Source organism: Nocardia sp. CDC160 (genome assembly GCF_035818795.1).
Lineage (GTDB): Bacteria > Actinomycetota > Actinomycetes > Mycobacteriales > Mycobacteriaceae > Nocardia.
On record NZ_JAYKYT010000005.1, the window covers coordinates 8580 to 123922 of the forward strand.

105 protein-coding genes (1 of these 105 only partly in view) are annotated in these 115343 nt (G+C 68.3%); 60 read left to right on the plus strand and 45 right to left on the minus strand.

Annotation, left to right across the window (positions count from 1 at the left end; translation table 11 throughout):
• Positions 1 to 278: 278 nt before the first annotated feature.
• The gene (locus tag VMT40_RS27775) at positions 279 to 719 is read right to left on the minus strand and encodes a histidine kinase dimerization/phosphoacceptor domain-containing protein (RefSeq protein WP_326361790.1); all 441 of its coding nucleotides are present in this window, start codon (positions 717 to 719) and stop codon (positions 279 to 281) included.
• A 73-nt stretch (positions 720 to 792) separates the two neighbouring features.
• Between VMT40_RS27775 and VMT40_RS27780 the strand changes: the two genes are divergently transcribed.
• The 5 genes from VMT40_RS27780 to VMT40_RS27800 all read left to right on the plus strand — a co-directional run bounded on the left by VMT40_RS27780 (position 793) and on the right by VMT40_RS27800 (position 10233).
• Positions 793 to 1113, plus strand: coding sequence for a heme-binding protein (locus tag VMT40_RS27780; RefSeq protein WP_326361792.1), 321 nt, complete (start codon positions 793 to 795; stop codon positions 1111 to 1113).
• Positions 1114 to 1292: 179 nt separating this feature from the next.
• The gene (locus tag VMT40_RS27785) at positions 1293 to 2885 is read left to right on the plus strand and encodes a TIGR02677 family protein (RefSeq protein ID WP_326362761.1); all 1593 of its coding nucleotides are present in this window, start codon (positions 1293 to 1295) and stop codon (positions 2883 to 2885) included.
• The gene (locus tag VMT40_RS27790) at positions 2885 to 4288 is read left to right on the plus strand and encodes a TIGR02678 family protein (RefSeq protein WP_326361794.1); all 1404 of its coding nucleotides are present in this window, start codon (positions 2885 to 2887) and stop codon (positions 4286 to 4288) included. Before VMT40_RS27785 ends, VMT40_RS27790 begins: the two co-directional genes overlap by 1 nt.
• Positions 4288 to 8556: a TIGR02680 family protein gene (locus VMT40_RS27795; RefSeq protein ID WP_326361795.1), complete on the plus strand. Its 4269-nt coding sequence runs from the start codon at positions 4288 to 4290 to the stop codon at positions 8554 to 8556. The genes VMT40_RS27790 and VMT40_RS27795 overlap by 1 nt, the downstream gene beginning before the upstream one ends.
• Before the next feature lie 480 nt (positions 8557 to 9036).
• Positions 9037 to 10233, plus strand: coding sequence for a hypothetical protein (locus tag VMT40_RS27800; RefSeq protein ID WP_326361797.1), 1197 nt, complete (start codon positions 9037 to 9039; stop codon positions 10231 to 10233).
• Positions 10234 to 10444: 211 nt separating this feature from the next.
• Here the strand turns inward: VMT40_RS27800 and VMT40_RS27805 are convergent, their stop codons facing one another.
• The gene (locus VMT40_RS27805; protein WP_326361799.1) at positions 10445 to 10717 is read right to left on the minus strand and encodes a hypothetical protein; all 273 of its coding nucleotides are present in this window, start codon (positions 10715 to 10717) and stop codon (positions 10445 to 10447) included.
• 257 nt (positions 10718 to 10974) lie between these two features.
• On the minus strand, positions 10975 to 12372 hold the full coding sequence (locus VMT40_RS27810) for a metallophosphoesterase (protein ID WP_326361800.1): 1398 nt from the start codon (positions 12370 to 12372) through the stop codon (positions 10975 to 10977).
• A gap of 279 nt (positions 12373 to 12651) precedes the next feature.
• On the opposite strand from VMT40_RS27810, the gene VMT40_RS27815 reads away from it, so the two are divergent.
• Positions 12652 to 13164: an RDD family protein gene (locus tag VMT40_RS27815; RefSeq protein ID WP_326361801.1), complete on the plus strand. Its 513-nt coding sequence runs from the start codon at positions 12652 to 12654 to the stop codon at positions 13162 to 13164.
• Positions 13165 to 13282: 118 nt separating this feature from the next.
• Entirely contained in the window at positions 13283 to 17149 is a 3867-nt protein-coding gene (locus VMT40_RS27820; RefSeq protein WP_326361802.1) for a WD40 repeat domain-containing protein, read from the plus strand.
• 77 nt (positions 17150 to 17226) lie between these two features.
• Here the strand turns inward: VMT40_RS27820 and VMT40_RS27825 are convergent, their stop codons facing one another.
• Both VMT40_RS27825 and VMT40_RS27830 read right to left on the minus strand, forming a co-directional pair.
• Entirely contained in the window at positions 17227 to 17802 is a 576-nt protein-coding gene (locus tag VMT40_RS27825) for a M15 family metallopeptidase (protein ID WP_442790083.1), read from the minus strand.
• A gap of 109 nt (positions 17803 to 17911) precedes the next feature.
• Positions 17912 to 19588, minus strand: a complete 1677-nt coding sequence (locus tag VMT40_RS27830; RefSeq protein WP_326310600.1) for a fumarate hydratase — start codon at positions 19586 to 19588, stop codon at positions 17912 to 17914.
• Positions 19589 to 19912: 324 nt separating this feature from the next.
• On the opposite strand from VMT40_RS27830, the gene VMT40_RS27835 reads away from it, so the two are divergent.
• From VMT40_RS27835 to VMT40_RS27865, 7 genes are all read left to right on the plus strand, one after another.
• The gene (locus VMT40_RS27835; RefSeq protein ID WP_326361805.1) at positions 19913 to 20422 is read left to right on the plus strand and encodes a MarR family winged helix-turn-helix transcriptional regulator; all 510 of its coding nucleotides are present in this window, start codon (positions 19913 to 19915) and stop codon (positions 20420 to 20422) included.
• Positions 20423 to 20585: 163 nt separating this feature from the next.
• Positions 20586 to 21479 carry an STAS domain-containing protein gene (locus VMT40_RS27840; protein WP_033085408.1) on the plus strand — a complete coding sequence of 298 codons (894 nt, stop codon included), beginning with the start codon at positions 20586 to 20588 and terminating at the stop codon, positions 21477 to 21479.
• A gap of 14 nt (positions 21480 to 21493) precedes the next feature.
• Positions 21494 to 21883 (plus strand): STAS domain-containing protein, encoded by a 390-nt coding sequence (locus VMT40_RS27845; RefSeq protein ID WP_326310598.1) that lies wholly within the window; start codon positions 21494 to 21496, stop codon positions 21881 to 21883.
• The gene (locus VMT40_RS27850; RefSeq protein ID WP_326310597.1) at positions 21873 to 22286 is read left to right on the plus strand and encodes an ATP-binding protein; all 414 of its coding nucleotides are present in this window, start codon (positions 21873 to 21875) and stop codon (positions 22284 to 22286) included. The genes VMT40_RS27845 and VMT40_RS27850 overlap by 11 nt, the downstream gene beginning before the upstream one ends.
• Entirely contained in the window at positions 22279 to 22932 is a 654-nt protein-coding gene (locus VMT40_RS27855) for a SpoIIE family protein phosphatase (RefSeq protein ID WP_326361807.1), read from the plus strand. Before VMT40_RS27850 ends, VMT40_RS27855 begins: the two co-directional genes overlap by 8 nt.
• Before the next feature lie 13 nt (positions 22933 to 22945).
• A complete protein-coding gene (locus tag VMT40_RS27860) occupies positions 22946 to 25246 on the plus strand; it encodes a SpoIIE family protein phosphatase (protein WP_326361809.1) in 2301 nt (766 codons plus the stop codon).
• 196 nt (positions 25247 to 25442) lie between these two features.
• Positions 25443 to 25772 (plus strand): STAS domain-containing protein, encoded by a 330-nt coding sequence (locus VMT40_RS27865; RefSeq protein ID WP_326362763.1) that lies wholly within the window; start codon positions 25443 to 25445, stop codon positions 25770 to 25772.
• Between the two features lie 130 nt (positions 25773 to 25902).
• On the opposite strand, the gene VMT40_RS27870 is transcribed toward VMT40_RS27865, so the two are convergent.
• On the minus strand, positions 25903 to 26940 hold the full coding sequence (locus tag VMT40_RS27870; protein WP_326361810.1) for an LLM class F420-dependent oxidoreductase: 1038 nt from the start codon (positions 26938 to 26940) through the stop codon (positions 25903 to 25905).
• A gap of 131 nt (positions 26941 to 27071) precedes the next feature.
• On the opposite strand from VMT40_RS27870, the gene VMT40_RS27875 reads away from it, so the two are divergent.
• Both VMT40_RS27875 and VMT40_RS27880 read left to right on the plus strand, forming a co-directional pair.
• On the plus strand, positions 27072 to 27773 hold the full coding sequence (locus tag VMT40_RS27875) for a cyclodeaminase/cyclohydrolase family protein (protein ID WP_326361812.1): 702 nt from the start codon (positions 27072 to 27074) through the stop codon (positions 27771 to 27773).
• A 230-nt stretch (positions 27774 to 28003) separates the two neighbouring features.
• The gene (locus VMT40_RS27880) at positions 28004 to 28750 is read left to right on the plus strand and encodes a L,D-transpeptidase (protein WP_326361813.1); all 747 of its coding nucleotides are present in this window, start codon (positions 28004 to 28006) and stop codon (positions 28748 to 28750) included.
• Positions 28751 to 28810: 60 nt separating this feature from the next.
• Here the strand turns inward: VMT40_RS27880 and VMT40_RS27885 are convergent, their stop codons facing one another.
• Complete coding sequence (locus tag VMT40_RS27885) at positions 28811 to 29659, minus strand: bifunctional 5,10-methylenetetrahydrofolate dehydrogenase/5,10-methenyltetrahydrofolate cyclohydrolase (protein WP_326361815.1); 849 nt, start codon at positions 29657 to 29659, stop codon at positions 28811 to 28813.
• Between the two features lie 248 nt (positions 29660 to 29907).
• On the opposite strand from VMT40_RS27885, the gene VMT40_RS27890 reads away from it, so the two are divergent.
• The 3 genes from VMT40_RS27890 (at position 29908) to VMT40_RS27900 (ending at position 32366) form a co-directional block, all read left to right on the plus strand.
• Entirely contained in the window at positions 29908 to 30768 is an 861-nt protein-coding gene (locus VMT40_RS27890; protein WP_326361817.1) for a YdcF family protein, read from the plus strand.
• A gap of 81 nt (positions 30769 to 30849) precedes the next feature.
• Positions 30850 to 31674, plus strand: a complete 825-nt coding sequence (locus VMT40_RS27895; RefSeq protein ID WP_326361819.1) for a putative protein N(5)-glutamine methyltransferase — start codon at positions 30850 to 30852, stop codon at positions 31672 to 31674.
• Positions 31671 to 32366, plus strand: coding sequence for an HAD family hydrolase (locus VMT40_RS27900; RefSeq protein WP_326361820.1), 696 nt, complete (start codon positions 31671 to 31673; stop codon positions 32364 to 32366). The genes VMT40_RS27895 and VMT40_RS27900 overlap by 4 nt, the downstream gene beginning before the upstream one ends.
• Before the next feature lie 25 nt (positions 32367 to 32391).
• On the opposite strand, the gene VMT40_RS27905 is transcribed toward VMT40_RS27900, so the two are convergent.
• The 4 genes from VMT40_RS27905 to VMT40_RS27920 all read right to left on the minus strand — a co-directional run bounded on the left by VMT40_RS27905 (position 32392) and on the right by VMT40_RS27920 (position 37524).
• Entirely contained in the window at positions 32392 to 32892 is a 501-nt protein-coding gene (locus VMT40_RS27905; protein ID WP_326361821.1) for a hypothetical protein, read from the minus strand.
• 13 nt (positions 32893 to 32905) lie between these two features.
• On the minus strand, positions 32906 to 33967 hold the full coding sequence (locus VMT40_RS27910) for a hypothetical protein (protein WP_326361823.1): 1062 nt from the start codon (positions 33965 to 33967) through the stop codon (positions 32906 to 32908).
• A 1023-nt stretch (positions 33968 to 34990) separates the two neighbouring features.
• Entirely contained in the window at positions 34991 to 36160 is a 1170-nt protein-coding gene (locus tag VMT40_RS27915) for an SPFH domain-containing protein (RefSeq protein ID WP_326361825.1), read from the minus strand.
• A 113-nt stretch (positions 36161 to 36273) separates the two neighbouring features.
• Positions 36274 to 37524: a glycosyltransferase 87 family protein gene (locus tag VMT40_RS27920; RefSeq protein WP_326361827.1), complete on the minus strand. Its 1251-nt coding sequence runs from the start codon at positions 37522 to 37524 to the stop codon at positions 36274 to 36276.
• Between the two features lie 188 nt (positions 37525 to 37712).
• Here VMT40_RS27920 and VMT40_RS27925 point away from each other — a divergent pair, with 188 nt between their 5' ends.
• From VMT40_RS27925 to VMT40_RS27960, 8 genes are all read left to right on the plus strand, one after another.
• On the plus strand, positions 37713 to 38624 hold the full coding sequence (locus VMT40_RS27925) for a LysR family transcriptional regulator (protein WP_326361829.1): 912 nt from the start codon (positions 37713 to 37715) through the stop codon (positions 38622 to 38624).
• A gap of 258 nt (positions 38625 to 38882) precedes the next feature.
• Complete coding sequence (sfnG, locus tag VMT40_RS27930; RefSeq protein WP_326361831.1) at positions 38883 to 40031, plus strand: dimethylsulfone monooxygenase SfnG; 1149 nt, start codon at positions 38883 to 38885, stop codon at positions 40029 to 40031.
• Positions 40028 to 41275 carry an acyl-CoA dehydrogenase family protein gene (locus VMT40_RS27935; RefSeq protein WP_326361833.1) on the plus strand — a complete coding sequence of 416 codons (1248 nt, stop codon included), beginning with the start codon at positions 40028 to 40030 and terminating at the stop codon, positions 41273 to 41275. Before sfnG ends, VMT40_RS27935 begins: the two co-directional genes overlap by 4 nt.
• Positions 41272 to 42705, plus strand: a complete 1434-nt coding sequence (locus tag VMT40_RS27940; protein ID WP_326361834.1) for an LLM class flavin-dependent oxidoreductase — start codon at positions 41272 to 41274, stop codon at positions 42703 to 42705. Before VMT40_RS27935 ends, VMT40_RS27940 begins: the two co-directional genes overlap by 4 nt.
• Entirely contained in the window at positions 42702 to 44075 is a 1374-nt protein-coding gene (locus tag VMT40_RS27945; RefSeq protein WP_326361835.1) for a styrene monooxygenase/indole monooxygenase family protein, read from the plus strand. The genes VMT40_RS27940 and VMT40_RS27945 overlap by 4 nt, the downstream gene beginning before the upstream one ends.
• A gap of 53 nt (positions 44076 to 44128) precedes the next feature.
• A complete protein-coding gene (locus VMT40_RS27950; protein WP_326361837.1) occupies positions 44129 to 45337 on the plus strand; it encodes an SfnB family sulfur acquisition oxidoreductase in 1209 nt (402 codons plus the stop codon).
• A gap of 12 nt (positions 45338 to 45349) precedes the next feature.
• Positions 45350 to 45907 carry an NADPH-dependent FMN reductase gene (gene ssuE / locus VMT40_RS27955; RefSeq protein ID WP_326361838.1) on the plus strand — a complete coding sequence of 186 codons (558 nt, stop codon included), beginning with the start codon at positions 45350 to 45352 and terminating at the stop codon, positions 45905 to 45907.
• Positions 45908 to 45924: 17 nt separating this feature from the next.
• Positions 45925 to 47073, plus strand: a complete 1149-nt coding sequence (locus VMT40_RS27960; protein ID WP_326362765.1) for an LLM class flavin-dependent oxidoreductase — start codon at positions 45925 to 45927, stop codon at positions 47071 to 47073.
• A 30-nt stretch (positions 47074 to 47103) separates the two neighbouring features.
• On the opposite strand, the gene VMT40_RS27965 is transcribed toward VMT40_RS27960, so the two are convergent.
• Together VMT40_RS27965 and VMT40_RS27970 are read right to left on the minus strand one after the other, a co-directional pair.
• On the minus strand, positions 47104 to 47931 hold the full coding sequence (locus tag VMT40_RS27965; RefSeq protein ID WP_326361840.1) for an SDR family oxidoreductase: 828 nt from the start codon (positions 47929 to 47931) through the stop codon (positions 47104 to 47106).
• 35 nt (positions 47932 to 47966) lie between these two features.
• Positions 47967 to 49538, minus strand: a complete 1572-nt coding sequence (locus tag VMT40_RS27970; RefSeq protein ID WP_326361841.1) for a succinic semialdehyde dehydrogenase — start codon at positions 49536 to 49538, stop codon at positions 47967 to 47969.
• 102 nt (positions 49539 to 49640) lie between these two features.
• On the opposite strand from VMT40_RS27970, the gene VMT40_RS27975 reads away from it, so the two are divergent.
• Both VMT40_RS27975 and VMT40_RS27980 read left to right on the plus strand, forming a co-directional pair.
• Positions 49641 to 50330 carry a TetR/AcrR family transcriptional regulator gene (locus tag VMT40_RS27975; protein ID WP_326361843.1) on the plus strand — a complete coding sequence of 230 codons (690 nt, stop codon included), beginning with the start codon at positions 49641 to 49643 and terminating at the stop codon, positions 50328 to 50330.
• Positions 50331 to 50348: 18 nt separating this feature from the next.
• Positions 50349 to 50711, plus strand: coding sequence for a cupin domain-containing protein (locus tag VMT40_RS27980; protein ID WP_326361844.1), 363 nt, complete (start codon positions 50349 to 50351; stop codon positions 50709 to 50711).
• A 9-nt stretch (positions 50712 to 50720) separates the two neighbouring features.
• On the opposite strand, the gene VMT40_RS27985 is transcribed toward VMT40_RS27980, so the two are convergent.
• From VMT40_RS27985 to recC, 5 genes are read right to left on the minus strand one after another with little or no spacing between them, the layout of a single operon-like run.
• Positions 50721 to 52205, minus strand: a complete 1485-nt coding sequence (locus VMT40_RS27985; RefSeq protein ID WP_326361845.1) for a flavin-containing monooxygenase — start codon at positions 52203 to 52205, stop codon at positions 50721 to 50723.
• Between the two features lie 9 nt (positions 52206 to 52214).
• Positions 52215 to 53060, minus strand: a complete 846-nt coding sequence (locus VMT40_RS27990) for an alpha/beta fold hydrolase (RefSeq protein ID WP_326361847.1) — start codon at positions 53058 to 53060, stop codon at positions 52215 to 52217.
• A 53-nt stretch (positions 53061 to 53113) separates the two neighbouring features.
• Positions 53114 to 55006 (minus strand): exodeoxyribonuclease V subunit alpha, encoded by a 1893-nt coding sequence (gene recD / locus VMT40_RS27995; RefSeq protein ID WP_326361849.1) that lies wholly within the window; start codon positions 55004 to 55006, stop codon positions 53114 to 53116.
• Positions 55003 to 58815 (minus strand): UvrD-helicase domain-containing protein, encoded by a 3813-nt coding sequence (locus VMT40_RS28000; protein WP_326361850.1) that lies wholly within the window; start codon positions 58813 to 58815, stop codon positions 55003 to 55005. Before VMT40_RS28000 ends, recD begins: the two co-directional genes overlap by 4 nt.
• A complete protein-coding gene (gene recC / locus VMT40_RS28005) occupies positions 58812 to 62132 on the minus strand; it encodes an exodeoxyribonuclease V subunit gamma (protein WP_326361851.1) in 3321 nt (1106 codons plus the stop codon). The genes VMT40_RS28000 and recC overlap by 4 nt, the downstream gene beginning before the upstream one ends.
• Positions 62133 to 62365: 233 nt before the next feature.
• On the opposite strand from recC, the gene VMT40_RS28010 reads away from it, so the two are divergent.
• The 7 genes from VMT40_RS28010 to VMT40_RS28040 all read left to right on the plus strand — a co-directional run bounded on the left by VMT40_RS28010 (position 62366) and on the right by VMT40_RS28040 (position 70671).
• Positions 62366 to 62518 carry a hypothetical protein gene (locus VMT40_RS28010; RefSeq protein ID WP_326361853.1) on the plus strand — a complete coding sequence of 51 codons (153 nt, stop codon included), beginning with the start codon at positions 62366 to 62368 and terminating at the stop codon, positions 62516 to 62518.
• An 89-nt stretch (positions 62519 to 62607) separates the two neighbouring features.
• The gene (locus VMT40_RS28015; protein WP_442790067.1) at positions 62608 to 63498 is read left to right on the plus strand and encodes a tat pathway signal sequence; all 891 of its coding nucleotides are present in this window, start codon (positions 62608 to 62610) and stop codon (positions 63496 to 63498) included.
• Between the two features lie 208 nt (positions 63499 to 63706).
• On the plus strand, positions 63707 to 65155 hold the full coding sequence (locus VMT40_RS28020) for an NAD(P)/FAD-dependent oxidoreductase (RefSeq protein WP_326361854.1): 1449 nt from the start codon (positions 63707 to 63709) through the stop codon (positions 65153 to 65155).
• A gap of 139 nt (positions 65156 to 65294) precedes the next feature.
• The gene (locus VMT40_RS28025; RefSeq protein WP_326361856.1) at positions 65295 to 66338 is read left to right on the plus strand and encodes a hypothetical protein; all 1044 of its coding nucleotides are present in this window, start codon (positions 65295 to 65297) and stop codon (positions 66336 to 66338) included.
• 201 nt (positions 66339 to 66539) lie between these two features.
• The gene (locus VMT40_RS28030; protein WP_326310553.1) at positions 66540 to 67319 is read left to right on the plus strand and encodes a hypothetical protein; all 780 of its coding nucleotides are present in this window, start codon (positions 66540 to 66542) and stop codon (positions 67317 to 67319) included.
• Between the two features lie 265 nt (positions 67320 to 67584).
• Positions 67585 to 69249: an APC family permease gene (locus VMT40_RS28035; RefSeq protein ID WP_326361858.1), complete on the plus strand. Its 1665-nt coding sequence runs from the start codon at positions 67585 to 67587 to the stop codon at positions 69247 to 69249.
• 39 nt (positions 69250 to 69288) lie between these two features.
• Positions 69289 to 70671, plus strand: coding sequence for an L-serine ammonia-lyase (locus VMT40_RS28040; protein WP_326361860.1), 1383 nt, complete (start codon positions 69289 to 69291; stop codon positions 70669 to 70671).
• Between the two features lie 79 nt (positions 70672 to 70750).
• Here VMT40_RS28040 and VMT40_RS28045 read toward each other — a convergent pair whose 3' ends face one another.
• The 3 genes from VMT40_RS28045 to VMT40_RS28055 all read right to left on the minus strand — a co-directional run bounded on the left by VMT40_RS28045 (position 70751) and on the right by VMT40_RS28055 (position 72819).
• On the minus strand, positions 70751 to 71401 hold the full coding sequence (locus VMT40_RS28045; protein WP_326362768.1) for an urease accessory protein UreD: 651 nt from the start codon (positions 71399 to 71401) through the stop codon (positions 70751 to 70753).
• Positions 71391 to 72119, minus strand: coding sequence for an urease accessory protein UreG (ureG, locus tag VMT40_RS28050; protein ID WP_326361862.1), 729 nt, complete (start codon positions 72117 to 72119; stop codon positions 71391 to 71393). The genes VMT40_RS28045 and ureG overlap by 11 nt, the downstream gene beginning before the upstream one ends.
• Before the next feature lie 67 nt (positions 72120 to 72186).
• Positions 72187 to 72819: an urease accessory protein UreF gene (locus tag VMT40_RS28055; protein ID WP_326361863.1), complete on the minus strand. Its 633-nt coding sequence runs from the start codon at positions 72817 to 72819 to the stop codon at positions 72187 to 72189.
• Between the two features lie 180 nt (positions 72820 to 72999).
• On the opposite strand from VMT40_RS28055, the gene VMT40_RS28060 reads away from it, so the two are divergent.
• Entirely contained in the window at positions 73000 to 73557 is a 558-nt protein-coding gene (locus tag VMT40_RS28060; RefSeq protein ID WP_326361865.1) for a hypothetical protein, read from the plus strand.
• A gap of 106 nt (positions 73558 to 73663) precedes the next feature.
• Positions 73664 to 74107 (plus strand): hypothetical protein, encoded by a 444-nt coding sequence (locus VMT40_RS28065; RefSeq protein ID WP_326361866.1) that lies wholly within the window; start codon positions 73664 to 73666, stop codon positions 74105 to 74107.
• Between the two features lie 16 nt (positions 74108 to 74123).
• On the opposite strand, the gene VMT40_RS28070 is transcribed toward VMT40_RS28065, so the two are convergent.
• Complete coding sequence (locus VMT40_RS28070) at positions 74124 to 75128, minus strand: PHP domain-containing protein (RefSeq protein WP_326361867.1); 1005 nt, start codon at positions 75126 to 75128, stop codon at positions 74124 to 74126.
• Positions 75129 to 75172: 44 nt separating this feature from the next.
• Positions 75173 to 75316: a hypothetical protein gene (locus VMT40_RS28075; protein WP_326361868.1), complete on the minus strand. Its 144-nt coding sequence runs from the start codon at positions 75314 to 75316 to the stop codon at positions 75173 to 75175.
• 213 nt (positions 75317 to 75529) lie between these two features.
• Between VMT40_RS28075 and VMT40_RS28080 the strand changes: the two genes are divergently transcribed.
• Together VMT40_RS28080 and VMT40_RS28085 are read left to right on the plus strand one after the other, a co-directional pair.
• Positions 75530 to 75925, plus strand: coding sequence for a VOC family protein (locus VMT40_RS28080; RefSeq protein WP_326361870.1), 396 nt, complete (start codon positions 75530 to 75532; stop codon positions 75923 to 75925).
• A gap of 4 nt (positions 75926 to 75929) precedes the next feature.
• Positions 75930 to 76841, plus strand: coding sequence for a sigma-70 family RNA polymerase sigma factor (locus VMT40_RS28085; RefSeq protein WP_326361872.1), 912 nt, complete (start codon positions 75930 to 75932; stop codon positions 76839 to 76841).
• On the opposite strand, the gene VMT40_RS28090 is transcribed toward VMT40_RS28085, so the two are convergent.
• Entirely contained in the window at positions 76795 to 77139 is a 345-nt protein-coding gene (locus VMT40_RS28090) for a hypothetical protein (RefSeq protein WP_326361874.1), read from the minus strand. The genes VMT40_RS28085 and VMT40_RS28090 overlap by 47 nt on opposite strands.
• A 119-nt stretch (positions 77140 to 77258) precedes the next feature.
• Between VMT40_RS28090 and VMT40_RS28095 the strand changes: the two genes are divergently transcribed.
• A complete protein-coding gene (locus tag VMT40_RS28095) occupies positions 77259 to 78236 on the plus strand; it encodes a zinc-binding dehydrogenase (RefSeq protein ID WP_326361876.1) in 978 nt (325 codons plus the stop codon).
• Here the strand turns inward: VMT40_RS28095 and VMT40_RS28100 are convergent.
• Complete coding sequence (locus VMT40_RS28100; RefSeq protein WP_326361877.1) at positions 78225 to 79127, minus strand: SDR family NAD(P)-dependent oxidoreductase; 903 nt, start codon at positions 79125 to 79127, stop codon at positions 78225 to 78227. The two genes, VMT40_RS28095 and VMT40_RS28100, sit on opposite strands and share 12 nt — an antisense overlap.
• A 28-nt stretch (positions 79128 to 79155) precedes the next feature.
• Positions 79156 to 80616, minus strand: a complete 1461-nt coding sequence (locus VMT40_RS28105; protein WP_326361879.1) for an MFS transporter — start codon at positions 80614 to 80616, stop codon at positions 79156 to 79158.
• Positions 80617 to 80728: 112 nt separating this feature from the next.
• On the opposite strand from VMT40_RS28105, the gene VMT40_RS28110 reads away from it, so the two are divergent.
• A complete protein-coding gene (locus VMT40_RS28110) occupies positions 80729 to 81397 on the plus strand; it encodes a TetR/AcrR family transcriptional regulator (protein ID WP_326361881.1) in 669 nt (222 codons plus the stop codon).
• A 147-nt stretch (positions 81398 to 81544) separates the two neighbouring features.
• Here the strand turns inward: VMT40_RS28110 and VMT40_RS28115 are convergent, their stop codons facing one another.
• Together VMT40_RS28115 and VMT40_RS28120 are read right to left on the minus strand one after the other, a co-directional pair.
• On the minus strand, positions 81545 to 81955 hold the full coding sequence (locus tag VMT40_RS28115; RefSeq protein ID WP_326361882.1) for a YchJ family protein: 411 nt from the start codon (positions 81953 to 81955) through the stop codon (positions 81545 to 81547).
• A gap of 4 nt (positions 81956 to 81959) precedes the next feature.
• Positions 81960 to 82367, minus strand: coding sequence for a nuclear transport factor 2 family protein (locus tag VMT40_RS28120; protein ID WP_326361884.1), 408 nt, complete (start codon positions 82365 to 82367; stop codon positions 81960 to 81962).
• A gap of 89 nt (positions 82368 to 82456) precedes the next feature.
• Here VMT40_RS28120 and VMT40_RS28125 point away from each other — a divergent pair, with 89 nt between their 5' ends.
• Positions 82457 to 83005, plus strand: a complete 549-nt coding sequence (locus tag VMT40_RS28125) for a PadR family transcriptional regulator (RefSeq protein WP_326361886.1) — start codon at positions 82457 to 82459, stop codon at positions 83003 to 83005.
• Between the two features lie 21 nt (positions 83006 to 83026).
• On the opposite strand, the gene VMT40_RS28130 is transcribed toward VMT40_RS28125, so the two are convergent.
• The 3 genes from VMT40_RS28130 to VMT40_RS28140 all read right to left on the minus strand — a co-directional run bounded on the left by VMT40_RS28130 (position 83027) and on the right by VMT40_RS28140 (position 85293).
• A complete protein-coding gene (locus VMT40_RS28130) occupies positions 83027 to 83296 on the minus strand; it encodes a hypothetical protein (RefSeq protein ID WP_326361888.1) in 270 nt (89 codons plus the stop codon).
• A gap of 116 nt (positions 83297 to 83412) precedes the next feature.
• Positions 83413 to 84084 (minus strand): O-methyltransferase, encoded by a 672-nt coding sequence (locus VMT40_RS28135; RefSeq protein WP_326361889.1) that lies wholly within the window; start codon positions 84082 to 84084, stop codon positions 83413 to 83415.
• Positions 84085 to 84168: 84 nt separating this feature from the next.
• Positions 84169 to 85293 (minus strand): amidohydrolase family protein, encoded by a 1125-nt coding sequence (locus VMT40_RS28140; protein ID WP_326361891.1) that lies wholly within the window; start codon positions 85291 to 85293, stop codon positions 84169 to 84171.
• Between the two features lie 118 nt (positions 85294 to 85411).
• Here VMT40_RS28140 and VMT40_RS28145 point away from each other — a divergent pair, with 118 nt between their 5' ends.
• Entirely contained in the window at positions 85412 to 86050 is a 639-nt protein-coding gene (locus VMT40_RS28145; protein ID WP_326361892.1) for a TetR/AcrR family transcriptional regulator, read from the plus strand.
• An 8-nt stretch (positions 86051 to 86058) separates the two neighbouring features.
• On the opposite strand, the gene VMT40_RS28150 is transcribed toward VMT40_RS28145, so the two are convergent.
• The 10 genes from VMT40_RS28150 to VMT40_RS28195 all read right to left on the minus strand — a co-directional run bounded on the left by VMT40_RS28150 (position 86059) and on the right by VMT40_RS28195 (position 94462).
• Positions 86059 to 86196, minus strand: a complete 138-nt coding sequence (locus tag VMT40_RS28150; RefSeq protein WP_442790068.1) for a hypothetical protein — start codon at positions 86194 to 86196, stop codon at positions 86059 to 86061.
• Positions 86193 to 87008 carry a 2-keto-4-pentenoate hydratase gene (locus VMT40_RS28155; protein WP_326361893.1) on the minus strand — a complete coding sequence of 272 codons (816 nt, stop codon included), beginning with the start codon at positions 87006 to 87008 and terminating at the stop codon, positions 86193 to 86195. Before VMT40_RS28155 ends, VMT40_RS28150 begins: the two co-directional genes overlap by 4 nt.
• Positions 87008 to 88933: a bifunctional 3-(3-hydroxy-phenyl)propionate/3-hydroxycinnamic acid hydroxylase MhpA gene (gene mhpA / locus VMT40_RS28160; RefSeq protein WP_326361895.1), complete on the minus strand. Its 1926-nt coding sequence runs from the start codon at positions 88931 to 88933 to the stop codon at positions 87008 to 87010. The genes VMT40_RS28155 and mhpA overlap by 1 nt, the downstream gene beginning before the upstream one ends.
• Entirely contained in the window at positions 88930 to 89946 is a 1017-nt protein-coding gene (locus VMT40_RS28165) for a VOC family protein (protein ID WP_326361896.1), read from the minus strand. Before VMT40_RS28165 ends, mhpA begins: the two co-directional genes overlap by 4 nt.
• A 4-nt stretch (positions 89947 to 89950) precedes the next feature.
• A complete protein-coding gene (locus VMT40_RS28170) occupies positions 89951 to 90805 on the minus strand; it encodes an alpha/beta fold hydrolase (protein WP_326362769.1) in 855 nt (284 codons plus the stop codon).
• 174 nt (positions 90806 to 90979) lie between these two features.
• Positions 90980 to 92701 (minus strand): urease subunit alpha, encoded by a 1722-nt coding sequence (locus VMT40_RS28175; RefSeq protein ID WP_326361897.1) that lies wholly within the window; start codon positions 92699 to 92701, stop codon positions 90980 to 90982.
• Positions 92701 to 93012, minus strand: coding sequence for an urease subunit beta (locus VMT40_RS28180; protein WP_326361899.1), 312 nt, complete (start codon positions 93010 to 93012; stop codon positions 92701 to 92703). Before VMT40_RS28180 ends, VMT40_RS28175 begins: the two co-directional genes overlap by 1 nt.
• 4 nt (positions 93013 to 93016) lie before the next feature.
• On the minus strand, positions 93017 to 93319 hold the full coding sequence (locus VMT40_RS28185; protein WP_326361900.1) for an urease subunit gamma: 303 nt from the start codon (positions 93317 to 93319) through the stop codon (positions 93017 to 93019).
• 103 nt (positions 93320 to 93422) lie between these two features.
• On the minus strand, positions 93423 to 93815 hold the full coding sequence (locus tag VMT40_RS28190) for a PaaI family thioesterase (protein ID WP_442790084.1): 393 nt from the start codon (positions 93813 to 93815) through the stop codon (positions 93423 to 93425).
• A gap of 230 nt (positions 93816 to 94045) precedes the next feature.
• On the minus strand, positions 94046 to 94462 hold the full coding sequence (locus tag VMT40_RS28195) for a MarR family winged helix-turn-helix transcriptional regulator (protein ID WP_326361903.1): 417 nt from the start codon (positions 94460 to 94462) through the stop codon (positions 94046 to 94048).
• A 105-nt stretch (positions 94463 to 94567) separates the two neighbouring features.
• Between VMT40_RS28195 and VMT40_RS28200 the strand changes: the two genes are divergently transcribed.
• Positions 94568 to 95323, plus strand: a complete 756-nt coding sequence (locus VMT40_RS28200) for an alpha/beta fold hydrolase (protein WP_326361905.1) — start codon at positions 94568 to 94570, stop codon at positions 95321 to 95323.
• A gap of 11 nt (positions 95324 to 95334) precedes the next feature.
• Here the strand turns inward: VMT40_RS28200 and VMT40_RS28205 are convergent, their stop codons facing one another.
• Positions 95335 to 96165 carry an SDR family NAD(P)-dependent oxidoreductase gene (locus VMT40_RS28205; RefSeq protein WP_326361906.1) on the minus strand — a complete coding sequence of 277 codons (831 nt, stop codon included), beginning with the start codon at positions 96163 to 96165 and terminating at the stop codon, positions 95335 to 95337.
• A 105-nt stretch (positions 96166 to 96270) separates the two neighbouring features.
• On the opposite strand from VMT40_RS28205, the gene VMT40_RS28210 reads away from it, so the two are divergent.
• Positions 96271 to 97194: a LysR family transcriptional regulator gene (locus tag VMT40_RS28210; RefSeq protein WP_326361908.1), complete on the plus strand. Its 924-nt coding sequence runs from the start codon at positions 96271 to 96273 to the stop codon at positions 97192 to 97194.
• A 57-nt stretch (positions 97195 to 97251) separates the two neighbouring features.
• Positions 97252 to 98409: a lipase family protein gene (locus tag VMT40_RS28215; protein ID WP_326361909.1), complete on the plus strand. Its 1158-nt coding sequence runs from the start codon at positions 97252 to 97254 to the stop codon at positions 98407 to 98409.
• 4 nt (positions 98410 to 98413) lie between these two features.
• Here the strand turns inward: VMT40_RS28215 and VMT40_RS28220 are convergent, their stop codons facing one another.
• Positions 98414 to 99118 carry a hypothetical protein gene (locus VMT40_RS28220; RefSeq protein ID WP_326361910.1) on the minus strand — a complete coding sequence of 235 codons (705 nt, stop codon included), beginning with the start codon at positions 99116 to 99118 and terminating at the stop codon, positions 98414 to 98416.
• A 136-nt stretch (positions 99119 to 99254) separates the two neighbouring features.
• On the opposite strand from VMT40_RS28220, the gene VMT40_RS28225 reads away from it, so the two are divergent.
• The 6 genes from VMT40_RS28225 (at position 99255) to VMT40_RS28250 (ending at position 105412) form a co-directional block, all read left to right on the plus strand.
• Positions 99255 to 100292, plus strand: a complete 1038-nt coding sequence (locus VMT40_RS28225) for a FecCD family ABC transporter permease (RefSeq protein ID WP_326361912.1) — start codon at positions 99255 to 99257, stop codon at positions 100290 to 100292.
• Positions 100289 to 101365, plus strand: coding sequence for a FecCD family ABC transporter permease (locus VMT40_RS28230; RefSeq protein WP_326361913.1), 1077 nt, complete (start codon positions 100289 to 100291; stop codon positions 101363 to 101365). The genes VMT40_RS28225 and VMT40_RS28230 overlap by 4 nt, the downstream gene beginning before the upstream one ends.
• 19 nt (positions 101366 to 101384) lie before the next feature.
• Complete coding sequence (locus VMT40_RS28235) at positions 101385 to 102212, plus strand: ABC transporter ATP-binding protein (RefSeq protein WP_326361914.1); 828 nt, start codon at positions 101385 to 101387, stop codon at positions 102210 to 102212.
• A gap of 78 nt (positions 102213 to 102290) precedes the next feature.
• On the plus strand, positions 102291 to 102689 hold the full coding sequence (locus VMT40_RS28240; protein WP_326310518.1) for a BlaI/MecI/CopY family transcriptional regulator: 399 nt from the start codon (positions 102291 to 102293) through the stop codon (positions 102687 to 102689).
• A gap of 43 nt (positions 102690 to 102732) precedes the next feature.
• The gene (locus tag VMT40_RS28245; protein WP_326361915.1) at positions 102733 to 103674 is read left to right on the plus strand and encodes a M56 family metallopeptidase; all 942 of its coding nucleotides are present in this window, start codon (positions 102733 to 102735) and stop codon (positions 103672 to 103674) included.
• Positions 103667 to 105412, plus strand: a complete 1746-nt coding sequence (locus VMT40_RS28250; protein WP_326361916.1) for a DEAD/DEAH box helicase — start codon at positions 103667 to 103669, stop codon at positions 105410 to 105412. Before VMT40_RS28245 ends, VMT40_RS28250 begins: the two co-directional genes overlap by 8 nt.
• Before the next feature lie 146 nt (positions 105413 to 105558).
• On the opposite strand, the gene VMT40_RS28255 is transcribed toward VMT40_RS28250, so the two are convergent.
• Positions 105559 to 105999, minus strand: coding sequence for a nuclear transport factor 2 family protein (locus VMT40_RS28255; protein WP_326361917.1), 441 nt, complete (start codon positions 105997 to 105999; stop codon positions 105559 to 105561).
• A gap of 95 nt (positions 106000 to 106094) precedes the next feature.
• Here VMT40_RS28255 and VMT40_RS28260 point away from each other — a divergent pair, with 95 nt between their 5' ends.
• From VMT40_RS28260 to VMT40_RS28275, 4 genes are all read left to right on the plus strand, one after another.
• Positions 106095 to 107531: a GuaB1 family IMP dehydrogenase-related protein gene (locus tag VMT40_RS28260; RefSeq protein WP_326361918.1), complete on the plus strand. Its 1437-nt coding sequence runs from the start codon at positions 106095 to 106097 to the stop codon at positions 107529 to 107531.
• Between the two features lie 292 nt (positions 107532 to 107823).
• The gene (locus VMT40_RS28265; RefSeq protein ID WP_326361919.1) at positions 107824 to 109200 is read left to right on the plus strand and encodes a hemolysin family protein; all 1377 of its coding nucleotides are present in this window, start codon (positions 107824 to 107826) and stop codon (positions 109198 to 109200) included.
• On the plus strand, positions 109193 to 110257 hold the full coding sequence (locus VMT40_RS28270) for a hemolysin family protein (RefSeq protein ID WP_326361920.1): 1065 nt from the start codon (positions 109193 to 109195) through the stop codon (positions 110255 to 110257). The genes VMT40_RS28265 and VMT40_RS28270 overlap by 8 nt, the downstream gene beginning before the upstream one ends.
• A complete protein-coding gene (locus VMT40_RS28275; protein WP_442790069.1) occupies positions 110254 to 111147 on the plus strand; it encodes a 3-methyladenine DNA glycosylase in 894 nt (297 codons plus the stop codon). Before VMT40_RS28270 ends, VMT40_RS28275 begins: the two co-directional genes overlap by 4 nt.
• A gap of 35 nt (positions 111148 to 111182) precedes the next feature.
• Here VMT40_RS28275 and VMT40_RS28280 read toward each other — a convergent pair whose 3' ends face one another.
• Complete coding sequence (locus VMT40_RS28280; protein ID WP_326361922.1) at positions 111183 to 112670, minus strand: DUF4246 domain-containing protein; 1488 nt, start codon at positions 112668 to 112670, stop codon at positions 111183 to 111185.
• Between the two features lie 226 nt (positions 112671 to 112896).
• Here VMT40_RS28280 and VMT40_RS28285 point away from each other — a divergent pair, with 226 nt between their 5' ends.
• The 3 genes in view from VMT40_RS28285 to VMT40_RS28295 are tightly spaced (at most 40 nt apart) and all read left to right on the plus strand, a layout consistent with a single transcriptional unit that may run on beyond the window.
• Positions 112897 to 114474 carry an LVIVD repeat-containing protein gene (locus VMT40_RS28285; RefSeq protein ID WP_326361923.1) on the plus strand — a complete coding sequence of 526 codons (1578 nt, stop codon included), beginning with the start codon at positions 112897 to 112899 and terminating at the stop codon, positions 114472 to 114474.
• Positions 114471 to 115154: a DUF305 domain-containing protein gene (locus tag VMT40_RS28290; protein WP_442790070.1), complete on the plus strand. Its 684-nt coding sequence runs from the start codon at positions 114471 to 114473 to the stop codon at positions 115152 to 115154. The genes VMT40_RS28285 and VMT40_RS28290 overlap by 4 nt, the downstream gene beginning before the upstream one ends.
• Positions 115155 to 115194: 40 nt before the next feature.
• A protein-coding gene (locus tag VMT40_RS28295; protein ID WP_326361924.1) for a hypothetical protein crosses the window boundary here: on the plus strand, positions 115195 to 115343 show its 5' portion. 46 nt of this gene lie beyond the right edge of the window; the window shows 149 of its 195 coding nt (coding positions 1-149); it begins with the start codon at positions 115195 to 115197; the stop codon falls past the right edge of the window.

Consider the following 115343-nt stretch of genomic DNA (forward strand, 5'->3'; position numbering starts at 1 on the left):
CCTCCCGCATCGTGGACACGATCTCGTCATCGGTGCACGGCACAAGCGATTGGTAAATGAGGTCGTCGGCAGCTTCACGCAACGCGGCGGTCGCCGCGAGCGCATCAGCGTGAACCAACTCCCCACATTTCATAACTCCTATTCTAGCAACCGAATTAACGACAATACATGTGAATTCCATTGTGACTAAACCGAATTCACTTCCCCAATCGCCCCTCAATGGCGACCGCGACAGCCGCCGCCCAATTTTCAACCCTCAACTTGTCCTAAATCCACCCCTAATGCGTCTTCACCGTCGCCTCACTAACATGAACGCCTGTGCAATTTCCCAATTCCCAAGCCCCGTGGCATCGGCATGCTCGCGGGTATTCGCGAACGCGCCCTGTGCGATTCGCAAACACTGCCGCTTCGACGCCTGCCGGTAGCCGAACCGGCGTGCCCTCGATTTGAATACGCACGGCGAGCGAGTCGCCGCTCTCCCGCTCGCCCATCGCCCGCAGGGCCGCCTCCAACGAGCCCCCCTCGGCCAGATTGTGTTCCGCCACGGCGGCGCCGCGCACATGCTCGCGCGCCTGGCCGGGATCGGTGTCCCAGATTCGGTCGGCGGCCCGCAGCAGCGTGCGCTGACTCGAAAGTCCTTGGGCCAGTGTGTCGTGAATCTCGATGGCCAAACGCTGACGCTCGGCGAGAGTTCCCTCACGGCGTTCGGTGGCGGCCAACTCCCTACGAGTCGCGCGGAGGTCATCGATGAGAGCGGCCTGGCGTTCGGTATGGCGGAGCAGGCCGACGGTGGTGCCCAGCAGTCGTTTGTCGTCGCGGGGACTCCGTCGACACCCGCACCGCCACCCGGGTCATCCGATCGGCTGGTACGAGCATCAGCCGGACCGCGCGTTCACCGCGGTCTCGTGGAACGCGTCGGCTTTGCAGTTGGCCGAGCGGCTCGAGGGTGCGCCGCATTTGGCCGACATTCCGGGCACGCTCTTTCTCGCGGGCGGTTCGCCAGTGACGGCGAAGGGCGGTGCGCCGATCGCGGGGATCGGGGTCGCGGGGTCGCGGGGTGGGGATCAGGATGAGGAGTTCGCGCAGGCAGGGGGCGCGGCGGTGGGTAGCTGAGGCGGTGCCGTGAGCTCGGGAATCGGGCAGTGGAGGCCGCATCGGGCGCGCCGACACTCGGCACGATTCCGAACCGGTCGGCAGGGAGTACTAACCTTCTCCCGGTGACCGAGTCCGCTGACGGATTGCTGCCCGACCCGAGTGGGGTCGGGTCCGAGGAGATTCCGCATGCCGACCGGCTGCGACTGTTCTCCTTCGCCACCGCCGAGAAGCGGGCCGACTACCTGTGGGTTCTGCGGGCCTTCGATACCGCGCGCGCCGCCTACGTCGTCCTGCTCCACGCCTCCGACGTCGCCGACACGCTCAATCGTTGCCCGGGTGCGCCCGCGCTCACCGCGACCGAGGTCGGGCCGCTGCTCGAGCAGTTGCATCAGTGGGGTGTGCTGGAACGCAGCTATGACGGGACGCGGGCGGCCACGCTCGCCGAATATCGGAACCGGCACTTCGTCTATCAGTTCTCGCAGGCGGGATATCAGGCATATCGGGCGGTTTCGGATGTGCTGGAGGCCCGGCTCGATGAGGCCGCGCTCTCGCGATTGGTGCTTCCGGAGCTGCTCGCGGATCTGCACACCCTCGCCGAGGCCAACAAGAGCGCTGACGCGCCGCGCGTGTACCGGGTGCTGAACCGGCTCGACCGGGCGCTCTCGGATCTCGCCGAGCGGGCCGCGCACTTCTACCTGACGCTGGGCGATCTGGTGCGCACGACCGAGGCGACCCCGGAAGCCTTCCTCGCGCACAAGGACGCGCTGTTGGCGCACATGCGCGAATTCTCCATGGATCTGGCGCGTTTCGCGCCCCGCCTGGCCACCGCCATCCGCGAGGTGGAGGACACCGGGGTCGAGGACCTCATCGAGCGCGCCGCCCGCTGCGACGAACGCGTATTGCTGAATACCGCTGAGCGCCAGGCGGATTGGCGTGCCCGCTGGCAGGGTCTACGAAGCTGGTTCGTCAGTGACGACGAGGGCGGGCTCACCGAGTGCGAGCGGCTGCGGGAGGCGACCATGAGCGCCATCGCGGCGGTGCTGTCGCTGCTGCGGCGGGTCACCGAGACGCGCAAGGGCGGGGTGAGTCGCGAGTCGGCGCTGCGTCATCTGGCCGGATGGTTCACCGCCGCCCCGACCGCCGACGCAGCTCACGCCCTCTACGACGCCGTCTTCGGCCTGGGCCGCCCCCGTCACCTGGCCATGCAGCACCCGGACGCCGATGTGATTCCGGCCATCCGGTCCTGGTGGGACGCACCGCCTTTGGAGATCGCCCGCACCCTCGCCGAAACCGGCCGCCCGCCCACGCCCGGCACGCCCGCCCGCCTGCAACGCAATGACGCGGGCATTCGCCGCCTGCGCCAGGTCCAGCTCGACGCGCAGCGCGCCCGCGCCGAGGCCGCCCGCTCCCTGGCCGCCGCCGACATCTACGACCGCGAACTCGACGAGGGCGAAACCGAGGTCCTGCTCAAGCTCCTCGACGCCGCCTCCACCGCCTGGGTCCCGGTCAGCGGCCGCGTCCCGGGTACCTCCGGCTCCGACAACGGCGTCACCCTCACCGTCTCCGAACACCCGGGCTCCACCCTCGTCCGCACCTCCAAAGGCGTGCTGCACCTCAACGGCCGACGCCTGGAAGTGCGTGAGACCGCAGCCCTGCGCAACCGCAAATCCGCTGCGCCACAATCGAACCCCTCGGCCACCGGGTCGCGGCGGGGTAGTGCGACCACGGAACCGGGCAACGCCACCCCGCCCGGCGCAGGGTCGGACGGCCCCGAAGGCGAGGTGGGCTGATGCACGCGCGGAGTATCGATTCGCTGGCGCTGGACAGTTATCAGCGCGCGGCGCGGGTCATTCTCGCGAATCATCTGGTGACCCGGACCTATCCGGATCGGATTGCGCTGCCGCTGCTTCGGCGGTGGGCTACCGAGTTGCGGGAGGATTTGGCGGAGCTGTTCGGGTATCGGCTGGAGGTCACCGAGACGACGGCGCGCTTGTTCCCGGTGCTGGATCATCTCGATGCCGGGCGGCCCGCACGCACGACCGGGGACCGGCTTTTCGATCGGCGGCGGTACGCCTATCTCGCGCTGGCACTGGCCGCCTTGGGGCGGGCCGGGGACCAGATCACGTTGTCGGAGTTGGCCGATCAGGTGGCCGCGTACACCGAGCGCGTCGAGGGTCTCGAGCTCGCGCCGGATCGGGCGGCGGATCGGGATGCGTTCGTGGACGCGGTCGGGTGGTTGGCGGCACGTGGGGCGGTCACGCTCGCCGATGGTGATGCCGGGGGCTGGGCCAGTGATCCGGAGGCCGGGGAGGCGCTCTACGACATCGACCGGTCGGTTGTGTTCGCCTTGTTCCGGCCACCGCGGGCGCTGCAGCACCTGCAGAGTGTGACCGGCCTGCTCGGCGAGGAGGCGGGCGGTGCCGATACCCGCTCGCCCGCAATGGCTTTGGCCGCCCGCAAGGTGCGTCGCGCACTGGTCGAGCAGCCGGTCGTCTACGCCGACGAGCTCGACGAGCCCGAGCGGTCGCTGCTGGCGCAGGAGAAGCTGGTGACCGAGGTCGAATATCTCACCGGGCTGCGGGCCGAGCGGCGCGCGGAAGGCGTTGCGCTCATCGACAGTTCGGGGCGGCTCTCCGACGTGCGATTCCCGGGTACCGGCACGCTGGCCCAGGTGGCCCTGCTGCTGGCCGGTGAGATCGCCGATCTGGTCCTGGATATCGACAATCCCGTCGAGCGCAGGCCGCGACCCGAGCGTCCGCTGACCGATCTTGTGGAGCAGCTCGACAGCGCCATCCCTGCCACCACCGTGTTCGCCCCGCTGGCCGATCCCCTGGATGCCTTCGGCCCGCACGAGGATTCGGACGAGGAAGTCGAAGAACCGGAGATTCTGGACTTTCCCTTCGTCGAGTCGTCGTGGATCCGCGACACCGTCCAGATGCTGACCGACCGCTACGGCAACACCTTCGCCGCCCAGTGGCAGGCCGATGTGCCGGGCCTGATGGGCGAGGTCGTGTCGCTGCTGGAACGGCTGCGCCTGGTCGAACTGGTCGACGGCGGGCTGCTCATCCTCCCCGCCCTGGCTCGCTATCGGGGCGCGATCGTCACCATTCGCACGCGCGCGGAAACCGAATTGTTCATCTCCCCCACGCAACTCGGCGCGGACAGCTCGACAGAGAAGGGAACCACGGACTGATGGCCGACCACATTCACGGAGGAGTGCGCTTCGTCCCCTCCCGGGCGGGCATCATCAACCTGTGGGACTACCGCGATCAGGAGTTCTGTTTCGCGGACGGTCGCCTGGTGCTGCGCGGGCCCAATGGCTCGGGCAAGACCAAGGCCCTCGAGGTGCTGTTCCCGTTCGTGCTGGACGGGCGCATCGAGCCGCGGCGGCTCAACCCGTTCGCGGGTGAAGAGCGCACCATGAAGTCGAACCTGTTGTACCGCAAGCAGGAATCGGCCTACTCGTACGTGTGGATGGAGTTCGCGCGCGGCAGCTGGGACGATCCGGAGACGGTGACCATCGGCATCGGCATGCGCGCCACCCGCTCCAACGACAAGGTCACCCGCTGGTATTTCGTGGCGGACGGCCGTGTGGGCGTGGACTTCTCGCTGCTGGGCCCCGACGACCGGCCCCTGACCCGCAAGCAGTTGGCCGAGCAGATCGGCTCCGACGCCATCGTGGATCGGCCCGTCGAGTATCGCGCCGCCATCGACGCCCGCATGTTCGGCCTCGGCCAGCAGCGCTACGACCAGCTCATCAACCTGATCCTGACGCTGCGTCGCCCGCAGCTGGCCAAGAACCTCGACCCGCGCGGTCTGTCCCAGGCGCTCACCGACGGCCTGCGCCCACTCGACGAACAGCTCATCCTCGACGCCGCCCGGTCCTTCAGCGATATGGAGGAGGTCGGCCGCACCCTCGAGGGGCTCGTCCAGGCCGACACCGCCACCCGCGATTTCGTCAAGGTGTACCGCAAATACCTTGCCGTGCAGGCCAAGTCCGATATCGACCAGGTGCAGGCCCGCCTGGACACGGTGACCCACGCCAGCACCGCCCTGCACGCCGCCGCGGCCCTGCGCAAGCGCCGCGACACCGAGCGCGCCGCCGCCGAGACCCGCGCCGAGGACGCCGACCGCGCCTACGAACAGGCCCTCGCCGACCGCGAAACCCTGCAGCGCTCCAGTGCCTACGAGGGCAAACAGCAGCTCGACGACCTCGCCGACGCCGTGCGCCGCCTGGAATCCTCCGCCGCCGTCCACAACGACAAGGCGCTCAAGTCCCGCCAAACGGTCGACCAGCGGCTCGAGGAGGCCGAACGCGCCCAGGCCGCCGTCGCCAACGCCGCCTCCGCCCTGACCCGCGGCGAGGACGAATTGCGTTCCGCCGCCGAGGAAGCCGGTATCGCCTGGACCACCCTCCCGGAATCGGCCCGCACCGAGCACCTCACCACCACCGTCCGCTCCCACGCCGAGGAACGCGACGCCGACGTCCGCGCCGTCCGCCGCGCCCTCACCCTCGTCGACCAGGCCGTCACCGAACGCACCCGCGCCGAACGCGCCGCCCAGCGCGCGGTGGAACTGCGCGAATCCGCGACCGCCGAACTCGCCGAGGCCGAGGCCGCCGTGGCCCTGGCCCGCTCCAATACCGCTGCCGCCCTGCGCGATTGGTGGGACCAGCACCGCGAGGTCTACTCCCCCATCCGCACCGGCCTGTTCGAGGCATTGAACGACGCTCTGGCACAGGTGGGCGCGGAGCCCTCCGACTCGGCGGTTCCTTCGACCCCCGCCGAGGTGCTCGCCGAGCGCACCGAGCCGCTGAACGAGGAGATCCGGGGGCGGCGGCAGGAGGCACGGACCCGGGCCGCGGCGGCGGCCGCCCGCGTGAGCGAGCTGCGCGCCGAGCGGGAGTCTGTGGCCGCCGAACGTGATGACGCGCCAAAGGCTTTCGCGGCGCGCTCCGATACACGCGGTGACCGCCCGGGCGCGCCGCTGTGGCGGCTCGTCCGGTTTGCCGACCAGGTCGGACCGGAGGCGGCCGCGAGCATCGAGGCCGCGCTGCAGGCGGCCAATCTGCTCGACGCCTGGGTGTGTGCCACCGCCGAGCTGCCCGAGCATGCTTCCGATCAGTTCCTGGTGCCGTTGCCGCCGAAGGAGCGCCCCGCCGGGCGCACCCTGGCCGATGTGCTCGTGGTCGAGGACGACACCGAGGCGCTGACCGTTCCCCGGCAGATCGTCGCCGATGTGCTCGCGTCCATCGCGCTGCACGAGGTCGCCGCGGGGTCTACCGCGTTGGGGCACAAGGCAACCGGGGCGGCCGCGCAACCCGTCTCCGACACCGGTGTTGCGGTCGCGACCGATGGTCGCTTCCGGCAGGGAGTCCTGGTCGGTCGCCATTTCAAGGCCGACGCCGAGTTCATCGGCACCACCGCTCGCGCGCGTCGCCGGGAGCTGCGGTTGGCCGAGCTGGCCGCCGCCATCGAGGCGGCGCAGGCCGAGGTCGAGACCGCCAAGGGTGAGGAGCAGGCCGCCAACGACGAGCTCGCCCGTATTTCGGCTGCGGCCAAGACGCTTCCGCGCACGACGGCGGTGACCGCGGCGCTGCGCACCGTCGCCGAGGCCGCGGGCATGCTGCGCTCGCGGTCGGAGGGGGCCGGACAGGCGGAGCGGGATCTGGATCAGGCCGTCGCCGATTACACCGCCGCGGACAAGAAAGTTCGGGCCATCGCGGCCGAGCATCGCGCGCCGCGTGATCCGGCCGAGTTGGACGCATTGGCCGCCGCGGTAAGGCATTTCGAGAATGCCGGGACCGCGCTGCTGCGGTTGCGCGGCGATCATCAGCGTGAGCACGAGCGCGCCCGGGAGGCCGGGGACCGGCTCGAGGAGTCCAAGGATCTGGCCGAGGCGTTCGCCGAGGAGGCGGAGGCCGCGCGGTCCGGGTACGAGGAGCAGCTGCGCAAGCTCGAAACCCTGCGTGAGGCCCTGGGAGCCGGTGCGGCCGATATCGATCGGGACCTGGAGCTCGCCCGCGAAAAGATCGACGCGGCGCGGGCGGAACAGAAGGCCGCCCGCAAGGCCGCCGCAGAAGCCATCGAGGCGGTCGGCACCGCCGAGGGCGCGCACCGGGCCGCACACGACACCCTCGGCACCGCGCTCACCGAATTGCTCGCCGACGTCAGGCATTTGGCCCCGTACGCGCGACCGGATCTGCTGAGCCTGCTGGGCGCGCCCGCCGACAGCCGCTGGCCCGCCAGCGATGCCGCGTGGTCCACCCCCGAGCAGCTGCTGTACCGCATCGAGAACGGCGATCCCGAACAGGAACCGAAGGTGCTGCCCGACGAAGTGGCGGCACTGTTCGAGAACCTCGCCGCCGCAACGGCTTCGGTGAAGGCGGGCGAGGCGGCCCGCAAGTCGACCCGCAGCGCGGTCACCACCGCCCTGCAGGAGTTCGACGCCGCGCTCACCGCCGCCCGCCAGGACTACCGCCTGCACTGGGACGCCGCCGACGGCCTCACCGTGGTGCAGGTGCACGACGACCACGGCCTGTCCTCGCTGGCCGATTTCGCCGAGCGCATCGGCGCGGCCCGCCGCGATCAGGAACTGCTGCTCACCGACGCCGAGCGCCGCATTCTCGAGGACGCCCTGCTGACCGGTCTGGCCCAGCAGATCCACGAACGCACCAGCGACGCCCGCGATCTCATCGCCCGCATGGGCGCCGAGATGAAGCAGCGCCGCATGTCCTCGGGCAACACCATCGGCGTGCACTGGGTGCTCGCCGACAACCTCTCCGAACCCGCCCGCGCGGTCTGCAAGCTGCTCGACCGCGACTCCTCGGACCTCACCCCCGAGGACCTGTCCACCATTCGCGCCTACTTCGCCGCCGAGATCCGCACCGCCCGCGCGGCGCACCCGGAGCGCTCGTTCCCCGAAATCCTCGCCGCCACACTGGACTACCGCACCTGGCGCGTCTTCTCCTTCACCATCGTGACCGCCGACGGCACCGAGGACCGGCTCACCGTGGCCCGGCACAGCGCGCTCTCCGGCGGCGAGCAGTCGGTGTCCTTGCACCTGCCGCTGTTCGCCGCCGCGCACGTCATGCTGGATTCGGCCGACCCCCAGGCCCCGCGCCTGCTCGCGCTGGACGAGGCGTTCGCGGGCGTCGACGACAACGGCCGCAGCGAACTCCTCGGCCTCTCCGTCCAATTCGACCTCGACCTCTTCATGACCGGCTACGACCTGTGGATCACCTACCCGCACGTCCCGGCCTGCGCCCACTACGACCTCGCCCACTCCGCCGCCGAGAACACCGTCTCCGCCACCCTTCTGGTCTGGGACTCCGCCGACCTCCTCGCCGAACACGACGGCACCGACCTCACCGCCGCCCTCGGCTCCCCCAACCGCCGCCGCCTCCCCCACGGCCTCGAGGGCGCGATCCCCATGGACGAGGAACTCGAAACGGCAGGCTGACAACCGAACCGCGCCGGGACACCCGGTTCGGTTTGCTGGCATCGCGGAGAGGGCCCCGAGCAACCTCGCTGGTTCGCAACGGGCACAGGCCCAGTCGACGATCGTGGGCCTTCTGACGGCCACTCCCGACCGTGGGCCGCCCGCCATATCGTCACACGACGAAGCGTCGGTTGCGGGCCCGCATTCGGCTTCGCACCAAGCCCCCTTGCGGAGGTTCGGGAGCTTTGTCCATCTGGTCCGATCCGGGAATCCGGTTGTGGGGGAACGGGGGTCGGCAACCCCACTGGACGTGAGGTTCGGGCGGGTCCCCGTACTGCCCTGACTTACACCCGAATCCGCGTGTCGCGGCGCGGCGCGCCGTAAGGATTGGACCATCGGCAAATCAACAGTTTCGCGGTTGGGCTTTCATCGACTAGAAATGTTCTCCGTGCCTACCGGAATCACAAGTCAGCCATCCGGACTCCCTGGACGGGGGTCCAAATGACTATCGAACATCCGCGCGAGGACGACGTCAGCCAGCTGGCGCAACGGGTCGAGAAGGCCCGGGGTCGGCTGGCCTATCAGTACGATCCCGCTCTCACCGATGCCCTGTCGGAAAACGAGCTCGTCGCCGAACGCGAGCTAGCCGAACGCATTCGCGAGCAGGAGCGTGCGCAACGCTGGAAGCAGGCCGAGGCCGCTGCGAGCGCCGCGGATCGGGCCCGGCAGACCACCGAAGAGATTGAGAAGGCCGACATTCGCGACTTGCTGCTCGCCCGCAAGGCGATCGCCGCGCAGCGGCGAGAATCGAGCCCGCACGCCAAACTGGCGTCGCTGTACAAACATCGGGCGTGGAGCCAGCGCGCGCTCGCCGGTGTGGTCGCGGCGGGCATGCTGTGGTCCGCGGTCAATGTGCAGCACAATATCGCGCCCGGCGGTGCGAGCGATCCGCTGTACTGGTTCAGCTATCTGCTCGAAGGCATGATCAGCGTCTGCCTCGTGATCATCATGATCGGCACCAACAAGGTCGCCGAATGGGGTGTGATCGACAGCCGCAAGCAGGTCGTGGTGGCCGAGATCGCGCTGTTGAGCCTCACGGTCATCCTGAACACCTACCCGTATCTCAAGACCGGCAGCTGGTACGACGTCGCGGTGCACGCCATCGCTCCGATCATGATCGGGGTGGCCCTGCTCATCCACAATGCCGCGGCGAGTCGCTACGGCCTGGCCATCGTGCGTGCCACCGACCAGATTCAGCATCTACCGGATCCGGGCGAACAACTACGCCGATCCATGCCGACCGTAGTGTCCTTCCCGAACCGTCCGGGTCCCGCGCCGACACCGGCCACCACCCCGGCGCTGCCCGCGGCTCCGGCCGAGCCGGAGAAGACTGTCGAGGCCGAGGCCCAGGTGGTCGAGCCCGACATCCGGACGGCGAAGTCCGAATCGCACTCGAGCAACGGCAAATCCGCCGACAAGGAACGCCGTTCCGCCACCGGTAAGACCCGCAAGGTCGAGGAGGAGCGCTCCCCGCTCGCCGATCTGACCGATCCGGTCCCCCCGCTCAATGTCTACGACACCGGCCAGTTCCGGATCGCCGAGACCCTCGAGCAGGAACTCGCCGAACTGCAGGCCGCCCGCCGCCGCGCCCGCGCCGCGTCGCGCTCCCGCAATGGCAGCTCCCTCGACGACGACTGAGCCTGTCTCGACCAGCCACGCACCTTAGCGAGCCCGAATCGGCCGGTGCCCCACTGACATCGGCCCGATCCGCCGCCGAACACCCCGGTGACCCGCAGCCAGCGGCACCGGGGTGGCGTCGTTTCGGGCTCGGTCAGGTCGGTCCCAAAGTCGTTCGGGCCCAAGCGACGGGCCCGCTCCCAGTGGGAACGGGCCCGTGCGACAACAGGATTCAGTGCCCGGTCGGCTCCACCGGCACGACGACGGCCGAGCGGGGCTGTGCCGGGGTGCCCGCGTGCTGGATGTAGCCGAGCCAGCCGGTGCCGACGAACACGGCGAGCAGTACCGCGGTGGGAAGCTCGATGGCCAGCCAGCCGACGGCGAAGAAGGTGTCACGCACGGGGCGGGCGGGGCGGGTGACGCGGACGGGTGGGCGTTGGTGCCGGAGTGTGCCGTGATTCGAACGGAACTGCCTGCCCTGCCTGCCCACCAAGACCTCCATCATCAGAGAAAACGCTGAAATTCAGCATGCCCAATCGGCGATACGCGCGCAGCGGTGAACGAGCGGACACCGCGATGTCCGGTCGGGCCACACAGCTCGGGCGCGCACTCGCATCAGGCAGTATGCCGAACGGGACGGACATTGGGGGCACATTGACCGGACATACCGGTGCATCACGCCCGGTGTGTCGCCGCCACCAGGCATTTCACTCCGGCGCACCGTCCCGTCCCGGGCTCGGTCAGCGCCAACTCAACGTCCACTCAATGCCCGGCGGGTTCCCCGCACAGGCCCGAGAAGTCGCGCAGCACAACGTGATTGCGGTCATGGCAACTGCCCAACGCGTGATCGGGATGCAGTCCCAGGTACTGGCTGCGGGTCCGGGTACTCCAGCGCCGCGCCGCTTCGGTGCGGGTCTTGTAGAAGTTCACCATGTATCCGCCCTCGTAGATCCGCACCAGCGTGTACCCGCCCGGATACTCCTTGACCGCGCCCACCTCCAGGAATTCCACCCCGATCCCGGAATCCGGTCGGCTCAACCGATTCCGGTGGGTGTGCCCGCTGTGATGCAGGAAGACGCCGGGCGCGGTCGCGTACATGGTGTGCAGCGCGCCCGCGTTGAACCGGTCCATGACGAAGCCCGGTCCGCCCGGATTGCTCACCGCCGCATGCCGGGTCACCGGGTGATGGCCGAAAATCAGTGTCGGCCGGTCGGGTTCGCCGCGCAGCAGTTCGCGCAGGTGTGCCAGCTGGGGCGGGCTGATGGTGCCGCCCGCGCCGCGCGGACGGGTGGTGTCGAGTCCGATCAGCCGCAGTCCACCGGCGAAGTATTCGACCAGGCGATCGCGCGGGTGGAAGACCTCACCCCAGTGGTCGGGCTCCTCCGGCGGCCGAATGTCGTGATTTCCCCGGCACACGACGTAATCCCGGCCCAGCGTGCCCCATTCGTCCAGGCGCTCGCGAACGCCCCGGCACTGCTCTGCCCTCCCCGAGTCGGTCATATCGCCCGCCACGATGAGTTGGTCCACGGTCCGGTCGGGTAGTCGAAGATCCTCGAGCATGGCCTGCAACATGAATTCGGGGTATTCGTCGGTGCTGTGCCGCAGGCCCTCGAACAGTCCGGCGAACAGCCCGCTGGCCGGTTCCCCATAGTGCAGGTCGTTCGCCAGTGCGAGCGTGCGGATCAGCCGCCCGGGCGGCGGCGTCAAAGTCGTGAAGACACCGGTGGATTCGGGCGTCCCGGACCGCCGCGTCACCAGGGTGCGCGCCGGAGTGGCCCGTCGACCGTCCGAGTACGCCTCGAAGCGATACGCCCGCCCCGGTTCCAGATTCCGGATCTCCGCGTAGTGATACGCGGTGCGCAGCCCCTCGAAATGGCACACCCGCGCGTCCGCCCGCCCGTCCGCGGGCCCGATGCGCACCTCGGTATCGGCGGGCACCGGTCGCAGCCGCCCGGCCCGATCCCGCGCCCGCGTGGTCCAGGTGATGACGGCCGAATGATCGGTCACCGTCACCACTTCCAGATCCGAGGCCACGATCGCCTCGCGTCGTTCCCGTCGTGCCTCCGCGGCGAATACCGGGCGCGGTGTCCGCACGGCCACCGCCGCCCCCGCGCTCGCCGCATTGGCCAGCCACATGGTCCGAAGTCGCGGTTCCAGCATCACATCTCCGTCCGCCTGCTCCCCCAAGAGCGACGGTACGGTTACCAGATAAACCTCCAGGTGCCCGAACATGACCGATCAGCTTCCAATTACGGACATTCAGGTCATGATCGGGCCGACGCGGCCTGCCCGAGTTCCGGAGCGGAAAACCCGAACCCCGGGCTGAGCAGCCGATTGTCGATCCATCCCATAGCGACTGGCCGGTTGGGAGCCGAGGGTGGTCTCGACCCGATCGGGACCAACCCGACCGCCTTCGAATCGTTTGCCAGGGGAGCCGAGATGAATCCGCCGCAGCAGTCTGTCCATATCGATCTGCCGTCGGGCCGCTTTCGTCCGGCCCGGTGGGGAGCACGGCTGAGCGCACGGATCCTCGATGGGGTGATCGTCGGGATTCCCGTGGGGGTTCTCGCTGTGTTCATCCTCGCGGAATCGACCCCGGACTCCGGCTACTCCGGCGATTCGGCGGCCACCGTCGCCGCGGCCTTGCTGATCGGCGCGCTGGCGGTCGCGGTCGAAGGGCTGTACGAGATTGCGTTCGTCGCGGCCAGCGGGAGTACGCCGGGGAAACGGGTTCTCGGATTGCGGATCGTCAATGCGGACGTGTCCTCTCCCCCACGGGACGGGACCGGTACCGAGCCCGCCTTCACACGGTGGGCCGTGCTCGCCATACCCGGAGTGCTGTCCGGCGGCCTGTGGTTGCTGCCCTGTGCCGTGTCGTGCCTGCGTGGCGGCGCGGGACGGCAGGGCTGGCACGATCGCGCGGCGCGCACCTACGTGATCGCCGAACGCTAGCGGTTCGAAGCGCCGAATTCGCTTCGCGCAGTAACTCCTCCAGGATCCAGCCGATGCGCAATACTTTCTGAGACACCGAAATTTATTGTGGCGCAGGAGAACGCGAGCGGGAGGGTCGGTGACGGGGGAAGCCGGTGGCGGGCACACGCCTCGGGAAGAATTCGCACAGCGGTTGACACAGTTGTGGGAAGCCGCGGGAAATCCCACCCTGCAACGGGTCGCGGACGCGGCCAATCAGCGCATGGCGGCGGCCGCCGGGCCCGCGACCAAGAAGGTGAACGCACAGCGGATCAGCGATTGGCGGCGGGGGCGGAATCTGCCCGCGAAGTTCGACACCGTGCGGCCGGTGCTGCTCACGGTCATCGAACTGGCCCGCAAGTCCGGGACCGAGGTGCCGCCGGGGCTGCTGAATCTCGGCTTCTGGCGGCAGCTGTGGCTGAAATCGGCGGCGTGGACACCGGATTCGTCGTGCCCGTACCGCGGGCTCGAATCGTTCCGGTCCGGGGACGCCAAACTGTTCTTCGGGCGGGACCGGGCGATCACCGAACTGGTGGCGCTGGTCGACAAGACCGCCGAGGGCGGCGGTGGCGTCGCGGTGCTGCTCGGCGCGTCCGGTGCGGGCAAGTCCTCGCTCTTGGCGGCCGGGCTGATACCGCACCTGGGCGCGGAATGGACTGCCGCGCAATGCACTCCGGGCGCGCATCCGGCCGACAGCCTGGCCGCCGCGCTCGCGACCCCCGCCCCGGGGCGTCGCCTCGTGGTCATCGACCAGTTCGAGGAGCTGTTCACCGCCGGTGCCGCCGAGGAGGAACGCGCCGCCTTCCTCGATACCCTGCGCGGCCTCGACAAGGACGGCGTCACAGCCATTCTCGGCGTCCGCGCCGACTTCTTCGCCCGCTGCCTGGATTACCCGGTCCTCGCCGAGGCCATAAACCAGCGCAGCTACGTCCTCGGCGCAATGGGCGAGACCGAACTCGCCGACGCCATCACCAAACCCGCCCAGCTGTCCGGCCTCAAACTCGAAAACGGCCTGACCGACCTGATCATCGCCGAACTCACCGGCCTGGGCGGCACCGGCCACGACGGCTCCGGCACCCTCCCCCTGCTCTCCCACGTCATGGAGGCCACCTGGAACCACCGCGACGGCAACCGCCTCACCGTCGCCGGATACCGCGAAGTCGGCGGCGTCGCAGGCTCGGTCGCCAAAACCGCCGACGACGCCTGGCACGAACTGACCCCCGACGCCCGATCCGCCGCCAAGGACCTCATGCTCGCCCTGGTCACCGTAGGCCAGGACACCCGAGACACCCGCCGCCAAGTCCCACCCGCCGAACTCCTCACCCGCGCACCCGATCCCGACGCCGCCCTGGCCGCCCTCGAAACCCTCGCCCGCGCCCGCCTCATCACCCTCGACCAGGACGCCGCATCCCTCACCCACGAGGTAGTCCTCGACGCCTGGCCCCAACTCCGCAAATGGATCGACGCCGACCGCGAGGGCCTGCTGATCCGCCAACGCGCTGAAATCGATGCGGCGGAATGGATTTCCAGTGGCCGCAGCCGAAACCTGCTGTATCGCGGTGATCGGTTGCGCCGGGCGCGAGAGTTCCAGCGTGGATTGACCGGGGCCGGAACCGAATTCCTGACCGCCGCGCACACCGCACGCCGACGCTTGCTGTGGTTGCAGGCGGGACTGGCGATGTTTGTCGTCGTCCTGATGGTCGCGGCGGTCGCCGGGTACGTCACGAACACCCTCACCGGACGGGAACGCGATGCGGTCTTCTTCGCTGACGTGGTCAGCGAAGCGGACCGAGTCCAGAGCAGCGACCCCACCTTGTCCGCCGAACTCGATGTCCTGGCACGTCGCCTGGATTCAGGCGACCGGTCGGTCGATTCGCGTCTCATCGCCGCCTCGAATCTGCCCATCTCGACCACCTTCGCCGACCATCACGGTGACCTTCGCTCCATCGTCTACCTCGACGACGGGCTGCTCGCGACCGCGGGCGACGACGGCGCGATCCGGACCTGGAGCGTGGGTCGCCCCGGAATCATCACACCCGTCGGCGACGTGATCTCCGATCCCGGACAGCATGTGACGCATCTGGCCGCCCATGGTTCCACCCTTGCCGCGGGCACACGGGAGCACCTCGTGCGCATTCGGGACATGTCCGAGCCGGGCCATCCCCGCCTGCTCCACGATGTGGACACCGGCGCACCGGTGATAAAGGTCGCGCTGTCGAGCGACGGGCACACCCTCGCGGTCGCGCACGAGCACGAAGCTCAGCTCTGGGACATCACCAAACCGGACCAGCCGCAGCAGATTCCGACCAAATTCCCGGTCGAGGATCCCCTTCAGAACATCTGGTTCGCGAGCCAGGACCGAGCGATCATCACGCGCAGTCAAGCCACCGTGAACACCTTCGCAACCGCCGATACCCTGCTGATCTGGCCCCTGGACCCGACGGAACCGGTCGCCCACAGCACAGTGCTCGGCCACTCCGGCGGCCTCCAGATCCCAGCCCTCAGCGGGGACGGAAATTTGGTGGCGATCGGCGATTTCCTCGCGCAGCAATCGAATTCGGGATTCGCCGACAGCAAGGTCCGCTTCGTACGGGTCGACGATCCGACCAATCCACAGGCAGTTGCCGAACCGTTTTCCGCCGCCGCGGTGTTCGGCCTGTCCAACCTGGTGATCAGCCCCGACGGACGGATGCTCGCGACCGAGACCGATCAAGGCGTGACGCTGTGGAATCTCGCCGATCTCTCGCATCCCGTCACGCTGGGACCACCGCTGACCGGCACCGCGCTGAATTGCCCTGGAAGCAGCCGACGATGCACGGAACCGCCCGGACTCATGCGCTTCAGCCCCGATGGCCATTTCCTCACCGTGGCGTTGCAGGGCGGCACCGTGGAGCAGTGGTCACTACCCGCCGGAGTGCTCACCGGCCAGGCCGGACAGACCGAACCGTTGACACTCAGCTCCGATGGACGCCGGATGCTCACCGTCGGTGTGGGCGCGGACGCGCACATCTGGGATATTCACGACCCCGCCGAGACGAGATTGATCGGCACGATCCCCAAGCCTCAGTTCCGGTTCACCAATACACCCGCAACCCCGTTCCCGGCGATCAGTTACGACGGCAACTATGCGGGACTGGCGTTCCACGACGCCATGACACTCATCGACATCTCCGACGCGGAACATCCGCGCGAAACCTACACCTTCACCGACTCGATCGCGCTCGCCTTCGCACCCAACCGAGCCGTGCTGGTCGCGATCTACGGCGGAATCTCACCGCACTTCCAACTCTGGGACTACTCCCATCCCGACCACCCCGACAAGCTCGGTCCGCCGGTACTCATACCGCTGTCATCGAAGTTGCGCGATATCGGATTGCGTGCGGGCACCAGTCGAGACGGGCAGCGGGTCGCATTGGTATCGGGCACCCTGCAACTGTGGGATCTGACGGGCGATATCAAGCCCACACCCACCGGTTCCGTCGATCTCGACTGGCAGGGCGGCGGCATGGGCGTGGTGATCAGTCCGGACCATTCGACTCTCGTCATGGGTTGGGACGCCGGAACTCTGCGCATCTGGGATATCCACGACCCGCACAAGATCACCGCGCTCACCGATCCGGTATCGGTGAGCGGAACCGGCGTGAGCTCCATCGACATCAGCCCCGATGGCCGCTCACTCGCCGTCGGTGGCCAGAACTCGTCGGTGCAGGTCTGGTCCATCGACGATCCGAAACACCCTGTCCTGCAAGGCCGCTCCCTCAGTCCCGCGGGTTCCACCGAATGGCAGGTCGCCTTCCACCCCACCCAGAATCGCTACCTTTTCGGCGCAGGTGACGATGGCACACTGCGGGTCTGGGACCTCGATCCAGCCACCGCGGTCCAGCGCATCTGCACCCTCACCGCGTCGACGATTGCCGACGACCTCGCCGCCCACTTTCCGGGGCGTCACCTACCGCACCTGTGCTGACGCAGGCTCCCGATCCGGCAACCGATGCGGGCGACGACGAGGGGCCCAGTCCGGGTGAAATCCGGTGCGCCACTTGGTCAGCGCATGCTGGCGTCGGGGAGGCGGGAGGGGCAGGGGCCGTCGGGGTAGGTTGCTAGTTCGAAGTGCCACCATTCGTTGTCGTACATGCGGCACAGCCCCCAGTGGGTGCCGTTGTCTTCCAGCCACTGGGCGCCCTCGCGGGGGCCGACGTCGATGGCTTGGCCGGTGACGTGGGTGGATTCGTTCGGGGGGAGGACCCAGCGGCGGGCGGCTTCGGGGCTGCCGTAGGTTTGAATTCCGTCCTCCCACAGGGCTTCCTGTTCCGCCCAGGTGCGATAGCCGGAGGTGATCCACAGGGTGACCCCGGCCGCGCTGGCCGCCGCTGCCGCCGCGTCGTAGGCCGCCGCCAGTCCCGGGTCGAGGCCAGTAGTGCCCCCGGCGATGAAGGTGGGCGTTCCCCGGTGGACTGCGATCGGCGAGGCGGGCGAAATGCCCTGGGCCGCCGCGGATGCGGGCCGGAACCCGCCCAGGGCGCCGACGACCAGACCGGCACCGGCGACGAGGGCGGTCAGGGCGGTGCGGCGTGAACAACCACAACCGCCGGGCACCAACTCTTCCTCCCGGCCGTCCATCCGCATCGATCCGCCTCTCGCACTTCGGAATTCACCAGCTCGCCACACCCTGCCACACCGCGTCGCCCGCCACCGGTGATCGGCGGGCACCGCGGCGTGGGCTACGGAATCAGACCCGTTCCTTGGAGCGCTCACGCACCCGCAGGGCGATGGGCTTGGAGGTTTCGGCGAAGAAGTCGTTGCCCTTGTCGTCGACGACGATGAAGGCGGGGAAGTCCTCGACCTCGATCTTCCAGACGGCTTCCATGCCCAGTTCCGGGTATTCGAGCACCTCGACGGACTTGATGCAGTCCAGGGCCAGGCGCGCGGCGGGGCCGCCGATGGAGCCGAGGTAGAAGCCGCCGTGCTCCTTGCACGCCTTGGTGACCTGCGCGGAGCGATTGCCCTTGGCCAGCATGACGTGCGAGCCGCCCGCGGCCTGGAACTGGTCGACGTAGGAGTCCATGCGACCGGCGGTGGTGGGCCCGAACGAGCCCGAGGCGTAGCCGTCGGGGGTCTTGGCCGGACCGGCGTAGTAGACGGCCATATCCCGCATGTACTGCGGCATGGGCTCGCCCGCGTCCAAGCGCTCCTTGATCTTGGCGTGCGCGATGTCACGCGCCACCACCAGCGGACCGGTCAGCGAGAGCCGGGTCTTCACCGGGTACTTGGAGAGCTCCGCGCGGATCTCCGACATGGGCCGGTTCAGGTCGATCTTCACGACGTCGCCGCCGAGGATGGCGTCGGTCTGCTCCGGAAGGTACTGCGCCGGTTCGCGTTCCAGCTGCTCGAGGAACACGCCCTCGGGGGTGATCTTCGCGAGGGCCTGGCGGTCGGCCGAGCAGGACACCGCGATGGCGACCGGGCAGGACGCGCCGTGGCGCGGCAGGCGGATCACGCGCACGTCGTGGCAGAAGTACTTGCCGCCGAACTGCGCACCGATGCCGAAGGACTGGGTCAGCTTGAAGACCTGCTCCTCGAGCTCGAGGTCGCGGAAGCCGTGCGCGGCCATCGAGCCCTCGGTCGGCATGTTGTCCAGGTAGTGCGCCGAGGCGTACTTGGCTGTCTTCAAGGCGAATTCGGCCGAGGTGCCGCCGATCACGACCGCCAGGTGGTACGGCGGGCAGGCCGCGGTGCCCAGCGAGCGGATCTTCTCGTCCAGGAACTCCAGCATGCGATCCGGGTTCAGGATCGCCTTGGTCTCCTGGTACAGGAACGACTTGTTGGCCGAGCCGCCGCCCTTGGCCATGTAGAGGAACTTGTAGGACGGCTGCGCGGGATCGCCCGGCTGCGAATACAACTCGATCTGCGCGGGCAGATTGTTGCCGGTGTTCTTCTCGTCCCACATGGTGATCGGCGCGAGCTGCGAGTAGCGCAGGTTCAGCTTGGTGTAGGCGTCGAACACACCGCGCGAAATCCATTCCGCGTCATCGACTCCGGTGAGCACGCCCTCGGACTTCTTGCCCATGACGATGGCGGTGCCGGTGTCCTGACACATCGGCAGGATGCCACCGGCCGAGATGTTCACGTTCTTCAGCAGATCCAGCGCCACGAACCGGTCGTTGCCGCTCGACTCCGGATCGTCGATGATCTTGCGCAGCTGCCGCAGATGCGCCGGGCGCAGGTAGTGGCTGATGTCGTGCATGGCCTCGGCGGTGAGCATGCGCAGCACCTCGGGCTCCACCTGCAGGAAGGTGCGCCCACCGGCCTCGAACGTGCTCACACCCTCGGTGGTCAGCAGCCGATACGGCGTCTCGTCCTTACCAATGGGCAGCAGATCCGAGTACAGAAAGTCCGGCGCGGTCACGAATCGCACTCCTCGAGCAGGGCTGGGGGCTGTCAGCCAGGGCTGGGGGCTGGTCAGCCAACGGTTCAAGCAGACCGACTGTACCGACCCGCCCGCGCGCCCCGATGACCAGGCAGCGGAATCGGTCTCGGGACCCGCCGCGGAGGCACCCTCACAACGTTCGCTCATTTGCAAGTGCATTTGCACACTCGAAATCCGTTGTGACAGGCACCACCTCCTGTCAGACTCGATCCGGGGCCACGCCGAACGGGTACCGGTTGCACCTTCAACCGAGCAGGTGTTACCTGTGCATGATGCGCTTATCGGCGGCGGGGAGGAACTAGCATGAGTGCGGAACCCGGGAGCAGAACTGTGGCCGAAACCCGTTGGCTCGATGAAGTCGAGATGCGAGCGTGGCTGGGATTCGTCTTCACCCGCGACCTCATCGCCGCCGCCGTCGGGCGGGATTCCCTACGCGAATCCAACCTGACCTACGTCGAATACACCGTGCTGGCCCGCCTGGCCGACGCCACCGACCACCGCCGCAGCTTCGCCGAACTCGCCGCCGTGCTGGAGTGGTCGCAGTCGCGCCTCTCACACCAGATCACGCGCATGGAGAAGCGCGGCCTGGTCGCCCGCGAATCCATCCCGGACGACGCCCGCCGCACCGCCGCCGTCCTCACCGACAAGGGCGCGCAGGTCCTCGATTCCGCCGCCCCCTCGCATGTCGACAGTGTGCGCCGTCACATGATCGATGTGCTGGATCGTGGCCAGCTCACCGCGCTGGCCGATATCTACGACACGTTGCTGGCTCATCACCGAAGACCGGAAACCCGTGACGAGCGCACATCCTGACGAACAACCGGTCACCTGGGTTTGGTTTGGCAGCATTCGGGTACTGGGTAAGACTAAGCTCGGCAGCGGCTTCCGACGGCGGTCGGCACCGAGCACACGACCGGTTACCCGGTCGCAGAAGTGAGCACCCGACCTGGCCTTAGTGAAAGGGGCAGGAGTTTTCATGTCCGACGTGTCCATCGGTCTCTCGGCGGATTCACTGCCCGCGGGTCCCGTCGACAACCTGCTCCCGCAGCTTGTCGAACACCTGCGGCAGAACCGCACCGAACTGCGCGAGGAGTGGGCCCGTCGCATTACCGATGCCCAGCTGCTCACCGCCATGACGCCCGAGGAAATCTTCTCCGAAGCCACCTCCGTCTACGACAACTACGTCGAGGTGCTCGAGACCGGTAGCGTCGAGGCGCTGCAGGCCTACGCGCGCGATCTGTCCGAACGCATCATCCCCAGAGGAGTCGAGACCGACGAGGTCGTCGGCATCGTGCTCCTGCTGCGAGACGTGCTGGCGCGCAGCCTCTTCGAGAAGTACCAGTCCGACTTCGAGCTGCTCAAGCTGGTGCTCGACGCCTACGAACCGGCCGCGAACCGCATCGCCAATACCGTGGCCGTGTCCTTCGTGCAGGAGCGCGAGCGCGTCATCCGCCAGCAGCAGGAAGCCATTCGCGAGCTCTCCACGCCGGTTCTCCAGGTGCGTGAGCAGCTGCTGATTCTCCCCATCATCGGTGTGCTGGACTCCCAGCGCGCCCGGCAGTTGACCGAACAGCTGCTGCGGGCGATCCGCGCCAATCGCGCCAAGGTCGTCGTCATCGATATCACCGGTGTGCCCGCGATCGACTCCACGGTGGCCAACCACCTGGTGCAGACGGTCGACGCCTCCGGTCTCATGGGTGCGAATGTCATCATTACCGGCCTGTCGTCGGAGATCGCGCTTACCCTTGTCACCATCGGCCTGGATCTGTCGAAGATGAACGCCGTCGGTGACCTCCAGGGTGGCATCGAGGAAGCGGAGCGTTTGCTCGGCTACGAGGTGTCGCGCGTCACCGATCGCGACGGACGGTAATCAGGGCGGGGCAGATGCCGGTACCCATCCTCAAACAAGGCACATATCTGATCGCGTCGGTGCAGTCAGCGCTCACCGACGCCGATACCGAGCGCCTGCAAGACGATCTCATGGTCTATGTCAGCCGTTACCGGGCCCAGGGCATCATCGTCGATGTCACGGCAATCGACGTAATGGACTCCTTTGCCGCCAGATCGCTGCGTACCATCGCCCACATGACCAAGCTGCGAGGCGCGGAAACGGTCATCGTGGGCCTGCAGCCCGAAGTCGCTTTCGCCATGGTGCAATTGGGACTTACCTTCGAGGACATGCACACGGCCCTGGACCTCGAAGAGGGTCTCTCGTGGCTGAACAAGAAGACGCAGAGTCGCAGTCAAAAAGACGGTCGTGATCGTGGCCGCTGACGACGTGGTGATCGCGGTGAACGTGTCCAACGACATCGTGACCGCTCGGCAAGCGGGGCTGGAGTTGGCTGCCAAACTCGGCTTCTCGCTTTCCGATCGCACCATGATCGCGACCGCCATTTCCGAAGTGGCGCGCAATATCACGAGTTACGCGGGCACCGGCGAGATCCGGCTCGGGGTCCTCGACCGCGACGGCCGCCGCTCGATGGTGGTGCAGGCCAAGGACAATGGGCCGGGCATCATCGACATTCCCCGCGCCATGGAGGACGGGTTCTCCACCGGGCGCGGTCTGGGCCTGGGTCTGCCGGGCGCCAAGCGGCTGATGGACGGCATGGTCATCACCTCCGAACCCGGCAAGGGCACACTCGTCGAAATGTGGAAGTGGGTGCCCACCGGTGCGTGAGGACGGCTTCATCGGCGCGGTCGAATGGGCCGTCGCCGGGCGCGCACTACCTGGGCAACGAGTTTCGGGCGACCGGTCGGTCGTGCTCGATGCAGGCGGGGGCTCGGTGCTCTTCGCGGTCCTCGACGGTCTGGGCCACGGCGCGGCCGCCGCGGACGCCTCCGATCGCGCCGCCCAGGTGCTCTCCGAAAACCGCGCGGAGCCACTGGATGTGCTCATGCTGCTGTGCCATCGCGCCATGTCCGACACCCGGGGCGCGGCGGTCTCGCTGGCGCTGTTCGACTCCGGCGACCGCGTGCACTGGCTCGGTGTCGGCAATGTCGAATCCCGCATTGTCGCAGCGGCTCCCGGCAAACCGGCCATTCGCGCCACCGTGCTGCTGACCGGCGGCATCGTCGGCTACTTACTGCCACCCAACCTGCAGCCGCAGACCGTGCCGGTGCGCCCGGGCGATCTACTGCTCATGTCGACCGACGGCATCACCTCGAGCTTCGCCGACTCCATCGACATGTCCAAGCCCACCGCGGAGATCACCGCCGAGATCCTGGCCCGCCACGCCAAGGACACCGACGACGCGTTGGTGCTGGCGGCGCGGCATCGCGGGCATTCCCATCCCTCCCAACCCATTCCGACGGTGAAACCATGAGCAGGTACCCGGCGTGAGTGCGGTACTGGCCGCGTTCCGCGAGGCGTACGCCGCCGCGCTGCGGCTGCACCTGCGCGCACCCAATCAGAACACCCTCGCCGAGGCCTTCGAGCTCGGGCGGCGAGCGCTGGTGGAGGGCGTGAGCATTCTCGACCTCACCGAGCACCACTATCGGCTGCTCGAACACGACGGGGTCGGTCCCATACCCGACGGCACCGATCGCACCGAGGCGGCGCTGGAGTTCCTGCTGCAGACCATGGCGGCCCTGGACGTGGCCACCCGCGGCTTCCTGGACGGGACCCGGCGCTACGAGCAACAGCGTTCGCGCGCCGACGATCTCGCGGGGCGCGACGCGTTCCGCACGGCGCTGGTGGAGTCGCTGCAGGACGGGTTCTTCGTCGTCGATTCGCAGGGCACGCTGATCGAGGTGAACTCGGCGTTCGGCGCGCTGACCGGGTACGGGCCCGACGGCATTCCCTACGCTCTCCCCCACCCCTGGACCGTGCCCGAGGCCCCGCGCTATCCGGACCTGGGAACCGACGCCGCGCGGTTCGTCATGCCCATCCGCCATCGCGACGGACGGCATCTGTGGCTCGCGGTCTCGACCAGCTCGCTGGTGAAACCCGAGAACGGCGAACGCATTTTCGTCGGCACGCTGCGTGACGTCACCGCCGAACACGACGCCCAGGCCCGCGATCAGGCGGTGTCGCGGCTGGCCACCGCGGTCGGCGCGGCCACCAGCGTGGTCGAGGTGCTCACCGTCGGACTCGAGGAGCTGCGCCGCGCCGTGGGCGCGGAGGCCGCGGTGGTCTCGGTGTGGCCCAACCGGCACACCGGGCCGGAACTGTATGTGTCCGAGGACAATCCGTACACCGGCGCTGGCGTCGCACCGCACGACACCCAGCCCATTCCGCTGCCGGATCGCGTGCTGCACGGCGGCGCGGAATCGCGGCAGGTGCTCGACGCGCGGGCGCGGGCACTACTGGATCGGGCGCGCTTGCAGCCGGGCCGAACCATGTTCGCGATTCCGGAGGGCGTGACGAGTTCGGAGGGAATTGTCGCGCCGCTGGGCGAGAGCGGCGATTCGGCGCTGTGGCTGCGGTTCTCCGCGCCACGCGTCATCACCCCCGGCGATTGGGCGTTGTTCTCGCTGCTGATCGGCCATTTGAGCCTGGCGGTGCAGCGCGCCCGCAACTTCGACCAGGCCCGCTCGACCTCCCTGACCTTGCAGCGCGCCATGCTCGGCCCGATCGAGCTGCCCCCGCGCTTCTCCGTCCACTACGAACCCGCGCTGCCGCCACTGGAAATCGGTGGCGACTGGTACGACGTGGTGCGCCTCGAGGACGGCACCATCGGCGTGGTGGTCGGCGACTGCGTCGGCCGCGGCCTGTCCGCCGCCGTCGTCATGGGCCAATTGCGCACGGCCGCACGCGCATTGCTGCTGCGCGGCGCGGGCCCGGCCCAGCTGCTGGCCGAATTGGACACCGTCGCCTCGCGCATTCCCGGAGCCATGTGCACGACCGTGTGCGCGGCCATCCTGGATCCCGTGCGCGGGCTGGTCCGCTACTCCAATGCCGGGCACATGCCGCCCGTGCTCGCCGAACCCGGTAAGCGCGGCAGGCTTTTGGAGGGCGGGCGCGCGGTTCCCTTGGCCACCTTCGATATTCCGCGCCGCCCGGAGGCCACCACCGCCATGGCTCCCGGTTCCACGCTGGTGTTGTTCACCGACGGTCTGGTCGAGCAGCGCAATGTGGACATCGAAGACCGCTTCGTGGAGCTGGCCGACGAATTGACCCGCGTCGCCGGGCAATTGCCGCGCGAAGTGGCCGATTCGGTGCTGTCGCGGCTGCGTCCGGTCGGCGGATACGACGATGACGTGGCCATGGTGGTGTACCGGCAGCCGCCCAAGACCCTGCGACTGGATGTGCCCGCGCAGGCCGGTGAACTGTCCGGTATCCGGCGGGCGCTGCGTGCCTGGCTGTCGGCGGCGGCGGTCCCCCACGATCTGGCCGTCGATCTGGTGTCGGCCGCGAACGAGGCCTGCAGCAACAGCATCGAGCACGCCTATCTCGGCGGCGAGCCGGGCCGGGTCACGCTCACCGCGGACTGCGGGGTGGACACCCTGACCATCGAGGTGACCGATTCCGGCGCGTGGCGTCCGCTGCCCGCCGATCCGGGCCATCGCGGGCGCGGCATCGCCATGATGCGCGCGCTGACCGATCATCTCGACATCGACCATTCCGGGCCCGGCACCCGGGTGCGCATGTCGGTGCGACTAATGGCCGTTTCATTTTCGGCGGCCGGGCGCATGTGAAAAGGGGCCTGCCGACACGGATTCGGCGGGCGGTTTCGGAGGACTCCGAAAGAGCGCGGTAGCTGCGGTTTTCGCTATCACACCGGCTACCGAAGAGTACCGAGTTGGCAGACGATGCAGCACGAACGGACGGATCATGGCAGATTTAACAAACGTGACCACTACTTCCGGAGACGGCTATCCATTCGCCGACACGATGACCACCACGGTCACCGAGCGCGACGAGGCGACGGTCCTCACCGTGGCCGGTGACGTCGACCTCGCGACCGCCCCCGCACTCGAGAACGCCATCGACGCGGCGCTCTCGCCCAAGCCCGACGCACTGATAATCGATCTGACCGCCGTCAGCTTCCTCGCCTCGGCGGGCATGGCGGTCCTGGTCGGCGCGCACAAGCGCGCCGGTGCCACCCGCATCGCCGTGGTGGCGGACGGTCCGGCCACCAGCCGCCAGCTCAAGGTGACCAGCCTGGACCAGGTCTTCGCACTGCACCCGACCTTGGACGAAGCCCTGGCCTCGCTGCGCTGAGACCTGGCCTGGCCGCGCTGAGATCCAGCCTGGCTGCGCTGAGGTCTGGCGGTCCGACCAGTAGACGTTGAAAAGCACAGAAGCCGAGTCCGGTTCGTCCGGACTCGGCTTCTCTCGCCTCAGGCCTCGATCAGATGAGCTCGCGCAGCTGTTCGATGAGCTTGACGCGCTCGGCCGGGGTGGCGGCCATGGGAACCACGTTCAGGGCGGTGACACCGGCCTCGCGGAAGGCGGCCACGCGCTCCTTGACGAATCCGGCCGAACCGATCAGGCAGACATCGCGCACCAGATCGTCGGGCACGGCCTTGGCGGCGGCGTCCTTCTCGCCCTTCAGGTACAGCTCCTGAATGCGGTCGGCCTCCGCGCCGTAGCCGTACTTGGTGGCCAGCGTGTGGTAGAAGTTCTTGCCCTTCGCGCCCATGCCGCCGATGTAGAGGGCCAGGTGCGGCTTGACCCACTCGCGCAGACCCTCCACATTGTCGCCGATGGCCAGCGCCGGGCCCGCGAAGATCTCGAGGTCGCCGCGCGCCGGATCACGCTTGGCCAGACCGGCTTTCACCGATTCACCCCAGACGGCGTCGGCCTTCTCAGGCAGGAAGAAGATGGGCTGCCAGCCCTCGGCCACCTCGGCGGCCAGCTCGACATTCTTCGGGCCGAGCGCGGCCAGCAGGACCGGAATGTTCTCGCGCACCGGATGATTGATGAGCTTGAGCGGCTTGCCCAGGCCGGTGCCCTTACCCTCGGGCAGCGGCACCTGGTAGTACTTGCCCTGGTAGTTGACCCGCTCGCGCTTCCACACCTGGCGGCAGATCTCGAGCGCCTCGCGGGTGCGGCCGATCGGCGCGTCGTAGGGCACGCCGTGGAAGCCCTCGATCACCTGCGGGCCCGACGCGCCCAGGCCGAGAATGAAGCGGCCGTCGGAGACGTAGTCCAGGCCCGCCGCGGTCATGGCGGTCAGGGTGGGCGTGCGGGTGTAGAGCTGCAGGATGCCCGAGGCCAGCTGTACCCGTTCGGTCTTCGCGGCCAAATAGCCCAGCGCGCTCACCGCGTCGAACGAATACGCCTCGGGCACGAACACGATGTCGAGACCCGCGCGTTCGAGGTCGGCGACCTCGGCGGCGATCTCCTTGAAGCCGTCGGTGTAATTGATCGACAGTCCGATACGCATGCCCGGGACCTTACCCACCTATTGGCGCACCGACAGCGGGCGGGTTGCCGATGCGCGCCACCCGCGTCCGCACGAGCGAGGCGGTGGCCGATGGGCGCGCGACGCAGTGGCCGATAGGAGCTGGCAACGCGGTGGCCGATAGGGTAATCGGCGCATCCATCGAATTCCCCGTGCTGCCAAGGGAGGCCACCCGCATGACTCAGGACACCACCACCTTCGGTGACTCGACACTGGCGGGGTACCTGGGTGAGTTGGCCGCCAAGGTGCCCGCCCCCGGCGGCGGCGCGGTCGCGGCACTGCACGCGGCCCAGGGCGCGGCGCTGGTGGCCATGGTGGCGCGCTACACCACCCGCGCCAAGGACGCCGACAATCGCCCGGTCATCGACCGCATCATCGAGGCCGCCGACGCGGCCCGGGCGCGCTCGCTGGCCCTGGCCGACGCCGATGCCGCCGCCTTCACCGGCGTCGGCAATGCCTACAAGCTGCCCAAGGAGACCGAGGCCGAGCAGGCCGCCCGCGCCGAGGCCATTACCGCGGCCCTGCTGCAGGCCGCCCGCGTTCCGGCCGCGGTCGTCGCCGAGGCCGACGAAATCGTGTCCCTGGCAACCGAACTGTTGCCCATCGGCAACCCCAACGTGGTCACCGATATCGGCGCGGCCGCCGACTGCGCGCGCTCCGCGGCCGCCAGCTCGCAGCTGAACATCGCCATCAACGTGGCCTCCCTCGACGGGGCGGCCGGTGCCGAATTCGCGCCCGTGCTGAAGCAGATCGAGGAGATCATGGCCCGCGCCGACGCCCTGCACGACGACGTGGTCGCCGCCATCACCCGCTGAGGTCGACGGCACCGTCACACGGGCACGCCGCGAATCCGCCTGCGCTGTACCCCGTTCCGTTATGGAGCGGGGTACGGCCCTTTTCCGGCCTCCTACCTCAGCGACACGAACGTCACAAAGCTCCCACGCCGGGGCATTGGTCACGAACCGGGAACATTTCCGGATGGGACTGATCATCTGGTCATAGGCTGAGGAACCCAGGCCCACACCCTCTCGAAGGGATGGAAACGATGCGGAAAGCGATTCGCGCTCTGCTCGTCGCAGTGTTTCTCGCGGCGGCGGCCGCTTTCGGTTCCGGAGCCGCGGGCGCGGCCCTGACCTCACCGAATCTCCCAGCCGTACAAGCGATCTCACCGAGTCCCGGTCAGGTGGTCGGCATTGCCGCACCGGTGACCGTGCAGTTCGCCTCCGCCGTCACCGATCGCGCCAGAGCCGAGCGCATGGTCGATGTGCGTGCCGAGAATTCACTCGCGGGCAGTTTCACCTGGCTCAGTGATCGCCAGCTGATGTGGCAGCCCGCCCACTATCTGCCGGTGTCCTCGCCGATCTCGGTGTTCGCCGGTAATCAGCACATCAAGTTCGCGACCAATGGCGGGACCACCGCCGATGCCGACATGTCCGCGCACACCTTCACGGTGTGGGTGAACGGCGTCGCGCGGACCATGCCCGCGTCCATGGGCAAGCCGGGCCGCGAGACTCCGGTCGGCACCTTCCCGGTGCTGTCGCGCGAGCGTTCGGTCACCTTCGACTCGCGGACCATCGGGATTCCGCTCAGCGATCCGGAGGGCTATCTGATCACCGGTGAGTTCGCCGAGCGGCTGACCTGGGGTGGCGTCTACGTCCACTCCGCGCCGTGGTCGGTGGACTCGCAGGGCAATGCGAATGTCAGCCACGGTTGCATCAACCTCGCCCCGGCCGATGCCGAGTGGTACTACGACAACGTCTCCATCGGAGACCCCGTCACCACTCATTGGTGATTCACTAATAAAAGGGCTCCCACGGTGGTGGGAGCCCTTTTTCGCGCCGTGTCGGCCTTGTCAGCGCAGCGATTCGGCGGCCTGGACCACGTGGCGCATGAGCAGCGCGGTGGTGACCGGGCCGACGCCGCCGGGGACCGGGCTCAGGGCCGCGGCCTTGCCGGTGACCGAGTCCGCGTTCACGTCGCCGGTGATATTGCCGGTGTCGTCCTCGTTGGTGCCCACGTCGATGACGACCGCGCCCTCGCGGACGTGCTCGCCGGTGATCAGGCCCGCGCGACCGACCGCCGCGACCACGACATCGGCGGCGGTGGTCACGGCCGGGAGGTCCGCGGTGCGGGAGTGGGCGATGGTGACGGTCGCGTTCTCGGCCAGCAGCAGCTGAAGCAGAGGCTTGCCCACCACATTCGAGCGGCCGACGACGGTGACGAGGCGCCCCGAGAGCGGAACCTGATGGAACTTGGCCAGTTCCACGACCGCCTCGGAGGTGGCGGGCGGGAAACCGGGGAGGCCGGAGGCGAGCAGACCCAGCGACAGCGGGCTGACGCCGTCGACGTCCTTGGCGGCGGCGATCGCGGAGCTCACGTCGTCGAGGCCGACGCCCTTGGGCAGCGGGGTCTGCAGCATGATGCCGTCGACGCTCGCGTCCTTCGAGAGTTCCTCGAGCTTGGCGCGGATCTGTTCGGCGGTGGCGTCGACGCCCAGATCCACATTGTCGCAAGCGATTCCGAGGCGTTCGGCGGCACGGTTGAGGGACTTCACGTACCAAGCGCTGGCCGGATCGTCGTTCGCGATCACCAGGGCCAGGCGGGGCGCGGCACCCTGCTCGGCGAGCGCGGCGGCGCGCTGCTTGGTGTCGGCATTGATTTTGGCGGCGAGATCCTTGCCGGGAAGCGAAGTCGTATCCACGGGTGCACAGCCTATCGCGCGGCAGGAATGCGCCGTGCCGCGGCAGGACGGTGGCCCGGCAGGGCGGCCGCAGCTCGCGCGCGTTCCCGGTTGTGAGGTGGATCAAACCCACGAAATCCCTATGGCAAATACCCGACAACGATGGTGGGCAGTCGTATCGTGTCCCCATTCGGATCGAGCCAATAGTCAGCAAATTGAAGAGATAGCCAGCTACGCAATGCGGGACCCCCTCCGAAAGGTCGAAAGCAGTGCAGATCGCCAGGCGTTTTCCCACCTTGCTCGCGGCGGCGGCCGCAGCGCTCACCATTCTCGGCACCGGCGTCGCGCACGCGGATGTCGGCGCCCTCTACAACTCGGCGCAGGACAATTTCACCAGTGGCAATGAGGCGGCGGGGCTTTCCGACCTGCGCCAACTGCTCACCGAATCACCGGACGACGCGCAGGCGCTGTCACTGCAGGCGATCTGGTCGGACTACACCGGGGATCTGATCACCCGCGAGGTCGCGCTGAATCGGCTCAATGGGGTCGACGGCAGGCTGGCCGACGGGACGCGGAACCTGTTCCGCGCCATCGGGGCCGCCGTCGGCACCCTGCCCAACCCGATTCCGGCCATCGCCGGACCGCAGACCGGCATCGCGGTGCTCGGCTACGGTCTGCTGCCCGACGGCTCGATGCGGCCCGAACTGGTGAACCGGCTACAGGCGGCGTGGCTGCAGGCCATCGCCTCCCCGATGTCGCCGATTCTGGTGACCGGCGGCAATCCGCAGAACGGGATCACCGAGGCGGCGGCCATGCAGGGGTGGCTGACCGGGCACGGCATTCCCGCCAGCCGCATTCTGGCCGACCATCGCGCGGGGTCCACCGTGCAGAACGCGTTGTTCGGCGCGCAGATGCTCAGGGACGCGGGTGCCACCAGCGCGATCGTGGTGACCTCCCCCAACCACATTCGCCGGGCCGTGGCCGATTTCATCGTGGCGGGCATCCCGGTGGTGGGCGCGACCACCTCCCTGGAACAGCTGGTCTCCCAGCTCCCGCCCCCGGCCCGCAGCAATCAGCGCGGCATCTACCTCGACGCCACCCGGACCCTGCGCCTGCCCACCGAACGCTGAGCCCGCGGGCAACGCGCCGCCTCCGATCACGCCCGGCCCCCGCCCGATTCGAGCGGACGTCCGGGCGTGCACAATGGCGCGGTGAGCTCCCCCGACACCGACACCCTGGTCGCGCGCCTCCGCGCGGCCGGGTGCGTGTTCGCCGAGGATGAGGCCGCACTCCTGCTCGAGGCCGCCACCGACGCGGACCACCTCGAATCGCTTCTCACCCAGCGCATCGCCGGATTTCCCCTGGAACACCTGCTGGGGTGGGCGGAGTTTCGCGGCCTGCGGGTCGCCGTCGCGCCGGGGGTATTCGTTCCGCGCCAGCGCACCGGATTCCTGGTCGAGCAGGCCATAGCGTTGGCCCGCGTACGGACCGAGTCGATTCCCGGTCCAGCGCGGTCGCGGACTGTTGCCGCGCTCGATATGTGTTGTGGCTGTGGGGCGCTGGGGCTGGCGTTCGCGAAAGAGTTGGCGGCCGAAGGGGTTCGGGTCGAGTTGGTCGCCGCCGATATCGAACCGGCGGCCGTTGGCTGTGCGCGGGAGAATCTTCGCGCTGTCGGCGGGCGGGTGTTCGAGGGCGATCTGTTCGATGCGGTGCCTGCCTCGCTGCGGGGGCGGGTCGATGTGTTGTTGGCGAATACGCCGTATGTGCCGTCGGCGCAGATCGCGGGGATGCCGCCGGAGGCGCGGGATCATGAGCCGCGGCGGGCGCTGGATGGCGGGGTCGACGGGTTGGATGTGCTGCGGCGGATCGCGGCGGTGGCGGGCGAATGGCTCGCTCCCGGTGGCCATTTGCTCGTGGAGGAGAGCACAGAGCAGGCACCGGTGGCGGCGGAGATCATGCGGGCGAACGGGTTGGTGGCGCGGATCGCCGAGGATGACGAGGTGGGTGCCACGGTGGTGATCGGGACTCGGGGATGAGCGTGCGGGGTGTGCTGTTCGATGTCGATGACACGCTTATCGACTACTCCGCGACGGCGCGGATCGGGATACTGCGGCATCTCGAGGCGGAAGACGCGTTGGGGCGGTTCGAATCACCCGAGGCGGCGGTGGCGTTGTGGCGGGCGATCGAGGAGGAAGAGTATCCGCGGTATCTGGCCGGGGAATTGACCTTCACCGGGCAGCAGTTGGTGCGCACCGAGCGATTCCTGGTCGAAATCGGCATGACCACCGACGATCCCGTGGCGTGGTTCGGTCGATACGCGGCGCGGCGGGATACCGCGTGGGCGGCGTTCCCTGATGTTGCGCCCGCCCTGCGCGCCTTTCACGGCCGGGTCGGGCTCGGGGTGATTTCCAATGCGTCACTGCCTTATCAGACCGGCAAGCTCCGAAAGGTGGGGCTGCTGCACCACTTCGGGGACGCGATCCTGTGCTCGGACGAATTCGGTTCGGCCAAACCGGCTCCGGAGATCTTCCTGGCCGGGTGCGCGATGCTCGGACTGGCACCCGACCAGGTCGCCTATGTGGGCGACCGGTACGACGTGGACGCGCTCGGGGCCAGAGATGCCGGGCTGCGGGCGTATTGGCTGGACCGCAGCGGGCTGGGCAGCGCCAACGATGCCGGGATCACCGTCATTCGCTCGCTGGCCGAACTGGATTCACCCGGTAGCTGACCCTAGTCGCTCAGCCTCTTACCGCTCAGCTCGCTTCCAGGGACTTGCGGATCTCCGCCTCGATATCGAGCTGCGCCCGCGCCGCGGTGAGCCCGGCCGAGACATCCGCCGCGGTGCGCTGGGTGGCCGCCGAAACGTACTGCGCGACGGCGGCTTCGATGGTCTCGACGCCCTTCGTGGCCACCGCGCGCTGCTCGGCACGGGCGGTGGCGGGCAAGGCGGCAATCGCGACCAGGCGATCGTCCCACGCCAGCGCCGCCTGCTCGAGCTCGGCGCGCAGCACGATGGTGGTGCCGTCATCGAGGGTATTGGCGGTGCGCACGGCGGTCATGGCGTCACGCAGGCGGCGGTGCAGGCGCGGCTCCGGATCGTGCGAGCCCGCCCACGAGGCCGGGGCTCGGGTGGCCGTGCCGGGGATGACCTGGTTGGCGGCGGCGTTCGCCCGCTGCTGTCGCGAGTTCAGCACCACGATCCCGGCGACCGCCGCGCCCAGCAGAATCAGGACGACGAGCACGAAAATCAGCATGGTCGGCTCACTTTCAACGATGAGTGGTGGGATGCGGCGGGGCGACGGTGGTGTGGCCCGGCCCGGTCGGATGTGCCGGGGTGTGATGACCGCGGGTCGCCGCGTAGATGCCGATGATCGTCGCGATGATCGCGAGCACCGCCAGGATGGCGGCGATGATCTTCACCTTGCTCCACGGCCGGTCGCCGGACACCTCGCCGGTGAGGCCGTTGATGTACACCTGGTAGGGCTGGTTCATGTACATGACCGTGAGCAGCCAGATCGGCAGCAGCAGATGCTTGTACGCCAACCAGTTCCACGAGGTGTTCAACTGGTGAATACGCTGGTGATCGCCGCCGATATCGGCGCGCACACTGGATTCGATGGCGGCCTCGATCCGCTGCTGCGCCTCCGGGAACGACTCCTCGGCATCCTTGTCGTAGGTGCGGCACAGGTGTCCCGCCACGAATTCCGGTGAATAGGCCCGCGCCCGCTCCACCGGCCACGGCTCCAGCGCGCGAATCCTGTTGCGATTCAAATTGTCATTGGCCAGCACCGGCAGGTCCGCGAACTCATTGCCGACCTCCCCCGCCACCGGATACCAGCGGGTCCGGGTCTCGTAGATGGGATCCCCATCCTCATCGGTCCCGACCCGCACCTGATAGTCGTCGCCGCGCTCACCCTGATACCAGCTGGCGGTATCCGCGTCATAGGTGAAATACGCGGTATAGAGACTCGAGAACGCCCCAACCCGCTTGAACTTCTTGAAATTAGACGGCGCGAACCACCGCCCCGAAACCCACTTCTCGACAAGCTCCCGAGCCTGCTTCTCCCCCACCAGAAACGGCACCACCCCGTCCACTGGCAGCCGGGCAGGCGCATTGTGCACATCATCCCGCTGAATCGGCGTAGCGCAATACGGGCACTTGGTAGCGGTGAGCGTCCCGGTGAACCCGGTCGTGCCACCGCAGTTCTGGCACTTCACCTCCCGCTCCCCGGTCACCTGCGGCCCGGCCTGCCCGGCCTGCATCTCCCGCAACGCGGCAATGGCAGGCCCCAACTCGCGAGCCTGCACCGGCACATCCGGCGCGCTCACCGGCGACCGATTCCCACAACTCGGACACAACAAATCCTGCCCCACCGGATCGAACACCAACTGCGCCCCGCAGGACGCACACGGATAAGTCCGAGTCAACTCCGTCCGATGCAACATGGCCCGATCCGGCACAACCGGATCCCGCTGCCCCGGAACCACTTCCGCAGCGGGCCCGGCAGACTCCGCCTCCCCCGGCACAATGACCGGGGCCACGACGACGGCCTGCGGCATCGCACCCATCGGCGCTTGCCCCGATTGATTCGGCCCGGGCACCGCGGTCCCCGGCAACGGCGGCGGCCCGACCGGCCGCCCCTGCGCCGGAAGCGGCGGCGGCGCAACCACTCCCGCACCTCCTCCCGCCTGCGGCGGAGGTGTGGACCGACCCTGCGGCGGAAGCGGGGGCGGCGGAACCACTCCCGCGCCGAGAGGCGGCCCGGCTGGGGCAGCGGACGCCTGCGGCGCTGGGGATGTCATGCCGGGACCTGGATAGGTACCTTGCGCCCCCGTCGGCAGCGGCGGCGTCACCGGACCCGCGGTGTCACGGCCTTGCGCGGCAAGCGGTGGCGGGGCCAGAGATGACCTTTGCGGTGGAAGGGATGGAGGCGCAACCTCTCCCGACCCTGCCGTAGGCGCAGCAGTTGGGACTGCCGTGACCGATTGGCGGGGAAGCGGCGGCGGCACAGGTGATCCCGGTCCTGCCGGTGGGGCGGGTGGCCACTGACTGTAGGGCGCGGGTTGGGGGTGCCCGGTGGGGGGCTGCGGTGTCCATGGGCGGGGTTCGGCCGTCTGGGCGGGAGCCGGGTCGCCGCTCGGAAGTGGGGGTGGGCCGGAGGGGTGCGGGGAATGGTTGTCGTTCATTGGGGCTCACTCGGTGTGGCGGAGTCGGGTCGCGCCGTGGGGCGGATGGGGTGGGGCACCGAGTCGAGGGCAGCGTGAATCACCGATCGCGGGGTCGTGGCTCGCGATCGGTTATTCGGGTGTCGCTGTCGGTCGGCCGGGCTCGGGATGTGGTGACGCGGGACGCTATCGGGGCGGCAGGGGCGGCGGGTTGCCCGGCAGGGGGAAGAGGTTTTGGAGGGCGGGGACGGAGATGGCGGGTTCCCAACCCGCCATGCCCTCGGTCCAGACGTTGGTGTCGCGCTGGAGCTGGCCGGACGAGACGTATTGGCGCAGTTGGTCGATGGTGAACGGGCCCGCGGCCTGGCCGCCGTTGTCGAAGTGGAACTGCTGCTGGCCCGGGAGCGGCGGCGGGGCCGCCTGCTGGGGCGCGGCGGGCTGCTGCGGCTGGGCGTAACCCTGCTGGGGCTGCTGGGCGAAGGTGCCCTGCATGGCTCCGGCCATTTGGCCACCCAGCACCACGCCCATTCCGGCCTGCATGGCGGCTCCCATTCCGCCGCCGGGGTTCTGGGCGGCGGCGAGCATGGCGTCGGCGGCCTGCATCTGCTGGTAGCGGTTGAGGTCGACATTGTTCATGAAGCCGCCCGCCTCGACGCCGCGCGCGACGCCGCGGGTCATGGCCTGCTGGATCTCCTCGGGCAGCGAGATCGTCATGGTGACGCCCTCGACCCCGATGCCGAAGCCGGACAGCCGCTGATTGACGAATTCGCCCAGCTTGCCGGACAGTTCGACCTGGCGGCCCTGCAGATCGATGGCACCCAGACCCGACGCGAGGACCATGTCCGAAAAGGCCAGTGCGACATTGCCGCGCAGTTGCTCACTGAGCACGTCGGCGTCCACCTCGGCATTGGTGCCGATCATCTGACGCAGGAACACCTCGATGTCGGTGACCCGCACGTTCGCGGTGCCATTGGCGCGGATCTGCACCATGCGGAAGTCGGGGTCACGCACGGTGACCGGTTGCGGTGTGCCCCAGCGCATATCGGTGACCGCGCGGGTATTGACGTAGTACACCTCCGACCGGAACGGCGAGTTGAACCCGTGCCGCCACCCCTGCAGGGTGGACATGATCGGCATGTTCTCGGTGGTCAGCGTGTAGTGCCCCGGCCCGAACTTGTCGGCCAACTGCCCCCGGTACACGAAGACGGCCTGCTGCCCCTCCCGGACGATCAGCTCCGCACCGTTCTTGATCTCGTTCTCGTAGCGGGGAAACCGCCAGGCGAGCATGGTGCGGGTGTCATCCAACCATTCGATGATGTCGACGAATTCGCCGCGGATCATGTCGAACAGGCCCATTAAGTTCTCTTCCTCCCTCAGGGCGTACGCCCAACCCGGCCGAGTATGGCACGGGTAGCTGACGCGCACGGTTCACGTAGCTATCGCAGCGAACCACACGAATCGTTAATGATTCATGAAGGAGTGTCGGCCACGCGAATCGCTCGTCGCGTACCGAACAGGAAGAGCACCACCAACAACACGCTGAACCACACGTACGTGTTGCCGATGAAGTGCTGCCAAGGCGTCCAATGGGTTTCGCGGTGTTCGCCGTCGGGCAGGTAGTTCTGGGGGCCGATCACGAAGATGGCGGTGGTGACGGCGGTGACCAGGTACCACCAGGCGGCGGTGCGTGCGGGCAGCCGGGTCGCGTAGCCGAGCATGCCCAGCAGGGCCGGGGCGATCCAAATCCAGTGGTGCGACCAGGAAATCGGGGACACCAAGAGGGTGAAGACGGCATTGATCGAGAGCGCCAGCGGCGGGTAGTCGGCGGCGCGGCGCATGGCGGGCACCACCAGCGCCAGCAGGGCGGCGCTCAGGACCAGCCACAGGATGGTGAGCAGCGGCTTGTGAACCTCGAAGCGCGACAGCACCGCTTGAATCGACTGGTTGGTGTGGAAGGCCGAACCGCTCAACCCTGACACATTGCCCATCCCGCCGAACCAGTACTTCACCGACGCGTGCGGCAGGACGACGAAGGTGAGCGTGGTCGCCACCGCACCGGTGATCGCGGCCGTCGCCGCGGCCTTGTAGTCGCGCCGAATCAGGAAGTAGAGGATGAACGCCGCGGGCGTCAGCTTCACCGCGGCCGCGATGCCGATCAGCATGCCGCGCCGCCATCGCGGCTTCTCCGCCAGACAGTCGGCCACCACCAGCACCATCAGCAGCAGGTTGACCTGACCGAAGTCCAGCGTCGAATGCGTCGGTTCCAGCAGCAGCCCCAGCGGCGTGGCGCACGCGGTCACCCACAGCGCGAGCCGCTCCCGGCTCTCCCCCGGCCACACCCGCCGCGCCACCAGGTAGAAGGAGATCGCCAACGCGATCACCGAGGTCACGAAGAACCCGCTGCGCGCCAGTTCCCAGGGCAGGAACGCGAAGGGTGAGAGCACCAGCGCCGCGAACGGCGGATAGATGAACGGCAGCCCGATCCCGATGGTGGTCTGCGGCAACGACCCGTACATGTCGCCGCCGTGCCAGAGCGTCTGCACGCCCAGCCGGTACACCTGGAGATCGATGAACCCGCCGGTGATGCGCGTGAACGGCCACACGGGCAGCAGCAGACACAGCGCGGAGAAGCCCACACAAATCGCCGGAACCAGCCACATGACCCGCCCCAATCGGCGGTCCGGCACCTTCGGCACTGCAACAGCGGTCAAACCAGTCATCCGCGACCACTTTATCGGCGACCCTCCCCGGCCGTACACCCGCATCGGCCGATCCCGTCGAAGACGCGCCGACGCGATGGTCCGGGCACGGGTCAGGACTCTCGGTGAGCACAACCCTCGTGGGACCGCTCGGGTGCACACACACTGGCGGGTAGTGCGGAGGTTGCCGACGGCTTCGGAAGGTGATCATGCGGATCGAGCAGCTCGAGTATGTCCAGGCGGTGACCCGATTCGGGTCGCTGCGGCGGGCCGCGGAGGAGCTGCACCTGTCGCAGCCCGCTTTGAGTGAGACCTTGCGGAATCTGGAGCGGGAGCTCGGGGTCGAGTTGCTGGACCGGCGGCGGTCGGGGGCCCGGATCAGCGGTCAGGGCCGGGAGTTGCTGCCCCACATCGCCCAGGTGCTCGAGGCCGTCGACCGGCTCAAGAAGGCGGCCGACGATCAGCATCGGGTCTCGCGGATGGTCCGGGTGGGGACGGTGAACGCCGCGACCGCCGCGCTGGTGCTGCCGACGATCCGGGAATTCCGCGGCGCGTATCCCGAGACGCAGGTGGAGGTGGTGGAGGCGCAGCAGGCCGAGATTCATCGGGCGCTGCGGGAGGGCAGTTTCGACCTCGGTTTGGTGAACTACCTGCGCGGTGACGATCTGACCCCGGAGTTCCATACCACCGAACTGCTCTCGGGACGGCCGGTGGTGTGCATGCGGCCGGACAGTCCGCTCGCCCAGCTGTCCGCGATCGGTGTCGAGGATCTGCTCGCCGAGCCGTTGATCGTCATGCGGTCGGGGTATGTGATGCATCGATTCGTCAACCGTCTGCTGAATGGGCGGCATCCGTTGTTCTCGTATTCCACCGACGGCGCGGAAATGGGAAAAATGATGGTGGCCCAGGGTTTGGGCGTCACCGTGCTCCCCGATTACAGCATTATCGGTGATCCACTCGTGCACAGTGATTCGATCACGTGGCGTCCGCTGGACTGCCGAGTGTCCGAGGTATTCCTGGTGGCGCAGCAGCGCAAGTCCGGCGTGCCGCCCTTCGCGGCCCGCGCCCTGCACGAGTTGTTGGTGAGACGGGCCGGGGCACTCGATTCCACGGCCGCGTGAGCCGCCTCCGACCGCCGCTCGAAAGGCGTGCGCACATGGTAGGGAAACCCGATCGCACCATCGAACCTGCCTGGTGGACAACCTATTTCGGCGATCATAGACTCGCCACCATGACAGCCGTTTCGCTCACCCGGCGGCGGCATCTGGACTTGATGCGCATCGCCGGACCGGGTTGTTCCCGCTGAGGATTCTCCGACCGCGCGCCCATTTCGCCGCGCGGGAACCCACCCCCTTTTCTTCCGACCCGATGGAGCACCTGTGTCTACGGATCATGAAAACGACCATCTCGCAGAACCTTTGAAATTCGCGTATTGGGTGCCGAATGTGAGCGGCGGACTCGTCGTCAGCACCATCGAACAGCGCACCGACTGGAGCTACGACTACAACCGGAAACTGGCCGTGCTGGCCGAGAACAATGGCTTCGACTACGCGCTGACCCAGGTGCGGTACATGGCCAGTTATGGCGCGGCCTATCAGCACGAGTCGACCAGTTTCAGTCTCGCCCTGCTGCTGGCCACCGAACGGCTCAAGGTCATCGCGGCCGTCCACCCCGGGCTGTGGCAACCGGCGGTGCTGGCCAAACTGCTGGCCACCGTCGATCACCTGTCCGGCGGACGCGCGGCGGTGAACGTGGTGAGCGGCTGGTTCAAGGGCGAGTTCACCGCGCTCGGGGAGCCGTGGCTCGAACACGATGAGCGCTACCGCCGTTCGGAGGAGTTCATTCGCGTGCTGCGCAAGAGCTGGACCGAGGACGAGGCGCAGTTCGCGGGTGACTTCTACCGGCTGCGGGGTTTCGATCTGAAGCCGAAACCCCTCGCTGCGCCGGACCGCCCGCACCCGGAGATCTTCCAGGGCGGCAATTCCACGGCGGCGCGTGCCATGGCCGGGCGGGTGTCGGACTGGTATTTCAGCAATGGCAAGGACTTCGACGGCATTACCGAACAGATCACCGAGGTGCGGGCCGCGGCCGCCGAGCACGCTCGCACGGTGCGCTTCGGGCTCAATGGATTCCTCATCGCCCGCGATACCGAGGCCGAGGCGCGCGACACGCTGCGCGAGATCATCGCCAAGGCCGATCCGGAGGCCGTGGAGGGATTCCGCGGCGCGGTGCAGCAGGCGGGCAACGCCACCGGCGACAAGCGCGGCATGTGGGCCGACTCCAGCTTCGAGGATCTCGTGCAGTACAACGACGGGTTCCGTTCGAAGCTCATCGGCACGCCCGAGCAGATCGCGCGGCGCATCATCGAGTACAAGAAGCGCGGGGTGAACCTGCTGCTGCTCGGATTCCTGCATTACCACGAGGAAGTCGAGTACTTCGGTAAGCACGTGCTGCCGATCGTGCGCGAGCTGGAGGCCGAACTGGCCACCGGCGCGGGCACTCCGGAGCCGATCGGAGCCGCACGATGACCGTGGTGCGTCCGACGACCATCACCGACGCCGAACTGGACGCGATTTTCGGGCCGATCTTCGACCGTATCGCCGAGGGTGCGGTGGACCGCGAGATTGATCGGCGGCTGCCGTTCGAGGAGGTCGGCCTGCTGCGCGAGGCGAAGTTCGGCGCGCTGCGCGTACCGGTGGAGTTCGGCGGCTACGGGGTGACGGTGCGGCAGCTGTTCCGGCAGCTCATCGCCTTGGCCGCCGCGGAATCGAATCTGCCGCAGGCCTTGCGGGTGCACTTCTCCTTCGTCGAGGATCAGCTGCTGGCCGACCCCGGCCCCGAGCGCGAGCACTGGTTGCGCGCGGTGGTGGCGGGAACACTGGTGGGCAATGCCATCACCGAGCCCGGCGTCGGCGCGGTCGACCGCTACCGGACCCGCCTGACGCGCGACGGCGAGCGGTGGCGGCTCAATGGGACGAAGTACTACAGCACCGGGTCGCTGTACGCGGATTACATTCTGGCCGCGGCCGATCGGGACGGGGAGCGCGTCGGGGTGCTGGTGGACGCGACGGCCGAAGGTGTGCGCCAGCACGATGACTGGGACGGTTTCGGGCAGCGGCTCACCGCCAGCGGCACCACCGAATTCACCGATGTCGTGGTGACCGAGGACCGCATTCTCGGTCCGGGATACGGTGCGCCCGGCCCCACCTACGCCACGGCCTATCTCCAGCTGGTGCAGTTGTCGGTGCTCGCCGGGATCGCCCGCCGCGCCGAACGCGATGCCCGCGACTGGGTTTCGGCCCGCACCCGCGGCTACACCCACTCCGCCGCGGACCTGCCCCGCCGAGATCCCCTGGTGCAGCAGGTGATCGGACGGCTCTCGGCCGCCGCGTTCGCCGCCGAGGCCAGCGTGCTCGCGGTCGCCGACGTGCTGGACGAGGTGCTGGCCGCGGGTGCCCGGGACGAAACGCTCGTAGTGGCAGCCGAACTCGCGGCCGCGCGCGCCCAACTCGCGGTCATCGACCTGGTCCTGCCCGCGACCACACTGCTGTTCGAGGTCGGTGGCGCGTCCGCGGTGTCGGAGCGGCTGCGGCTGGATCGGCACTGGCGCAATGCCCGCACCGTCGCGGTGCACAATCCGGCCATCCAGAAGGCGCGCGCCATCGGCGACCATCTGCTCAATGGCACCGACCTGCCGTTCGCGTGGAGCGCGGGCGAGCGCCCCGCCACGCAGACTCCAGGGGCTCCGCAGGATCCGGAGGCGCGGTCATGACCCGCCGGATTCGGTTCAACGCCTTCGACATGAACTGCGTGGCCCACCAATCCCCCGGCCTGTGGCGCCACCCCGAGGACCAATCGCACCGCTACAAGGAGCTCGGCTACTGGACCGAGCTGGCGAAACTGTTGGAGCGCGGGCGATTCGACGGCATCTTCATCGCCGACGTGCTGGGCACCTACGACGTGTACGGCGGCGACGACAGCGCCGCGCTGCGGCAGGGTGCGCAGATTCCGGTGGCCGATCCGCTGCTGCTGGTCTCGGCCATGGCGGCGGTGACCGAGCATCTCGGGTTCGGCATCACCACCGGCACCGGATTCGAGCATCCGTATCCGTTCGCCCGGCGGCTGTCCACCCTCGACCATCTCACCAACGGGCGGCTGGGCTGGAATGTGGTGACCGGCTATCTGCCCTCGGCCGCACGCAATTTCGGCGCGGACGATCAGCTCGATCACGACGAACGCTACAACCGGGCCGACGAATACCTCGAGGTGCTCTACAAGCTGTGGGAGGGCTCATGGGAGGACGACGCGGTGGTCCGCGACGCGGCGCGCGGCGTCTACGTGGATCCGGCCAAGGTGCATCACATCGGGCATTACGGCGAGCACTACACCGTGCCGGGCATCCATCTGTCCGAGCCGTCGCCCCAGCGGACACCGGTGATCTATCAGGCCGGTGCCTCGCCGCGCGGTGTGCGCTTCGCCGCCGAGAACGCTGAGGCCATCTTCGTCGCGGGACCCTCCAAACGGGTACTGGCGCAGACGGTTTCCCGGATCCGGGACGCGCTCCAGGCCGCGGGCCGCGACCGCTCTGCCGCCCGCATCTATGCGCTGGCCACCATCATCACCGACGCCACCGACGAAGCCGCGCGCGCCAAACACGAGGAGTACCTGTCCTACGCGAGTGTGGAGGGCGGGCTGGTGTTCATGTCCGGCTGGATGGGCATCGACCTGTCCACCTATGACCTCGACGACCCGATCGGGCAGGTGCAGAGCAACGCCATTCAATCCGCGGTGGCCGCGTTCCAGGAATTCGACGACGACGGCCGGGAGTGGACGGTCCGCGATATCGGCCGGTGGGCAGGCATCGGCGGCATGGGCCCGGTCTTCGTCGGCTCGGGCCACACCGTCGCCGATCAGCTCCAGGAGTGGGTGGCCGACACCGACCTGGACGGCTTCAACCTGGCCTACGCCATCACGCCCGGCAGCTTCGAAGACATTGTGCGCCACGTCGTTCCGGTGCTGACCGACCGCGGCGCGTACGCCACCGACTATGTTCCCGGCACCCTGCGCAACGCCTTGTTCGAGGCCGGGGACCGCCTACCGCTCGACCATCGCGGCGCGAGCTATCGCCTCGGCGGCGCGCGTTCGACCGTCTTGCCGGATACACCTTCGAACTCCTTGACCGGAAGGGAGATCCACGCATGACCTCCACCAACTCCACCCGTTCGGCCGTTGTGATCGGGGCCGGGCAGACCGGCGTCACCGCGGCGCTGGGCCTACTCGACGCCGGATTCGAGGTCACCCTCTACAGCGACCGCGACCAGCGCGCGCTGCGCGATGACGTCCCGGCCACCGGCACCGCGCTCGAATTCGGCGAGACCCAGCAGGCCGAGGCGGCGCTCGGACTCGACACCTACACCGCGCGGGCACCCCGGCACACCGGACTCAGCGTCCGCATCGCCGGACCCGAGCGCGAGGAATTGATCGCCTTCGACGGGCATTTCGAGGGCTATGCGGGCGTCGCGGTCGATACCCGGCTCAAGGCGGACGAGCGGCTCACCTCCTTCCAGGGGCGCGGTGGCCGGTTCGTCGTCGAGCAGGTGACGCCCGAGCGGCTCGATTCCCTCGCCGCCGCAGCGGATCTCACGCTCGTGGCCACCGGTCGCGGCGGACTGTCCGAGCTGTTCGAGGTCGACCCCGCCCGCTCCCCCTATGCCACGCCGCAGCGTTCGCTGCTCACGGTCACCGTGACCGGGCTTGGTCACGACGAGTCGGTGTTCGCCCATCGCAGCCGCGCGGGCGGTGCGCACAGCGGCTTCTCCATCTTCGCCGACCAGGGCGAGGGCTGGTGGGGGCCGTACCTGCACAAGGACGCGGGCCCGAGTTGGGCGTTCCTGGGTTGGGCGCGACCCGGCAGCGAGTGGGAGAAGCGTTTCGCCGCCGCCGATTCCGCCGAGTCCGCGCTGGGGATCGTGCGCGGGCTGTACCGCGACTACATCGACTGGGACCTGCCCGAGGTGGAATCCGCCCGGGTGATCACCGAGGACCCGCATTCGTGGTTGAAAGGCGCTGTCCGCCCGGTCGTTCGGTCCGGCGTCGGGCATACGGCGGGCGGCCACGTGGTGGCCTCGCTCGGCGACACCTCGGCCGCCTACGATCCCATCGCGGGTCAGGGCGCGCAGAGCGGACTGATCCAGGCGCAGCGCCTCGTCGCGGCCGCCGCCGTCCACGACGGGCCGTTCGACGAACGATGGATCAGCGAGCAGTACCGGGCCTTCCTCGCCGCGCGCGGCGACGCGGCCAACCGGGTCACCCGCCTGTTCCTCGGCGATCCCGAATTCGCCGACATCGGCGGTCAGCTCTTCGCCGCGGCCGCGGTGCAGCCGCGCTTCGCGTCCGCGCTCGTCGGACTGTTGCACCGGCCGCAGCCGTTCCTGGGCGTCGATTCACTCGCGGCGGCAGGGGATTTCATCACCGAGGTCACCGGCGAGGACGCGGCCGAGGTGCTCGCCCGCTTCGAACCCGCCGGGCGCTTCGAACGTTCCGCCTTCAACGCCAGCCTCGCCAGCGCCTGAGCGCCAGGAAAGGGAATCACCGTGAGCACGACCGGAATCGATGGGGGTGGACCATGACGCAGATCGCGGTGCCGTCGGTGACCGCGCACGTGATCGCCGACGCCGCCGAGGCGTTGGCGGTCGCGGCGCGGCTCGCCGATCGCTTCGCCGCGGGTGCGGCCGAGCGCGACGCGCGACGGCAGTTGCCGCGTGCCGAGCTCGACGAGCTGTCGGCCAGCGGGCTGCTCGCCATCACGGTGCCGCGCGCCCACGGTGGCGCGGAGGTGTCGACTTCCGTTGCGGTGGAGGTTTTCCGGCTGTTGGCCGCGGCCGACCCCAATATCGCGCAGATTCCGCACAGTCACTTCGTGTATGTGAACGCGCTGCGGCAGAACGGGAGTGCGGAACTCCAGCGCCTGCTGTTCGCGGAAGTGTTGGCGGGCAAGCGGTTCGGCAATGCGCAGTCCGAGGCGGGCACCAAGCACGTTCAGGACTACCGCACGCGGCTGCGCGCCCATCCGGATGGCGGCTTCGTGCTCGACGGGGTCAAGCACTATTCGACCGGTGCCCTGTTCGCGCACTGGATTCCGGTGCTGGCCAAGAACGACGCGGATCAGATCGTGGTCGCCTATGTCCCGGCCGACAGCGACGGGCTCACCGTCGTCGACGACTGGGACGGCATGGGTCAGCGCACGACCGCCAGCGGGACGGTGCGGCTCGAGGGCGTGCGTGTACCGGCGACCCACGTGGTGCCGCACCATCTCACGTTCACCGGACCGCAGCTGTACGGGGCCCGTGCACAGGTCCTGCACACCGCGATCGATGCCGGGATCGCCCGCGGCGCGCTCACCGAGGCGGTCGAATTCGTGCGCACCCGCAGCCGCCCGTGGTTCGAGGCCGGTGTCGAGCGCGCGCACGAGGATCCACTCACCGTGCAGCGGTTCGGCGAACTGGAGGTCACCGTCCGCGCGGCCGAGGCGCTGCTGGGTGTCGCGGGCCAGGCCATCGATCGCGCCCAGGCCGATCTGGACGATGACAGCGCGGCCGCCGCCTCCATCGCCGTGGCCACCGCCAAGGCGGCCGCCGACCGGGCCGCGCTCGAGGTGACCAATGCCCTGTTCGAGGTCTCGGGCACCCGGTCGGCACTGGATTCGCTGAATCTGCACCGGCATTGGCGCAATGCCCGCACCCATACCCTGCACGATCCGGTGCGCTGGAAGCTCCAGCACATCGGCCGCTACCTCCTCACCGGAACGCCGCCGCCGCGGCACGGTGTCCTCTGATCGGAGCCATTCATGCCCACTCTGTTGATCCTGTCCGGCAGCCCGTCGGCGACCTCGCGAACCGCGGCACTGTCCGAACATCTCGCCCAGCGCCTGCGCGGCCACGGTCATCTGGTGACCGCCGTGCGGGTGCGCGACCTGCCCGCCGACGCGCTGCTGTCCGCCGACGCCACCGATCCGGCGGTCGCCGCCGTGGTCGCCGGAATCGCGGAGGCCGACGGCGTGGTCGTCGCGTCGCCGGTCTACAAGGCGGCCTACAGCGGTGTCCTCAAGACGCTGCTGGATCTGCTGCCGCAGTTCGCGCTGGCCGGAAAGGTGGTGCTGCCCGTGGTCACCGGGGGCAGTCCCGCGCACGTGCTGGCGATCGATTACGCGCTGCGGCCGGTGTTGTCCTCGCTCGGGGCCGATCACATCGTGCCCGGCTGGTTCGTGCTCGATCAGCACATCGAACCCAATCCGGACCGGTCCGACGTCACCCTCGACCCCCGGGCCGCCGAGGCGCTGTACCCGGTGGTCGACGCGTTCTCCGCTGCGGTATCCGCGCGCCGGGTACCCGCCACCGCGGCCTGATTCGGGAGGGCATGCGAATCATGGTGCGATTCCACTGGTTTCTCCCCACCTACGGCGACAGCCGGTATCTGGTCGGCGGCGGTCACGGCACCGCCATCACCGCCGCGGGTGGCGACCGGCCCGCCGATATCGGCTACCTCACCCAAATCGCGCGCAGCGCCGAGCAATTGGGCTTCGAGGCGGCATTGACGCCCACCGGCGCGTGGTGTGAGGACGCGTGGCTGACCACCGCCATCCTCGCCCGCGAATCCGAGCGACTGAAATTCCTCGTCGCCTTCCGGCCCGGACTGGTCTCACCGACCCTCGCCGCCCAGATGGCCGCCACCTACCAACGCCACACCGGAGGACGGCTGCTGCTCAATGTCGTCACCGGCGGCGAGGATCACGAACAGCAGGCCTACGGCGACCATCTCGACAAGCGCCAGCGCTACGAACGCACCGACGAATTCCTCACCGTCGTGCGCAGACTGTGGTCCGGTGAGCGGGTGACGCTGGCGGGCAAGCACATTCACGTCATCGATGCCGCCCTCGACCGCATCCCGCACCCGGTGCCCGACATCTACTTCGGCGGCTCCTCCACCGCCGCGGGCCGGGTCGCCGCCCGCCACGTCGACGTCTACCTCACCTGGGGTGAACCGCCCGACGCGGTGGCGGCCAAGATCGCTTGGATTCGCGAGGAGGCCGCCGTCGCGGGCCGTACCCCGCCGCGTTTCGGTATCCGCCTGCACGTCATCACCCGCGACACCGCCGCCCAGGCGTGGGCCGAGGCCGAGCGCCTGCTGTCGGCTCTCGATCCCGCCACCATCGCCGCCGTGCAGGCGGGCCTGTCCCGCAGCGGATCCGAGGGCCAGCGACGCATGCTGGCCCTCCACAACGGCAGCACCGCCGCCCTCGAGGTCTCACCCAATCTCTGGGCCGGTGTCGGCCTCGTGCGCGGCGGCGCGGGCACCGCGCTGGTCGGCAGCCATACGGAGGTCGCTGCCCGCATCGAGGAGTACCACGCCCTCGGCATCGACGAATTCGTCCTCTCGGGTCACCCGCACCTGGAAGAGGCCTACTGGTTCGGCGAGGGCGTGCTGCCGATCCTGCACCGAGAAGGCCTGTGGCAGCACCCCTTCAAGACCGCGGAGTCGAGCGTCGCCGCGGCCATCCCCTTCACGAGTTGAAGCCGCGCCCGTGGGCGTCGCGCCGGATCGCTATTTACGACCGGTGAATTCGTCCATGGAGTGATAGACGCCGACCGTGTTGAGGTAGAAGTCGCGGACCTTCAACGGCAGCAGACCGGAGATGGCGCGGTTGAGGCGCGAGGTCCAGGGCAGGACGACGAGGGCCGACCCCTTCTTCATCTCGTTCCAGGAGGTGTCGACCACCTCCTCCTGTTCCAGGATCGGGGTGAACCAGAAGCCCTTGGCGCCGTCGAACATTCCGGTGTTGATGTAGGTCGGGCAGACGGTCGTGAAGGTCACGTGGGTGTTGCCGGACTGCTCCAACTCCAGGCGCACCGAATCGGACCAGCCGAGGGCGGCCCACTTGGAGGCGGCGTAGACGCTCATGCGCGGATTGGCGACCAGTCCGGCCGAGGACGCGATATTGAGCACCCGCGCCTCATTGCCCTTGTTGGCCACCATGGCGGGCAGGAATTCGAGCGTGATGTACATCGGCGCAAGGGAGTTGATGGCCATGGTCTTGTCGATATCGGCCTTGTTCTGCGTCTCCCAGAAGTAGCCGTTGCCGCGCACGATGCCCGCGTTGTTGACCAGGATGTCGATATCCCCGACCTCCGCGCGCACGGTCGCGCCCGTCTCGGCGATGGCGTCGCGGTCGGAGACGTCCACCACGTAGTGGTGAATCTTGCTCGTACCCTGGGCCGCCAGCTCGGCCGCGGTCTCCTTCAGCGCGGTCTCGTTGATGTCCCACAGCACCACATCGGACGCGCTCTCGGCGACCGCCCGCTGCGCGAAGGATTTGCCCAGGCCCATGGCGGCACCCGTGACCAGGACCTTCTTACCCGCTACCGTCTTCATACCCCTGCATACCCCTGTCGAGTGATCGGCGGAATTCACTTCTGCCGCAGTGTCTTCATGACGTTCAGGTAGAGCGTCATGGTCTTGGCCCACAACTGTTCCGACATGCCCGGCAGCGGTGCGATGGGCAGGCCCCGCTGCACCGCGATGGTCTGGGTGTCGATGTATTTCAGCAGGCCCTCGGGTCCGTGGCGACGACCGGTACCGGAAATGCCGAGCCCACCCGAGGGCGCGGCCACCGAACCCCAGGCCGCGATGAAGCCCTCGTTGACGTTCACCGATCCGGCGCGCACGCGTGCGGCGACCTCGCGGGCCCGCTCGATATCGCGGCTCCAGACGCTGGCATTGAGGCCGTAGGCGGTGTCATTGGCCCGGGCGACGGCCTCGTCGTCGCTGTGCACGCGGTAGATCGAGACGACGGGTCCGAAGGTTTCTTCGCGATAGACGGTCATGCCCTCGCGCACGCCCTCGAGGATGGTGGGCTCGTAGAAGTACGGGCCGAGGTCCGGGCGCGCCCTACCGCCCGCGAGCACCTTCGCGCCCTTGGCGACCGCGTCGTCGACATGCTTGGTGACGGTGTCGATTTGGCGCGGGAAGGTCAGCGAGCCGATCTCGTAGCTGAAATCGAGGGCCTTGCCGAGCTTCAATTCCTTGGTGTGGCCGACGAATTCGCTGACGAACCGGTCATACACGGTGTCGTGCACGTAGATTCGCTCGATCGATTCGCACAGCTGCCCGGCCGAGGCGAAGCAGGCGCGCACCGCGATCTTGGCGGCGGCGGAGACGTCGGCGTCCTCGAGCACCAACAGCGGGTTCTTGCCGCCGAGTTCGAGCGAGTAGCCGATGAGCCGCTCGCCCGCCTGCTGGGCGATGGTGCGCCCGGTCGCGCTGGAGCCGGTGTAGTCGACGTAGTCGGCGCGGGCGATGACCTCGGTGCCGACCACCGCGCCGCGGCCGAGCACGGCCTGCCACAGTCCCTTCGGCAGGCCCGCGCGCTCGGCGATATCGATGGCCCACAGCAGGGTGAGCGCGGTCTGATTGTCCGGGCGGCCGATCACGGCATTGCCCGCCAGCAGCGCGGGCAGCGCGTCGGACGCGCCCAGGGCCAGCGGGTAGTTCCACGGCGAGATGACCGCGACCACGCCCTTGGGCCGGTTGCGCACCTCGACCTGGGTGAGCAGCGGCATGACGCCGCGCGGTTTGCGGTGCGCCAGAATCGATTTGCCCTCGGCGGCGTAGAAGCGGGTGTTCACCGCGACATCGGAGACCTCGTCGAAGGCGTGCACGCGGGACTTGCCGGTCTCTGTCTGCACGATGTCGAGAATCGTGTCCTGTTCGGAGAGCACCAGATCGTGGATGCGCCGCAGCAGCGCCGCCCGCTCCCCGACCGGCACCTTCGCCCATGCGGCCTGCGCTTTGCGCGCGGTGGCGAAGGCGGCCTCCACATCGGCCACCGAGGACTGCGGCAGATCCACGATCTTGACCCCGGTGGCGGGCGCGAACACCTCCACCGAGGGCGCGCCACCCGCGACGGCGTGGCCGAGCAGCCGCCCGACCAGGTCAAAAGGCAGTGCTTCGGCCGCTGCGAGCTGCGGGGCAGTCGTCATTGCTCGCCCTCTCGAGGAGTCGTGTCCGGGTCGAACCCGCTATTTAATGAACATCGGTGTTACATGAACACTGGTGTTAGATTAATGGATGTGACGCCCACCATGTCAACCCCCACGGCCCCTCGGCGCGGCCGCCCGCCGCAGACCGAGAAGCAGGCCGACCAGGTGCGCGCCCGCATCGTGCTGGCCACCGCCGAGGTCTTCGCCGAACAGGGTTCGCGCGGGTTGAACGTGGCGCGGATCATCGAGAAGGCCGGGCTGGCGCGGCCGACGTTCTATCGCTACTTCGCCAATGCCACCGAGCCGCTGCACGCGGTGCTCAGGATTTCCAATGAGGATCTGGTCGGCGGTATTCGCGCGGCGCTGGACAAGACCGAACAGCCGGTCGAGTTGGGCATCAATCTCATCGAGGCCTACCTGCACTGGGCGGGTGGCCACGGCCCCATGCTGGCCCCGCTCTTCGCCGAGTTGCACGACCCGGGCTCGCCGGTCTCGGCCTATCGGGAGGAGGCCATCGCCGATATCCGAATCCTGGTGCGCACCAAGATCTGCGACCTGGGCCGCCCGGCCCCCCGCGATCTGGATCTCGACACGGCACTCCAAATCTGCGAGTTCGTCGTCTACCGAATCTCCGCGGCCGCACCCCACGGCGAACCGGATACCGACACCATCGACGCCGCCCGCTTGACCATGGTCCGCGGCGTACTGGCCATGCTCGGCATCCGCGAGGACATCGAATACGCCCTCGACATTCCAGGCCTGTTCGACGCAGACGAACCCGACGATGTTTAGCCGGGCTAAGCTCACGCCATGTCGGAAACCACGCCGCCCCAATCCTTCTCGGCCGTCACCCGCACAATCATCATGGACGTCCCGGTAACCCCGGCCAAGCTGACCGACCGCATCCAAACCCGCCGCATCCACATGCCCGCGGGCACCCCCGCCGGACTACACACCCATAACGGCCCGGTCGTCGGCAGCATCATCTCCGGCTCGGTCGCCTTCCGCATCGACGGCGAGCCCCAGGTCATCCTGCGCCCCGGTGACGTCTTCTTCGAGCCGGAGGCCGAACGCATCGCCCAATTCGACGCACTCGACGAGGATGTCGTGTTCCTGGGCCACTTCCTACTCTCCTCGGATCAGGAGCCGACCCTCGAATTCTTGGAGAGCTGAACGCCCGGATCACGCCGTCTTGACCGACTCCTCCGAGGACCGGGCGCGTTCGAAGCGCATGGCGGGGTCGGCGACCTTGCCGTAGCGCAGTTTTGGCAGGTCGCGCAGGTAGTTCATGTGCAGCTTCCAGGGGGCTCGATCGCCCTGCTTCGGGAGGATGTCCAGGGATCGCAGCACGTAACCGGGCTCGAAATTGAGGAAGGGCGCGGTGCCGACGGAGGGGTCGCGGACCGGGGTGGCGCTGACGTAGCCGTGGGCGTCCATGTGGCGCAGCAGCCGAATCACGTACTCGCACACCAGGTCCGCCTTGAGCGTCCAGGAGGCGTTGGTGTAGCCGATGATGTAGGCGAAGTTCGGGACCTCGGAGAGCATCATGGCCTTGTAGGCCATGGTGTCCGGGAGGTTGATCTTGCGGCCGTCCACGACGAGTTCGATGCCGCCGAAGGGGATGAGGTTCAAACCCGTGGCGGTGATGATGATGTCGGCCTCGAGCTCGCGGCCGGACTCCAGGCGCAGGCCGGTCTCGGTGAAGGTGTCGATGCGGTCGGTGACCAGATCCAGATTGCCCTTGCGGATGGCGCGGAAGAAATCACCGTTGGGCGACAGGCACAGTCGCTGATCCCACGGCTTGTAGCTGGGATTGAAATGCGTGTCGAGGTCGTAGCCCTTGGGCAGCCAGCGCTCCTGCCAGCCGCGGATCCAGGCCCGCATGCGCTTCGGATAGCGTTGCGAGAGTTGATACATCAGCGTGCTCAGGGCGACGTTCTTGCCGCGGGCCAGCGCGTAGGCGGCGCGCTCGGGCAGGAACCTGCGGGCGCGGTTGGCCAGGGCGTCCTCGGCGGGCATGGAGATGATGTACGAGGGCGAGCGTTGCAGCATGGTGACGTGCGCGCCCTGCTCGACCAGGGCCGGACCGAGGGTGACGGCGGTCGCTCCGGAGCCGATGATCACCACCCGCTTGCCCGCGACATCGACCTGCCCGGGCCAGTGCTGGGGATGGATGATCGGACCCGAAAAACGTTCCGTGCCCCCGAATTCCGGGGTGTATCCCTCGTCGTAGCGGTAGTAGCCCGAGCAGCTGAACAGGAAGTTCGCGGTCATGACCACGGTCTCGCCGTCGTGATCGACGGTCACCGTCCACCGGGCGTCCTCCGACGACCACTCCGCCCGCACCACCTTGTGCCGATAGCGGATGTGCTTGTCGATCCCGTTCTCCGCGGCGGTGTTCCGCACATACGCGAGAATCGACTCGCCATCGGCAATGGCCTTGTCCCCCAGCCACGGCTTGAACCGATACCCGAGCGTGAACATGTCCGAATCGGAGCGAATCCCCGGGTATCGGAACAGATCCCAGGTCCCGCCGCTGGCCTCCCGCATCTCCAGAATGGCGTAACTCCGCCACGGAAACGCGTGCTGCACATGGTAAGCGGCGTCGACACCGGACAACCCGGCCCCGACAATCAGCACATCGACGTGCTCGGGCGTAATGGCCATAGCTCCAGCCTATAGACCCCGCAAGAAGAATTCCCTCACAATCCCCGCGACCCGCTCCGGATCGCCCTTGTCGATGCCGAAATGGTCCAAATCCGGAATCGTCGCCCGCTCACACTGCGGAATCACCGAGGCCAGCAGTTCCTGATCGGACGCGGTCCACGCCCGGCGGTCGCGCCCGCCGTCGATCAGCAGCACCTCGGCACCGATCTCCGAGTAGTGCTCGTGCGTGCTGTCATAACGCACGTACTGCCGATGCTCGACCAGGTTCTGCGGCAACTGAGCGATCACCACGTCCCGCTCGGGTGCGTTCATGAACAGCGGCATCATCCGCCGAAACATCCACCGCGGAATCCTGCGCGCACTCTCGGGCCCCAGCTCCCGAACGAACTCGACAAACGCATCGAACGGCTTGCCCTGCGCCAAGTATTTCTCGTACGCCCCCATCCACCCGGTCGGCATCGACCCGTTGACTGACAGCCCCGGCTCGTACACCGCAACCTTGCGCAGCCCCGAATTGCGCCGTGCCGCCTCCAACGTCACGAACCCGCCATAGCTGTGCCCCACCACCAACCCCGCGCCCGTTTTGTCCTGTACGGCACGCAAATCCGCACAATCCGCCTCGACCCCGTGATCCGCCCGCTGCGGACCGCTCTCTCCCCGACCCCGGCGCTCGATCGTATGCACCGTGAACCCGGTGCCCAGCGCCTCCGCGAACCGCCCGTATCCCCGGGCGACCGACAGCACGCCAGGCACGACGATCACATCCGGCCCGCTCCCCGTGGTCAGATACGAGATCCGCGTACCATCCTCGGACACAACCGAATTCACACTCTGCTCATGCGCCGACTCGACCATCGTTCCCCCTCCCGATATCGCGCGCCGTTCACGCTACTCCGTTCGAGCCGGTCTCATTCGCGGTTGCGGAGGCCGCTGGCTCGGAGGACGCGGCGGGCGATGGCGGAGCGGATGGAGTCTTCGGTGCCGAGGATGCGGACGTGGCGGCGGGCTCGGGTGATCGCCGTGTAGAGGAGTTCGCGGGTGAGGAGGGTGGATTCGGGGCCCGGGAGGACGACCGAGACGGTGTCGTATTGGCTGCCCTGGCTGCGGTGGATGGTCATGGCGTAGACGGTGGTCACGCCGGGGAATTGGGTGGGGTGGACGAGGTAGGGTTCGGTGCCACGTTGGAGGGCGGCGCGCAGGGTGCCGTCGGGCATGCGGACGATGACGCCGGTGTCGCCGTTGTAGATGCGGGCCTCGTGGTCGTTGGCGGTGACCAGCAGCGGCTGGCCCGGATACCAGTGGGCGGCACCGGGATCGGCGCTGATGCCCGCCGCGGTGACCCAGCCCGCGGCCAGGCGGTCCCAGCGTTCGACGCCGTAGGGGCCTTGGCGGTGGGCGCAGAGCAGGCGGTGGGATTCGAGGGCCGTGAGGGCGGCGGTCGCGTCCCCGGCGAGTGCGGCGTCGGTGGCTTCGCGGGAGGCGCGCAGGACATCGGCGCGTACCTCGGTGATGTCGTCGGGCCCATACAGGGACAATTCGTCGCCGCCGTCGGCGAGCAGGGCAAGGGCCGCGTCGGCGTCACCGGCGCGGATGGCGACGGCGAGTTCGGCGATGCGGCCACCGAAGCGGCGGCCGCGGGTGAGACGGACGATGCCGCCGCGCAGGCGTTCCCGCTCCCGGCCCGACAGCGCGTCCGGATGCGCGGCGGTGCCGTGCGGATCGCCGCCGAGAATGCGGTCCAGGGCCGGATTCGCCTGTCCCGGAACCGGTCCCGCCACCAGGTCGGCGAGCACCGCGCCCGCGTCGACGGAGGCCAGCTGGTCCGGGTCGCCGACCAGGACCAGGCGGGCGTCGGGGCGGACGGCGGGGAGTAGGCGGCTCATCATGGTCAGCGACACCATGGAGGTTTCGTCGACCACGATCACGTCGTAGGGCAGTCGATTGAACTCATTGTGTTTGAACCGGCCCGCGCCCCCGCGCTGCCAGCCGAGCAGCCGGTGCAGGGTGGCGGCGGTGAGTTCCGGCAGTCCGATATCCCCCGCCTGCTCCCGCACCGACTCCTGCATGCGCGCCGCGGCTTTGCCGGTCGGCGCGGCCAAGGCGATGCGCAGCGCGGGCGCACCGGGAATGGCCTGCTGATGCGCGACGAGCAGCGCCAATACCCGGGCGATGGTGTGCGTCTTGCCGGTACCGGGCCCACCGGCGACCACGGTCGTCCATTGGGTGGCGGCGAGCGCTGCCGCCAACCGCTGCCGGTCGAGTGGGTCGCCGGGACCGCTCTGGTCGGGGAACAGCCGATCCAGCTCGCGCCGAACGAGTTCCGCGTCCACCATCGGATGCGAGGCGGCCCGCTCGGTCAGCACGCGCCGGATGGTCTCCTCCTGCCGGTAGTACCGGTCGAGGTAGAGCAGCGGACCGGCCTCGGCCCCGCCGGGCGGGTCGATCAACCGCAGCGGACGCAGCGGTCCGGACGGGCTGCCGGTCACCAGCGGACTCACCCGCAGTGCGGCAATGACGGATTCGACCTCCGGCCACGGCAGGGTGGCCGGGTCGATGGCCGATTCCTCGGTGCCCTCGGCATCCACGCCGATCTCGTGCATGCGCCGCACTTCCAGGCACACCGACCCGGATCGCACGGCGCGCACGGCCAGCGCGGTCGCGAAAACCGCTGCCTCGGACCGTTCCCCACCGAGCCGAGCCAACCGCAACGCCACATGCACATCCGCCGCCGACAGCACCCCGGCGGTATTGAACACCTGCAGCAACCCGGTTCCGCGCTGCGCCAATTGAATCGAGGTCACCGGCCGAGCACCTCCGTGTCTCCGGCGAGCAGGGCCGACAGCTCGATGATCAGTACGGTGGGCGGGTACCAGTCGAAAACGCCACAGCCGTCCGGGGTGTCGGGCCCGACCATGCCGCGCACGAACAGATACCGGATCCCGCCGAGGTGTTCCTCCGGACGGTATCCGGGCAGCCGCCAGCGCAGATATCGGTGCAGGGCAACCGAATACAGGATGGCCTGCAACGGATAGTGCGAACGCATCATCTCCGCGCCCATGCGGTCGCGGGTGTAGTGCGCGACGGTGAGGTCGCCGCTGCCGAGCCGGTTGGTCTTGTAGTCGACAACAATGAAGCGCGGTCCGGTGGTGCGCAGCACGGCATCGATACTGCCGGTGAGATACCCGCGCAACGGAGTGTCGTCCAGGTGCGCCAACTGATCGGCGTAGGGCGCGAAGATGTCGTCGGCGGGGACGTGGCGTCGCCACAGGTCGGCTATGCGCGGAACCGTGACCCGCGTGGCCGTGGGGTCGTCGCCACCGGCGAGGGGCAGTTCGAAATCGAGTTCGCTCAACCGATCCTGGGTCGCGAAATCAGCGAGCGTCCCGCAGCCGATGGGTGTGTGCATGACCGCCAGCAGCGCACCGGAGAGCACATCCGGGTCGGCGTCGAACATCTGCTCACCGACCGCGTGCAGGCACCGGGACCGAATCTCCCCGGCCAGGTCGGGCGCGTCGGTGTCGACGTATTCCAGGACCTCGTGCACCAGGGTGCCGAATTCCGCGCCGTAGGGCAGCGAATTCATCAGGGAGGGCATGGCTCCCGCGAACACGTCGAGATCGTCGGCCAGCACCGACGGGGTGGCGGGTTCGTCGGCGATACCGCCGCCCTCGGGCAGGTCCGCGGCGGGCAGGGCGTCGTGGGCAGCGGCGGTGAGGGCGGAGTACGAGGTGCGCCGCCACGCCTGGTCCAGGGTCCGGTCGAAGTGGGCGGCCGCCAAAGGTTCCGTGGCGGTGGCCGTGTCGTCGACCGGCAGGCGCGCCCGGCCGATCTCACGCACCGGCTCGATGGCGATCACGCCGGGTTCGGCGGTCGACGCCCATTCCTGAATCCGTTCCAGCACCACCGAATCCGCGGGCACCGGCACCTTGTCGGCAATGGCCGGGCTGCCCGGTTCGCGGCCGAGCAGCATGCGGTGCAGGGGCGCGGTCTGGGTGTCGAAGGCCGGTGCCCACCAGGCGATCACCTGCGCGCCCGCGCGGGTCAGCGCCACATACAGCAGGCGCAGTTCCTCGGCCTGTTCCTCGGATTCGGCTCGGAGCCGACGCGCACCATAGCCCGGCGCGTCGGGTCCGCCCACGTCGAGGATGCGCCGCCCCTGATCATCGTGGAAGAGCAGGGTCGGCGGATTACGCAGCTTGGCGGCGTCCCAGGCGAAAGGTAGATAGACGACCGGGAATTCGAGGCCCTTGCTGGCGTGCACGGTCGCGATCTGCACGGCCGCGGCATCGCGATCCAGACGGCGACTGCGGTCGGCCACACTTCCCGACGCCGGGTCGCGCACCCGGTCGGCCAGCCAGCGAGTCAGCGCCGACAAACCCAAACCCTCACGCAGCGCGGCCTCATCGAGCAGCTGAGCGATCTGACGCAGGTCGGTGAGCTGGCGTTCCCCGCCCCCGAGAGCGAGTAGGCGGGGAGCCAGTTTCGTTTCGGCGCTGAGTTTTTCGGCAACGGCGGCGAATCCGGCGCGGGCGAAGAGGCGGGCGGAATCCCGCAGTTCGGCGCTGAGGCGGCCGACCAGATCCGCTCCCCCGGCGTCGATGTCCGCCGCGCTCAATCCGAGCAGTGCGGTTCCGGCGGCCAGGCGCACCCGGTCGGCGCGGTGCGGCTGTTCGAGGGCGTGCAGGACCCACAGCCATTCGGTGGCGGCGGGCGTGCCGAAAACGCTTGCGCCACCGGCCAGCACCGAGGCGACACCGGCCGTCTCGAGCTCCTTGCGCACCATCTCCAATTGGTTGCGATTGCGCACCAGCACGGCGATATCGCCGGGCCCGAGCGGCCTTTCATCGGGTGTCCCGGCATTGATCCGGACCCCGGATTCGAGCAGACCGACGATATCGGCGGCCACATCGATGGCAACGCGTTCGCGCTGGCGGCCCACGGTCGGGAAGCCCGCCTTGTTCAGCGGCCCAGCGCCCTTGCGCGGCAGGCACCGCAGGCGCAGCGGCGTCACCCGCTCAGGCGGACCGGACAGCCGGGAGAATGGCCGGGTCGCCGCCACCCGATGCACGGTGATCTCCTTGTGCCCCAGGGCAGCTCCACCCTGGAGGTGTTCCAATGCCGTCAGCAGGCCCGCGTCGCTGCGCCGATTGGTGGTCAGTTCCCGTTTGCTGTCGGCGTGGGCGACCGCGTCCAGATAGCTGAGCACCTCGGCCCCGCGGAAGGCGTAGATCGCCTGCTTCGGGTCGCCGACCAGCACCAGCGTCGCGTGCCCGTGGAAGGCGCGCCGCAAGATGTCCCACTGCAGCGGGTCGGTGTCCTGGAATTCGTCGACCAGGGCGACCCGATACCGATCCCGAATCCGCTGGCACGCGCGCGGCCCGTGCTCGGGATCGGCGAGCACCTCGTGCAGCAGCACCAGCAGGTCATCGAAGTCCCGCAGCCCCGAAAGCCGTTTCCGCCGAGCCGTTTCCACCCGCACGGCCTGGGCGAACGCCACCCGCTCCGCCGCCGGATCGTCCTCCCCGTCGGCCTCGGGCTGCAACATCGCGTGCGGATCCCCCACCGCCGCCGCGGCCAACCGCTGCGCATCCGCGGGTCCGAACGGCGCACCCCCGCGCGCATACCGGCTCAAATACAAATCATCGGCGACCGTGGACACGACATCGTCGATGCCCTCCACCAGCCGCACCCCCGGATCCTGCTCCCCCGCCAACCCCAACTCGTCCAGCATCCGCTGGCAGAAACTGTGCGTCGTGGCAATGGTCCCCGCATCGAAATCCGACAGCGCGGCCAGCAGCCGCTCCCGCCGGGCCGCGATCTCCCCCGGATTCCCTTGCGCCAGATGCCGAATCAACTCGTCCCCGGAAGCCAACGCCCGCTCCGGATCCCCCAGCGCCGCGGCAACTCCCACGAACCGATCCCGGGTCCGCTCCCGAAGCTCCTGCGTGGCCGCCCGACTGAACGTCACCAGCAGCAACTCGGAGACATCCACCCCCAGCTCGGCGACAAACCGCACCGCCAACCCGACGATGGCATACGTCTTACCCGTCCCGGCGCTCGCCTCCAGCACGGTCGTCCCCACCGGCAGGGCCCCGGTCAGCTCGAACCGATTCGCCGAATCCCCGAGCAGCACACCGGAATCGCCGTCGACCGCACCGGCACTCCCGCCCGGCTCGGGTGCGCGCGGCTCCTCTTCCCACAGCCCTGGTCCACCAGGCTCACTCGACACCCGGGCGTCATCCGGCACGTCGGCTACGATCTCGGCTCCCATTCCGGGAGGCGCGGCGCTGTCCCCCGCCGGTTCGGCCACCGGGAGGTTCCGCACGACGACCTCGGTGTCGAGCCCGAGCACACCGTCTCGGCTCGAGTGATCGGTGCGGCCTCGACCGGATGCGGCACCCGCGTCCACCGGTGGCGCCGAAGCTTCGGCGGACGCGGGCGAGTCCCGCTCGGCGGGCAGTTCGAACAGCTCCGGCACCTCCGGCTCCGGGGTGGCGGGCTCGCGGCGGCGGCGCGGCTCGCCCGCGGTGGTGTCGCCGCGGCGGCGGGTGCGGGTGGCCGGGCGCGGGGCCAGGTCCGGGTCGGTGAGGGAGAACAGGTCGTCAGTCATGGCTGCCCCTGATTCTCGTTGGTGAGCAACGGATTCCAGAGGCGACGCGCCAGTTCACCGAAACGGGTGGGTTCGGATTCGACGCCGGGCAGGGCGGGGGCGGCGGCCTCGGTGAGCTGGTGGAAGCGCGGGGCCGGGCCCAGGATGTGGCGGAGGTAGCGGTCGGTGTTCTCACCGAACCGGCCGTCGAATTCCTGTTCGGCGGCCAAGAGGGCGTCGTCGGGGGTGGCTCCCGCGAGGCGGCGTTCGGCGTAGACGGCCGTGGCGGCGGGGGCGATGGGCAGCGGTTCGGACAGGCCCTCGTCGCGCAGGTCGGCCAGATCCCGCAGGATGCCGCGGGCCAGGGCCGCCGTGGGTGCGGTGAGGGTGGACTGCCAGGCGGGCCGGTGATGTTTCCCGCGGCCGATGGTGATCGCACGCCAGCTCTGATGGGTGCCGGTGGCGGCGAGCGCGAGCAGCCGAATCCAGGCGGCCATGCGGTGTTTGGGTGCCAACCGCGAGTACGTGGTGCGCAGCAGGGCATCGTCGTGGACGTCGGGCACGGTGCCGGTGAGGCGGCGACCATCACCCAGATCGACGGCGATATCGATGGTGCGGGAAGGGATTTCGTGCAGCGGCCGCGCGACCCGGACCAGCTGATCGACGGTGCTCTCCACCTCGTCGAGCACGGCCGCGCCGAGGCTGAACGGCGGCAGCGACCCACGTCGCCATTCGGCCGCCCGCAAGACATTCGGGTCGACACCGGTCAGGCGGGCGGTCAGCATGCGCTCGCCCATATTCCATTTGGTGAGCCCGTCGAGCTCGATGGGCAGCCGGTCGGCGATCTCCTCTTCTTCCTCGGGCACCCGAATTCCCAAGCGCTGCCACAGGAACGCGCGCACCGGGTGTTCGGCGAAGGCCACGAGATCCGCCAGTTCGACATCCCCGCGCGCGGTGGCGGGCAGCGGTACGGGCAGGAACGGCGGCCGCGGTCCCGGCGCGCGACTCGCAGCCTGCGCACCCGCCAGTGCGACGGTGTCGAAGCTGAACGGCGCATCGATGCGGAAGTTACGACGGTCGAAGGGCTGCAACGGGTGTCGCGTCACGACCTGATCCATGGCGGCCGCGCCGACGTGCGCGCGCACGGTGTCGAGGAGTTCGGCGAGCGGAATGGCGGGCGGGCGATGCGCGCCGGAGACCGGGTCGGATCCGGTGTGCAGCAGCACGAGTCGCTCACCTGCGGCCATGATCGCGTCCAGCAGCAACTGCCGGTCCTCGCTGCGCGGGTCGCGATCGCCGGGCAGTCGATTCCGGGCCAGGGCGTCGTCACCGTCCACGCCACCGGCGCGCGGGAACACCTCGTCGTCTAGTCCGAGCAGCACCACCACGCGATGCGGCACCGACCGCATGGGCACCATGGTGCACACGGTGAGTTCCCCGGTGCGGAAGTTGGCGCGCGAGGGTCGTCCGGCCAGCCGCGCGTTCAGCAGCGCGCCGATATCACTGAGCCGCAAAGGAATCAGACCGGCCGGTTCTAGCGCCGTGGCCAGCTCCCGCCGCGCCTGCACACCCATCCAGCCCTGACTCGACGGCACATCGGTGAGCAGATCCAGGGCCCGCCCCAAGACCGCCGACCACTCGGCGGCGGGCCGCGCCGACCCCGCCGGTTCCTCCAGCGTCGACCCCCGCAGATCCCGCAGGCACACCGCCAGCCGATCCACGAACTCCGCGAACCGTCCCGACAGATCGATGTCATTGCTGTCCACGTCGTCCAGGGGCAGCACCAGATCCAGCCAGTCCTCGCTGGATTCGCCCGCCGCGACCCCGAGCAGGATTCGATCCACCGCGGCATTGAGCGTGTTCTGCGCGAAGTCCCCGAGCCCGAAAGCCTGCCGCTGCCGCTGCCCGATTCCCCAGCGCGCCCCGGTCTCGGTGGCCCATTCCCGCAGCCGCTCGATATCGTCGTCGTCGAAACCGCAGCGCAGCCGAACCGGTTCGGCCGCACACAGATCCAGCACCTCGGTGACGGTGACGCGCCCGTCGGCCAATTCCAGCAGGGTGCCGATCACGTCCAGCAGCGGATTCACCGCACGCTGTGCCCTATCGGCCAGCCGCACCCGCAGCCCGTGCGCGGGATGCCCGGGCTCGGCCCCGTCCAGGGACCACTGCCCGAATGCCGCGCGCACCAGCGGCGCGTAGCTCTCCACATCCGGGCACATGACGATGACGTCGCGCGGCTCCAAAGTCGGGTCGGCGGCGAACAATCCGAGCAGCGCGTCGCGCAGCACCTCGACCTGCCGCGACGGCCCGTGGCAGGAGTGCACGGCGACCGTGCCGTCGGCCAGGCTCGGCTCCGGCATGAGCGACCAGCGGTCCTGGCGGACGGCGGCCTGCAATTCCGACAGCAGCGTGCGCGGCCCCACGGTCTCCGGCCGCGGGTGATAGGTGTCGATGTGGTCGTATCCCGACAGCCGCTGCTGCAACTCCCGCACATCCCGACCCAGCGCGGCCAGCAGCGGATGCCGCACCCGCACACCGGAATTCGGGGTCACCTCGGCGTCGGCGAGCTTGGTCCACAGCGCCGGACTCGGATGCACCAACCACAGGTGCACCTGCCGCCCCGAGGACAGCGCCGAGAGCACCTCGAGCTGATCGGTGGTCAGCCGCGTCACCCCGAACAGCGAAATCCGGTCCGGCAGCGACACGATCGACGGATCGGCCCGCAGCCGCGCGCACGCCGCGCCCAGCCGTTCGGCGGGACTCGGCACACCCACGACCTCGCGCAGCCGCCGCCACAGCAGGGGCTGCCACACCAGATCCGACGGCAGCGCGTTCCCCGCGCCATCGCTATCGCGACCATCCGACCAGTCGGTAATCATCGCCGGACGCTGTGCCGCATAACTATCGAACAGCGCCGCGATCCGCGCCGCCGTCGCGTACCGCCGCCCGATCCGGTAACCCCCCTGATCACCGTGACCCAGATGCCGAGCCAGCACCGCGGCCCACGACTCCCCCAGCACCTCGTCCAACACCGGCAGCAGCGTCCACACCAGTCGCTCCGGCGACCACGGATCCTGCTCCGGATCCACCCCCGTCGCCTCCGCCAGCACCGTCGCCACCAGCCCGGCCGGATCCGCGAAATCGATATTGGCCGAAACGCCATCGGTTCCCGCGCCGACGCCGAGGACCGTGGCCAGCCGCTGATTGAGCCAGCGCTCGATGCCCTTGGCGGGAACCGCGACCACTTCCGGGGTGAACGGATCGCCGAGCGGATCGGCGAGCAGCTCGGCCAGCGCGTCCGCGAGCGTGTCCGCTCGTTCGGCCCGGTGAATGTGCACGAGCTGTGTTTATACAGTTGGCGAACGACATGCAAACACCACCCCTCGCGGCTCGCCGGGTGACACCTGCCACACGCCGAAGATTTGCTAGGGCGCGTCACTCTGAAATTCGAGTGTGGTATGCGACAGTGCCTTTCGGGGAGGTAGGTAGTTGTCTTTCGAAAGGCTGGTTCACATCGATGTCTGCGTCGGTGATTCCCCTGGTTCCCAGAACCGGTTTCACGGTTCGCCGGGTGGGAGACCGTTGGGAGCTCGTCAACTCTCGGCATTACGGACGCGGCGTGGTGCTACAGTCCTGGCCGCGCGAGCGCCACACCGAGGCATTCGAGCACTGCTATCGACTCAATGGCCGAAGTATCGAGGAGCTACAGGCGGCGTTCCACTGAGAACCACGAAACTCGGTGCGACAGCGTCGATTCGATAACAGAACCGCCGTTGTCCTGCAAGAGGTGCGTATCGGGCATTGTCACCTCTATTGTGTTCCCTCGTGCGTTCCCCCAAGGCCCGGCGCGTGGCCTCCTCCGCTTGTGTCCTCGCTGCCGCGGCCCTGATTCCGGCCGCCCCGGCCTTCGTTCCCGTCGCGGGCGCCATCCCCGCGCACACCCAGGGCCCGATCGCCGGATTCGACGCCGATATGAGCAACCGGATTGCCGCGGTCGATTCCTATCTCGCCGGGCGGCCCGGCATCACCGGCTATGTGATGCGCGACCGCGTCACCGGCGGCATTTATCGAAATGGCAACGCGGACACGAACTTCTGGACCGCCTCCACCATCAAGCTGGCAATCGCGGAGGATCTGCTGAACCGCGCCCGCGTCGGCGCGATCCAGCTGGGCCCCGACGACCGCGCGCTCATGGAATCCATGCTGGCAACCTCCAATGACAATGCCGCCGACATCCTCTGGAACAAGTACGCGGGCGTCGACCGCATGGCGTTCAACAACGCCTTCCGCGCCAATGGCATGACCGGTCTGGTGCCCATGCCGCCGACCACCAACATCGAGCAGGTCAAGCTGTTCCCGGACTGGGGTTTCCAGCAGTGCTCCCCCGCCGACCTGGATCGGCTCATGGACAACGTGCTCACCCGCATGCACCCCGACGACCGCGCCTACCTGCTCGACCGCATGCGCCACGTCGACACCAATCAGCACTGGGGCGTGTGGGGCGCGGGCGCGGCCATGAACCCGGGCCTGAAGAACGGCTGGTCCGACGAGCAGGGCGGCTGGGTCGTCAACTCGGTCGGCTTCGCGGGCCCCGGCGAGCGCTACACCCTGGCCATCATGACCGAACAAGGCGATCAGGGCGGTTACGCGGACGGCGCCGAAACCACCACGCACGTGGCCCAACTCCTGTTCCAGGGTCGGTGACGATTCCGGCCCGGGACCGGTGACGCCGGGCTCCTCGCCACGACTTCCCGACAATCACCGCTGAACGACCGCCCGTCTTGTATTTTCAAGAGGGTTGTCTCATAGGTCCGTTTTTGGGCGGTCCTGATTGGTCGCCGCGCCTCACGCTGCACTACCGTTACGGGTGAGTTGTCGTAGTTTTCACCGTCTGGCGAGGAGCAGGAACTAGATGAACGCCGAGAAATCCGTCGCACAGCGCCATCGGGTGGTGGTGATCGGGTCCGGGTTCGGTGGACTGTTCGCCTGTAAGCACCTGCGCAAGGCCGATGTCGACATCACTCTCATCTCCAAGACCTCCACCCACCTGTTCCAGCCGCTGCTGTACCAGGTGGCCACCGGCATCCTGTCGGTCGGCGAGATCGCCCCGGCCACCCGCATCGTGCTGCGCAAGCAGGAGAACGTGCGGGTCATCATGGGCGACGTCACCGATATCGATCCCGCCAACGGCACGGTCACCTCGCGGCTGCTCAACCAGGACTACGTCACCCCGTTCGACAGCCTGATCGTGGCCGCGGGCGCGCAGCAGTCGTACTTCGGCAACGACCACTTCGCCACCTACGCCCCCGGCATGAAGACCATCGACGACGCGCTCGAACTACGCGCGCGCATCCTGGGCTCCTTCGAGGAGGCCGAACTGGCCACCGATCAGGAGACCCGCGACCGCTTCATGACCTTCGTGGTCGTCGGCGCGGGCCCCACCGGCGTCGAATTGGCCGGGCAGATCGCCGAACTCGCCGACCGCACCCTCGACGGCACCTTCCGCAATATCGACACCCGCGACGCGCGCGTCATCCTGGTCGAGGGCGCGGGCGCGGTGCTCGCCCCCATGGGCCCCAAGCTCGGCGGCAAGGCGCACAAGCGGCTGGAGAAGATGGGCGTGGAGGTGCAGCTCAACGCCATCGTCACCAATGTCGACGCGCGCGGGGTCACCATCAAGGACAAGGACGGCTCCGAGCGTCGCATCGAGTCCGCCTGCAAGGTCTGGTCGGCCGGTGTGCAGGCCAGCTCGCTGGGCAAGATCCTGGCCGACAAGTCCAAGGGCACCGAGGTGGACCGGGCCGGGCGGGTCATCGTCGAACCCGATCTGACCATCAAGGGCTACCCGAACATCTTCGTGGTCGGCGACCTGATGTCGGTACCGGGCGTGCCCGGGCAGGCCCAAGGCGCGATCCAGGGCGGCACCTACGCCGCCAAGGCCATCAAGGCCGAGGTCGCGGGCAAGCAGAAGGTGGAGGAGCGCAAGCCCTTCAAGTACTTCGACAAGGGCTCGATGGCCACGGTGTCGCGGTTCAACGCGGTCTGCCAGGTCGGCAAGCTCGAGTTCAGCGGCTTCTTCGCCTGGCTGGCGTGGCTGGGCCTGCACCTGTGGTACCTGGTCGGGTTCCGCAGCCGCTTCGTCACCGTGCTCGAATGGTTCGTCTCCTTCCTGGGCCGTCACCGCGGTCAGATGGCGGCCACCGAACAGTGGGTGTTCGCGCGACTGGCGCTGGAAGCGCTCGACGATCCGGCCGAGGCGGCGCAGCTGGCCAAACAGATCGGCGCCGAATCCTCCTCGGGGAACGGCAAATCCGTGGCGAATGACAAATCGGGTGAATCCACTGCGCAGCGCGCGGGCTGACACTCGATTCCACCCGGTCTCGACACTGGCCTGACCGGGCGGGGTGATTGCCCTGACCGGGCGGCGTGCCCGACCAATCCGGCACACCGCCCGGATCCGAATGTTCGACATCCGTTGACATTCGGGAGAAAGGTCATTCATGGGCAAACGCCAACCGGTCGATTTGGTTCGCGAAAAGAGCGCGGGTACAACGCGACGCCGCCTGGGTTCGCTGGCGGTGGCGGGCGCGCTGCCGCTGGTCGCCGCCCTCGCCACCGCCGGAACCAGTACGGCCGAACCGGTTTCGTCCGACGAGAACCCCTCGACCGTGATCGACAATCAGCCCGCCGCCACCCCGGGCGGCACCGACGCGCAGCCGGGCGTCGTCGTCGACACACCGTTCGGAAAGCTCGCGGTGCCGATGCCGCAGACCATGGCCGACGGGGTGCACACCTATCTCGACGCCACGGCCGCCGAGGTGGAGGGCACGCCCGCGGCCGAGCCCGCCGAGGCGGACACGCTCGCCCCGGACGAGGCCGTCGCCCCGGTCGCGCCCGTGCGGGTCGGGCGCAACTCCGCCACCGGCGTGCGCGACATCCCCAACGGACCGCTGGCCCCGGTGGACCAGAGCAAGCTGCACCAGCCCGATCCGCTGGCCGCACCGGATGTCGCGCCCATTGCCGCGCCCGAGGGCAAGCTGCGCTTCGGCGACACCCAGGTCGACATCCCGGCCTGGATGAACCCGGATCAGGCCGCCCAGGTGAACGCGGTGGCCGCGGGCGCGGAGGCCGAGCTGGCCCGCACCTACGACTCGGCCGGATTCGAGCCGAGCCGCTCGGACCGCATGGCCGCGCAGACCGTCGGCACCGCGGCCGTGGGCGCGGCGATCGGCGTGGGCGTGGCGGCCCCGCTCGAGATCGCGGGCGGCATGATGGGCGGGTTCATCGGGGCGATGGCGGGCACGCCGTTCGCTCCGGCGGGCTGGGTCTTCGGTCCGGCCGCTGGCGCGACCGCGGCCGTCACCCTCATCGCCGTGCCCGCGGCCACCGCGGGTGCGGTCATCGGTGGCGCGGTGGGCGCGGTGAACGGGTACCTGGCTCCGGCCACCCCGGGCGCGCCGACCGCGGACGCTGTGGCCACGATCGACGCCAACCAAATCGATGCTGCCGCACCGGTTGACGGGGCAGTAGCTACCGAAGAGTGATAGCCGCTCTAGCCGGGCTGGAATCCCAACACCAGGGATTCCAGCCCTTTTCGCGTTCTCGTATCGACACAGTGGCTAATTCTCAGTTATGACAACGATTTCCACTCGTCCGATTCATCACCAATCCGCGTGACCGGTGGGTTCGAATGTCGGTCGTCGATGTTCCCCTGATGCGGTATCCATTGAAAAGAAAGGCACTGCATGGCCGCAGGTAAGCACCGAGCACTGAACCCCCATCGCAATAAAGTCGGCAATGTGGTGGCGGCAGGCGCGGTCCCGCTAGTTTTGGCGATCGTCGGATCCGGTGTGGCCAATGCCGCCCCCTCCGAGGTCGCGCCCGCGGCGCAGCACGACGACGCGCCCAAGCCCCAGTGGCCCGCCGCTGACGCTCCGAATGTGAGTCCCTATGAGGGCCTGCACATTCCGAGCGATACCAAGAGTTCCATCCAGTGGTCGCGCCCGGCCCCGGACAAGAGTTACCTGGCCCCCGTCGGCGTGCTGCATCCGCCCGCCCCGGTTCCGGCCGTGCCGCCGATCGCCCCGCCGCCCGGTATGTTCCGGTTCGGCGATGTGCAGGTCCCGGCTCCCGACTGGATCGACAAGGAACAGGCGATCCAGATCAATGACAATGCCGCTCAGGTCGAGGCGAATCTCGCCACCTTCCTCGACTCGATCGGCATGGAGCGTTCGCGCTCCGACCGCATTGCCGGGCAGACCATCGGCACCGCCGCCATGGGCGCTGTCGCCGGAGCCGCCACCGCCGCCCCGATCGAGCTCACCTCCGCCGCCGTCGGCGGCGTGCTGGGTCTGGTCGTCGGCGCCGGTTTCGTTCCGGTCGGTCTGGTCGCCGGTCCCGCCCTCGGTGCCGCCGTGGGTGCCGCGGTCATCGCCGTTCCCGCCGCCGCCGCGGGTGCCGCGGTCGGTGCCATGGTGGGCGCGGTGAACAGTTTCAACGCACCACCCCGCGTCGTCGGCGACTGAATCATCAACGACGACAGCCGCTTCAGCTGACAGATGTGCGCACGCGGTGGGAACCGGCGGTGAGGTCCGGTTCCCGCCGCGCACGCGACTGTGCGGCACGGGAATTCGAATCGGGACCGGTTCGGGTGTGTTGCCGATCATGTGCTCAATGCCCAAAATGTGATTTGCAGGGCGTGCGGCCGGGGCATTGACGTCCCGCAATCGCGGTGCTACTGAGGACATTTGTCCGTTCAACAGGGAGTGTTTGCTCCGTAGTGTCCAAGGCATGGACATTCCCTCACCGAACCGCAAAGGGCTGAGTCTGTTCGCCCTGATCATGATTGGCATTGGTTCGATCTTCGGATCGGGCTGGCTCTTCGGAGCCGGGCAGGCCGCCCAGGTCGCCGGACCGGCCGCGATTATCGCCTGGGTGATCGGTGCGGTGTTCATAGGCTTGATCGCCATGTCCTACGCGGAGGTGGGCGCGGCCTACCCGTTCCCCGGATCCATGGCCCGCTTCGGTTCCATCTCGCACGGCCCGGTGCTCGGTTTCATTACCGGATGGGCGGTGTGGATCGCGGTCGCGGCCCTGATTCCCATCGAATCCATTGCCAGCACGCAGTACATGTCGTCGTGGAGCTTCTCCTGGGCGCAGGGCCTGATGGAGGATGGCTCGCTGACCGTCGCGGGCATGGGCATGGCGTTCGTGCTGACCGTGGTGCTGTGGCTGTGCTGCTACTGGTCGGTGGGCTTGCTCGCCCGGGTGAACAACCTGCTCACCGCCGTCAAGTTCGGCATTCCGGTGCTGGCGGTCGTATCCCTCATCGCCTCGGGCTTCCACACCGAGAACTTCCACGGCTACGGCGGTTTCGCGCCCAACGGCTGGTCCGCGGTGCTGACCGCGGTGAGCACCTGCGGAGTCGTGTTCGCCTTCAACGGTTTCCAGGCCGTGGTCAATCTCGGTGGCGCGGCGAAGAATCCGGGCAGGGCCATTCCGGCCGCGCTGGTCGGCGCGCTGTCGATCGGGCTGGTCATCTACATGCTGCTGCAGGTCGCCTTCATCGGCGCGGTCCCGCCGGAGCAGCTCGCCGAACACGGTTGGGTCGGAATCAATTTCAACTCGCCGTTCGTCGATATCGCCAAGCTGCTCATGCTCGGCTGGCTGGTGATCATGCTGCAGTTCGGCGCGTTCATCTCGCCGTCGGGCGCGAACATCGCGAATGCGGCCTCCGCCTCGTACATGGTGCAGAACCTGGCGCAGACCGGATTCTTCCCCAAGAAGCTGGCCGAGTCGCACCCCAAGTACGGCACCGCACGCCCGGCCATGTGGCTGAATCTCGCGTTCTCGCTCATCCTGCTGCTGACCGTCGGGCACAGCTGGCACGCGCTGGCCGGAATCGTCTCCGCGGCCATGGTCATCTCGTACCTGATCGGCCCCATCGCGGTGGGCGTGTTCCGCAAGACCAAGCCCGAGCTGCCGCGGCCCTTCCGGCTCCCGGCCGCGAATGTCATCACCCCGCTCGCCTTCACTCTCGCCGCCTGCGCGCTGTACTGGACGCACTGGCCCAATACCGGTCGCATCGTGTTCATCACGCTGCTGTCCGTGCCGATCGCGGTGGCCGTGCTGTGGCGTCGCGGTGAGCGCACCGTCGCCCGGCAGCTCGCTCCGGCGTGGTGGATGATCGCCTTCCTGATCTTCATGGCGACCGTGTCCGCCCTGGGTTCGCCCGAATTCGGTGGCAGCGGCCTGATTCCGGGCGGCGTCGATATCGCGCTGGTCGCCGTGGCCGCGCTGGCCACCTACTACTGGGCCGTGCGGGCCGGTGTGAAGGCACACGAGTCGGGGCTGCCGGGCCCGGATCCGGTGCTGGACGCCGAGCCGGAGCAGGAGATCGTTCCGCTCGACGACATCATCGGCACCGAGCGCGATCGCACGCTGCAGCACGCCTGAGCAATCCCTCCCATCCACGTCCTAGCAGAAGGTCCCGTCATGGCCATCTCGGTCTTCGATTTCTTCTCCATCGGTATCGGCCCGTCCTCCTCGCACACGGTGGGCCCGATGCGCGCGGCGCAGTTCTTCGCCAATCGCCTGAAGGAAGACGGCCTGCTGTCCCAGACCGCCTCGGTCCGCGTCGAGTTGTTCGGTTCGCTCGGCGCGACCGGCCGCGGGCACGCCACGCCCAAGGCGGTCCTGCTCGGACTGGAGGGGCACTCCCCCAACACCGTCGATCCGGATGTCGCCGACGAGGACGTGGCGCGCATCCGGCGCACCAAACGGCTGCGGCTGCTGGGCACCGAAATCGGTGATACGCACGAGATTCCGTTCGACGAGCCGACCCAGCTCATCCTGCACATGCGCCGGGCGCTGCCGTACCACGCCAATGCCATGACCCTGTTCGCCTACGACCGCGACGGAATCCCGTTGCTGGAGAAGACGTATTACTCGGTCGGCGGCGGGTTCGTGGTGGACGAGGACTCGGTGTGCGCGGATCCCGACAAGGACGACACCACGGTGCTGCCGTACCCGTTCAGCACCGGCGCGCAGCTGCTGAAGTTCGCCCGCGAGACCGGGCTGTCGATCTCCTCGCTCATGCTGGAGAACGAGAAGGCCTGGCGCACTGAGGAAGAGATTCGGCGCGGACTGCTCGACATCTGGAATGTGATGCAGGAGTGCATCACCCGCGGGCTGTCTCGTGAGGGGATACTGCCCGGGGGACTCCAGGTGCGACGACGCGCCGCGGCCTCGGCACGGCAGTTGCGCGCCGAGGGCGATCCGATGATGCACCGCACCGAATGGACCACCATCTACGCGATGGCCGTCAATGAGGAGAACGCGGCGGGCGGACGGGTCGTCACGGCGCCGACCAATGGCGCGGCGGGTGTGCTGCCCGCGGTGCTCTCGCACTACGTCAATTTCGTGCCGGGCGCGGACGAGGAGGGCATCATCCGATTCCTGCTCACCGCGGGCGCGATCGGCATGCTCATCAAGGAGAACGCGTCGCTCTCCGGTGCCGAGGTCGGCTGCCAGGGCGAGGTCGGGTCCGCGTGCTCGATGGCCGCGGGCGCGTTCGCCGAGGCCATCGGCGGCACACCCGAACAGGTCGAGAATGCCGCCGAGATCGGCATGGAACACAATCTCGGCCTGACTTGCGACCCGGTCGGCGGCCTGGTGCAGATCCCGTGCATCGAACGCAATGGCATGGCCGCGGTGAAGGCCGTGACCGCCGCGCGGATGGCCATGCGCGGCGACGGCAGCCACAAGGTCTCCCTCGATGACGTCATCAAGACGATGAAGGAGACGGGCGCGGATATGAGCGTCAAGTACAAGGAGACCGCGCGCGGTGGGCTCGCGGTGAATCTCACCGAGTGCTGAGAGTCGTTCGGCCACAGGGCTATCGACAACCGGGCGGTACGTGATGAGCGTGCCGCCCGGCGGCGTTTCCGGGAAGCGGTCAGACCGTGAGCAGACGGGCGGTGCGCGTGAACAGCGTGCCGCCCGCAGCCAAGGGCAGCAGGGCCGCGTCCAGGCCGGTGGTGTCGGCGGGCCGCTCGTCCGGATAGGTGAGGACGCTCTCCATTGCACGCGGATCGGTCAGGGCGTCGTCGGTGACGGCGTCCGAACCCAGTTCGAGACGATGCCGCAGCAGGGGTGTCGTGCCGAGGTCCGCGGTCAGTTCACCACTCCAATAGCCGTGGTCCTCACCGGTGCGGCCGATCTGCACGCGCTCGCGAAGCCGCAGGCGCGCACCGGGTTCCAGGCGCACGGTGGTGAACGTCTCGTGTTCCGCGCCGCCCGCGACGACGGTCGGCTCCGGATCGAAATCCAGCTCCCCGCCCGCGGCGACCTCGAACTGCCAGTGTGCCACCGACTTCCGGGTCTCGCGGCCGGGCAGCGCGATGGTGGCGGCCACCGAGCGCACGGCCAGCCGCGCGCCCTTCCCCACGGAGACAACGATATCCAGGACGTCGCCGCCCAGCGGGGTGGCGGCCGTGCCGATCAGGTGCACCGTGTCGATCCCGGTGCGCCGCGCCGCCAGGCCGCCGACCGCGTGAATGTGCGGCAGCGTCCCGGCGGTCGCGGTGATGCGGAGCTCAGTGCGAATGGGCACTGCCCGCCGCCGAATTCGCAGCGGCCGCGTCCTGCTCGGCGGCCAGGCGCAGCTGCTCGCGCACCCAGGCCAGCACCGGTGTCGCGGCCGGATCCTCGGTCAGCGAGGTGAATACGAACGGCCGCCCCTCGCGCACCTTGGTCGAATCCCGGTCCATGACACTCAGATCCGCGCCGACCATGGGCGCCAGGTCGGTCTTGTTGATGACCAGGAGGTCCGACCAGGTGACACCCGGCCCGCCCTTGCGCGGGACCTTGTCGCCACCGGCGACGTCGACCACGAAGATCTGGGCGTCGATCAGGCCCGAGGAGAAGGTGGCGGTCAGGTTGTCGCCGCCCGACTCGACGATGATCAGATCCAGGGGCGGGTTCGCCTCGATCAGATCGTCGATGGCGTCGAGGTTCGCGGTGATGTCGTCGCGAATGGCGGTGTGCGGGCACCCGCCGGTCTGCACCGCGGTGATGCGCTCGTCCGGCAGCACCGCGTGCCGACGCAGGAAGTCGGCGTCCTCGGTGGTGTAGATGTCATTGGTCAGCACGGCCAGCGACAGTTCGTCGCGCAGCTGACGGCACAGCGCGGCCGTCAACGCGGTCTTCCCCGACCCGACCGGTCCGCCGATCCCGATCCGGAGCGGCTCCCCCGGCGTCCGCTCCCGCTTGGGGCGGTCGTGACTGTGATCGTGCGGTTCCCCGTCGATGAGGTGAGGTGGCATGTTCGCTCCTTTCCTCCCTCATCCTGGCGCAGCGGTGTAAACCCGATGTAACCCGGGCTCCGACCGGCTAGGACGCGAACAATGGCATCTCGCGGCGCACATGCCGCTCGGCCAGCACGTCCTGCAGCGGATCCGAGAGCGCGGCAAGGCCTTTGACCGCCTCCTGCGCGGTGGCGTCACACACCTGGGCCAGCCGGATCGTGCACGCGGCGACGGCCGCCGGATCCAAGGCGAGCAGACGCTGCGCGGCGGTCGCGGCACCGGTCATGGTCGTGTAGACGGTGACGGCGGCAATGTCCTCGGGCGACGCCGCGCAGACGGTCCCGACCACGCCGAACACCGTCGAAATGTGCGGGCGGGAACCCAGCGCACCCCAATCCCCGTCCGGCCACACCTGTTTCGCGAGCCGCAACAGCCCCCGCCCCTGCGCGCGCGAGGCGGTCCGCGCCGACGGCGATGGCATCCGAGCATCGGCCTCGAGCTCGGCCCGCCCGGGCTCCAACGTTCCGGCGCAGACCGCCGCGGCGAGCGATGCCGCGACCAATCCCGAGGTCCTGATCCGCCGCCGCAGATACAGCTCGACCCCGGCCACGTCCCGCAGCAGCCCGGAGGCCACCGCCTCCTCGACCCCACCGGAATGCACATGCCCACCGATCGGCAATCGCGAATCAGCGAGGGTGAGCAGCGTGGCCAGACTCATCGGCCCACATCCGGATAACGCATGGGCCGATCCTAAGCGGCCGCGTCGAGCGAGCCGCAATGCGTGTTCGGTTGTGTCGTGGCGGATACACAACCGGTGTCGCCGAGGGAACAGAACTTTCGGTGGGTCGGCCGAAGAATTGCCTTCACCAACAAGGCAATCGAACTTCGGAGGAATACCGTGTCCCGTCTTCTCACCGCCCTCGGCGCGACCGCCGTCGCCTTCGCCGCGTCGGCCGCGCTGTCCGTTGCGGGCCTGCCGACCGCGGTCGCGGACACTTCCGCGCCGAACACGTCGGTGACCACACCGCAACTGGTGAAGACGCAGGGGTGGCTCAATATCTACAGCGGCAGCGCGCCGCAGGGCACCGACGCGGTCCAACTGCGGGTGCTCACCGATCCGACGGTCGGCCCGCGAGTCACCGATGCCGAGGGCCGCTCGCTGTATCGCTTCGACAAGGACACACCGAAGCCGTCGCGGTCCAACTGCAGTGGCGACTGCGCCGTCACCTGGCCTCCGCTGCTGGTCAAGCGCGGCCAGGGCCTGTATCTCAATGGCGTCGATCCGGCGCAGGCGGGATTCATCGAGCGTGCCGACGGCTCCTGCCAGATCACCGTGGGCGGATGGCCGGTCTACTACTTCTCCAAGGATCAGAAGCCGGGCGATCTCAATGGCCAGGGTGTCGGCGGCACCTGGTTCGCGGTCGGCCCCTCCGGCGGCAAGGCGATCGCGAAGTAGGCGAACCGCTGCCTTGTACTCGAACGTTGCTGGGCCGCAACGATTTTCCTCGGAGTTTGCTGAATTCCGAACCGGCGGTCCGTGACCATCACCTACGCTCGTAGAGGTGAGGTACGCAGCGTTGGCGATGCTCGTCTGCACCGCGATCTCAGGGGCGTTGATTCTCGGCGCGTGGCTGACCCGAAGCGAGGTGCGGCGGGCACGCGTGCGCCACGGACGCCACCGGCGGCTCCCGCCCGCACTCGTCTTCGGGCACGTGACACTCGCGCTGATCACCGCCGCCGCCTGGACCACCTTCGTCTTCGTCGGTAGCCACGGCCTCGCCACCTCCGCGGTCGCCCTCCTCGCCGTCACGGCAACCCTGGGCGCGACCATGTTCGTGCGCTGGATACCCACCTACCGGTCCCACTCGGCCGCCCTGGACGGCCCGGGCGCGGCGCACCGAGCCAGCCGCGCCACGAACCTCCCGATTCGAGTCGTGTTGGCCCACGGCGCTTTCGCCATCGCCACCGCGACCTTGGCGACCTTCGTGCTCCTCACCAACCGCTGACCGCACCCTCATCTTGTTATGCCTTGGTGCGGGCGAGGAGGTCGGTGACGGGGTGGGTGTTGATGATTCGGGCGGCGGGAATGCCGAGGTCGAGGGCTCGTTGGGCGCCGTAACCGAGGAAGTCGAGTTGGCCGGGGGCGTGGGCGTCGGTGTCGATGGAGAAGTCGCAGCCGATGTCGAAGGCCAGTTTCAGCAGGCGGGTCGGCGGGTCCCGGCGCTCGGGGCGGGAATTGATCTCGACGGCGGTGCCATGATCTCGGCACGCGGTGAAGACCTGCTCGGCATCGAAGGTCGATTCGGGGCGGGTGCCGCGATTGCCCTCGACGAGACGGCCGGTGCAGTGGCCCAGGATGTCGACCCGGGCGTTCGAGACCGCGCGGACCATGCGCCTGGTCATGGCGGCGGACTCCATTCTCAGTTTGGAGTGGACGCTGGCGACCACGATGTCGAGGCGGTCGAGCAGGTCCGGTTCCTGGTCGAGAGTGCCGTCATCGAGGATGTCCACCTCGATACCGGACAGGATGCGCATCGGGGCGAACCGCTCGCGGAGTTCGTCGAGGACATCGAGTTGCTGGCGCAGGCGGTCGGGCGACAGACCGTTGGCCACCGTGAGGCGGGGTGAATGGTCGGTCAGGGCGCAGTATTCGTGGCCCAGGGCCTGGGCTGCGGCCATCATCTCGGCAATGGGGGCCGAACCGTCGGACCAGTTCGAGTGCAGGTGCAGGTCGCCCTTGAGCGCGGCGCGTAGTTCGCCGCCGCCCAGGTCCTTGGCCGAGATGCGCAGCTTGGTCAGGGCGTCGGGTTCGCGACCTGACCAGGCCTGGGCGATCACCGCGGCGGTCTTGGGTCCGATACCGGGCAGGGACTGCCAATCATTGGCGCGGCCCAGTTGCTGGCGCTGCGCGTCGTCGAGTCGTTCGATGATGTCGGCGGCATTGCGGTAGGCCATGACCCGTCGGGGGTCCTCGCGGGCTCGATCCTTGAAGAACGCAATCTGACGCAGGGCGACGACAGGGTCCATGTCACCAGTGTGCGCCCCACACGCTATTCGAGTTGGGGGGCGGGCTATTCCACGGCCTTGGCGATCAGGAGCAGCGAGACCACGACGCCCGCCACCACGACGGCGCCCAGGTGGCCCGCCGACCGACCGTAGTCGACCGTCGAACCGGCCACGACGATCGCGAGGATGAGAAAAAGTAGGCGCTTCACCGCTGACTCCCGAGACTCGTTCCCCACCGTAGAAGACGCGGATTCGCATGCACCACAGGGCAATAGGCTACTGGCAGCGCAGGGGCGACGGCTCGGCAGCGGTGGTCCGACAGGGCCGATTCGGGTTCGTCGGTTACCTTTTCGGGTGCCCGTTCGTCATATAAGCGACGACCGAAACACCGAGGTCGTGGAAACCGACGAATGGAGACCCTCGTGCTGACCAACGTGCTGTACGTGACCGTGTATGTCACCGATCAGGATCGCGCCCTGAAGTTCTACACCGAGGGGCTCGGCCTGGAGAAGCATGCCGACTACTCCGGGCCCGACGGCCGATTCCTCACGGTCAAGACGCCCGGGAGCCCGATCGAGATCATTCTGTGGTCGCATGAGTCCTCGGCGGGCCAACCGGTCGCCGCCGAGGATGTCGCCGCACCCGGGCCGATCATTCTCGAGTCCAAGGATCTGCGCAGGGATTTCGAGATCCTGCGCGAGCGCGGTGTCACCTTCCGCGAGGAGGCACCGGTGGACTATCCGTTCGGGGTCCGGATCGAGGCCGTGGATCCCGATGGCAATCGAATCTCGCTGCGCCAGCAGCGCAATGGAAGGTGATGACATGCAGACCAGGCCGGGGAACCTGGTGACCGAGGCATTCGAGGATCAGCGGGAGCGGCTGCGCGCGGTCGCCTTCCGCATGCTCGGATCCCATGCCGACGCCGAGGACGTGGTCCAGGAAGCGTGGATGCGCCTGGCCCGCCAGGATGCGGTGGCCATCGAGAATCTCTCGGGGTGGCTCACCACGGTGGTCGGGCGAATCAGCTTGGATCTGTTGCGCTCTCGCAGCACCCGATCCGAGTTGTCCTACGAGGACGGGATATCCGACATTCTGGTAGTCGACGATGCGCCCGAGCCGCTCGACCATGTGGCACTGGCCGATTCGGTGGGCTTGGCATTGCTGGTGGTGCTGGATTCACTCGCACCGAGTGAGCGGCTGGCCTTCGTCCTGCACGATATGTTCGGGGTCTCCTTCGCCGAAATCGGTCAGATCCTGGGCAAATCCGCCGATGCGACGAAGATGATCGCCAGCCGCGCCCGCCGCAAGGTGCGCTCCACCGACCGGCCGACGGGTACCGGACGTGCGCACCGCGAGGTGGCCCAGGCCTTCCGCCGTGCCGCCCTGGGTGGCGATTTCGAAGCGCTGCTGCGTGTTCTCGATCCCGAGGTCGAACTCAGGGTCGAGACCCCGGGCGGCAGCTTCGTCACCCTCGGCGCCACCGAGGTGGCCTCGCGCGCCCGCATGTTCTCCGGCGAAGTCGCCCACCACCGCCCGGTCCTGGTCGACGGCCTCCCCGGCTACCTCGCCTGGCGCGAGGACGGTACCCCGCTATCACTGAGCTCGTTCACCATTGCCCACCACCGCATCACGGCCATCACCATCATCACCGACCCCGTCCGGCTGGCGGCGCTGGAGCTACCGGACTTCACCAGCAAAATCCCTGCTGCGGGTGAAGAAGGAACACGGCCATGAAAGCGATCGAAATCGCCGACGCGATTCCGGCGAGGGCCAGGGTCAACCGATTGCGGCGGACCAGGGCGAGAACGACGAACGGTGCGGCCCAGAACAATCCGGATCCAATGACCCATGGGATACCGCCCGGATTCAGTCGGGGATGCAGGTTCGACTCGACATCACATCGAGTGTCGGCGCTCGAGAGCGCACTGAGGATGAGGAGGTAGGCGCCCACCGGGTAGACCCACAGGATTGCCGCGATCCCACCGAAGAACCACCCGGTGCCCCGCCGCAGATTGGATGCAGTAATCGTCATGCCTCGATGGTCACCGTGATCAAGATCGCCTACATGAGGGGTTCTACTCGAATTGACCTGAACCAAGCTCGAGGTTGCAGGGTGGAGGCGGTATTGGATGACTAGGTGGAGGAGTTGCTGTGCGTACCATTCGACTTCATGAGTTCGGGGCGGCGGAGAATCTGCGGTACGAGGCGGTGGCGGATCCGGAGCCGGGGGCCGGGCAGGTGCGGATAGCGGTGGAGGCGGCGGGTGTGCATTTGCTGGATACCGCACTGCGGCAAGGGATCGAAGGCGGGCCGATGCCCCTGCCACAGTTGCCGACGATTCCCGGACGCGAGGTGGCGGGAACCGTCGAGCGGGTCGGGCCCGGTGTCGAGGAGAGTTGGGTGGGCCGTCGGGTCGTCGCCCATATCGGGCAGGCCCCGGGCGGGTACGCCGAGCTGACGGTGACCGAAGCCGAACGGCTGCACGAGATTCCGGAGGCGCTGGACGCGGGGGCCGCGGTCGCCATGATCGGGACGGGGCGGACGGCCTTGGGAATTCTCGGGTTCGCCGAGATCGGTCCGGAGACCGTGGCCATTGTGCCGTCGGCGGCGGGTGGCATCGGGACCCTGCTGGTGCAGTATCTCGCCGCGGCCCGGGCCACGGTCATCGGGCTCGCGGGCGGGAAAGCCAAGGCCGACCAGGTTTTCGAGAACGGCGCGGACCTGGCGCTGGACTATCTGGATCCGTCGTGGCCCGATGCCGTCCGGGCGCGATACGGGGACCGTCCCGCCACCCTGCTGTTCGACGGAGTCGGCGGTGAGATCGCCCGGGCCGGTGTGGATCTGCTCGGCAAGGGTGGCGTGCGGCTGGTGTTCGGTTGGTCCGGCGGCCGGGTCGAGTTCGATGAGCGCGAGCTGGCGGAGCGGGGCGTGACCTCGCAGACGGTACTGGGCTCGCCGATGCTCGAGCGCGCGGGCGGTCTGCGCGCCTTGGAGACTCGCGCGCTCGCGGAGGCCGCGGCCGGACGACTACGTCCCGCGGTGCACCGCTTTCCGCTGGCGGACGCCGCGGCGGCGCACCGCGCCCTCGAAGGTCGGGAGACCACCGGCAAGGTGGTGCTAATCCCCTGACCGGCGGCCGAATCCGCGTTCCATGAAGCGTTGCGCGGCACCTCGGCGCAAATCCGTCCAGGCCTGGACCGGACCGGTCCACCAGGGCGAGATCTCGAGGGGCCGCGCGACGACGGCATGGCAGATGAGATTGGCGGCCTCGTCGGCGGTGAGGCCGGGCACGCCGGAGAAGTCGGTGGGCGCGCTCATGCGGGTGTGGACCAACGGCATGTACACCGAGGTGGTGGTGACGCCATCGGCCGCGATTTCCGTTGCCACGGTGCGCAACCAGATGTCGAAGGCCCCCTTGGACGCACCGTAGGCCGACCAGCGCGGCGCGGGCGGCATGCGCAAACCCCAGGTCGAGATGTTGACGATGTGCCCGCGGCCGCGTTCCCGCATGCTCGGCAGCAGAGTCAGCAGCAGGCGCACCGGGCCGAGGTAGTTGACGTCGATGGTCCGGGTGAAATCGTGGAAGCGGTCATAGGATTCGTCCAGCGGCCGCCGAATCGAGTGGCCCGCGTTATTGATCACCACATCGACCCGGCCGTGCTCGGCCAGCAGGGCGCGCCCCAACTCCTCCACGGCATCGAATTCAGTGATGTCCGCGCTGTACACGAACGCCGTGCCGCCCGCCTCTCGGATCTCGGCGGCGACGGCGTCGAGATCCTCCTGCGAGCGCGCGACCAGCAGCACCGTCGCACCCGCCCCGCCCAGCTTCTTGGCGGCCGCCTTGCCGATGCCGTGCGAGGCACCGGTCACCAGCACCACGGTGTCGGAGACCGCCTCGCGCAAGGCTTTCGCGCGCGGGCGGGAGGTGGGATAGAAGATCTTGGTCGCTACGCGTTCCGCCAAGGGACGGCCATTGGACCCAACCTGGTTCGCGGTGTTCGGGGCGTCGTGCTCGGCCACGGTTTCGAGGGTAGCCCGCCCGGCCGGTTCACGATCGAGGCTTGGCGAAGCAGGCCACGACCGCCATTCCGGCGAGCAGCACCGCGCCGGTCGTGGTCGCCACATGCATGCCGGTGACGAAGGATTCGCGCGCCGAATCGATCAGCGCCGCATTGTCTCCCGCGTCATTGAGGGTCTCCCCCAGCGTGGGCGCGAAGTTCCCGCCGGACCGGAACACCAGCGCGGCGAGGGATCCCAGCAGCGCCAGGCCCAGACCATTGCCGAGTTCGAAGCTGGTCTCGGAGATGCCGACCGCCGACCCGGCCCGCTCCGGCGGCACCGAGGACACCGACACCTCGGAGACCAGTGTGAACGCGATGCCGAAGCCGATGCCCGCCACCACGGAACCCGCGATGTACCAGCCGACTCCACCGTCCACCCCGACTCCGAGCAGCAGGAGGTTGCCCAGCGAGGCCATGCTCAACGCCAGCACGAAGGTGGTCTTGGTGCCCAGCGTGCGACCGATGCGCGCACCGCTCATGGAGAACACGAACACCACCACGGCACTCGGAATCCCGAGCAGCGCCGACTGCAGCGCGTCGCGGCCGGTCACCGACTGCAGGTACATGCTGGTCAGATAGCTCATACCGGCCAGCGACAGCATGCCGACCGTGCTGGAACCGATCGCCACCGAGAACAGCCCGCGCTTGAACAGGCTCAGATCCAGCAGCGGTTCGGCCAGGTGCCGCTGGCGGCGGATGAACGCGGTCAGCAGCAGCACGCCGAGGATGCCGATGCCGAGCGAGGGCAGATCGAATCCCTCGGCCGCGCAATGCTTGATGGCGTAGATGATGGGCAGGATGCCGCCGATGGACAGCAGCACGCTCGCCCAATCGAGGGGTCCGCGCCCGGCCGCGCGATGCTCGGGCAGCAGGAGTGGACCGAAGACCAACAGCACCAACAGCACCGGCGTATTGATCAGGAACACCGAACCCCACCAGTAGTGGTGCAGCAGCACGCCGCCGATGATCGGCCCGACCGCCGACCCGCCCGCGAAGAACGCGGTCCACACGCCGATGGCGGTGGCCCGGGCCCGATCATTGGGGAACAGCGTGGAGATCAGCGCCAGGCTCGACGGCAGCAGCGTCGCGCCGCCCATGCCCATGAGCGCCCGCGCCGCGATGAGGACGCCCGCGCTCGGGGCGAAAGCGGCCAGCACCGAGGCGATTCCGAAGACGGTGGCACCGGCGAGCAGAATATTGCGCCGCCCGATCCGGTCACCCAGATTGCCCATGGTGATGAGCAGGCCCGCGATCATGAACCCGTAGATGTCGAGGATCCAGAGCTGTTGCGTCGCAGACGGATCCAGGCTCTGGGTGAGCGTCGGCATGGCCAGGTACAGCACCGACATATCCATCGAGACCAGCAGCACCGGCAGCAGCAGCACGGCCAGACCGGCCCAGGCACGGCGCGGCGTCTTCGCGTCGGGACGCGCGAGGGTACTCGTCATGACCTATCCTTCGGGCTGATCGCGGGCTGGAATCGAGATTCACGCGTACGACGTACGCGCAACAAGGGTACAGTGTACGCATAACCGGTGCGGGAAGGGAAGAATTCGTCCGATGACCGAGGCCAAGCTCACCCGGGCCGCCATTGTGGACACCGCCATCACGCTGGCCGACGAGTCCGGACTCGACGCCCTGTCCATGCGTCGCATCGCCGAGCGCATGAATGCCGGGGCCATGTCGCTCTACCGGCACATCCCCAATAAGGACACCCTGCTGGCGGCCATGACCGACGAGGTCTCGCGCCGCAATCCCTATCCCCCGGCCGAGGGCCAGAACTGGACCTGGCGCGACCGCGTGCGCATTGCCGCCGAGGTGGACTGGCGGCTCTACCAGGAACATCCGTGGGTGTTGTTCACCTTCGCGGTGCCGCGCTACAACTTCGGCGAGCACAGCCTGATCGTGCTGAGCTGGCTGGTCGAGGGCTTCACCGAACTGGGCGTCGACACCCGCGAGGCCACCCGCATGTCGCTGTCGGTCTGGAGCTATATCGCCGGGGTCGCCCTCCAGGAGGTCAGCGCTCGCCTCCTGCCGGGCCGCGACAGCACCGCCGAGGAACGCTCCGGCCTCACCGCCCTCCTCGACGGTGACCCCCACTGGCCCACCCCCTCCGCCCTCGCCCCCCTCGAAGGCTCCGGCGACCTCACCCTCCTCACCCCCGAACACCTCCTCGAATCCGGCCTCGCCGACCTCTGCGACGGCTTCGAGTCCCGCGCCGCCCGCTGATTCACCCCGCTTCCGCGGGTGACACCAGGCCGCCACATACACCCCGACTTGACATCTCGCGCACAATTGCACGCTCTGCAACTGCGCTCGATGTGCATCGTCGCGCGAGATGTTTCGCCGGGGTGGACGATTCGCCGTCGCAGCCGTTCAGTTGCGGATGTCGCCGTCGAGGTAGACCCACGCGCCCTGGTCGCGGCGGAAGCGGCTGTTCTCGTGCAGCTCGCCCGCCGCGCCGTGGACTCGGTAGTGGGCCCGGAATTCCACCGTGCCCTCGGTGTGGAATGGTCCGCCGCCGGTCGCGCCGAGGATTTCGAGCCGGTCCCAGCGCAGGGCCGGGTCGAAATCCACGTCGGCGGGCCGGGTTCGGGGGTCCCAGCTGCGCAGGAGGTAGTCCTCGTCGCGCACCGCGAAGGCGCTGAAGCGCGATCGCATGAGTTGTTCGGCCGTGGTCGCCTGCGCCTCGCCCCGATGCAGCCGCCCGCAGCATTCCGCGTAGGTCGCGGGCAGACCGCACGGGCAATCCTGTGGAATCGGCTGGGCTCGGCGGCGCTTCGACATGCCGCTAAGCGTAGAAGCTGCGCCCGCCGAGTCCTCCGGACACCGACCACACCTCGACGATCCGGCCGTTCTCGGCGCGCAGGATATCGGTCCCGCTCAGCTCGACCACCTTCTCACCGGGCCGGGTGATCGTCACACCGTAGGGCTGAGCCACCAGCCCGGTGCCGGTCTCGTCCATCTCGACGACCGGCACGCCCTGCGGGGCGAACACCAGCCCGGGAATCTGCTTGTGGAACACCTCGATCTGCTCGGCGAAGGCGACCGGATCGTGAATGTCGTCGTAGACGCTGACACCCGGCTGGGCGTAGCGCAGCGTGAACTCCGGGGCCATGACGTCCTCGACCGGAAGTTCCCGGTTCCAGATGGCAGCCCAGCGTTCGTACAGCTCGATGCCGAAGTCCCGCATCGTCACTCCTATAGTCTCATTGATACTGTTGCCCGGGCAACGGTATAGTCTCATTGATACCGTGTCAACCTGATGCGAGCGAAAGGGAGTGCGGCATGGCCGAACTCGGCCCCCAGGACCACATTGTGCTCGGGCTCATTGCCCGGCACGGACCGCTGACCCCCTACGACCTCAAGGTCCGCCTGGAGGAGAGCGTCGAGAAGTTCTGGCCCATCCCGCACGCACAGCTCTATCGCGTGCCGCCGCGCCTGGCCGAGCAGGGGCTGCTGCGCGAGGAGGCCGAGGCGGGCGGACGCCGCCGCCGGGTCTTCCACCTCACCGAGGCGGGCCGCGCCGAACTCACCCGCTGGCTCGGCGACCCGACCTCACCCCAGCCGGAAACCCGCGACCCCGCACAGCTGAAGCTGTTCTTCGCCGATCTCGGCGATCCGGGTGATGTGGTGGCGCTGGCCCGCAATCAGGCCGCTGAGCACCGCCGCTGGCTGGAGCTCTATCGCGAGCTCTACGCCCAGATCGACCCGAACGACAGCGAGCGCGCGGTCTCCCGCGGCCGGGTGCTGCGCCTGGGCATCATGCACGAACAGGCGTACGTGGACTACTGGGAGGAATTGGCGGCGAATCCGGAGCAATCGCCTGGAGCCTGAAATCGATTGCCCGACAGGACGCTACGAGGCGCGCTCGACCGGCAGGGCCGGAACGATCGAGGCCGAGGTCGACACATGGGCCCGCTGGTCCTTATCGGAGTCGACGCCGCGCGGATGCTCGCCGCGATAGATGACGACCGCGAGCACGCCGACCACCATCACCAGCACCGCGACCGGAGCGACCACGAGGACGCCCCGGCGAACCCGCTCGACAACACCCGGTTTCCCATCAGGTTCCCGGGGTGCCATGAAAGCGGGCGGCGGGAAGGTCGGGCCGTACGGTTCGCTCATTGGTACGACCGTATTGACCGAATCACCCAAATGCGAGGCAATCGTTCAGCAAATACCGCGGATCGGGTGGGCCGGACAAGATATGCCCAGCTCACCCCGCGTGAGTGACGTCCGACTCAGTCGTCGTCGCCCACGACCACCGCGTAGGCGAATCCGTCCCAGCCCTTGCCGCCCACGGTCTGCAGGACGGTCCCGTCCAATCGTGGCTCGGCACCGATCAATTCGATGACCTCCCGGCTGGCCCGCACCGCCGCGTCAGGCGAATCCGGGTCCGCGATACCGCCTTTGCGCACCACATTGTCGACGATGATCACCGACCCGGGCCGCGTCAGCCGCAGCGCCCACGTCACATAGTTGGCGTTGTTGACCTTGTCGGCGTCGATGAACACCAGATCGAACGGCTCGGGCTGCTCCTCGGCGAGCACCGGCAGCGAATCCAGCGCCGCACCCACCCGGATCTCCACCCGCTCCCCCACACCGGCGCGATCGAGATTCTCCCGCGCCACCTGTGCGTGCTTCGGCTCGAATTCGAGCGTCACCACCTGACCGGACTTCCCCACCGCCCGAGCCAGCCACGCCGTGCTGTACCCGCCCAGCGTGCCGATCTCGAGCACCCGCCGCGCCCGCGCGGACTTGGCGATCAAATACAAGAACTTCCCCTGCGGCGGCGACACATCGATGGCGGGCAGCCCCGCCGCCGCATTGGCTTCCAGAGTGGCCGAATCCCCGTGCCCCACGAGGGTTTCGACCAGATAGCGATCAACTTCGGCCCAATCGGCAGTCGTCATACGCCCGAGTCTGCCACCGGTTTGCGCGCATACCCACCCTTGCGCTCAGGCCGAGAGATTTCACACTCGGGCGTCATCTCACAGTCAGGCGTCGAGGGCCACGGCCAGCCTGGGCAACTGGCGCAGCGGGTTGACATGCTCGATCTCCATACGCTGATCGGCGTCGAAGATATCGCTGAGTCCGGGTGCGGGATCGTGGGAACCGGTCTGCGGCAACGTGAGTGCGCTGAAGGGCCAGTCCGAGCCGAACACGATGTGGTCGCGCGAGGTCACCTGCAGCACGGCGGCCATGGCGGCGGCCGATCCGCTCAGCGCGGTGTCGTAGTAGAACCGCGAGATCTGTTTCTTGGTGTCGAGGATCGAGGGCCGGGGCAGATCATCGGGCCACAGCTGGCCGAGCACCGATTGCGAGGCCACGCTCAACCGGTGCGACAGGAACGGGACGGTGCCGCCCGCGTGGGCGAGTTGGAAGCGAATGTTGGGATAGCGCTGGGTCATTCCGGTGACCATCATCATGGTGGCCGCCCGCGTGGTGTCGAAGGTGAACTCCTCCAGGAAGTCCGGCAGCGGAAGTCCGGGCTTGGCGGTGTCGGGTATGGCCGCCGGGTGGACGAAGACGTAGGCGTTGCGCTGGTTCAGCGCGACCATGAGCGGCTCGAAGCGCGGGTCGCCCAGATACACCCCGTTGTAGGCGGACAACAGGATCACCCCATCCAGGCGCAGGTTGTCCAGCGCATAAATCGCCTCCTCGATCGAGGCCGGGATGTCGGGCATGGGCAGCACCGCGAACGCGCCGAACCGCTTGGGATTCGACGCGAACAGTCCCGCGGCATAGCTGTTGCAGTAGCGAGCCATATCGGCCGCTTCCTTGCCGCTGAGGAAGGACACACCGGGATCCGACACCGAGAGCGCTTGCGCTTGAATCCCGTAGTAGTCCATGAACGCAATGGCCTGTTCGGGCGACCAGTCCGGCGTCGGGTACCCGCCGATGGTGAGATGCCCGTGTTCGAGCAGCGCGGCCCGATAATCCGGCGGCAGGAAGTGCGCGTGCAGGTCGATGCGATAGGTGCCGGTCGGCGCGGGCTGCTGGGCGCGCGCCCGCGTGGCCCCGCCGACTGGTAGCGCCGCCGCGGCCACGCCGAGCAGGCCGCCACCCAGGGCGCTGCGACGGTTGAGGGTGAACCGGGATCCCCGCCGAGAGCTTGTCACGGAGTTGACCTTTCGCTGACATGACCGAGGCACGCGTGGTCGATCATGATCGTTATCGCCTCTGATACTTTCCTCAGATACGATTCTGTTGGCAGTTTCGACCGGAACGAGGGAGCCGATGGCCGCAACACCCGAGGTGCGCACCCGCACCGATCGGCGTCGCGAACGCACCCGCAATGCCCTGCTGGGCGCGGCGCGGAAGTTCCTGTCGGAGGGGCGTTCCGCGGTGAGTATTCAGGAGATCACCGAGGCCGCCGATGTCGGCTTCGGGTCGTTCTACAACCACTTCGCGTCCAAGGACGAGCTTTTCGACGAGGCCGTCCGCTCGGTGCTGCTGGTCTACAGCGAGATGCGCGACGCGATCGTGGCCCGCTACGACGACCCGGCCGAGGTGTTCGCCGTCAGCTTCCGCATGACCGGTCGCCTGCAGCGGCAGCTGCCCGAAGGCGTTCGGGTGATCCTGAATTCGGGCTTGTCCGTGCTGCTGCGCGAGGAGGGACTGGCCCCGCGCGCCCGCCACGACATCATTGCCGCCCAGAAGGCGGGCCGCTTCGAGCCCATGGATCCGGACATGGCCGTCATGGCCGCGGGCGGCGCGCTGCTGGGCCTGCTCCAACTCCTCGATGCGCGCCCCGACGCCAATGCGGGCGCACTCACCGACGAAATGACCTTCCACGTCCTGCGCATGTTCGGCATGACCAAGCGCGCCGCCGAAAAACTGACCAGCGCCGAATTGCCCCCACAGCCGCAAATCTGACCCCGCCCTCATCGCTGACCTCCCATCAGACCGCGCCGCCCCGCCTCCACGCGCAGGGCCCTCACGTCCACCCCATAAGTGGCGGAGGCCTTTTCGGCGTGACACACGAGGCTCGAGCACGCACCCGCCACCTTCACGCGGGTCATTGCTCCTCCAGCGCGAAGTCGACGGAGCCGAGAAGCTCGGTGCCATGGAACAATTCGGAGCGGACCCGGGCACCAGTTCGCACCGGTACCATGGGTCCGAGCGCACCGGAGAGCACGATCTCGCCCGCGCGCAGCGGATCGCCGAGGTCGCGTGCGGTGCGGGCCAGCCAGGCCAGCGCGTGCAAGGGATCCCCCAGGCATGCCGAACCCGTTCCGGTGGAGACGATCTCGCCGTCGACGGCCATGCTCATGGCGATATCGCGCGGCTCGAACTCGTCGAGCGAGAGCCGCTCCGCACCCAGTGCGAACCATCCGCTCGAGGCATTGTCGGCCACCGTATCGGCGAAACTGATGTCCCACCGCGCGATCCGGCTGTCCACGATCTCGAGTGCCGCGACGGCGTAGTCGACCGCGCCACGCACGGTGATCGCATCGAGCTGCTCGCCGTCGAGATCGGCGCCGAGGACGAACGCCAACTCCGCTTCGATCTTCGGCTGTAGCAGCGGGGGACGTTGCGCCGCAGGGTAGTCCGCGACATTCATATCGTCGAACAACACCCCGAAATCCGGCCGATCCACCCCGAGCTGCCGCTGCACCGCCGCCGAGGTGAGCCCGATCTTGCGGCCCACGACCCGCGCACCGGCCGCCATCCGCTCCCGAACCCCGATCCGCTGCACCGCGTACGCGGCCGTGACATCGTCAGGTCCGATGAGATCCCGCACCGGAGCGACCGGCTCTGCGCTGCTGATCGCCCGGGCCAGCCGCTCGGCCGCAGCCCGGATCTGCGGTGAATCCACTGCGACCGTGGTCATCACACCTCCTCCTTGATAGCCGATTCCGCGCCGGGCATTTCTAGCGATGCCGAATTGCACTGCGCGCCAGAACCATCCACCGCATCCGATTCGCCCGGGTCCGCATCCGCTGATCTCCCGGCTGTCGATGCGGACAGCGCCATACCGAAGTCCCCGGCCACCGGCACTCCCACCTCCGGGTGCGCCCGCGCCGAACTCGAACCTCCCAAGTGCCCGGCATCCTGTGCCATCACCGGTGGCCCTGGCTCGCCACCGGTTTCGAACAGTTGGGTCCGCAAGGCCGCGACCAGTTCCCTCGCCCTGCCACGCGCGACCGCGCCGAAGACGAACCGGTCGGGACGCAGCAGGATCACGCCGCCCTGCCGTACGCCGCCCTTGGCGAGCCAGGCAGTGAGCGCGCCCGTGTGGTCCTCGATATCGATGGTGTCGGGGACGGTCGCTCGAATCCCGGGGCGGCCCTGTGGCCTGCCCCCGGCGGGATACAGGGTGATGAAGCGAGTGCCCACCGCGTGCAGGGTCGCCATATCCGCGTCGCTGAGTCCGTCCCGTGGATCGACTCCGTAGCCGAGCAGCGAAAAGCCCAGGCCCAGTGCGTCATCGAAGCGGAGTTCCCGGCCGTCGAAGCTGCGCACCCACGGCTGCCGCGCGAGCGTGCCCTCGATGCCGCGCCATCCCCGCCGCGGCAGTCCCAGGTATGCGCCGCGCCGAAAGCGCGGGGCGGGTTTGAATTTCGCGGCCCTGATCCAGCCACCGAGTCCGGGGAGCCGGGTGGCCGCGGTGAGGGCGAGGTCTCGGGCCCCGGCGGCCAGTGGGTGGCGCAGCGACACGACGTTCTTGTTCAGGACCGACAGGTCGATCATGGCCTTGGCGTGTGGTCGCCGTTCGGATTCGTAGGTGTCCAGAATCCTGTGGTCCGCACCGTGTTTCAGGATCGCGGTGAGTTTCCAGGACAGATTGTCGGCATCGCGCACCCCCGAATTCATGCCCTGGCCGATGAACTGCGGAGTCATGTGGGCGGCGTCGCCCGCGATCAGCACTCGCCCCTCGCGCCAGCGGTCGGCGACCACGGCGTTGAAGGTGTAGACCAGCTTGCGCAGTACCTCGACCTGATCGGGGTCCACGAATCGGGCGATGTGGCGGCGCACGGTGTCGGGGTCCTCCATCTCGTCCTTGGTCTGGTCCGCGGTGAGCATGAACTCGAACCGGTGATGGCCGCCCGGCTGCGGGCAGGACACGATGGGCAGCTGCGGATCGCAGACGAAGTCGAAGTAGGGCAGGTGCCCGAAGGCGTCCACGCCGTCGCGAGCCTTCAGGTCCACCACCAGCCAGCGTTCGGGAAAGCTGGTGCCGCGCATGTCGATTCCAAGTTTCGCGCGCACCACACTGCGGCCCCCGTCGCAGCCGACAAGGAACCGTGCGCGCACGCGCTGCGCGGTCCGCCGATCGGTGTCGGGCGGTGTCTTGCCGTATTCGGTGCCGCGGCACCGGGCGTGTTCGACCCACACCCCGTCGGCGTCCTGCCCGAAGTCCAGGACTTCGCGCCCACGCCGCACGATGACGTGCGGGTAGCGTCCCAGCGCCCGTTCGAGGGTGTTCTCCAGATACGGCTGGTACAGGAAGTTCGCGATCGGCCAGCCCAGGGGGCGGTCGGTCCGGTGGAACTGGGCCAGCACCCGGCCGTCGCCGCGCACCCACTGCACGGTCGAGTCGATGTTCATGTCGGCGGCCAGTTCGTCTGCCGCACCGGCGGTTTGGAAGACGCGCATGCCCTCGTCATCGGTGTAGACCGCGCGGGCCATGCCGTAGAACTCGGGCTCGCGCTCGAGGACCAGGACGCTGATTCCGCGTCGTCCGAGCAGATTGGCCAGGGTGAGGCCGGTCGGTCCGAGGCCCACGACGACAACGTCGTGGTCGGTCTGCGTCATAGCGGTACTCCGGTGAGCTGTGGAACGGTGATCTCGGGCGTGCCCGCGTTGCGCAGGGCCCGACGGAATTGCGCGAACTTGCCGAGCACGGTCTCCCCCACCGGCGTGTGTCCCCAGACGCTGATGCCCCGATAGGTCGTGGGCTCCCAGGTGGATTCGAGTTCCGGCCCGATCACCAGCGGATTCCAGCCCACCTCGAGTTCGAATCCCGACGGGGTCACGCAGTAGAACGACAGCTCCCGATCATTGGTGTGCTGGCCGACCGACCACTGCATCCGGAAGCCCGATTCGGTGACCCGCCCGAACGCGGCCAGCATGTCCTCGAGCGTCGCGGACTGAATATTGATGTGCTGCACGCTGGTCCGCAGCGGATCGATCTTGATGCCGCGAATATTGGCGATCGCGATCGAGTGGTGCCGCTCGTTGACCCGCAGGAATCGGATCTTCATCCGCAATCCGGAGATGTTCTCGTCGATGTAGTCGGTGAGCCGCGAGTCGAAGACGGTCCGGTAGTACCCGCGCATCGCCTCCGGTTCCCGCGACACCATGGCCACATGCCCGAGCCCGGCCTCGCCGGTCACCCAGCCGGAGCTGAGCATGCGCAGCGGTTCCGGGGTGGTGACCGGCACCGTGAAGATCTCCTGCGCAATGCCTTTCGGCCCGGCGAACCGCCACAGTCGCTCCACACCACGGCGGGCGGCCTGCTCGGCCGTGCCCTCGGCGATCGGGACGCCCCGATCGGCCACCCGCGCGATGATCCGGTCGAAGGTCTCGTGATCGTCGATCTGCCAGCCGAGCGCGGTCACGTCCTCGGCGGGCCCGCGCTCGATCAGGAATCGGCACTCCCGGTCGTCGAGCCGGAAACGCAATGCGCCACCGTCGATCTCGTCGACATGCAGGCCGATCGCGTCGGCGCCGAAGCGCCGCCAGTCCGCGATCCGATTCGACCGCACCGCAATGTAGCCCAGATGCACCGCGCCGAATACGGAGGCGGATCCAGCGAACTCGTTCATGGCGTCAACCCGCGAGGAAGGCCGTGGCGAGCGCGTTGAACAACTCGGCCCGCTCCCACTGCACCCAGTGCCCGGTGTTCGCGGCCAGATACAGGTCGCAGTTCGGCATGGTCTCCGCGAGCGTCCGGCCCCCGGCAGGACGATTCACCTTGTCCTGCGCACCCCAGATCACCAATGTCGGATGAATCAGCGTGCGCAGCCGCGCATCTCGGGTGAAATCCATGCGCCACAATGTCCGCAGCGCCAGCGGCCCGGAGGGGCGGCGCAGCGGCGGGTTGGCGACCACCTCGGGGTCGATGCTGGCCCGGTAACGCTGTTCGATGAGCTCCTCGGGCACCTGAGTGCCATCGGCGACCAGATAGTCCAGAATGAACCGCCGCAGCTTGTCCCGGCTCGGCCCCTCACCCCGGTAGTAGTCCAGCAGCGCGTTCAGCCCCGGCGTGGGCAGGGAGCGCGTGGTGCCGATCCCACCCGGTCCCATGAGCACCATGCGCCCGACCTTCCCGGGCCGGTCCAGGGCCAGCCGCAGCGCCGCCGCTCCCCCGTACGAATTGCCGACCAGGTGCGCGGAGTCGATGCCGAGCTCATCGAGCAGCCCGCCGACCATCCGCGCGAGGTGGCCGAAGGGATCGGATCGATCGATCCACTTCTCCGACCGCCCGTACCCGGGGAGGTCCGGCACGATCACCCGAAACCGCCGCGCCAGCGACTCGAGATTGCGCGAGTAGTTGGCCACACCGCTGGCCCCCGGCCCACCGCCGTGCAGCAGCATCACCACCGGACCGGATCCGGCTTCGCCGAAGTAGATCTCGCGCCCGCCGACCCGAACCGTCCGTCCGGTCACGACGCCGCCGTCGATGCTCGTCACAGCCACCTCCATGCCTATTGTTGAGGAAATCATCAGTTACGACCGTTTCCTCTGTCAAGGCAAAAATGATGAAAGAATCAGAATTGACCGAATCGGTGGAAGAGTTCCGGGCAGACGAAAAACGCCGATGCCCTGTGGGCATCGGCGTTCGTCAGCGGCGCGGTATCAGAACAGGAAGTAGCGCTGCGCCATGGGGAGTTCGGTGGCGGGGGCTTCGGCCCAGACCTCGCCGTCGATGCGGACGGTGAAGGTGTCGGGGTCGACTTCGATGCGGGGCATGGCCTCGTTGTTGGGGAGGTCGGCCTTGGTGCGTCGGCGAACATTGGCCACGGGGACCAGTTTTCGGTTGACGCGCAGGCGTTCGGCCAGGCCGTCCTCGATGGCCTGCTCGGACACGAAGTGCAGGGAGGTGCCCGCGGCGACGCTCGGCGCGGCACCGAACATGGGGCGCGGCAGGACCGGCTGCGGGGTCGGGATCGACGCGTTGGCGTCACCCATGGCGGCCCAGGCGATCGTGCCGCCCTTGAGGACCGCGTGCGGGCGGACGCCGAAGAACGCCGGTTCCCACAGGACCAGGTCGGCGAGCTTGCCGACCTCGACCGACCCGATCTCCGCGTCGAGACCGTGTGTGACCGCCGGGCAGATGGTGTATTTCGCGACGTAGCGCTGGACCCGGTTGTTGTCGGCGGCCCCGTCGCCGGGCAGAGCGCCGCGGCGGCGCTTCATGACGTGCGCCGTCTGCCAGGTGCGCATGACCACCTCGCCGATGCGGCCCATGGCCTGGGCGTCGGAGCCGATCATGGAGATCGCGCCCAGATCGTGCAGCAGATCCTCGGCGGCAATGGTGGACGGCCGAATCCGGCTCTCCGCGAAGGCCAGATCCTCCGGGATGGACGGGCTCAGGTGATGGCACACCATGAGCATGTCCAGATGCTCGTCGAGGGTGTTGACGGTGTGCGGCCGGGTCGGATTGGTGGAGCTGGGCAGCACATTGAGATGCGAAGCGACGGTGATGATGTCGGGCGCGTGGCCGCCGCCCGCGCCCTCGGTGTGATACGAGTGGATGGCCCGGCCGCGAATGGCAGCCAGGGTGTCCTCGACGAATCCGGCCTCGTTCAAGGTGTCCGAGTGCAAGGCCACCTGCACGCCCGAGGCGTCGGCGACGGTCAGACAGTGGTCGATGGCGGCCGGGGTGGTCCCCCAGTCCTCGTGCAGCTTGAAACCGCCCGCGCCGCCGCGCAATTGCTCCCAGAGCGCGTCCTCGCGCACGGTATTGCCCTTGCCCAGCAGCAGAATGTTCACCGGCCAGGCGTCGGTGGCCTCGAGCATGCGGGCCAGATGCCACGCGCCGGGTGTGACGGTGGTGGCCTTGGAGCCCTCGGCGGGGCCGGTGCCGCCGCCGATGAGGGTGGTGATGCCGCCCGCCATGGCCTCGTCGAGGATCTGCGGGCAGATGAAGTGCACGTGGCAGTCGATCGCGCCCGCGGTGACGATGCGGCCGTTGCCCGCGATGATCTCGGTCGAGGGCCCGACCACGAGATCCGGGTGCACGCCGTTCATGGTGTCCGGATTACCGGCCTTGCCGATGGCGGTGATGCGGCCGTCGCGAATGCCGATGTCGGCCTTGATGATTCCCCAGTGGTCGACGATCACCACGCCGGTGATGACGGTGTCGGGGGTGCCCTCGGCGCGGGTGGCGCGGGCCTGGCCCATGGATTCGCGCAGCACCTTGCCGCCGCCGAAGACGGCCTCGTCACCGGCGAGACCCGGTCCGCCGCAACGGTCTTCGGTGATCTCGATCAGCAGGTCGGTGTCCGCCAGGCGGATTCGGTCGCCGACGGTGGGCCCGAACAGTTCGGCATAGCGGGCGCGGGAGAGTTCGGCCATCAGGCATCCAGCTTTCCGGGTGGGGTGAGGCTGATTCCGTGCACTTCGCGGGTGCCGCCGAGCGGTACCAGCGAAACCCGCTGGCCCAGACCGGGTTCGAAGCGCACGGCCGTACCGGCGGGGATGTCGAGGCGGCGGCCGTGCGCGGCCTGCCGGTCGAAGTCCAGCGCGGAGTTGGCCTGTGGGAAGTGGACGTGCGAGCCGACCTGGACCGGCCGGTCACCGGTATTGACCACATCCAGTTCGATGCGGTCCGCGCCCTCGTTGAGGCCGATCGTGCCCTCGGCACACAGGTATTCGCCAGGAATCACGGTCTCATCCGATCGGGTGGTGGACGGTGACGAGCTTGGTGCCGTCGGGGAAGGTGGCCTCCACCTGGACGTCGTGGATCATCTCCGGGATGCCGTCCATGACGTCCTCACGGGTGAGCACGGTCCGCCCCGACGCCATCAGCTCGGCGACGGTGCGTCCGTCGCGCGCACCCTCCAACACGTGGTCGGTAATGATCGCGATCGCCTCGGGGTGATTGAGTTTGAGTCCGCGAGCCTTTCGCCGCCGGGCCAGTTCGGCCGCGTAACTCAGTAGCAGGCGCTCCTGCTCGTGCGGCGACAATCGCATTCGGACTCCTCGTGCAATCGCGGGGACGGATCGTCGGCCATTCTGGCACGACCCGCGTTACCAGCATGTTTCGGCGATACCGGACGTTTCGGTTCGCTCGATTTCAGTTCTGCGGGTACAGGTTCTGCAGTCGCACCTGACCGCGCGCCACCGTGCGCCCCTGCTCATCGGTGATCACCACGACCCACAGCTGCTGCGAGCGCCCGCGGTGGATCGGCGTCGACACACCGATGAGCTTGCCCTCGCGCACCGCGCGCAGGAAGTCGGTGTTGTTGTTCACGCCGACAACGGTTCCGCGCTCGCCCAGCCACGCACCCGCCGCCACACTGGCCAGCGTCTCGATGACCGTGCAGTACACGCCGCCATTCACGATCCCGGCCGGTTGGAACTGCTGCGGCGTCACCACCCACTCGGCCGTCACACCGTCGCCGCTCAGCTCGGTGAACTTCAGTCCGAGCAGATCGGTGAACGTGCCTTCGCTGAGCTTGTTCATCATCTCGGGCGTCACATCGGCCAGAGACTTGACCGCGGAGAAGTCGTCACTCATGACTCCACGTTCGCACGCGAGATCTTGATACGAAGCGGCGGGCTCCCCCAATCGGGGAAGCCCGCCGCGGCAGTGGACCGGGGATCACGGCAGCCCTCCGGATACTCGCTCGGCCCTGACGCCGGTTACGAGTGTAGGTCAGGCTTACCTAACAAAGCAAGCAGTAGCGGGGAATCGACTCAGTCGGGGTCGGGTGTGGCGGCCTTCAGCAGGCGATACAGGGTGGCGCGGTCGTCGCGACTCAAAGTGCCGAGCGTGTTCATCAGGACCTCGTCGATGACGCGACCGCCCTCCCGACGGGTCCGTTCGCCGTCCGCGGTGAGGCGGTGCCGAATGGCACGGCCGGGGCCGGACACTCGCTCGAGCAGACCGCGATCGATCATTCGCGTCGCGAGGGTGCCCATGGATTGGTCGGTCTGAAAGGTCAACAGCGCCAGGTCGTGCAGTGAGGCGTCGGGGTGTTCGTGCAGGTTGCGCAGCACGTCCCAGTGCGCGAGGGAGGATCCGATCGCGGCGAGGCGGCGGTTGGCCTCGCGGTGGTGATGCCACTGCAGGCGTTTGACCGCCTGCCCGAGTTGCTGCAGCGAAGGTTCCACGGGATCAGCATAGCCGGATAAATCACCTTCCTTATATAAGCAACCTGATATAAGGTTGTTTATATAGCGGGAGCCCTTCCGGCTCCTGGAGATTCGGAGACTTCGATGACCGTCACCTCCCTTTCCCTCGACGACCGCGGCGCGGGCCGCCCGATTCTGCTGCTGCACGGCGGCGCCGGACCGGCCTCGGTGGGCGGCCTCGCCCACCTGCTGGCCGAGCGGTATCGGGTACTCACCCCTACGCATCCCGGCTTCGAGGGCACGCCTCGACCGGAAAACCTCACGGGCATGGCCGATTTGGCGCGGCTCTACGTCGACTTGCTCGACGAACTGGACCTCACCGACGTATCCGTGGTCGGCAATTCCATTGGCGGTTGGATCGCGGCCGAGATCGCGCTGCTGGCCAGCCCCAGGGTGGCCCGCGTCGTCCTCGCCGACGCCGCAGGCTTGGAGCTGCCGCAAACCCCGATCGTCGACTTCTTCTCCCTCACCCTGGATCAGATCGCCGACCTCAGCTACTACCGCCCGGACGATTTCCGCATCGATCCCAATAGCCTTCCACCGGAACGACTTCCAATCATGGCGGGCAACCGCGACGCCCTGCGCGTCTACGGCGGCACGGCCATGACCGACCCGACCCTGCTCGGCAGACTGCCCGCCGTCGCGGTTCCGACCCTGGTGGTGTGGGGTGCCCACGACCGCATCGTCCCGGTCGACCACGGCCACGCCTACGCCGCGGCCATTCCCACCGCCCGCATCGAACTCATCCAAAACGCCGGTCATCTCCCGCAATTGGAGACCCCAGAAGCCTTCGCCCGCCTCGTCGCGGAATTCTGTGACAACACCGCCACGGTCCGCTGAGGGCGAGAACCTCACGGAGACCAGGGCAGGACCTTGCCGCCGCGGACGAGTTGGCCGTACTGGGTTGGATCGATTGGCTCGAGGGCCAGGTTCAGTAGAGCCACAGCCGCTTCCGCGGGGGTCGGCGCGTCCCCGACGTTCCACCATAGGGCCGAGGTGGGGGTGTTGATCATGCCGGGGCACAGGGCGGCCAGGAGAATGCCTCGGGCGCGGTCGGATTCACGGCGTTGGGCGGCCAGGGCGCGGACGGCCGCGACCTGGGCGATCTTGGAGGGGATATTGACGAAGCCGGGCCAGGGGCCCGAGCGGGCGGTGCCGTCGGCCACGGCATCGCGCCAGGCCGCTGTCTGGCGGTCCACCTCGTCGAGGGAGTCGAGGCCGTCGAAGCGGTCGTGCAGGACGGGAGCCAGGTAGTGGAGGGTGCCCAGCGTGCTCGCGACGATGAACAGGCGGGCGTGGTCGCGCAGGATCGGGGCGAAGGCGCGCAGTAGACGGGTGGTGCCGAAGTTGTTGACCTCCACGTACTCCCCGATGATCTTGCGAGGGTCGTCGTCGGGGCCGACGCGGTGGTAGGCATTGCCGAACACGATGTCCACGCCGCCGTGACGGGATTTCAGCTGTGCGGCAAGGCGTCCCGCGGCCGCCGGGTCGGCGACGTCGAAGACCTCGCCCCGAACCCGGGCACCACCGGCGGGCAGCGCGGCCACGGCCTCGGTGACGCGGGTGTGATCACGGCTGGTGAGGTAGACGACGTCCTCGGGACCCAGGCGTTGGGCGAGCCCCTCGACGAGGGCCAGTCCCAGTCCCTGGGTGGCTCCGGTGACGAGTGCGACCTTGGTCATCACATGCCTCCGATCATGGTGTACGACAAGCTCATACCCTCACGCTAGGGATCGGCGAGCCATGTGGGCAGCGAGAAATGCTCACCGGTGGTATGCGTGATTGTCATGACCTTCAATGATGCATCCCTGACTGCACTCCGAGTGTTCCGTGAGGTGGCCGAGCGGGGCACCCTGACCGCGGCGGCCGTCGCGCTCGGCTACACCCAGTCGGCGGTGTCGCGGCAGATCGCGTCCTTGGAGCGGGCGGCCGGGACGCCGCTGATGGAACGACGGCACGACGGGGTGCGGTTGACCCCCGCGGGGCGGATCGTGGCGCGGCGCGCGTCGGCGGTGGTCGATCAGATCGATGCCACGGCAAGGGAATTGGCGGGCATTCCCGATGATCGGGCGACCGTGCGGCTCGGGTGGTTCGCCAGTGCCGGGGCCGCGCTGGTGCCGCCCGCGCTGGAGCGGTTGCGTCGAACGCATCCGGGAATCACCGTGATCGGCCGCGAGGGCGGAACGCCCGCACTGGTCCGGGCGGTGCGGGCGGGCACGCTGGATCTGGCGCTGGTGGCGTCGGCACCGCCCTATCGGCCGCTCGACGCGGAGACGCCCGCGCTAGCGGTTCAAGTTCTGACCGAGCGCAGCTTGCGCATTGCCGTCCCGTCCGAGCATCCCCTCGCGCGCGGGGAGCACATCGATGTCGTCGATTTGCGCGGCCAATCGTGGATCGCCGGGCCCGGCGACGACACCTCGATGGGCGTGTGGCCGGGTCTGGACGAACGGCCCGTCATCGCGCACACCGCACGCGACTGGCTGGCGAAACTGCGCCTGGTCGCCGCCGGATGCGGAATCACCACCATCCCGGCCAGCCTCGCCCCGGCGTGCCCGCCCGGCGTCCGCGTCCTGGCGGTCCGCGGCGGACCGTCCGAACATCGCCGCCTGCTGCTGGCCCGCCTGCCCGGACCGCTCCCCGAGCCGGTGGCCCGCGTCGCCGACACGCTTCGCGCGGTCGCGGTCGAAGCCGTGCGGGACGCGGACGGCTGAGCGGCTATGTTGGAGGAGATCGTGCTGGCCGGTGCTGTATCCCCCTGAAGGAGAAGCGTGCGAGCAGGAATCGTTCTTCCCGTCCTGGCTGTCCTGCTGCTCGGCGCGTGCGGCACATCCACGGACACGCCCGCGTCGAAACCGGATTCTCCCGGAACGCTGGTCACCAAACGGGCGCTGACCGGCATGGATCCGGCGCTCACCGCCGCGGCGTCCTCCGCCACCTACATTCGCTACCAATCGACCTCCCCGGCCGGGAAGCCGATCGAGGTGTCGGGCGCGGTGTTCCTGCCGCAGGGTCAGGCACCGAAGGGTGGCTGGCCGGTGATCGCCTTCGCGCACGGCACTTCCGGTGTGGTGAGCGCGTGCGCGCCCACGAATTCGCCGACCCTGTTCGGGTCCGCGCCCGCGGTCGAACAGCTGCTGGCCGGGCATCGCGCGGTGGTCATGACCAACTATCAAGGCCTCGACGGTCCGGGTAACGCACCGTATTTGGACACGCCGTCTTCTGGTTACGACGTCCTCGATTCGGTGCGCGCCGCGCACGCCACCGGCCTGCCGCTGGCCTCGGACACCGTGCTGGTCGGCGCGTCACAGGGTGGGCGGGCCGCCGAGTCGGCGGCCGAGACCGCGAAAGCCTATGCGCCGGAATTGAATATCCACGGCGTCGTGCTGCTGTCCCCTGCTCTGGAACTGCAATTCGCCACCACCGTCGCCAACCACGGTCTCAACGCCCCCGACCAATACCTGATCCTGCCGTACCTGGTCGAGGCCGTGCGCTACGACCATCCCGATTACGCCTACGACCAGGTCATCCACGGCGATCTCCTCACCATCGCACCGCGTTTGGAATCCCAGTGCACCGGTCAGGTGACGCCCGAGGAGATTTCCGTCGGCAGGGCTGGCAGTCCCGACGAGGTCCACTTCGTCGACGACGCGGCGGCCCAGCCGTTCAATGATCTCCAGACCCGCACCAACCTGCCGAAGACCTCGACCAAATTGCACACCTACATCGCCCGCGGCGACGCCGACAAACTGGTCGACACCGCCTGGTCCAATGCCGCGGTCACCGACATGTGCACCCTCGGCACCCCGGTCCACGATCTGGTCGTCCCCGGCGGCCACGACGCACCGACCGCCGTGGCCGACCAATGGCTCGGCTGGATATCGGACCTGTTCGCGGACAAGCCATTCCAGTCGACCTGCCCCTACTGAGCGCTCAGCGCAGGCAGGCCCGGCGGACCGGTAGACCGCGATCCTCGAACGCGGCCAGCATGGCCTGGCCGCGGCGCGCGCCCTCCGAGGAGGATGTGCGGGACAGCGCCGGGACGTAGGTGGCCGCGCCGACAACGGATTCGGCGACGAGAGACCAGAAGCGGCGCACACCCAATCCCGCACAGCGCATCATGGCCTCCTGAACCAGGGTGAGCGCGGGAATGCAACGATGCGCGAGCCAGACGTAGAGGGCGGCCTCGCAGGGCAGCGCCACCACCCCGGCCTGTCCGGCCAGCAGGTCGCCGTCGACCACGCGAATCGTGGTGTCGGACAGGCCCGCCCAATCGATGCCGCCGTCATTGTCGGTGTGGATCCACAGGTTCTCCAGGCCCGGGTCCCAGGCCCGACCCTCCGACACCACCATGGCCAGCACCCGGCCGACCACCGCGTGGATGAGGGCGGTGGCGACCACCTCGGCGGCGATATCGGCATTGCTCATCTCCGCCGCGTGGCGGCGGTACATCACCTCGATGCGACCCTCGCGGATCCCGTCGGCGAGCCGCCACCACCGGCGTTTGCCCTGATCAGCCATGGCCGCGACGGCGTAGACGCGCGGGTGTTCGGGTTGCAGGGCGCGCAGGCGGTTGCAGGCCAACCCGAAGGCGAGCCTGGAATCGCGCGGCGGGCACACGGTTACGGGTTCGAGCATCGAACCTCCTCATTCATCGACTGTTCGGGCCACTGCATGGACCTGTTGGGCCACGGCTTGGACAACGAGCAACGGAAGATAGGTTAGGGTTACCATACTTATCGAGCAATGAACGCGTCAGGAGTAGTTCGTCACCGTGCCCGCCGTAGTCACCAACAGACGGCGACGTCTGCTCGGACTTCTCGTTCTGGCCGCCCTCTTGCTGGCCGCCATGGCCGCCAGCATTGCCCTCGGGGCTCGCACGCTGGGCCTCGGGACGGTCTATGACGCGCTCGTTTGCCCTGGTGGGCTGCCACTTTCGTGTCCGAGCGAGGGATCGGCCGCGCAGATCGTGCGCGAATTGCGGCTCCCCCGAACCGGACTCGCCCTGATCACGGGTCTGGCGCTCGGCATGGCCGGGGCCCTCATCCAGGGCTACACCCGAAACCCCCTGGCCGACGCCGGATTACTCGGCATCAATGCCGGAGCCGCCTTTCTCGCGGCGCTGAGCATCCATCTGCTGGCCCTCACCACGCCCACGCAGTACATCTGGTTCGCCTTCGCGGGGGCATTGTTCGCAGGGCTGGTCGTTTTTGGTGTCTCGGCGCTCGGCGGCGGTAAGGCCAGCCCGCTGAGCCTGGTCCTCGCGGGTGCGGCGGTCACGGCGTTCCTGCAGGCCATGACCAATATCGTTGTGCTGCTGGACGGTACCGCGCTCAATACCTACCGCTACTGGGTGGTCGGTGATGTGGCCGGACACGACGCCTCGGTCTTCCGCCAGGTGCTTCCCTTTCTCCTCGTGGGCGCGATGCTGGCGCTGGCCGCCGCGCCCGGCCTCAATCTCCTCGGGCTCGGCGATGATGTCGCGCGCGGGCTGGGCGTGAACATTGGCCGCAGTCGCGCTCTCGGCCTCGCCGCGGTGGTCCTGCTGGCGGGTGCCGCCACCGCCGCCGTCGGCCCGATCGCCTTCCTGGGCCTCATCGTCCCGCACCTCGCCCGCGCCCTGACCGGCCCCGATTACCGCTGGCTGCTGCCCTATTCGGGCCTGCTCGGCGCACTCGTGCTGCTCCTGGCCGACACCGCCGGACGACTCATCGCCCGCCCGGGCGAACTCCAGGCCGGAATCACCCTCGCCGCCCTCGGCGCACCGTTCTTCATCCTGCTCGTCCGCCGCCGAAAGCTGGTTTCGCTATGACTCTTTCGACGGTGCGACCGGCGGTCCGGGTCGGTGGGTTCTCGTCGGTGCTTCGAATCGGCGCGCTGCTCACCGTGATTGCGATGATCGCGGTGCTGTTCGGGTTGTTCGCTCTGGATATCGCCCTTGGGGAATTCCGGATTCCGATCGGTCGGGTATTGGATGTGCTGGGCGGCGGGGGAACTCGCGCGCAGCGGTTCGTCATCATGGACTCACGACTGCCCAGGGCGTTGACGGCGGTGGTCGTGGGGGCGGCGCTGGGGTTGGCCGGTGCGGTGACGCAATCGATTCTGCGCAATCCGCTGGCCAGTCCGGATCTGCTCGGCATCACCTCCGGGGCGAGTTGCGGTGCGGTGGCGGTCCTGGTGGGGATGGGCGGGATCGCGACCGGGACCGGTGCGGTACTGGGTGTTTCGGCCGCGGCGCTGGTCGGCGGGCTGCTGACGGCGGTGGTGATCTATCTGCTGGCTTGGGGTCGGACCACGACCGGGGACGGCGGGGTCATGGGATTTCGGTTGGTGCTCATCGGGATCGGTGTCAACGCCGCGCTGTTGTCGGTGGTGAACTGGCTGCTGACGCGGGCCACGCTGACCGATGCGGCGCACGCGCAGCAGTGGCTGACGGGCTCGCTCAACGCCGCCGATTGGTCGACGCTGATTCCCGCGTCGGTCGGGCTAGGTCTGGCCTTGATCGTCACGGCGGGATCCGCGCGCACCCTGGCCATCCTGCGATTCGGCACCGATACGACGCGAATCCTCGGCGTCCGGATGCAAACTCAGCAGGCCATTCTCATTGCGGCCGCGGTGAGTTGCGCCGCGCTGGCGACCGCCGCGGTCGGACCGATGGGATTCGTGGGACTGGCCGCACCGCAGATCGCGCGACGACTACTTCGCACTGCGGGCGAGCCGCTCATCGCCTCGGCCCTGGCGGGAGCCATTGCCGTGGTCGGTGCGGATCTGCTGGCCCGCACCGTGTTTCCCGTCTCGCTGCCGGTCGGTGTGGTCACCGCCGCGGTCGGCGGGCCGTTCCTGCTCTACCTGCTCGTTCGCACCAACAGGAAGGCGACACTGTGACTCTCGAGAAGGCGATACCGTGACTCTCGCTGCGGAAAACATCACACTCGGCTACGGCGAGCGAGTCATTGTGGACGGACTCTCGGTGGATATCGCGCCGGGCGTGATCACCACCGTCATCGGCCCCAACGGCTGCGGCAAATCGACGCTGCTGCGCTCGCTGGGCCGACTGCTGAAGCCGAAGTCCGGCCGGGTCCTGTTGGACGGCAAGGCCATTTCCACCATGAAGACCAAGGACATCGCCCGCATCGTCGGCATGCTCCCGCAGACCCCCGTCGCCCCGGAGGGCCTGACCGTCGCGGATCTGGTTGCGCGCGGGCGGCATCCACATCAGTCGTGGTTGCGGCAGTGGTCGGCCGATGACGAGGCCGAGGTGGCGGCCGCCCTGGCCCAGACCGGCATCGCGGACCTGGCCGGGCGGACCCTCGACGAGCTCTCGGGCGGGCAGCGGCAGCGGGCCTGGATTTCCATGGCCCTCGCCCAAGGCACCGACATCCTGCTGCTGGACGAGCCCACCACCTACCTGGATCTCGCCCACTCGCTCGAAGTACTCGATCTAGTGGATCGGCTCCACGACGACCTCGGCCGGACCATCGTCATGGTCCTGCACGATCTGAACCTGGCCATCCGCTACAGCGACCGACTCATCGTCATGAACTCCGGCCGCATCGTCGCCCAGGGCCGTCCCGCCGACATCATCGAGCCCGACCTGTTGCGCGAGGTTTTCGGCCTGCGCGCCGAGGTACTCGAGGATCCGGTGTCGGGTCGACCCATGATTGTCCCGATCGGCACCCGGCATGTGCGGGCGTCGGGAACCACGGACATGCCGGTCGAGGCCGCACTATGAGCAATACCACACCAGCAACCACCCGGTTACGACGACCTGTAGTACGCATTCCTGTCGTTGTCTCCGTAAACTTGTGGAATGGCAGGTCTTGGTGAACTCGAGAAAGCGGTCATGGACCAGTTGTGGTCGGCCGACGAACCGCAAACGGTCCGGCAGGTCCATGAAGCCCTCGCTGCACGCCGCGAACTCGCGTACACCACGGTGATGACGGTTCTGCAGCGTCTGGCGAAGAAGAATCTGGTGGTCCAGCAGCGCGACGATCGCGCGCATCGGTACGCGCCCGTGCACACTCGCGACGAACTCGTCGCCAGTCTGATGGTGGACGCATTGCAGCAGGCGGACGAAGTGGGCAGCCGCCGCGCGGCCCTGGTGCACTTCGTGGAACAGGTCGGTGCGGATGAGGCTGCCGCATTGCGCGACGCACTCGCTAAGCTCGAAGCCACCGAGGCGCGCAAGGACAAACCAGAGTCCAAGTAGCTGTAGCCTCGGCCCAAGCCCCACAACGCAGTGAGCTGAGGACATGGACTGGACAGCGCCGGTTTTCGCCGGTCTCGCCTTGTTGTTGGCGGGACCGGTGCCAGCGCTGCTCAGCCGCGCCACCTGGCCCTACCGCAGTCCCCGTGCCGCCCTGGTGCTTTGGCAGGCCATCGCGCTGGCCGCGGTGCTGAGCGCCTTCGGCTCCGGGCTCGCCATCGCCTCGCGGCTGCTGGTTCCCGGCTCCGACGGCCGCCCGACCACGACGCCTTCCAAGGAGATCGACGCGCTCGGGCTGCCGCTGTGGCTGGCGCTGGTGCTGGTGTTCGCGCTCACGCTGCTGGTAGGTGCGCGACTCATCTGGTCGGTGATTCGGGTCGGCATCCATACCCGGCGTCGCCGGGCGCGCCATCGCATGCTGGTCGACCTGCTCGATCAGTCCAGCGTGCAACGCAAATCGAACGACATCCGGGTGCTGGCCGCCACCGAGCCCATCGCCTACTGCCTGCCCGGATTGCGTCGCCGCGTCGTGCTCTCGCAGGGCACCGTCACCAATCTGACCGACGAGGAACTCACCGCCATCGTCAGTCACGAGCGTTCTCACCTGCGCGCCCGCCACGATCTGGTGCTCGAGGCCTTCACCGCAGCACACGAGGCGTTCCCGCGCGTGGTGCGCTCGAAGTCCGCCCTGGACTCGGTGAAACTGCTCATCGAACTGCTCGCCGACGACTCCGCGGTCAAGGTCACCGGCCCCACCCCCCTGGCCCGCGCCCTCGTCGCCTGCTCCAATTCCCCTGCCCCACAAGGCGCAATGGCCGTAGGCGGCCCCACCACCCTCATCCGCATCCAACGCCTCGCGGGCCCGATCGGCGACCTCCGCATCGCGGTCGCCGCCTACCTGGCCGCCGCCGCGATTCTCGTGGTCCCGACCATGGCCGTAGCGATCCCCTGGCTGGTCGAACTCAGCCGCCTGGTCAGCCGTGCCTGATACCCACCGCGCAGCCCCGAACTCCGACTCGGGCGCGGCGCATTCCGCCGTGCCCGCGACCGAATCCACACCACCCAACCCAGCCATGGAGGCCACCATCCACACCGACCCGACGTCCGATGCCACCCACGACAACCCGGCAGGCGGTGCCGAGCCGCACGACGGCGTGACGGATCGACGCGGCCGAGGTCGGCGGGCTGGCACCGGCGCGCAGGGCGAGGTGCGATTCGCGGAGCTCGGGTTGCCTCCCGTGCTGGTGCAGGCATTGCGGCGGGACGGGATCGATAAGCCGTTTCCTATTCAGGCCGCGGTGATTCCGGACATTCTGGCCGGGCGCGATGTGTTGGGGCGGGCGGCGACGGGGTCCGGGAAGACGCTCGCGTTCGGGCTGCCGATGTTGGTGCGGTTGTTCGGTGCGCCGAGTGCGCCCAAGCGGCCGCGCGGGTTGATCCTCGCGCCCACCCGGGAATTGGCGATTCAGATCGAGTCGGCGTTGGACGAGCCCGCGCTGTCGTTGGGACTGCGGCTGGCCACGGCCGTGGGTGGGCTGCCGATCAAGAAGCAGGAGGAGCGGCTGGCGCGCGGGGTGGACGTGGTCATCGCCACGCCCGGTCGGCTGACCGATCTGCTCGGTCGGAAGGCGGTGGCGCTGAGCGATATTCGCGTGGTGACCGTGGACGAGGCCGACCACATGGCCGAGCTGGGTTTCATGCCGCAGCTCACGGCCCTGCTCAACAAGGTTCCCGACGACGCGCAGCAGCTGCTGTTCTCGGCCACCCTCGACGAGACCATCGACGGGCTGGTGCAGCGGTATCTGCGTGAGCCGATACGACATTCGGTCGGTCCGGGCGCGACGGCCGCGAATTCCGGTGCGACCGCCAACTCCGATGCGGCGGCGGATGGTGGTGCACGCGGCTCGAATATCGGCTCTACCGGCCAGGATTCGAGCGCCGGTCCGCGTCTGGAAGCCGGTCTCGCCCCGGGCGATCACGGAGCCTCGGGTCAGGCGGCGGCCGGTGGTTCCGCAGCGGACGAAGCCCAGGCGGCGGGTCCTGCGGGTGGAACCGCGGCGGTGCCCGCGATCGCGCATTACGCGCTGCATGTCCGCCGCAGCGACAAGCGCGCGGTGGTGAGTGAGATTGCGGCGCGGGAGGGGCGCACGCTGTTGTTCGTGCGTACCCAGTACGGCGCGGAGAAGCTCGCGGGGAAGTTGCGGGAGGTGGGGATCGGGGCGGTCGCACTGCATGGCGGGAAGGCGCAGAACCAGCGCAGTCGGATGCTCGCGGCCTTCGCCGACGGCACCGCGCCGGTGCTGGTCGCGACCGATGTGGCCGCGCGCGGCCTGCACGTCGACGACGTTTCTCTCGTCGTGCATGTCGATCCGCCCGCCGACCCCAAGGACTATCTGCACCGGACCGGGCGCACGGCCCGCGCGGGCGCGTCCGGCACGGTCGTCACCATCGTGACTCCGGACAATCGCGAGGAAGCCGCCCAGTTGGCAAAGCGGGCGTCGGTGACGCTCACGGATGTGGAGGTCCGTCCCGGCGATCGACGGCTGGTGGAGATCACCGGCGCGCGTCGCCCCTCGGGCCGCCCGGTCTCGGATCCGTCGACTCCGGCCGCGCCCGAACCGGATTCGCCGCGCGAGCAGTCCCGCTTCCGGCAGCGCCCGAAGGGTGAGAGCCGCCCGCACAACAAGAAGCGCAAGCCCGGGGCGGCCCGCAAGTCGTCGCGCTAACGCGACACGCTTGGATGTTTCTACGACACGCGCATCGATTCGGACGCGGGTTCCCGGCAAATCGGACGAGATTGAGATAACTCGAATCCCTCGACGGCACTTGGCAATTATTTAGCTAACTGCCGTCGAGGGGAACCCGCGCAGACTCAGGTCAGGTCGGCGTTGCCGTCGACGGTCTTCAGCTTGTACTCGAAACGGTTGATGCGCCAGCCCTTTTCGGTCCGCTCCAGACCGATGACGTAGCTGCCCACCAACCAGCGGGTGGTGCCGTTCTTCGCGTCGTTCTTCACATGCACGGCAATGGCGTCGGCGTGCGCCAGCGCGGTGTCCCCGGTGATCTCGACCAGCTGATTTCCGGACTGGTGCTGGCAGCCGTCCAGGTCTCCCAGACCGGCGGCCCAGTCGTCGACGATGTCGGAGCCGGGGCGCGGGCCGACCGGTCCGCCGAAGCCGCCGTCGAAGAAAACCTCTGTGGCGAAGACGGATTCGCGCAGATCCGCCCAACGGGCCTGGTCGGTGTAGACGAACAGTTTGGTGATGGTGTCGCTGATATCCAGTCGATCGGCGAGGGTCTCGAGATCAGTCACGCTCACGAAGGTAGGGCACCCCACTGGCAGACGCCTGGCATTTTTCTCCCCCCAACGCACCGCGAACTCTCAGCATTCAGCTACCATGGTCCAACGTGCAGTTTCTTCCCGGGCAGACTCCGCCCTATGACCTGACCTACGACGACGTCTTCCTCGTCCCCCGCCGGACGGATGTGGCGTCCCGGTTCGATGTCGATCTCTCCACCACGGACGGGACCGGCACGACCATTCCGCTCGTGGTCGCCAATATGACAGCCGTCGCGGGCCGCCGCATGGCCGAGACCGTCGCCCGCCGGGGCGGCATCGTGGTGCTGCCGCAGGATCTCCCGATCCCCGCGGCCGCCGACACCATCGCCTTCGTCAAGAGCCGCTCGCTCACCGCCGACACCCCCGTGGTGCTGGATCCGGAGCAGTCGGTCTCCGATGCGCTGGCCCTCATTCACAAGCGCGCCCACGGCGCGGTCGTGGTGGTCGAGAACGGCAAGCCGGTCGGGGTGGTGACCGAGGCGTCCTGCCAGGACGTCGACCGTTTCGCCCGCCTGAGCACCGTCGCCGACACCAATTTCGTCTCCGCCCCGGCCGATACCTCGCCGCGTGAGATCTTCGGCCTGCTCGAGGCCAAGCACACGCACCTGGCGGTGCTGGTCAACCCGGACGGCACCCTCGCGGGCGTGATGACCCGCACCGGCGCGATTCGCACCGGCATCTACACCCCGGCCACCGACGCCAATGGCCAGCTGCGCATCGCCGCGGCCGTCGGCATCAACGGCGACGTCCCGGCCAAGGCCAAGGCCCTGGTCGACGCGGGCGCGGACGTGCTGGTGATGGACACCGCGCACGGCCACCAGGAGAAGATGCTGGAGGCGCTGCGCACGGTGGCGAGCCTGGATCTGGGCGTGCCGCTGGTCGCGGGCAATGTGGTGTCCGCCGACGGCACCCGCGATCTCATCGAGGCGGGCGCGGACATCATCAAGGTCGGTGTCGGACCCGGTGCCATGTGCACCACCCGCATGATGACCGGCGTGGGCCGCCCGCAGTTCTCGGCGGTGGCCGAATGTGCCGCGGCCGCCAAGGAATTCGGCAAGCACGTGTGGGCCGACGGCGGTGTGCGCCACCCGCGCGACGTGGCCCTGGCGCTGGCCGCCGGTGCCGCCAACGTGATGATCGGCTCCTGGTTCGCGGGCACCTACGAGTCCCCCGGCGACCTGCGCGTCGACCGCGACGGCAACCGCTACAAGGAGTCCTTCGGCATGGCCTCCAAGCGGGCCGTGGCCGCCCGCACCGCCACCGATTCGGCGTTCGACCGGGCCCGCAAGGCGCTGTTCGAGGAGGGCATCTCCTCCTCGCGCATGCGTCTGGACCCCGAGCGTCCCGGTGTCGAGGACCTGATCGACCACATCACCTCCGGCGTGCGCAGCTCCTGCACCTACGCCGGTGCCCGCACGCTCGCGGAGTTCCACGAGCGCGCCACCCTGGGCGTGCAGTCGGCCGCCGGTTTCGCCGAGGGCCGTCCGCTGCCGTCCGGTTGGTGATCACCCGCTAGTACTGCACAACCCGAACCCGGCGGATCCGAGGCGGATCCGCCGGGTTTCGTGTGTGATACGGCCCCGCCGTACGGAAACCGTCAAAGCCTCCCGGTACCATGGGCTATCCGGAGCCCGACATGGGTATCCGAAGCGCATATTCCGCTAGCAACCCCTGCGAAAGGAACCAGTTGTCACCCGCGTCCAAGGGCGCTTCACAGGAGGGCTCCTCTACCGAGCCGGGTGACAAACCCGGCGCCCACGCAATACCCGTGCGACGAACGGTCGGGTGGTACTGACCGTGTCGGCTCTGCTCACCATTCTCAGTCTGCTCGGATTCATCGCTCTGACCGCCGGGACGGCGCTCTTCGTCGCCGCCGAGTTCTCGCTCACCGCCCTGGAACGCTCCACCGTGGAGGCCCACGCCCGCGAGGGCGACCGCCGGGCCCGGCAGGTGCGCCAGGCGCATCGCACGCTCTCGTTCCAGTTGTCCGGGGCGCAGCTGGGCATCACCATCACGACACTGATCACCGGTTATATCGCCGAGCCCGTGCTGGCGCGGCTGCTGGAGCCGATGTTCAACGCGTTCGGCGTGAGTACCGGTACCGCCCATGGCATTTCGCTGGCGCTGGCGCTGCTCATCGCGACCTCGCTGTCCATGATCTACGGCGAGCTGGTGCCCAAGAACATCGCCATCGCCTCGCCGCTGGAGGTGGCGCGGTTCACCGCCGGGCCGATGATCGCGTTCTCGACCGCGTTCAAGTGGATGATCAATTTCCTGAACGGGGTCGCCAACTGGGCGGTGCGCCGCCTGGGCATCGAACCGGCCGAGGAGCTGCGGTCGGCGCGTTCGCCGCAGGAATTGGGTTCGCTGGTAAGGACTTCCGCGCTGCACGGGGCGCTGGATCAGCGCACCGCGCAGGTGGTGGATCGCTCCCTCGAGTTCGGTGAGCGCAGCGCGGAGGAGCTCATGACCCCGCGCGTGACCATCGAATCCCTGGATCAGGACTGCACGCTCGCGGATCTGATCGACGCCGCGCGCGAGACCGGGTACTCCCGGTTCCCCGTCATCGAGGGCGATCTGGACAACACGCTCGGATTCGTGCACGTCAAGCAGGTCTTCGTGTATCCGGCCAAGGATCGCCGCAATATCAAGCTGAAGACCATCGCCAAGCCGGTGCCGATCGTGCCCGCCAGCCTCGACGGTGACGAGGTGCTCGACCGGGTGCGCCGCGACGGCATGCAGGTGGCGCTGGTGGTCGACGAATACGGCGGCACGGCGGGCATTGTCACCATGGAGGACCTGATCGAGGAGATCCTCGGCGACGTGCGCGACGAGCACGACGAGGAGGAGCTCGACGTGCGCCGCACCCCGAACGGCTGGGACTGCGCGGGGCTGCTGCGCATCGACGAGGTCTCCCGCACCACCGGATACGACGCGCCCGAGGGCGAATACGAGACCCTGGGCGGCCTGGTGCTGACCCGGTTGGGTCGGATTCCGGTGGCCGGTGACGAGGTGCTGCTGCCGCAGCCGGGCAACCACCAGATCGAGCAGCCGCACACGGCGGGCGGGTGGATCGCGACCGTGGAGCGCATGGACGGCCGACGCATCGACCGCGTGCTGATCCGTCCGGTCGACGCCGAGACGCTCGCGAGCTGGGAGCACAGCCATGGGTGACCTGTACGCCGTTCTGCTCACGCTGGTGCTGCTGCTGGGCAACGCGTTCTTCGTGGGCGCGGAGTTCGCGCTCATCTCCGCGCGCCGCGATCGGCTGGAAGCGCTTGCGGCGCAGGGCAAACGCAGCGCCAACACCGTGATCGAGGCAGGGCAGAACCTGTCGATGATGTTGGCCGCGGCGCAGCTGGGCATCACCATCTGCTCGATCCTGCTGGGTCGGGTGGGTGAGCCCGCGGTGGCGCATCTGCTGGAGAAGCCGTTCGATCTGCTCGGCGTGCCGGATTCGCTGTTGCATCCGATCTCGTTCGCGCTGGCGTTGACCATCGTGGTGATCCTGCACATTCTGCTGGGCGAGATGATTCCGAAGAACATCGCGCTGGCGGGGCCGGAACGGTCGGCGCTGCTGCTGGTTCCGCTGCATCTGCTGTGGCTGCGCCTGGCCAAGCCGTTGATCGCGTTGTACAACTTCGCGGCCAATATGACGTTGCGCGCCTTGCGGATCGAGCCGAAGGACGAGCTGGATGCCACGGTCTCCTCGGTGGAGTTGGCCGAGATGTTCGGCGAGTCCCGCTCGGAGGGTCTGCTCGACGAAGAGGAGCACCGGCGGCTGACCCAGGCGCTCGGGTCTAGTGACCGCATTGTCGCCGACGTGATGGTGCCGCTGGCCCAGACGCGTTCGGTGCCCCTGCGCGGGGACGGGACCACGCTCGGGGATATCGAATCCGCCGTCGCCGAAACGGGTTTCTCCCGCTACCCGGTGCGGGCGGCCGATGGTTCGCTGGTCGGGTATCTGCACGTCAAGGATGTGCTGGACCTGACCGCCGACGATGACGCGGGGCCGGGTACGCCCATCCCCCGCACCGATATTCGCCCGCTGCCGACCCTGAGCATGGGCACCACCCTGTACGAGGCCCTGGCTCGCCTGCGCCGCACCAATTCCCATCTGGGCCGCGTCGTGGACAGCCGCGGCAATACCGTCGGCATCGTGGCCCTGGAAGACCTGGTGGAGGAGTTCGTCGGCACCGTCCGCGACGCCACCCACCGCCTGGCCGAATGATGAACGCGCTCACCGATCTATCCGTGCTGTCCGGTCCCGCGTGGCGGGACCGGGCGGCCGCCCATCGCGAGCGCGTCGACGCCCTGGTCGGGCCGTATCTCGAGAAGCGCGCGGCGGGCCAGAAGCACCCGGTGATCGACTTCTTGTTCACCTATTACGGTCATAAACCGGCCCAGCTGAAGCGCTGGCACCCCGGCTACGGCGTGGCCCTGACCGATGCTGGGGAGTACGCGGGATCTCGTGGCTACCACGAGGTTTCCCTCGAATCGGGTGATACCGGCTGGACCGCCGACCCCACCTTTCTCGAAAAGCGCCGCGACACCGTGGAATTCGTCGCCCGCCTTCTCGCCGCGACCGCGACTCGCCCCGCCCAACTGTCGTGCTTCGGCCTGCACGAGTGGGCCATGGTGTACCGCACCGACGAGGTCCGCCACCAGCAGGTCCCCCTCCGCCTCGGCTCGGCGGGCACCGACGCGGTCGTGGAGTCGATGCAACTGCGCTGCACCCACTTCGACGCCTTCCGCTTCTTCACCCCCGAAGCCGCACCCCTCAACCTCGAAGTCCTCACCCGCGAATCCCAGGTCGACCGCGAACAACCCGGCTGCCTACACGCCAACATGGACATCTACAAGTGGGGCTTCAAACTCACCCCCTTGATCGACTCCGACCTCCTCTTCGACGCCTTCGCCCTAGCCTGCGCCGCCCGAGAACTCGACATGAAGGCCAGCCCCTACGACCTCCGCGACCTCGGCTACACCCCAATCCGCATCGAAACCCCTTCCGGCCGAGCCGAATACGTCCGCGCCCAAGCCGACATCGCCACGCGGGCGGAAGTCCTGCGCGCCCGCCTGCTGGATGCCTGCCGCGGCCTGCTGGCCGCAGACCACTAACCGAGCAGGCCCGCGGGCGCTCGGGCCCTGGTGGATCAGTGCTCGCAGAGGGAGAATTCTCGCTCGTAGAGTTCCTGGTTGTGTTCGTCGACGAAGAATTTGCGTTCGCGCATGAGTTCTTCGCGGTACTGCTTGGCCTGGTCCAGGGTCATGGTCGAGGTGGGGGACCAAGGTTGCTGGGGCGGCACGTCGGAGGTCGAGATGACCGTCACCGACGGGTCGACGAGGAAGAACGCCAGGATCTTTCGGTGACCCGGGCGGGTGGGGTCGGCGAGTCGGAAGGGGGCGACGCGGTGTTGGAGGATGTTCGGGAAGGCCAGGCAGCGGTTCGGGGTGGTCGGGACCGAGCCCAGGCCCTGGTTCAGCGCGTCTTCGTCTTCCAGGCCGTAGACGTCTCGCATACCGGGTGAGTCGTTCTGCTCGTAGTCCGGGTCGTCGATGGCGGCGCGGAAGCTCAGTCGACTGGCGGTGATGTTCTCGCTGTCCCAGTAGTAGATGCCGGTCGAGACGATGCGTTCGTTCATCATCCCTTCGACATGCCAACTGCCACCGGCGTATTCGGGCCGGTCGGGGGTGAGGTGGATGTTCGCGAGTTTGACGATGACCTGGAGTCGGCGGCCGCGCAGGTCGACCCGGGCGTAGTCGTCGGGCAGGGCGGGCGGGCTGTATTCGGGAGCGTCCGGGACAACCGGGCGGCGATTGTCCCACCACTCGTCCCAGGCCTCGTCGTAATCGACCATGGCGTCCACGTCATCCGTATCGGGCCGGACCGGTTCGTCGTGATACCAGGAGTACGGATCGGGCTTGATCCGTCGCGGTTGCGGATAGCGCAGGTCGGTGAGCACATTCTCGAACAGCGGGCGCAGGCGCGCGAACAGCAGCGGCAGGACGGAATCGAGGTCGCGATGGGCGATGGGATGGACATTGTTGACGTAGGAGCGGAAGACGGCGTGACCGTCGGCATCGATATCGACATCGGTTGGCAGCCATTGGAATTTCTCCGAGCATGCGTACCGCGCGTCGTTCTGTCCAGCCGTCGGCCACACCGAGTCGTCGATGCCGCTCACCCCGCGGACGAGGCAGAACAGGGAGGGATGTACCAGGTCCAAGACCTGCTCGTGCGATCCCGGGTGCCAGTCCCGCTCGGCGTCGGGCACCTCCTCCAGGACTCGAACCGCTTCCCGCAGACGGGTTTTCAGCTCGTCCTCGATCAGTGTGTCCGACTGCCACACCCCATCGACGGCCGAGACCTCGATACCCGAGGCCTCATCCCGGAGTTCGGCGTAGCGCTCCAATTCCGCTAGCACATAACGGATCTGAGCGTCCGTCAGCCCTTGTTCGGTCGCCTCCCGCGTCCACTTGGCCACGATCCCCGGATCGTTCCGCTTGACGAACCAGTGCGGCTTCTCCCGAATCTCCGCACTCAGCCGCATCATCTGTAGCTCCCGCAAGGTCCGGGGCGGTGCGACCGGCATGAGGTGTTCGGCGAGGAAGGGCAGCGGAAAAGCAGACAGCTCAGTCATTCTCTCGGATCTCTCGCGGGTTCCATTCGCCGCCAACGATACGTCCGCGCACCGACAGGGACCGCTCACTGCCAGCCGCAGCTGTCACAGACAATTTTGGCCTCGGGCCTACCGGTCGGTCAGTTTATGGGTTAGCGTTTCGAGACGTAACCGTGACCACATCGGCCAATCTGTTGTGCCGGAGGTCACGGGGGCTTGTGGACGGAACGAAGACGGGGGTACCGCGATGAGGCGGTTCACGCGCTTGCGCCGGTCGAAACCGGCGGTGGTGCTGGCGGTGTCGTTGTTGGGGGCGGCCGTCTTGCCGATGCACGGCGCGTCGGCGGATCTGCAGTCCGATATCGAGAGTCAGGTGCAGCAGTTCCTGGATGTCGGGCGGACCTCGGTGCCGCGCGCGGACTGCGGGGACGGGGCGCTGCCGGAAAACGGTATGCAGGGCGATGTTCCGGCCGACGATCGCAATAGCGGGCGCAGCACGCTGGGGTATCGGTGCAATCTGTCGTTCGTCGGCGGGTATGTCGGCAAGGGCGCGGGGATCACCTCGGCGACCTACGACCACTGCTCGTACACCGGCTCGCTGTTCCCGGGCAATATCCTCGGGCCCGCGCAGGGCGTGCAGGTGCTCGATGTCTCCGATCCGGCGAATCCGGTGGAGGTCGGCAGCCTCACCGAACCCGCCATGCTGGCCGGGACGTGGGAGTCGCTCAAGGTCAATGCCGAGCGAAAACTCCTGGTGGGCACCGGTGTTCCCGTCGGCGAGGGCGCGGGATACCTCTCGGTGTACGACATCTCCGACTGCGCGCACCCGCGGCTACTGAACCCGGGCGCGGGCACGAACCTGCTGATGCCGCTGCCGATCACGACGCACGAGGGCGGGTTCTCCCCCGACGGCCGCACCTATTGGGCCTCGGGTATCGCGCCCGGTTTCGTCAGCGCCGTGGATCTGACCGATCCGACGAATCCGCACGTGATCTGGCAGGGGCTCACCGGAATCGAGGCGCACGGGTTCGGCATCAGCCCCGACGGCAATCGCATGTATCTGTCCGCGCTCGCCGGGTTCACCGTGCTGGACATCAGCGCGGTGCAGCGGCGCGACCCGAACCCGCAGGTCAATCACCTGGGCCGGGTCTTCTGGACCGACGGCTGGGCGACCCAGCACAGCATTCCGGTCACCTATGACGACAAGCCGTACCTGTTCACCGTGGACGAGGGCGGCGCGGGCGGGGTGAAGCTCATCGACATCTCCGACGAGACCAATCCGACGGTCGCGGCGAAGATCAAGCTGGAGATCAACCTGCCCGAGAATCAGGACTCGGCGATGGCCTCGGCCATGGGCGGCTCGGTGTTCTCCTACGACGCGCACTACTGCGCCGCGGACCGGCCCGAGAATCCGACCGCGCTGGCCTGCGGGTGGGAGGAGTCCGGGATCCGGGTGTTCGATGTGCGGGATCCGTTCCACGCCAAGGAGATCGCGTACTACAACCCGCCCGCGCGCAAGGGCCGCAACCTGGAACTGTGGAACTCGCCGCACGCGTTGGCTTCGATCATCGGTGTCCCCGCCATGGAGTTCCCGTCGGCGGCGCGGGCGATCCTGGAGGGCAAGTTCGATCCGTCCCAGGCACTCTCGTCGCGCACGGGCATGGTGGCGTTCGGCGACCTGTCCACCGACTGGTGCTTCTCCCCGCCGGAGTGGCACGGAAACCAGTTGTGGGCCACTTGCAACGACAACGGCTTCATGGTGTTGCAGCTCGCCGACGACGTGTACACCCCGCCCGCCGACCAGCGATCCGTGGTGGGTTCGTGACGGAAACCCCTGCCCTACAGCAGAAGCGCCCCGGCCGGATCGCCCGAGTGTGGCGACCCCTGACGATCGCTGCCTTGGCTCTCGTCCTCGTCGCGACCGGCATGTTGCTGCGCCCGCTGGTGTTCCCCGAGAACCATTCCGCCCCACCGATACTCAGTCAGGTCGAGATCGGTTTCACCCAGGACATGACCGCCCACCATGAGCAGGCCCTGATCATGGTGCAGCGCCTCGACCCCGGCGTCGACCCCACCGTCCGCCAACTGGCCCAGCAGATCGCCGACACCCAACGCATGGAAATCGGCACCATGCTCGGCTGGCTCCGCTTGGCCAACGCCTCCCCCGACTCCAAACACCCCATGTCCTGGATGAGTTCGACTGCTGCGCACGATCATTCAATGCCGACCATGACCAGCACCAACAGCACCTCCATGCCCGGCATGGCGACCCAGACGGAACTGGATTCCCTCGCCACCGCGCGCGGCAAGGACGCCGAAATCCAATTCCTGCAACTCATGCTCCGCCACCACACCGGCGGCGTAGCCATGGCGAAGGCCGCCGATCAGCTCATAGCCTCGGGCCCGGTGAAGGAGACCGCCCGCGGCATGATCACCACCCAATCCCAGGAAGCCGGACTCATGACAATCATGCTCGCCCAACGCGGCTCCCAACCCCTCTCCTGACCACGAGCTCCCACGGTGCATCCACGTAGGGTCGGTTCTCATGGATGCGGAGAGCGAACTGGAGGAGTTACGGTCGGTGCTGTCCTGCGTGTTCGAGAAGCTCGGTGCCGAGAGCCTCACCGAGCCCGACCGGGTCGAGTTGGTGGCGCGCGCCGAGGTGGTTCAGGAACAGATCGACGCGATCGAGGA

Bases quoted from the DNA above. Each gene is read 5' to 3' on its own strand.
- VMT40_RS28070 (WP_326361867.1), bottom strand. From the start codon at position 75,128: ATGGACCCTGTCGTCGCCCTGCGTCAGATTGCGTTCTTCAAGGATCGA.
- VMT40_RS27840 (WP_033085408.1), top strand. From the start codon at position 20,586: ATGTCCGACGTGTCCATCGGTCTCTCGGCGGATTCACTGCCCGCGGGT.
- VMT40_RS27865 (WP_326362763.1), top strand. From the start codon at position 25,443: ATGACCACCACGGTCACCGAGCGCGACGAGGCGACGGTCCTCACCGTG.
- VMT40_RS27975 (WP_326361843.1), top strand. From the start codon at position 49,641: ATGTCAACCCCCACGGCCCCTCGGCGCGGCCGCCCGCCGCAGACCGAG.
- VMT40_RS28145 (WP_326361892.1), top strand. From the start codon at position 85,412: ATGGCCGCAACACCCGAGGTGCGCACCCGCACCGATCGGCGTCGCGAA.
- VMT40_RS28085 (WP_326361872.1), top strand. From the start codon at position 75,930: ATGCAGACCAGGCCGGGGAACCTGGTGACCGAGGCATTCGAGGATCAG.
- VMT40_RS28130 (WP_326361888.1), bottom strand. From the start codon at position 83,296: ATGAGCGAACCGTACGGCCCGACCTTCCCGCCGCCCGCTTTCATGGCA.
- VMT40_RS28280 (WP_326361922.1), bottom strand. From the start codon at position 112,670: ATGACTGAGCTGTCTGCTTTTCCGCTGCCCTTCCTCGCCGAACACCTC.
- VMT40_RS27935 (WP_326361833.1), top strand. From the start codon at position 40,028: ATGACCGTGGTGCGTCCGACGACCATCACCGACGCCGAACTGGACGCG.
- VMT40_RS27825 (WP_442790083.1), bottom strand. From the start codon at position 17,802: ATGGACGGCCGGGAGGAAGAGTTGGTGCCCGGCGGTTGTGGTTGTTCA.
- ureG (WP_326361862.1), bottom strand. From the start codon at position 72,119: ATGCCACCTCACCTCATCGACGGGGAACCGCACGATCACAGTCACGAC.
- VMT40_RS27810 (WP_326361800.1), bottom strand. From the start codon at position 12,372: ATGCTGGAACCGCGACTTCGGACCATGTGGCTGGCCAATGCGGCGAGC.
- VMT40_RS28285 (WP_326361923.1), top strand. From the start codon at position 112,897: ATGAGGCGGTTCACGCGCTTGCGCCGGTCGAAACCGGCGGTGGTGCTG.
- VMT40_RS27805 (WP_326361799.1), bottom strand. From the start codon at position 10,717: ATGATGGAGGTCTTGGTGGGCAGGCAGGGCAGGCAGTTCCGTTCGAAT.
- VMT40_RS28210 (WP_326361908.1), top strand. From the start codon at position 96,271: ATGACCTTCAATGATGCATCCCTGACTGCACTCCGAGTGTTCCGTGAG.
- VMT40_RS27980 (WP_326361844.1), top strand. From the start codon at position 50,349: ATGTCGGAAACCACGCCGCCCCAATCCTTCTCGGCCGTCACCCGCACA.
- VMT40_RS28205 (WP_326361906.1), bottom strand. From the start codon at position 96,165: ATGACCAAGGTCGCACTCGTCACCGGAGCCACCCAGGGACTGGGACTG.
- VMT40_RS28090 (WP_326361874.1), bottom strand. From the start codon at position 77,139: ATGACGATTACTGCATCCAATCTGCGGCGGGGCACCGGGTGGTTCTTC.
- VMT40_RS28150 (WP_442790068.1), bottom strand. From the start codon at position 86,196: ATGACCCGCGTGAAGGTGGCGGGTGCGTGCTCGAGCCTCGTGTGTCAC.
- VMT40_RS27940 (WP_326361834.1), top strand. From the start codon at position 41,272: ATGACCCGCCGGATTCGGTTCAACGCCTTCGACATGAACTGCGTGGCC.
- VMT40_RS28110 (WP_326361881.1), top strand. From the start codon at position 80,729: ATGACCGAGGCCAAGCTCACCCGGGCCGCCATTGTGGACACCGCCATC.
- VMT40_RS27870 (WP_326361810.1), bottom strand. From the start codon at position 26,940: ATGCGTATCGGACTGTCGATCAATTACACCGACGGCTTCAAGGAGATC.
- VMT40_RS27985 (WP_326361845.1), bottom strand. From the start codon at position 52,205: ATGGCCATTACGCCCGAGCACGTCGATGTGCTGATTGTCGGGGCCGGG.
- VMT40_RS27920 (WP_326361827.1), bottom strand. From the start codon at position 37,524: ATGACTGGTTTGACCGCTGTTGCAGTGCCGAAGGTGCCGGACCGCCGA.
- VMT40_RS28190 (WP_442790084.1), bottom strand. From the start codon at position 93,815: ATGATGAACAAGCTCAGCGAAGGCACGTTCACCGATCTGCTCGGACTG.
- VMT40_RS28220 (WP_326361910.1), bottom strand. From the start codon at position 99,118: ATGCTCGAACCCGTAACCGTGTGCCCGCCGCGCGATTCCAGGCTCGCC.
- VMT40_RS28155 (WP_326361893.1), bottom strand. From the start codon at position 87,008: ATGACCACGGTCGCAGTGGATTCACCGCAGATCCGGGCTGCGGCCGAG.
- VMT40_RS28040 (WP_326361860.1), top strand. From the start codon at position 69,289: ATGGCCATCTCGGTCTTCGATTTCTTCTCCATCGGTATCGGCCCGTCC.
- VMT40_RS28000 (WP_326361850.1), bottom strand. From the start codon at position 58,815: ATGACTGACGACCTGTTCTCCCTCACCGACCCGGACCTGGCCCCGCGC.
- VMT40_RS28115 (WP_326361882.1), bottom strand. From the start codon at position 81,955: ATGTCGAAGCGCCGCCGAGCCCAGCCGATTCCACAGGATTGCCCGTGC.
- VMT40_RS27845 (WP_326310598.1), top strand. From the start codon at position 21,494: ATGCCGGTACCCATCCTCAAACAAGGCACATATCTGATCGCGTCGGTG.
- VMT40_RS27915 (WP_326361825.1), bottom strand. From the start codon at position 36,160: ATGGGCCTGTTCGACATGATCCGCGGCGAATTCGTCGACATCATCGAA.
- VMT40_RS28025 (WP_326361856.1), top strand. From the start codon at position 65,295: ATGGGCAAACGCCAACCGGTCGATTTGGTTCGCGAAAAGAGCGCGGGT.
- VMT40_RS28105 (WP_326361879.1), bottom strand. From the start codon at position 80,616: ATGACGAGTACCCTCGCGCGTCCCGACGCGAAGACGCCGCGCCGTGCC.
- VMT40_RS27880 (WP_326361813.1), top strand. From the start codon at position 28,004: ATGCGGAAAGCGATTCGCGCTCTGCTCGTCGCAGTGTTTCTCGCGGCG.
- VMT40_RS28055 (WP_326361863.1), bottom strand. From the start codon at position 72,819: ATGAGTCTGGCCACGCTGCTCACCCTCGCTGATTCGCGATTGCCGATC.
- VMT40_RS28185 (WP_326361900.1), bottom strand. From the start codon at position 93,319: ATGCGATTGTCGCCGCACGAGCAGGAGCGCCTGCTACTGAGTTACGCG.
- VMT40_RS27900 (WP_326361820.1), top strand. From the start codon at position 31,671: ATGAGCGTGCGGGGTGTGCTGTTCGATGTCGATGACACGCTTATCGAC.
- VMT40_RS27990 (WP_326361847.1), bottom strand. From the start codon at position 53,060: ATGGTCGAGTCGGCGCATGAGCAGAGTGTGAATTCGGTTGTGTCCGAG.
- VMT40_RS28020 (WP_326361854.1), top strand. From the start codon at position 63,707: ATGAACGCCGAGAAATCCGTCGCACAGCGCCATCGGGTGGTGGTGATC.
- VMT40_RS28200 (WP_326361905.1), top strand. From the start codon at position 94,568: ATGACCGTCACCTCCCTTTCCCTCGACGACCGCGGCGCGGGCCGCCCG.
- VMT40_RS28245 (WP_326361915.1), top strand. From the start codon at position 102,733: ATGGACTGGACAGCGCCGGTTTTCGCCGGTCTCGCCTTGTTGTTGGCG.
- VMT40_RS28270 (WP_326361920.1), top strand. From the start codon at position 109,193: ATGGGTGACCTGTACGCCGTTCTGCTCACGCTGGTGCTGCTGCTGGGC.
- VMT40_RS27950 (WP_326361837.1), top strand. From the start codon at position 44,129: ATGACGCAGATCGCGGTGCCGTCGGTGACCGCGCACGTGATCGCCGAC.
- VMT40_RS28135 (WP_326361889.1), bottom strand. From the start codon at position 84,084: ATGACGACTGCCGATTGGGCCGAAGTTGATCGCTATCTGGTCGAAACC.
- VMT40_RS28275 (WP_442790069.1), top strand. From the start codon at position 110,254: ATGATGAACGCGCTCACCGATCTATCCGTGCTGTCCGGTCCCGCGTGG.
- VMT40_RS27795 (WP_326361795.1), top strand. From the start codon at position 4,288: ATGGCCGACCACATTCACGGAGGAGTGCGCTTCGTCCCCTCCCGGGCG.
- VMT40_RS27925 (WP_326361829.1), top strand. From the start codon at position 37,713: ATGCGGATCGAGCAGCTCGAGTATGTCCAGGCGGTGACCCGATTCGGG.
- VMT40_RS28175 (WP_326361897.1), bottom strand. From the start codon at position 92,701: ATGGCCGAACTCTCCCGCGCCCGCTATGCCGAACTGTTCGGGCCCACC.
- VMT40_RS27835 (WP_326361805.1), top strand. From the start codon at position 19,913: ATGAGTGCGGAACCCGGGAGCAGAACTGTGGCCGAAACCCGTTGGCTC.
- VMT40_RS27800 (WP_326361797.1), top strand. From the start codon at position 9,037: ATGACTATCGAACATCCGCGCGAGGACGACGTCAGCCAGCTGGCGCAA.
- VMT40_RS27905 (WP_326361821.1), bottom strand. From the start codon at position 32,892: ATGCTGATTTTCGTGCTCGTCGTCCTGATTCTGCTGGGCGCGGCGGTC.
- mhpA (WP_326361895.1), bottom strand. From the start codon at position 88,933: ATGACGCAGACCGACCACGACGTTGTCGTCGTGGGCCTCGGACCGACC.
- VMT40_RS27970 (WP_326361841.1), bottom strand. From the start codon at position 49,538: ATGACGACTGCCCCGCAGCTCGCAGCGGCCGAAGCACTGCCTTTTGAC.
- VMT40_RS28030 (WP_326310553.1), top strand. From the start codon at position 66,540: ATGGCCGCAGGTAAGCACCGAGCACTGAACCCCCATCGCAATAAAGTC.
- ssuE (WP_326361838.1), top strand. From the start codon at position 45,350: ATGCCCACTCTGTTGATCCTGTCCGGCAGCCCGTCGGCGACCTCGCGA.
- VMT40_RS27815 (WP_326361801.1), top strand. From the start codon at position 12,652: ATGAATCCGCCGCAGCAGTCTGTCCATATCGATCTGCCGTCGGGCCGC.
- VMT40_RS28230 (WP_326361913.1), top strand. From the start codon at position 100,289: ATGACTCTTTCGACGGTGCGACCGGCGGTCCGGGTCGGTGGGTTCTCG.
- VMT40_RS28240 (WP_326310518.1), top strand. From the start codon at position 102,291: ATGGCAGGTCTTGGTGAACTCGAGAAAGCGGTCATGGACCAGTTGTGG.
- VMT40_RS28035 (WP_326361858.1), top strand. From the start codon at position 67,585: ATGGACATTCCCTCACCGAACCGCAAAGGGCTGAGTCTGTTCGCCCTG.
- VMT40_RS27945 (WP_326361835.1), top strand. From the start codon at position 42,702: ATGACCTCCACCAACTCCACCCGTTCGGCCGTTGTGATCGGGGCCGGG.
- VMT40_RS28125 (WP_326361886.1), top strand. From the start codon at position 82,457: ATGGCCGAACTCGGCCCCCAGGACCACATTGTGCTCGGGCTCATTGCC.
- VMT40_RS27790 (WP_326361794.1), top strand. From the start codon at position 2,885: ATGCACGCGCGGAGTATCGATTCGCTGGCGCTGGACAGTTATCAGCGC.
- VMT40_RS27965 (WP_326361840.1), bottom strand. From the start codon at position 47,931: ATGAAGACGGTAGCGGGTAAGAAGGTCCTGGTCACGGGTGCCGCCATG.
- VMT40_RS28165 (WP_326361896.1), bottom strand. From the start codon at position 89,946: ATGAACGAGTTCGCTGGATCCGCCTCCGTATTCGGCGCGGTGCATCTG.